Here is a 111,566-nt window from a genome sequence, read left to right on the forward strand (position 1 = left end):
AGACGTCACCGCCCTCTTCCTTGCTGAGGAAGCCGAACCCCTTCTCGGAGTCATACCACTTGACCTTGCCAACGGGCACGGGAACCTCTTCAAAATCAATCGTCGGAAAACCCTGACCGGGCGGGCGGCCCGATCGGCTACCCAGCGTACGTGACCGGCGGCGTCAGCGCCTCTGGGAAACAGTCGTCACCGGTACTTCTCCGGATCCTTCAACCGCTCGTTCATCGATCCGGACCGGAAACCGCGCGGGTCGACTGTCGCGGCCAGGAAGCCCTCGGCCACCACCGCGGCGACCAGCTCGGCATGGTCGACCCGATCGAGCAGGTCGCGGTCGATCTCGATACTCGCGCTCGCCCCCAGATCGCGGACGCGCACGTTCTGGACGCCGTCCGCCGCCAGCCGGGACCGGACCACCTGCTCGGCCCGATCCACCCGCGCGAGCAGGCTCGGCGTGATCCGGACGCCGTACGCGATCCGGCTGGACAGGCAGGCCGCGGCCGGTTTGTCGGACGTCGCCAGCCCCCAGCTGCGCGACGCCGTACGGATCTGCGCCTTGGTCAGCCGCGCGTCCTTCAGCGGGGTGATCGCGCCGCGCTCGTGCGCCGCCCGGATCCCCGGCCGGAAGCCGGCCTTCGCGTCGTCGGCGTTCGTCCCGGTGGCGATCGCGGGGATGCCGAACTCGTCGGCGATCGGCTGCAGCGTCTCGACCAGCTCGGCCTTGCAGAAATAGCACCGGTCCCCAGCGTTCGCCTGGTAGCCCTCGCGCTCCATCTCGTGGGTGTGCGGGGTGACATGGCGGACGCCGAGTCCGTCGGCGAAGCGGGCCGCGGGCTCCAGCTCGGCGACCGGCAGGCTCGGGGAGATCGCCGTCGCGGCGACCACGTTCGCCGCGCCGATCGCGCGGGCGGCCGCGGCCAGCAGGAACGCCGAGTCGGCGCCGCCGCTGAACGCGACGACCAGCTTGTCGTAGGTGGTCAGGCGTTTCATCAACGCCTCCAGCCGCTGCTCGAGCACGTACGCGTCGAGCCAGGCCGGGAACTCGGTCAGATCGTTCAGCACGACATCCGCGCCGTACGCACGCAGCTCGTCGGCGGTGAACGGGCCGGTCGCCACCGCGACCGCCAGCGCACCGGCCGCGTGCGCGCCGTCGATGTCGGCGGTGTGGTCGCCGACGAAGATCGAGGCGTTGTGCTCGCGCAGGGCCGTGCCCTTCTCGGCGCCGTGCAGGTCGCCGACGGGCTCGTCGACGTCCAGGCCGAGATGCGTCAGGTGCAGCTTGACCGACGGCGTGTACTTCGCGGAGACGACGACCGTCCGCCCGTGCAGGGCGCGGATCGCGGCCAGCGACTCGGCCACGCCGGGCAGCGGCAGGCTGCCGGTGATCGCCTGCGACGGGTAGTGCTCGCGGTAGCGGGTGACCATCGCGTCGACCTGCTCGGCGGGGAACCAGTTCGCCATTTCCCAGGTCAGGGGCGGGCCGAGCCGGCTGACGACGAGATCGGAATCGATCTGGACGCCGGTCTCGGCGGCGAGCAGCTCCCAGACCGCGCGGATCCCAGGGCGGGAGTCGATCAGCGTCATGTCCAGGTCGAAGCCGACCACGAGCTCCGGCACGTCGTACCCGGCGGGGGCGGGTTGCAGGTCGGCGGTTGACACGTCCCCAACCCTACGTCCTGCCGCCGACAGACCGGTCTCGCATCCCGAAACAGCTGTTATGTGCATTGAATCAATCGGATTATGGACCGAACCCTTGGAGGAAACATGACCGCTCAGCTCGAAGCGCCCGAGATCACCGTCGCCAAGGCCGGTGGTGCGATCGGCGCGGTGATCGGCAACGTCCAACTCGGCGGCGGGCTCGCGCCGGAGACCGTCGCGGCGATCCGGCAGGCCCTGCTCGACCACAAGGTGATCTTCTTCCGCGACCAGCACGAGCTGGACGACGCCGGCCAGCTCGCCTTCGCGAAGCTGCTCGGGACGCCGACCCTCGCGCACCCGACCTCGCGGAGCGTGGACGGCGCCGCGAACGTGCTGCCGATCGACTCCGACTACAGCAAGGCCAACAGCTGGCACACCGACGTCACGTTCGTCGACCGGATCCCCGCCATGAGCCTGCTGCGCGCGGTCACACTCCCGGCGTACGGCGGCAACACGACCTGGGCCAACACGGTGACGGCGTACGCGAAACTCCCGGCGCCGCTGCAGGCGCTCGTCGACCGGCTGTGGGCCGTGCACAGCAACGTGTACGACTACGCCGGGCACGCGGACGAGGGCCGGATCGGCGGCGTCGACGTGAAGTTCGAGGAGTACCAGAAGGAGTTCGAGTCGAAGCTGTTCGAGACCGAGCACCCGGTCGTGCGGGTCCACCCGGAGACCGGTGAGCGCGCGCTCGTCCTGGGCCACTTCGTCCGCCGGTTCGTCGGCCTGAGCAGCACCGAGACGACCGCGCTGTTCCAGCTGCTGCAGAACCGGATCACCAACCTCGACAACACCGTCCGCTGGCAGTGGCAGCCCGGCGACCTCGCGATCTGGGACAACCGCGCCACCCAGCACTACGGCGTCGCGGACTACGACGACCAGCCCCGCCGGCTGCACCGGATCACGCTGGCCGGCGACGTCCCAGTGAGCGTGGATGGCGTCCGCAGCACCCCGCGCACCGGCGACGCGGCGCACTTCTCGTCACTTGACACCTGAGGATTACTTGTTCGACCTCTTGACATATGAGGGTGAAATGTAAACCCTCAGAGTCATGGACTCGTTCGCGGACCGCACCAAGCGCCGGTTACGCGACGAGCTGCTCGACGCCGCGTACGACGCGATCGTGGCCGGCGGGTACGACGGGCTCCGGATGGCCGACGTGGGTCGGCGTACCGGAGTGTCCCGGCAGACCGTCTACAACGAGTTCGGCGACAAGTGGGGCGTGCTGCAGGCGGTCGCGGCACGGGAGACGGAACGGTTCCTGCTGGACGTGAACGCGGCGCTCGCCGAGGCCCCCACCCCGATCGCCGGTTTGCAGGCCGCGGTCGAGCGGGCTCTCGCACTGGCCGGGGAGAACCCGCTGGTGAAGGCGGCGCTGGGACAGCCGGGGTCGGACCAGGCCAGCCAGCTGCTGACCACACGGGGGCAGCAGCTGCTGGAGGTGTGCCACCAGGCGCTCGATGCGCACGTCCGTGCGCACTGGCCCGAGGTGCCACCGCAGGACGCGACCAGCTGCGTCGACATCGCACTCCGCGTTGTCTTGAGCCACATCGTCACGCCGGGGCCCCCACCGGCGGCTGTGGCGGCGCAGCTCGGTCGCGTGCTCAGTCCCTTTCTGACTCAGTCCAGGAGGCAGTGATGACGAATCCGTTGCACAGGCAGGGTTTCAGCTCATTGAAGTCCGGCGGCTTCAACTGGGACGCACTGCCGCTGCGCCTCTTCGACAAGGGCAACCGGAAGTTCTGGAACCCCCGCGACATCGACTTCAGTCAGGACGCCAAGGACTGGCAGGAGCTCAGTGCGAACGACAAGGACAACGCGCTACTGCTCTGCGCGCAGTTCATCGCCGGCGAGGAGGCGGTCACCGAGGACCTGCAACCGTTCCTGCAGGCGATGTCGGCCGAGGGCCGCTTCGGCGACGAGATGTACCTGACGCAGTTCTGTTTCGAGGAGGCGAAGCACACTGCGGTCTTCCGGCTCTGGCTGGACGCGGTCGGCGTCACCGAGGACCTGCATCACTATGTGGAGAACAACCCGGGCTACCGAGCGATCTTCTACGAAGCCCTCCCCGTTGCGCTCAAGTCGCTGAGTGCCGACCCCTCACCAGCCAACCAGGTCCGCGCCTCCGTCACCTACAACCACGTCGTCGAGGGCACACTCGCACTGACCGGCTACCACGCCTGGAACCTGCTCTGTACGGCGCGCGGCATCCTGCCCGGCATGCAGGAGCTGATCCGCCGGATCGGTGACGACGAACGCCGCCACATGGCATGGGGCACCTTCACCTGCCGCCGTCACGTAGCTGCCGACGCCTCCAACTGGAAGGTCGTCACCGACACCATGGAAGAGCTCCTCCCCCATGCGCTCACCCAAATCCAGTGGGCCCTCGACAACTCCTCAGAACTGCCTCCAGAGATCAACCCGACCGCACTGATGACGTACGCCGGCGACCGCGCGACCCGCCGCCTCGGCGCCATCGAGTCCGCCGTAGGCGCCGACGTGGCCGGCATCGACCTCGACTACTCCCCGGAGAAGCTGGAAGACGTCTTCGGCGCCGAAGACTCCGCCGCACTCGCCGCCGTCCGCTAGCAGCGCACGTACAGTGAGGTGGCATGTCGCGCGAAGTGGTCATCGGCCGTTGGCTCTGGGGCCTCGTGCCACCGCTGTACTTCGGTCTGCAGCTTTTCGTCGCCGGCGCCTGGCCCGTCCCGTACAGCGCCTCCAGTCGTGCCGTGGTGAGCACGGCTCCAGGACGCCGCTGGGACGGCGTTCGGTGACGCAGGTCGTCCAGAACCTGACCGCCCACAGCCTGCTCGCACTCCCCTTGTTTGTAGGGACGGTCGTCGTGCTGTTCCGGAGCGTCGGGCTACTGGCCGGGCGGGCTCGCGTCAGCTGAGTCCGAGCAGGTCGACGGACTTCTCGCGCATCTCGACCTTGCGGATCTTGCCGGTCACCGTCATCGGGAAGTCCTCGACGAGCAGGACGTACTTGGGGATCTTGAAGTGCGCGAGTTTGCCGGTGGCGAAGGCGCGGACGGCGGCGGCGTCCAGGGGCTCGGCGCCGGGCTTAAGCTTGATCCAGGCGCAGAGTTCTTCGCCGTACTTGGCGTCCGGGACGCCGATCACCTGGACGTCGGCGACCGCCGGATGCGTGTAGAGGAACTCCTCGATCTCGCGCGGGTACACGTTCTCGCCGCCGCGGATCACCATGTCCTTGATGCGGCCGACGATGTTCACGTAGCCGTCCTCACGCATCACTGCGAGGTCGCCGGTGTGCATCCAGCGCGCCTGGTCGATCGCCTCGGCCGTCTTGGCCGGCTCGTCCCAGTAGCCGAGCATGACCGAGTAGCCACGCGTACACAGCTCGCCTGGCTCGCCGCGCTCGACCACCAGACCAGTGGCCGGGTCCACCAGCTTCACCTCGACATGCGGCATGACTCGGCCGACGGTCGACGTCCGCCGGTCCAGATCGTCGTCCCGGCGCGTCTGCGTGGACACCGGCGACGTCTCGGTCATGCCGTAGCAGATGGCCACCTCAGCCATGTGCATGTCCGCCAGACAGCGCTTCATCACCTCGATCGGGCACGGCGACCCGGCCATCACGCCGGTGCGCAGCGTCGACAGGTCGTACTCGTCGAAATTCGGTAGCCCCAGCTCGGCGATGAACATCGTCGGTACGCCGTACAGCGCGGTGCACCTCTCGTCCTGGACGGCCTGCAGCGTCGCAGCGGGGTCGAACGCCGGCCCCGGGATCACCATGCACGCACCGTGCGTCGTACAGCCCAGGTTGGCCATCACCATGCCGAAGCAGTGGTAGAAGGGCACCGGAATGCACAGCCGGTCCTCAGCGGTGAAGGCGATCGTCTCGGTGACGAAGAAGCCGTTGTTGAGGATGTTGTGGTGGCTGAGTGTCGCGCCCTTCGGAAAGCCCGTTGTGCCACTGGTGTACTGGATGTTGATCGGGTCATCGAACGACAGCTCGGCCGCCCGTTTCTGCAGTTCGTCATCCGGTACGGCGGACGCGGCATCGCGCAGGCCGTCCCAGTCACCAGTGCCGATGTAGACGATCTCTTCGAGCGCACCGCAGTCCGGGCGTACCTCATCAACCATGGCGCGGTAGTCACTGGTCTTGAACTCGGTAGCCGAGATCAACAACCGCACACCGGACTGGTTGAGCGCGTAGGCCAGCTCGTGCGTGCGGTACGCCGGATTGATGTTGACCAGGATGGCCCCGACAGACGCCGTCGCGTACTGCGTGATGGTCCACTCCGCGCAGTTCGGCGCCCAGATGCCGACCCGGTCGCCTTTGGCGATGCCACGGGCCAGCAGGCCGCGCGCGACCAGATCGACCTCCGCCCCGAACTCGGCGTACGTCCAGCGCCTGCCGGTCTGCACCTCGACCAGCGCGTCCCGGTCGCCGTACCGCTCGACCGTCCGTCTGAGGTTGGCGCCGATCGTCTCACCCAGCAACGGCACCTCGGCGATTCCGGACGCGTACGAAGGCAGGCTCATGGTTGTCATCGTGGCCCTGCGCGGATACCCGTGCAACCGCACGTGCGGCGGGAAACAGGGGGTGGACGGCAAGCAATGTCCTTGCCAACTCTCCGTCACATTGGTCGCGCTGCGTGGTTGGACCGTTACCTTGGATCGGAGAGGTGTGAGGCGATGGGCCGAACCGATGAGGGGTACGCCCGCAGCGACCGTCCGCCCGGACGTACCGCCGAGGCGGCACAACGTACCGCTGCGGTAGGCGAGCGCGTCCGGGACCTGGGCAACCTCCTGGCCGACGCGCTGGCGATCGATGTGCACGGCACCGACCTGCAGACCCTGAAACGGGCGCCGCGGCGTGCTCCGCCGACAGTCGCGGCTGCTGATCTCACTGCGCGTCCCGGGCCGGTCTGGGACGCGTTCTTGCCCCAGGCGCCCGGGCCGTTCCGCTGGTGGGGCTCCGAACGCCGGTACGCGCGGCGGCTGGCCGCAGCCGAGGACAGGTTCGCGGAGGCGATCGAGCGACACCGGATCGCCGAGGAGAACCGAAGGGACCGCGTTGCCCGGGCGCTACGCGAGCAGGTCGACCAGCAACGCCGGCTGGACGAGGCGACCGCGGAACAGCACGCGCGCGTCGACGCCTACCAGCGCGCAGTAATGGGTCACGACCGTGCTGCGGTCACCCGGTACTTCCATAAGGCGCTTGAACGAGTGGCCGAACCACTCGGCTTCCCCCGCCGTCGGCGCGTCAGCTACGTGCCGGAGTCCACCTTGCTGGCCGTGGAATGGGACCTCCCGGAGATGTCGGTCGTCCCGCGGGAGGCGTCGTACCGGTACGACCGAGAGGTGGACGCTGTCGTCGCCGTCCCCCGGCCGGAGAAGGAGGTGCGGCTGCTCTACCAGCAGCTGGTCGCTCAGCTGGCGCTCCGGGCGCTGCACCTGATCTTCGGCAGCGATCGGTACGGCGTCGTCGACACCGTCGTGTTCAACGGGATGGTTGAGGCGGTGGACCTGCCGACCGGCCAGACCGTGCGGCCGTGTCTGATCACGCTTCGGGCCACCCGAGAGCAGTTCCAAGCCCTAGTACTCGACCAGCTGGACCCGGTGGCCTGCGTCCGGCACTACTTCGCCGCAGAGGTGTCACGGCACCCGGAGGAGCTGCAGCCGGTCGAGCCGGTACTCGAGTTCGACCTGGCCGACCCGCGAACCATCGAACCGATCGATGTGCTCAGTGAGATCGACAGCCGACCCAACCTCCTCGAGCTGAGCCCGGACTCGTTCGAACACCTCGTCCAGAACCTGCTGACCCGGATGGGCCTCGAGACCCGCCTGTTCCGGCGTGGCACCGACGGCGGCATCGACTGCGTCGCCTACGACCCACGGCCGATCACCGGCGGCAAGTTCGTCGTCCAGGCCAAGCTCTGGACCCGTACCGTCCCGCCCTCCGCCGTCCGCGACCTGTTCGGCACCGTCGTGGACGCCGGCGCCACCAAGGGCATCCTGATCACCACCAGCGGCTTCGGTCCCACCAGCTACCAGTTCGCGACCGGCAAGCCCCTCCAGCTCATCGACGGCACCGCGCTGCTGGCCCTCTGTCACCTGCACGACATCCCGGCCCGCATCATCCCCCGCGCTAGCTGATCGGAGGTGTCAGACTAACGCCCATGGAAACTGGGGTGACGGTTGTCGGATCAGGTCAGGTCAGTACGGCGCCCGACGTACTACGGGTGTCTCTCAGCGTGGAGCATGTCGCACCGGACGTGGCTGCCGCGGTCGCACAGGTCGGTGAACGCACGGATGCGGTGATTGCCGCGCTCCGGGAGCAGGGTGTCGCGCAGTCCGACATCGGCACCGCCACGGTGAACGTGTACCAGGAGTACCGCGAGCCAGGCACCGCACCGGCGTACCGGGGCGCGCACCACCTCACCATCAACCTCAAGGACCTCGCCGGCTTCGGTGCGCTGCTCAACGCGGCAGTGAACGCGGCGGGCAACAATCTGAATCTGCAGTCGCTCCAGTTCGACGTCCAGGACAAGTCCGCGCTGCTCACCCGCGCCCGGGAGCTGGCCTTCGGTCAGGCCCAGGACAAGGCCACCGAGCTGGCCGCGCTGGCCGGGTTCACGCTCGGCTCGGTCACGGCCATCACCGAGACCCACGGTCAGGCGCCGCGGTTCGAGGCCCAGGCCGCCGGAGCGAAGCTGTCGTTCGATTCCGCGGTCAACGTCGTCCCGGGCGACCAGACCGTCGAGGTGTCGCTCGAGGTCCACTTCTCCTGGGGAGCGTAAGGCTGATATGACGCGAGTCTTCGCCGTCAGTGACATCCACGGGCATCCCGAGAAGCTGCAGGCCTCCCTGCTCGCGGCCGGCCTGACCGACGCGGACGGCAACTGGGCGGGGGCTGACGCGCGACTGTGGGTGCTCGGCGACTTCTTCGACCGTGGTCCGGACGGCATCGGCGCGCTGCGGTTCGTCCGCGGTCTGGTCGACCAGGCGCCCGCCGAGGCGGTCAACGTGCTGCTCGGCAACCACGAGATCCTGGCACTCGGCATGCGCAAGTTCGGTGACACCTTCGTCCCGCACGAGGGCATCACCAGCCGCAGCTTCGAACGGTCCTGGGCGCTGAACGGCGGCCAGGACCGCGACCAGGAGCTGATCAGCGACGACGACGTCGCCTGGCTGCTGGACCAGCCGCTGCTCGGTCTGGACGCCGACCACCTGCTGATGCACTCCGACACCGCGGAGTACGTCGACTGGGGTGACACGCTCGACCAGATCAACACCCGCGCCCACGCCGACCTGCACAGCGACGACATCGTGGTCTGGTGGGAGATCTGGCGCCGGATGACGTCGCGCTACGCGTTCCGCGGACCAGGCGGTCCCGAGATCGCCCGGATCCTGCTCCAGGCCCTCGGCGGCCGCCGGATCGTCCACGGCCACAGCATCGTCGCGGACCAGCTCGGCATCCTCCCGCAGTTCCTCACCGGCCCGCACCTGTACGCCGACGACCTGGTCCTCGGCATCGACGGCGGCGCGTTCGACGGCGGCCCCTGCCTGGTCGTGGAGCTGGAGCAGCCGTAGGGAATGCCCGCCGGCAGCAGACGGTTGAAAACCGTCATGGCTGACAAGACGCGGAAGTTGCCCGGAGCGAACCACCCGATCACCGTCGCGAAGAATCCGGACCGAGTGGTCGTCAAGCTCGGCGACGTGGTCCTGGCCGACACCAGGGACGCGCTGTCGCTCCAGGAGTCGACGTACCCGGCGGTCCAGTACCTCACCCGGGCGGACGTTGACTTCACAGCGTTGGAGCGGACGGAGCACACGACGTACTGCCCCTACAAGGGCGACGCCGCGTACTACAGCATCGTGGCGGCCGGCGCCGACGGTGAGAACGCAGTCTGGACCTACGAGCAGCCGTACGACGCGGTCGGCGACATCCGCGACCACGTCGCCTTCTACCCGAACAAGGTGACCGTCGAGATCATCGCGGACTGAGAAACGTCCGCAGCACCGGCGCGAGCAGCTCCGGTGCCACTGCGTGGCCCTGGTCGGGCAGCTCGGTCAGTGTGCCGGCGGTCAGCAGTTTCACCGCCCGGTGCGCGGCGTCCACCATGAACGGCGGTGACGCCGTCCCGGCCAGGACCAGCGTCGGTTGGCTGACCCGCGCCAGCAGGTCAGCCGGTAGACCGCCGCCAGGGGTGCCGTGGTCCATCACGGCGAAGTCGTACGCCAGTGTCGGCGCCAGCTCGGCCACACCGGGCGCAGCGGCGTACTCCAGCGCCTCAGCCGTCGGCATCCCCGCCATGACCAGGAAGAGCTCAACAGCCTCCCGGTTCTGCCCTTGGGCGAGCAGGTTGAGCACCTGAGCGCCGTCCTCGCTGGAGTCGACGTCGTCCGGCCCATACGGCGGTTCATGCAGAACCACCCGGGTGAACGGCAGACCGCTGCCCGCCGCGATCGCCGCCAGGCCCGCGCCGGAGGAATGCCCGTAAACGGCCGCACTGCCACCGAGCACCTGGACCAGCGCGGCGATGTCTTCGACCTCACGCTGGACGGCGTACGACGTGCTGTCGCCGGAGTCACCGCGGCCGCGCCGGTCGTAGCTGATGACGTCGAAAGCCCCGGCCAACTCGTCAGCGAGCGGTCTGAGTGCACCGCGGTCACACAGCGCACCCGCGACCAGAACGAGCGGCATCCCCCGGCCCACTCGCTCGTAAGCGATCGTCGTGCCATCTGCAGAAGTCACGTCCATGAGAGTCCTCCTATGGTCTGTTGCCGGTACGTCGGAGCCACGTGGGAGGTTTCGACGTTTCGGGCGACGGTTAGTGATCCGTGAGCTCGGGCCGTACCGTTGGAGGGATGAGCACGTCCGACCGTAACCGCCCACGCACCCTCGCAGAGGCCCTGCGTACCTGGGACGACGCTGCCCTCGGACGCCTCTTGCAGCAGCGGCCGGACTTGGCGATGCCCATTCCGGCGGACACCAGCCAGCTGGCAGCGCGTGCCACGACCAATGCGTCGGCCGCGCGGGCGATCAACCGGCTCGACGAGTTCGGCGTCGACCTGCTGGAGGCGCTGTCTGCTCTGCCTGAGCCAGTGAGCCTGGCAGACCTCGCTGCGGGCGCAGCCCAGCCGGTTGAGGTCGTCCAGCCGCGAGTGGCCGAGCTGCTCGATCTCGCGCTGGTGTGGGGTACCGAGGATGACCTGCGGCTGATTCGCGCCGTCCACGAGTTGCTCGGTCCGACACCCGCTGGGCTCGGTCCGATCACCACTCGGCATTTCGGCGATCTGGACCAGCTGATCGAGGACGCCGGGCCGGAGGCGCGTGAGGTGCTCGACAAGCTGACGTGGGGGCCTCCGACCGGTTCCGTCGAGAAGGCCGAGCGGCCGGTGACGATCGCGTCGGCCCGTACGCCGGTCGAACGGTTGCTGGCGCGTGGCCTCGTCGTACCGCGCGATCCGAACACCGTCGTACTGCCGCGGCAGATCGGCCTGCACCTCCGCGGTGGGCGCGTTCTGGCCGCTACCCGGCCGACTCCGCCGCCGCTGGACGGCAAGAAGGTGACGGCGACCATCGTCGACCACGCTGCTGCCGGTGCGGCGTTGGATCTGGTCCGGCAGGTCGACAGAGCGCTCGAGCAGCTCGGCATCGAGCCTCCGCCGGTTCTGCGGACCGGCGGCATCGGAGTCCGCGAGCTGCGCAATCTGGCCGGGAAGATCGGCGCAGACGAGCCGACCACGGCTGCAGTACTGGAAATCGCGTACGCCGCCGGTCTGGTCGCGGCTGTTGAGGTCGGGACCAGTGAGCTCTGGTTGCCCACGAGCGCGTACGACGACTGGTTGGACCTGGATCTGTCGCACCGGTGGGCGCAGCTCGTCATGGCCTGGTTCGGCGGCATGCGGGCGATCGGACTGATCGGACGCCGAGACAGCTCCGGCGCCACGGCCGCTGCGCGCGAGCGCCTGATCAACGCACTCGCACCGGATCTGGAGCGGTTGCTGGCTCCAGAGGTACGGGTGCTGACGCTGCGCGCGCTGGGTGAGGCGCCGGCCGGAGTCGCCCCAGCCACGCAGTCCGTCGTCACCTGGGTGGCCTGGCATCGGCCGCGTCGTGGCGGGCAGTTCCGTGACGAGCTGGTCGAGTGGGCCATCACCGAGGCCGCTCTGCTCGGTCTGACCGGGCTCGGCGCGATGGCTCGGCATGCGCGCCCGCTGCTGACCCAAGAGCCGACGGTCGACGAGCTGGCCCAGGCTATCAGCCCGCTCGTACCAGAGCCGGTGTCCGAGATCCTGCTCCAGGCTGACCTGACCGCCGTCGCTCCGGGGCCGCTCGTCCGCGTCGTCCAGGATGAGCTGTCCGCCATGGCGGACGTCGAGTCCCACGGCGGTGCGGCGGTCTACCGGTTCAGCGAAGGCTCGGTACGCCGAGCGTTCGACCTCGGCCGGACGGCAGACCAGCTACACCAGTGGCTGGCTGCCCACTCGCGGACTCCGATCCCCCAGCCGCTGACCTACCTGGTGGACGACGTCGCCCGGCGGCACGGCGTCCTGCGGCTGGGCACGGCGTCGACGTACCTGCGCTGTGACGACGAGGCGGTGCTCACCCACCTGCTGAGCTCGAACCTGCCCGGTGTGCAGTTCCGCCGGCTGGCGCCGACCGTGGTGGTCTCGCCCGCACCGCCGGACATCGTGCTGAACCGCCTCCGCGAGGCCGGGCTCGCGCCACTGGCCGAGACCTTCGACGGCGTCGTCCACATCAGCACCGCCTCGAACCGCCGCGGCGAGCCACCGCGCCGACGTACCAGCCGCGACTTCGCCGACAGCACCATCGAGCTCACCACCGACCAGGTGAAAGCCGTCATCGAGAAGGTCCGCGCCGGCGACCGCCTGGCCGCAGACCGTCCCAGCGACGAAACCCCCGAGCCGGCTGCCCCCGCCGAGACCATCGCCGTCCTCACCAACGCCGCGGAGTCCCACACCCGCACCTGGATCTCCTACGTCGACCACAACGGCACCGCGTCCGAGCGCGTCGTAGAGCCCACCCGAGTCGCCGACGGCTGGCTCACCGCCTACGACCCCACCACCAACCAGCCCAGCACCTACGCCCTGCACCGCATCTCCGCCGCGCGGCCAGTCGACAGCTAGTCGCCGCCCCCGCCCCCACCGCCGTCGCCACCGGAGAAGCCGCCGTCGCCGCTGCCGTGGCCGTAGTAGCCACTACCGACGTCACCGACCGCACCGCCGCCGAGGAACGACTGGGCGATATGCGCCGCACCAGCTCCGGTGACGAAGTAGCCGTGCCCGTACGGCGCGGCCGACGCGCCCGCCTCCCAGTACGGCACCCGTCGGTTGCCGATGATGACGTACCGCACCTCCGGCTCTTCATGAGCCGCCAGCCGCGCCGCATCCTGCGCACACACCGGCACCCGCCTGGTACCGCGTTTGGGCTGCGTCCAGACCACCTCGGTAACCGACGGCCCGTGCTGCGGGTTGAAGAAGCACGGCACTCGGAGCTCCGGGACCGCCACCCCCGCAACGCGTGCCCGAACGCACGCCATCTTGTAGCGGGCCGACGCAAGCGTGTCCGCGATCGTGCTGACGGCATCGGTCCGCTTCATCCCCGGTACGGCCCGCTGCGCGGTCTCGTACGCATCCAGCGCCTGCTGGTAGTCGAGCCGGGTATCCGCAGCCAGCTCGACCCCCGCGACCTCCTCCCCCAGCCGCGTCAGCTGCTCACCCAACAGCGTCACGTCCTCGTCGAGGAGCCGCTTGACCTGGTCGAGCTCGAGAGCCGCCTCCCGACGTCCCGATCGCCGCGCGAGGGCGTACCGCCCCAGTGCCACCACTCCGCCCGCACCCAGCACCGCCAGCAGCCACTCCATCCCCTCACGATAGGGCCGTTCAGGCGGCCGCGGCTGTCGTTTGGCATTAACAGGCACAATGGAGGGTCGGGCGAGTGATGGGAGTGGCGCGTGACGGACGGGCCGTTGATTGTGCAGTCGGACAAGACTCTGTTGCTGGAGACTGCGCATCCGGATTCTGGGCAGTGCCGGAAGGCTATTGCGCCGTTCGCTGAGTTGGAGCGCGCGCCGGAGCATGTGCACACCTACCGGCTGACGCCGCTGGGGCTGTGGAACGCGCGGGCTGCCGGCCACGATGCGGAGCAGGTCATCGACGTGCTGCTGCGCTACAGCCGGTACCCGGTGCCGCACTCGCTGCTGGTCGACATCGCCGAGACGCTGGACCGCTACGGGCGGCTGCGGCTGGAGAAGCACCCGCAGCACGGCCTGGTGCTGGTCACGACCGACCGTCCGGTGCTGGAGGAGGTGCTGCGTTCCGCGAAGGTGAAGCCGATGCTGGGGGCGCGCATCGACGACGACACCGTGCTCGTCCATCCGTCGGAGCGCGGTCACCTCAAGCAGACGCTGCTGAAGCTCGGCTGGCCTGCTGAGGACCTTGCCGGGTACGTCGACGGCGAAGCCCACCAGATCGACCTCATGAAGGACGGCTGGGAGCTACGGCCGTACCAGGAGCAGGCGGTCGAGTCGTTCTGGCACGGCGGATCGGGCGTCGTCGTACTGCCCTGTGGCGCCGGTAAGACGATCGTCGGCGCGGCTGCGATGGCGCAGGCCTCGGCGACGACGCTGATCCTGGTCACGAACACGGTGTCCGCCCGGCAGTGGAAAGACGAGCTGCTGAAGCGGACGTCGCTGACCGAGGAGGAGATCGGCGAGTACTCCGGCTCCCGCAAGGAGATCCGACCGGTGACGATCGCGACGTACCAGGTGATGACGACCCGCCGGAAGGGCGTCTACACGCACCTGGAGCTGTTCGACGCCCGCGACTGGGGCCTCATCGTGTACGACGAGGTCCACCTGCTGCCGGCCCCCATCTTCCGGATGACCGCCGACCTGCAGACCAGGCGGCGCCTCGGTCTGACGGCGACGCTGGTGCGCGAGGACGGTCGCGAGGGCGACGTCTTCTCGCTGATCGGTCCGAAGCGCTACGACGCGCCCTGGAAGGACATCGAGTCCCAGGGCTGGATCGCCCCGGCGGACTGCGTCGAGGTCCGCGTCGACCTGGAGCAGAGCGAACGCTTCGTCTACGCCACCGCCGAGCCGGAGGACCGCTACCGGCTGGCGGCGTCCACACCGGCCAAGTCCCGACTGGTCCGTCGGATCGCCGACCACTACAAGGGCGAGCCGCTGCTGGTCATCGGCCAGTACATCGACCAGCTGGACGAGCTGGGCGAGCGGCTGGAGTGTCCGGTGATCAAGGGCGAGACGACCGTGAAGGAGCGGCAGCGGCTGTTCGACGCGTTCCGCACCGGTGAGATCGACCGTCTGGTGGTCAGCAAGGTCGCCAACTTCTCCATCGACCTGCCCGAGGCCTCGGTGGCCATCCAGGTCTCCGGCACCTTCGGCTCCCGCCAGGAGGAGGCCCAGCGCCTCGGCCGCGTCCTGCGCCCGAAGGCGGACGGTCGCACCGCCCGCTTCTACTCGATCGTCGCCCGCGACACCATCGACGCCGAGTTCGCCGCCCACCGCCAGCGCTTCCTGGCCGAACAGGGCTATGCGTACACGATTGTCGACGCCGAGAATCTATTCGCCTAGGCGGCTGTGGATGCCGTTGAAGTGGCTGCGCATGGAGCGGGCGAAGGCATCGGGGTCGGCGAGTTTGTCGAGCAGGTCCCGGTGCCAGGCGGCGGCGTCCGCGGGGGTGTAGCGGGCGCCGGGCAGCCGGGCGTCGACCTCGGCGAAGGTGCGCCAGAACACCGACAGCAGGTCGATGACGAGGGCGTTGCCGAGCGGCTCGTAGAGGGCCTGGTGGAAGGCCCAGTCCTCGTCGGGGAAGTACTCGCCGGCCGCGGCCTTGGCCTCCATCCGCTGGACGAGGTCCTCGAGGACGTCGGCGTCGTGCGTGGCGAAGTGGGCGACCACGTCCTCCGCGAGCCCGACCTCGAGCGCCTGACGGACCTCCAGCACGTTCTGCACGTCGCGGAGGTCGCCGGCCATGGACTGCGACATCCGGAACGCGAGGCCGTCCTCCAGGGACTGCAGCGACACCGCACCGACGTACGTGCCGTAGCCGTGCCGGATCTCGATGATGCCGACGGCCTGCAGCGCCTTCATCGCCTCCCGCAGCGGGTGTCTGCCGACGCCGAGCTGTGCCATCAGCTCCTGCTCGTTGGGCAGCGGGTCACCGGCCTTCAGCCCGCGCTCGAGGATGAAGGACTTCATCTGGTCGCGGATGAAGGACTGATTGCCTGCCGCGCCCCGAGCCCGGCTGAGCCCACCCGTCGTCACTGCCCGGCCTCCCTTGGTAGAGACCGCTCAGTGTAATCCGGCGCGGTCCAGCAACGGCCGGATCGCCGCGATCTCGGCGTCGTCCAGTGGAATCCCCGGGTACGCCGGGATCGGGCAGTCGATCACCCCGAGCAGATGCAGCGCGGCCTTGAACGCTCCCAGCGCAGCCGAGCTGGCGCCCATCCGCCCGCGGTCCGCGACGTCGACTAGCTCGAACAACCGGATCAGCCGCTCCTGCTCCGCTCGCGCTGCCGCACCTCTCGCACCGAACAGCCGCACGTAGCCCGCCGGGTCCACATTTCCCAGCCCTGGGACGACGCCGTCCACTCCGAAGGCCAGTGCGGAGTCGACCGAGACCTCCGACCCCGTCATGATCGCGAACCCTTCCAGCCCGGCGTCGCGTCGTTCCAGCACCAGGCGACGCAGACTCGACTCCTGGCCGCTGGAATCCTTCACACCGGCAATCACACCGGCCTTCGCGAGCGAAATCATCAGGGGCGCCGGCAGCTTGGTTCCGACCCGCACTGGGATGTCGTAGGCGTACAAGGGCGTTTCACCGGCCAGTTCGGCCAGCCGGGTGAAGTGCCGCCGGATCTCGGCCGAATGCGTGGCCGCGTAGAAAGGCGCCGTGGCAACCAGACCGTCCACTCCGGTCTTCAGAGCGGCAGAGATATGCGCACCAACGCGAGCAGTCGACGCATCGATCACCCCGGCCAGCACCGGCACCTGACCGCCGACCTCACCAACGACCGTCTCCAGCACCACCTGGCGCTGCTCATCACTCAAGAAGGTGCCCTCACCAGAGGTGCCCAGCACGAAGATGCCGCTGACTCCACCAGCCAGCTGGTACTGCACCAGCCGGGCCAGCGACGCAGTGTCGACGTCGTACGACGGGGTGAACGGTGTGACGAGGGGCGGTACGACACCAGTCAGCAAGGCGATCTCCCAACGGTCAAAGGGCGAATGTGGCAAAGCGCAACGCAGCGAACGACGACGTCTCGCCCGCCTCGTAGAAGACACCGACTGAGCCATCGGGCAGCAGCGTCAGATCGGAGTACCCGGCCATGCCGGAGTGCACGACCAGGCCGGGCTCCCAGGACACACCGGCGTCGGAGCTCACGAAAACGGTCAGTTCCCGGCGCACCGCCGGGTCAGTAGGTGTCGAGAGCAACAACCGCCCGTCGGGCAGTGTCAGCACGCTCCCCTGAATCCCGGGTGCGGTGATCGCTGGTATCCCGGCGTACGGCGCATCCAGCGTGACTCCGCCGTCAGACGACCAGGCGTGTACTCGGGCCGGCCCTGTGCCGAGGTGATTGCGGGCGTTGAAGTAGAGCCGCCCGTCAGGCAGCTGTGCGACTGCGGTCTCGTTGGCGTTGATTTCTGGCCCGTCATTGCGGTCGACGAAGCCGACCGACCAGGTCCAACCAGAGTCATCACTCAGCAGGCAGTGGCCGCCGTTGACCCCACTGGGGACCACCGAGTGATTTGCGGGCACCACGAGCCGGCCGTCTCGTAATGCGATCCCGTGGCACGGCCCTGTCGCGTACCAGCCCCAGTCCGCCGGTTTGACCTGCGCAGTGATCTCGCGAGCCGAGCTCCAGGTCGCACCGTCGTCCGCAGACCACTGAACGAACACTCGGCGGCCGTCGACGTCGTCACCGTGCGCCAAGGCGGACTCCACCGCGTCGGCGCCGTTCTGCACCGACAGCAGCACGATGTCGCCACTGATCGGGTCGATGACCGGCGCCGGGTTTCCACAGGTCTTTCCCGGCACCGCAAGCACCATCTGCAGCGGTAGCCAGGTCTGCCCGCCGTCGAGCGAACGCCGTAGCACCAGCTCGATCTCGCCCGAGTCACCTGGCCCGTGCCGGCGGCCCTCGCAGAAGGCCAGCACCAGCTGGCCCCGCGACACCACCGCCGGGATCCGGAACGTGTGATACCCCGACCCGGCCGGGTCGAAGACCACCACCGGAGCGGCACCGACTCTTGAAGACATAGGACGTACTATGTCATGGTGTGGTCTCCGACGGAAGGTGAGGCCTCATGTCAGTCAGCAGACGTACGTTCCTCGGCGGCGGATTGGCCGCCGCCGCTGTCGCCGTCACCGGTACGCCGTTGCTGACCGCCTGCGGCCCGAACCAGAACAACGCCGCGGCCGCCAACCGCGCCGTCCGGCTGCCGACGTACACCAAGTACGCCGGCGTCACACCGGACCTGCCCGGCGACGGCGTCGTCCTCGACGCCTTCCTGAAGTACCCGGCGAACCCGGTCAAGGCCATCACCGAGGCGCCTGGCGACGGGCAGCCGATCACGTTCCTGACCAACATCCCGGGCGCGATTCCGCCGGCCGCGGACCGCAACCAGTTCTGGCAGGCGCTGAACGAGCGGCTCGGCTCCGAGCTCCGGATCAGCATGGCGTCGAACGACGAGTACAAGGACAAGTTCGCCACCCGCATCGCCGGCGGCGACCTGCCGGACATCCTCAACATCCCGGTCGACACCGCGCAGATCCCTGGCCTGGTGAAGGCCAAGTGCCTGGATCTGACCGAGCACCTGTCCGGTGACGCGGTGCGGAAGTACCCGTTCCTCGCGAACATCCCGACGGACTTCTGGAAGGGCTGCGTCTTCAACGGCGCCATCTACGGCGTCCCGGTCCCGCGGGGCATGTCCCGCACCTCACTGGCGCTGTACCGCGAGGACCTGCTGGCAGCGAAGGGCATCAAGGACCCGGCGCCGAAGAACTTCGAGGAGTTCTTCGAGCTGGCCCAAGAGCTGACTGCGGCCAAGCAGAACCGGTGGGCCTGGACGCGGGTACCACTGTCGACCATCCGGCAGATGCTCGGCGTACCGAACGTCTGGAAGCAGGACGGCGGCAAGTTCAGCTCCAGCTACGAGCATGAGGCGAACGAACAGGCTCTCGAGTCCGGTCGCAAGATGGTCGCCGCCGGGGTAGTGAATCCGGATGCGTTCAACGACAAGGCCAGTGCGCGCAAACAGTGGTTCAACGGCGGCACTGCGGTCTTCGACTACGACAGCTTCGTCGCCTGGAACCAGTACTACGCCGACAACACCGCGGGCGACTCCTTCGCGGTCAACATGCTCGACGTCCCCGGTGGCACTCCGTGGATGGGTGGCGCACTGAACAACGTGACGGCGTTCAGCAAGGACACCAAGCACTCCCCCGAGACGCTGCTCAAGATCGCCAACTGGATGGCTGCACCGTTCGGCACCGAGGAGTACTTGTTCCGCAAGTACGGCGTCGCCGGCCGCCACTACGCCTTACAGGGCACGGATCCGGTCCCGTCGAAGGCCGGCGTCGTCGAGACCGGCATCGGACTGCAGTACATCAGCGACTCCCAGCTGTCGCTGTACTGGGCAGGCAAACCAGAGGTGCCGCGCAAACAGCACGCAGTCCAACAGAAGATCGCGAAACAGCTGGTGCACGATGCCTCGTACGGTCTGTACTCCGATACCCAGTCGAAGAAGCAGGCGCAGCTGGCCCGGACGATGACCGACCTGGAGACGCAGATCGTGCAGGGCCGGAAGCCGGTGTCGGGCTGGGCCCGCGGCGTGGCGGACTGGAAATCAGCCGGCGGCGACAAGATGCGCTCAGAGCTTGAGCAGGCGCTCGCGGACACGGCGGCGAAGGAGATGCCCGGTGTCTGGCGCCGGCTGACCCGTGACCGGGTGCTGCTGCTGTTCGCGCTGCCCGGCGCCGCATTGATCGTCGCGTTCCACTACGTGCCGCTGCTGGGCAATGTCATCGCCTTCAAGGACTACCAGCCGTTCCTCGGAATCGCCGGCAGCGACTGGTCCGGCTGGTCGAACTTCGCGGTGATCTTCAACGGCGATCCGGCGTTCTTGCGCGCGCTGCAGAACACGCTGGTCCTGACCAGCCTGCAGTCCATCTTTGTCTTCCCGGCGCCGATCCTGCTCGCACTGCTGCTCAACTCGCTGTTCTCCGAGCGGATCAAGCGCATTGCGCAGAGCATCCTCTACCTGCCGCACTTCATGTCCTGGGTGATTGTGGTCGCGCTCTTCCAGCAGATGCTGGGTGGCAGCGGACTACTGAACAACTACCTGCGTTCACACGACCTGGCCACGCTGAACATCATCGGTAACTCGGAGCTGTTCCATGTGCTGCTCACCTCCCAGATCATCTGGAAGGACTCTGGCTGGGCCACCATCCTCTTCCTGGCCGCACTGTCCCAGATCGACGCCCAGCTGTACGAAGCCGCCAGCGTCGACGGCGCCAGCCGGATGCGCCAGCTGTGGCACGTCACTCTGCCCGGTCTGCGCGGCATCATCATCCTGCTGTTCATCCTGCGCTTGGGCGACTCTCTGACCGTCGGCTTCGAGCAGATCATCCTGCAGCAACAGGCTGTCGGCCGTGATGTCAGTGAGGTGCTCGACACCTACGTCTACAACAACGGCGTCCTCGGCGGGGCCTGGGGTGTCGCTGCGGCGGTGGGACTGGTCAAAGGCCTGGTCGGCGTCGCACTGGTGCTGGCGGCAAACAAAGTCGCCCACCTCTTCGGAGAGCAAGGGGTGTACCGCCGATGAGTCGCAGAATCGTTCAGGGCGTGCCGATGCCCTCGTGGCCGATGCGCATCTTCAAAGGCCTGGTACTACTGGTGTTCTGCGCGGTGGTCATCGTTCCGTTCGTCGGAGTCCTCTCGACGAGCGTCGCACCGAACAAACAGATCAACGAGTCCGGCGGGCTGGTGCTGATCCCGGAGTCCATCGACTTCGCGGCGTACCGGTCGCTCTTCGCGGGTGGCGTCGTCACCCAGGCCCTGCTGATCAGCATCTTCGTCACCGTCGTCGGAACGCTACTGAGCCTGACCGTCTCCTGTCTGCTCGCCTACGCGCTGTCCAGGCCAGAGTTCGTGGCCGGGCGGCCGATTCTGCTGGTCGTGCTCTTCAGCATGCTGTTCTCGCCCGGCATCATCCCCACCTACCTGGTGGTCAAGGGAGCCGGGCTGCTGGACAGCATCTGGGCGCTGATCGTGCCGACCATGGTCAGTGCGTTCAACGTCGTCGTCCTGCGCGCGTTCTTCATGAATCTGCCGAGCGAGCTCACCGAGAGCGCCCGCATGGACGGCGCCGGCGAGCTGAAGACCTTCACCAACATCGTGCTGCCGCTGTCCCGGGCCGTGCTGTCGGTGATCGGGCTGTTCTACGCCGTGGCGTACTGGAACGCGTTCTTCTCCGCACTGCTCTACCTGAACGACAGCAGGCTCTGGCCGCTGCAGCTGGTGCTGCGGACGTACGTCATCAACGACACCCAGCTGGGTAGCGCTGAGCTAGGCACAGAACTGCTGCCGCCGCAGGCATCTATCCAGATGGCGATCCTGGTGGTGTCGATCGTGCCCATCCTGCTGGTCTACCCGTTCCTGCAGCGCCACTTCGCGAAGGGCGTCCTCACCGGCGCGGTGAAGGGTTAAATGAGTTTCACCGGAGCAGGGGCTCAAGTAACGTAGCTGGGCCCCCATCCCCTGCCGGAGGTTACTCATGCCCTCAGACGTGTCCGACACCCTCCTGGCCGAGCAGAACTATCTGAAGACCTCCCGGGCCGCGCTGGCGCAGATGCGGGAGAAGACCGGCGCGCTGGAGATCCACAGCGCCGATAGAGTGAACCAGGCGTTCCTCAAGGCCGCGATCTGGCGGCGGATGAAGGAGCTGGAGGACGACCCCGAGGTACCGCTGTTCTTCGGTCGGCTGGACTACGTGACTCCCGCACCGGAGACGTTCCACATCGGACGGCGGCACGTGAACGACGCGCTCGGCGAGCCACTGGTGGTCGACTGGCGCGCCGACATCTCGGTTCCGTTCTACCGGGCGAGCAAGACCGAGCCGATGGGGATCGGCAGCCGCCGCCGGTTCGGCTTCACCCACGGCGAGATGACAGCCTTCGAGGACGAGGACCTCACCTCCACGGCGCCGGCCGAGCAGCACAGCGACATTCTGGACGCCGAAATCGAGCGGCCACGCTCCGGCCCGATGCGGGACATCGTGGCAACGATCCAGCCCGAGCAGGACGTGATCGTCCGCTCCGGCGTCGAGGACACCATCTGCGTCCAGGGCGCACCCGGCACCGGTAAAACTGCCGTCGGCCTGCACCGCGCGGCGTACCTGCTCTATGCCTACCGCGACCAGCTCAGCCGGGCCGGAGTCCTCGTGGTCGGCCCGAACGCGAGCTTCCTGCGGTACATCGGCGACGTCCTGCCTGCGCTGGGTGAAATCGAGGCCAAACAGACCACCGTCGAGGAGCTGGTCGCCCACGTCCGGGTGAGCGGGCCGGGCAGTGCCGCTGTCGACGTACTGAAGGGCGACGCCCGGATGGCCGAGGTGTTGCACCGGGCCGTCTGGTCGCAGGTACAGGCGCCGAAGGAGGCCCTGGTCGTGCCACGCGGTTCACACCGCTGGCGAGTGTCGGCGTACGACGCCGAGGAGCTGGTCGCCGAGCTGCGGACGCGCGGCGTCCGGTACGGCGCCGGTCGCGCGATGCTGCCGCAGCGGCTGGCCCACGCCGTACTGCTCAAGATGGAGGCTGCCGGTGACTCGCCGGATGACCGCGTCCAGGACGCCGTCGCCCGCAGCCGCCCGGTCAAGCAGTACGCCGAAGCCCTGTGGCCCGCAGTCGACCCGGCGAAGCTGCTGTTCCGCCTCTTCACCGAGCCGGAGCTGCTCGCCGAACACGCGGACGGCATTCTGACCGCCGAAGAGCAGCTGCTGCTCACCTGGGCGAAGGCGCCGCGGACCGCGGGCTCAGCCAAGTGGTCCGTTGCCGACGCCACGCTGGTCGACGAGATCGCCGACCTGGTCGACCGGACGCCGTCGCTCGGCCACGTCGTCCTGGACGAGGCGCAGGACCTGTCCGCGATGCAGCTGCGCGCTGTCGGGCGGCGTTGCTCGACCGGCTCGATGACTGTCCTCGGTGACATCGCGCAGGGGACGACGCCGTGGGCCACGCCGTCCTGGGACGAGGCGCTCAAGCACCTGGGGAAGAGCGGTGCCCACACCGAGGAGCTGACCGCCGGCTTCCGCGTCCCAGGGCAGGTGATCGAGTACGCCGCACAGCTGCTCCCGGTCATCGCACCGCACCTGACCCCGCCGACCGCCGTCCGACGGGCGCGCGGTGAACTCAGCATCACCAGAGTCGACGACAGCCTGGCCGCTGCCGTGACGACTGTGACTGAGGTGTCGTCCCGGCCAGGCTCGATCGGCCTGATCGTCCCGGACGCACTGGTACCGGCCGCCCGGAAGGCGCTGCTGGCGCAGGACCTCGTGTTCGCGGTGCTCGGCGACGAGGACGACGTCGACGCGCACCTGGACGTCGTCCCGGCCTCTCTGGCCAAGGGTCTCGAGTTCGACCACGTCGTCCTCGTGGAGCCGGCCGGCATCGTGGCGGGTGAGGCCGACGAGCGCACCGGCCTCCGCCGGCTCTACGTCTGTCTGACTCGTGCGGTCACCTCGCTGGCCGTTCTGCACTGCGAGGACCTGCCGGCCGTCCTAGAAGCCGCGCGACCCGCCTGAGCGCCGCGACGAACGCCGCGAAGAGCCGCCACCGCTGGACCGGGTCCGCGACGAGAACGAGCGCCGCGACCCGCCGCCGTCATCGGACGACGAACCCGCCGAGGACATCGACCGGTTGATCGATTCGCCCATGGCGGCCGACATCCGACCGAAGCGGGACCGGGCCCGCCGCGACTGCCACCGGGCGCGCATCTGGTCACCAGCACGCCGGGCGCGCTCGTCGGGGAACCACCAGCGGCGGCCATCGCCCTGCGACCAGTAGCCGTCGATGTAGGCAGCCATGTCCTCGCCGTACGTCCAGTACGGACGCTCTTCACGTGAACCGGTCACCATCCGGATTTGGGGCGCCTCTCCGGCCTCATCGCGGCGCTTACAGGCTGCACAGACATCGACCTCACGTTCGGAACCGGACTCCGGCCGCCAGCTGATCTTGGCCGTGCTGGGCCCGTGGCGCGGGTCGTAGAAGCACGGCGGAGTCGGCTCCGGCATCGGCTGTCCAGCCCGGACCGCGTCGATGCAGACCAGCCCGTAGCGCGCTGAGCCGAGCAGAGTCGTGACCGCCTCGATGTCGGCGTCCCCCTTGGCCGCGTCCAGCCGGTGCCGGGCCTTCTCGACCGTGTCGAGGACGTCCTTGGACAGCTTGGCCTGCTGGGGCTCGGAGGTCGTCGGCAGCGCGGACACCTGCTGCGACAGCGCGATGATCTCCTCGTTGAGCAGCGGGCGCGTGTACGACAGATGGTCCTTCTCGTCCCGCCTCCGGGCCCGGACCGCGCCAAAGGTGACGACGCTCCACCACAGCGCGAAGATGCCCGCGATGCTGCCGGCCCACGGCGCAGCGTCGATGTAGAACGGCTTGTCGACCACCTGCGCCCGCGTGATGAACCTGGTCAGCATCCGCTCGTAGTTCGGCGCGCAGCAGTCCACGGCCTGGTCGACGGCGTCACCCACGTAGTACGTCGGCCCCTTGTCGGCTCGCTGGACGGCATGGAACCCGCGGCCGGCACTCTGCGACCTCGCATCGACCAGAACGGCGTACACGCCCTCGACACCGACCCGGTCGTAGAGCTGGTCGGCGATCTCCTCGCCCTGCCAGATCAGGCCTGAGTACTTGGTGGTCCTGAGCTTGTCCGCCGGCACAACCGCGATCCGGATCGGCGCGGCCGCGTTCTTCGCCGCGGCGTTCAGCTCTGCGACCTCGGACGCCGACAGCTCGCGCACCGCCGGGTCGACCCAGACACCGGGCTCGCCCAGCTGCGCAGCGACCTCGTTGAAGTAGTCGCCCGGAGCCGTGGTCGCAGCGTGGGCCGGGAGCACCGGTACGACCAGGAGCAGCGCCAGCGCGGCCAGCAGTCGCATCATCGCTTGCTCCTCGACAGTCTGTCCTGACAGGACTGACAGACCGGCACTTCCCGCGGCTTCCCGCCCGGCGGGGTGTACATCCAGTCAGTCACCGAGATGCCGTGTGCCGGGTCGAAGAAGCACTGCACCCGGCGGGGTGGCCGATCCGTGCCCGCAACGACTGCCTGCGCACAGGCGAGACGCCAACGGCCGTACTCGACCCGCGCCCGCACATCACGCAGCTCTTCGTCCTCCAGGTCACCGTCGACCACCCGGCTGGCATCGGCGTACGCGTCCATCGCCGCCTGTACATCCGCCGTGTTGTCCACGCCGTCCAGACGCACGTCCGCCGCATCCAGTTCCTCACCGAATCGCGTCACGTCCTCCCGAGCCAGCGCCTGCCGCTCGGTCAGCGTGTCCGCCTCGTCCGGCAGGACGGCGTACGACGGCCGGTACAGCGCCGGTCCGGCGTCGCTGCGGGGTCTGGACCGCCACCAGCGCAGGACCAGGCCGAATGCCGCGAACAGCACGAGCAGGAGCCCCACCAACCAGAGCCAGCTCGGCGGACCGCCGGCTGCCTTCGGTACGTCGAGCCGGTCGAGGACTCCGTGGAGTGTGCCGACCGCATCGGAACGGCTGTGTCTGGCCAGCTCCTCTGTGAGGATCTTTGCGATCGGGGTGTCCACACCGACCGCACTCCCCCAGGTGATCGCTCCGCCGAAGACAACCAGGTACACGCCGTCCGCAGCCTGCTTGTCGACCAGTGCGTCGACGTACGCCCGAGCGGCGGCAGCACTGTCACCACTGCCGTCGTTCAGCACAGATGCTGGTACGACGGCGATCCGGATCGCCTCATCGTGACCACCTAGGCGCTCCCGCAGCTCCGCCGCATCCTCGTCCGGGACCAGAGAGCGCTGTGTCGAGTCGACGTACACAGGTGAGGTCTTCCAACCGTCGACGACCGGAGTGGGGTCAGCCGCTCCGGTCATCGAGGTGGTGAGCACTAGCAGCGCGGCCAAAAGTCGCATGGCCGCTAGCCTGCCCTAGTCGGAGGCCGTTACCACCAGGGGCTCCTCGATGTGCTCCAAGTGCTCGATGTCCTCGAGGCCGGGGTTACGGCGCAGCGTGAACGTCAGAGCGAGCACGATCAGCGAGAGCAGCGCGGCCAGCGGCGGCAGGTACTGCAGTCCGGCGACGTGGATCACCAGACCGCCGACCACCGCGGACAGGCCGGCACCCAGGTAGATGGCTGAGGCGTTGAGCGCGATCAGCAGACCGCCACCGAGCTCCAGCAGGAGGTTCTGGATCGGCGGGTTGAAGGCCCAGGTGAACATGCCCCAGACGAACAAAGCCACTCCGGCGCCCGCGACACTGCGAGCCGTCAGATCCAGCGTGCTGACCGTCAGGATGATGCCGATCAGCAGCACGATCAGAGTGCGGATGCTGCCGAACCGGTCCGTGGCACGACCGCCGAGCAGGTTGCCCACGACAGCGCCAACGCCGTACACCAGCAGCAGGACGCCGGTGACGTTTCCGGTCAGACCAGCAGTCTCCTTGAGCAGCGGCACGATGTAGATGTAGACGCTGAAAGCGCCGAGAACACCCAGCACAGACATCGCCAGCACGATCTGCACGCGCCGATCAGCCAGACCGGCGAACCGCTCTCGCAACCCGACCACGGCAGGCGCGTCTACCCTCGGGAGCGCAGCGCGCTCGACCACCGCGACCAGCACCGCGATGACGGCAATCAGCGCGAAGACACCCTTGTAACCGAGTGTCGGGCCCAACAGGCTCCCCGCCGGAACGCCCAGCACCAGCGCGAAGGTCAGCCCGCCGAACACGACAGCCACGGCCCTACCGCGCTCCTCCGGTGGCAGCAGCCCAGTAGCGAACAGGGTGGCTGCCGGCGTGTACGCAGCCGCACCGAACGCCGCCACCACCCGCCCGACGACCAGCACCGGGTAGTTGGTTGCGACGGCGGCGATCAGGTTGCCCAGCGCGGCCAGGACCAGTGCGGCGATCAGGAGCGTCCGCCGCTCCCAGCGCCCGGTCAGCGTCGCCAGAATCGGCGCTCCGATGGCGTAGGCCAGAGAGAAGGCGGTTGCGAGCTGACCGGCGGCGGTCAGCGAGACGTGGAGCTCGGAGCTGACATCGGGCAGCACGCCGGACACGACATACGCGCTGGTGCCGACCGCGAACGCACCAGCGCCCAGCAGGTAGATCCGTGCGGACATGAGGTCCTTCCCGGGGAGATTCGATTAGTTCGATGAAGATCGTACTACGAAACTCATCGAACTTCGATATCCGTCGTACTATGGACTCATGACCAGGAAACAGCTCCCCCAGCCGGATCGGGCGGAGATCCGCGTCGAGGCGGTTCTGCAGGCCCTCGGCGAGCCGGTCCGCCTGCAGATCGTCCGGGCGCTCGCCGACGCGCCGGAGGGGATCGCGTGCGGCGAGATCGACCTGCCGGTCACGCCGTCCACCCGGGCGCACCACCTGCGCACGCTGCGGGAGGCCGGCGTCCTGACGACGCACACCGAAGGCACCCGCCGAATCAGCAGTCTCCGCCGCGACGACCTGGAGTCCCTGTACCCGGGCCTGCTCACCGGGGTGCTGTCCGCAGCGCAGTGACTGGCAGACTGTGGCGGTGGTTGAGCTGCGTGCGCGATGGGACGGTGTCGTACCCGGTCCCGGCGAGCTCGCCGACGAGCTGATCACCCGCTACGTCGAGCGCAACCGACGCGCGTACCGCGACCACTACCTCGAGATCGTGCTGGCCGCGCTGGAGTCACTGATTCAGCTGTCCACCGACCCGGCGTCGGTTCGGCTGGCCGCTTGGTTCCATCGCGCGGTCCACGAACCCGGTGGCTCACCAGCTGAGGACGCCGAGGCTTCGGCACAGCTGGCCGAACGGCTGCTGCCTCAGTACGGCGTCCAACCGATCCGTGTCGCCGAAGTGGCCCGGCTGGTCCGCCTCACCGGCGACCTGGACGCTCCGCCGCCAGACTCTTACGCACCGCCCAGACGCGACGCGAACGGCGACGTCCTGCTCGACTCGGTCAACGCCATCCTCTCCGCGGACCCGGTGCGGTACGCCGTCCACGTGGCTGAAGTGCGCCGTGATCTGGGCGAGCGACGCAGCGCCCTGGAACACCGGTACGACCACGTCCAGGAGCTACTCGAAGGCCACCTCTACCGGACGCAGCTCGCCAGACAGCGACTAGCACCAGTGGCCCGGGTCAACCTGGAAACCGAGCTGGCCGGTCTGGACAGTGAGCTCCCAGCACCGTGGCGTGGCTGGCAGCAGGCCGCACTGACCGCAACTGCGACGTTCGGAGCTATCGGAGCGGCGGTCGCCGCCATTGCCGCGTCCGGAGCGTCCTGGCAGATTCCGGCGGTCCCTAGCCAGGTCGGGTGGCCACCTGTTGCATTGGCGGGCTTCGCGTTGATCAGCGGGCCAGTGCTGTTTCGCTGCGCGCGCAGCTCGAGCCAGCGTGCCGGACTGATCGCGGGTGTCGTGATCGCGGTCGCAGCCACCGGGCTGTTGATCGCCTGGGCGCAGATGCCGCGGACCAACCCAGCTGTCGGTGTCGGTCTCCGAGTGCCGCTGCTGATCGCCGCTCTGCTATTACTGCTCTTGTCTGGCGGTTCTGCGCTCGCTGCGTCGCTTCTGCGGACCAGAACGGCCAGGTTCCTGCCCAGCCGGAACCTGGGGCAGCAGCTGGCCTGGCTGGCCGTGCCGGGTGTAGTCGCGCTGACGCTGCTGCTGATAGTGCAACCGCTGGCGCGCAACTACGTGCTGGGCTCGAACGAGCGCGTCGAAGGGCCGGACGCGACCGCCGGCAAAGCGGCTCCCTCGGTACTCAACGGCGCGGTCGCCTGGGTGAGCAAGTCAGTGCGCGGCACCGGCGCCGAGGAGGCGGTCGGGACGCAGTACGGAATCGCCGTTCCGCGCCCGGGCGGCGTGGTCGAGATGCTGGACGCCGCGACCGGTGACCTCCGTTGGCGATACAGCCGGTCCGACTCCGACGAGAAGCCGATCATCGTGGCGACCGGGGACGGCGACTACGTGCTGGCCGAGTTCGCCGACGTCGGCTACCTGCTCCTGGATGCCAACACCGGTCGCCGCAAGGCAGCCTGGTCCGGGCAGACGCGTGACCACCTCATCCAGCAGGCGCAGCCGCTGCTGACCGGTGAGCGCAGTCCGAGCGGAGCGGACAAACTGCACGGGGTCGACCCGAACGGCGACCAGCGCTGGACCTTCGAACCCGGCAAGTGCACCGACCTCGACGCAGTGGCGTCCATGGACACCGTGGTCGCGTTCCTCGGCAACTGCGGCGAGCGCTCCGACGAAATGGTCGGTCTCGACCTCAGGTCCGGGAAGCGGCTCTGGTCCCGCCCGACCGACGACACCTACCGCCGTCCGGTCGCTGTCGGCGGTGTGGTCGTGGTCGCCGAGCCAGGCGGCGACTCCGACGTACCGGAGGCGCTGACGGCGTTCGACCCGCGGACCGGCACCGTGAAGTGGCGGTGGGCGGTGCCGCAGTCCTGGGCCTGCCGGACGCTGCTGAACGCCGCCGGACGCTACCTCGTCGTGGTGGACTGCCCAGGGCCGAGCAGCGTCGAAAACCGCCGTACTGTCGTCACGGCGATCGATTCGAGTACCGGAAAGACCGCATGGCAGGTCACAGCGCCGGTCAGCCCACGGGCGAAGGTCACGGTGACCTCGGACGGCCGCGTGATCTCGCTCAGCCGCAGCAGCGAGGCCTGCTGGGCCAACGTGATCAGCCGGCGCGGCTTCCGGCAGGTGCGGCTGCCGCTCGGCATCTCGTGCAGCCGCGACGCGCATGCCGTCGGCAACCTGGTGCTGACGAGCGGCGCCGACAGCGTGATCGCCTTGCGCTGAACCGGTTCTGTCACCACGGAGTGTGACCTGGAACGCAACTACAACGGTGCAATTCGATGCCTGACGCACCAATCGAAGCGGTCAGGTGACGAGGCGATATCGCTTTGGCCACGACCGTCTCCGCGGACCCCTGATCGGCCGCTCCCGGCACGGGTTGGGTGCGAGACTCCCATGCCATGGACCTGCGCGACCAGTGGAATCGCCTGCTGCCGCACGCGCAGCCGTTGGGCGATGATCTGCTGGCTCGTTACGCGGAGCAACATCGGCACTATCACGACCAGCGTCACCTGACCGAAGTGTTACGCACCGTTGACGAACTGGCCGACGCCGCCGACGATCCGGACACCGTCCGGCTGGCCGCCTGGTTCCATGACGCGATCTACGACCCGCAGGCCGACCCCGGCGAGAACGAAGAGGTCTCGGCGCAGCTGGCCGAGCTCGAACTGGCGGCGTACGGCGTCGACGCGGCCAAGGTCGAGGAGGTCGGGCGGCTGGTCCGGCTGACCGCGAAACACGACTGCGCGCCCGACGACAAGAACGGCGCCGTCCTGTGCGACGCCGACCTGCGCATCCTCAGCCTGCCCGCGGAGCGGTACGACGAGTACTCGGCCGGCATCCGGCAGGAGTACGCGCACATCAGCGACCGCGACTTCGCCCGCGGCCGGATGTCGTTCCTGCAGGGCCTGGCCGAGACTCCGCTCTACGCGACCGACCGCGGACATGCCGACTGGGAACAGGCCGCCCGCGCCAACCTGGAACGGGAGATCGAGTCCTGGGGCCCTAAGGCGGCCCGGCCGATCGGCGGGCTGATCCCGATCGTGTACTTCGGCGCAGCGCTCGGTGTGGTCGTCGCGGCGTCAGTACTACTCGGCCGTGGTCTCGGCGCCGCGTCGAAATGGCCGGCCGACCCGAATGAGGTGACCGGCTTCCCGGTGTGGGCTCCCGTCGCCGGCACGCTGGCTGCGACCGGCCTGGCCTGCGCCTGGTTCCGCCGCGCTCGGCAGCGGCTCCTGGCAGTTCCCGCACTGATCTTCGCTGTGATCGGCGTACTGGGTGTCGGGCTGTGCTGGTGGCACTGGCCGGCCGCTCAGCCCGGTGCGGCGATGTCCGAGCGCTGGCCGTATCTGATGCTCACCTCGATCGCACTGATCCTGGCCGGCGGTCTGTTGGCGATCGCGCGTCGGTTGCGCCGGGCGCCGCCATACTCGCAGTCCCCGCCGCAGCGGCTCGGTGTCGCGGCTACTGCAGTCTGTGGAGCGCTGCTGGCCTGGATCGTCGTCTCTGCGGGTGAGCCGTTCGTCCAGGCTCGCCTGGAGACCGCCAACACGGTCAGTACGACGACCACCGCCGCACCCACCCAGCAGCCAGTGCAGCTGGACGGCACCCTGGCTTGGACCCGTGAGGTGCCCGCCGCAGGCGCCATCGCCGGTACGGCGGGCGGTGTGGCCGAGCTGCGGTCGGACGGCGTGGTCATGTCGGACGCGAACACCGGCCAAATTCGCTGGCGCTACGCGCGGGCCGACGTCAACGACGCCGCCTCCAGCGGTTCGAAGGGTCTGCTCGTCTCCGGCGACGGTCGCATCGTCGCCGCCAACCTGCCGTACGCCGCGTACCGCGCGCCGACCGGCATCGACCTGCCGACGTACGCCGTCCTGAATGCCGTCAGCGGCGAGGTGCTCACCGAGGTGCACACCGATGGCCGCGCGCTCGCAGTCGACCAGAACCAGCTGCTGATCGCCGAAGGGAACTACGTCGCCGCACACGGCGTGAGCAGCCCGACGCACTGGCGGACCCGGCTGCGCTGCAACGTGACCCAAGGCGAGCTCTTGGGCGACCAGGCTGTCGTGGTCGATGCCTGCGCCGGGAACGGAGCCGTCGTCCGCGGTCTGGACCTGAAGACCGGCGACCAGCGCTGGGAGGTCAAGCTGGGCGACCGCTTCGATCTGAGCGCCGAGCTGGACCCAGAGACCTGGGTCGGCGACCTGGTCGCCGTACCGGACACTCGTGAGGTAGCCGGCCTGATCTGGACGGCGTCCGCAGGCGGCACTCTCTACCAGTGGTCGATCGACGTCGGCGACGGTCGCGTCACCTGGTCGACTCCTGTACCGGGCACACCGCGGCCGCGACTCGGTCCGGCGTCCTGTGACGCGCAGCTGGCCGCTACGCACACCTCCCTGGTACTGATCACCTGCCGGAACGCGACTGACCCGCCCCAGCCCCAGACGTACGACGTGTCCGCGGCGAGCCCGGCCGACGGCACTCCGCAGTGGCACCACCTGCTGCAGGTACCGCCGCGGTTGCAGCAGCCGGAGTACGCCCGTGACGGCTTCGCGCTGCTGCCGGACGGCCGCGTGGTCACGCTGATGCCGCAGGTCAACGGCAGCTGCTCCCCGGTGATGATCGGCACCGCAGGTATCCAGCCGCACCCGATCCTGCCCGGCGCCCGCGCCAAGTCGGTCGCCCGGTCCGAAGAGGTCACCTGCAACAAACCGGCCACCACGGTGGCCGGCGCCCGGCCGGTGTTCTCCGACGGCACCCGCCTGTTCGCTCTGAACTGAGGCCCCGGGAATACCGTTGCTCCCGGCACGGTTGATGCCTACCGTGATGAACATGTTCCGCGTGGTTCTCGAGCGTGACCTGTCGGCCCTGGGCCTGACGGGCGCTCCCACGTGGGCTGCGTCAGTCGATAGCCGACCCTCTTCCTGCTGATCAGGACCCGCGGAAGAGGGTGGCCCGGAACCGGCCCCCTCCGCGCGGTGACAGCGCCGGCGGGCCTGCCGGAGGGTCCTGGCTCTCCAGAAGACTGCTGACCAGCAAAGGAACACACTGATGGCCAAGAGCCAGTTCGTGCGGACCAAGCCGCACCTCAACATCGGGACGATGGGTCACGTCGACCACGGCAAGACCACCCTCACCGCGGCGATCACCAAGGTGCTGGCCGAGCGCGACCCGGGCGTCAACCGCTTCGTCGCGTTCGACGGTATCGACCGGGCGCCGGAGGAGGTCGCGCGCGGGATCACGATCAACATCTCGCACGTGGAGTACGAGACCGCCACCCGGCACTACGCGCACGTCGACATGCCCGGGCACGCCGACTACGTGAAGAACATGATCACCGGCGCCGCCCAGGTGGACGCCGCGATCCTGGTCGTCTCCGCACAGGACGGCGCCATGCCGCAGACGCGGGAGCACGTGCTGCTCGCGCGCCGGGTGGGCGTGCCGTACCTGGTGGTCGCGCTGAACAAGGCGGACGCCGTCGACGACCCCGAGCTGCTCGACCTGGTCGAGCTGGAGGTCCGTGAGCTCCTGACGGAGTACGGCTTCCCGGGCGACGACGTACCGGTGGTGCGCGTTTCCGGCCTGAAGGCGCTGGAGGGCGAGCCGCAGTGGGTCGCTGCGATCGGCGAACTGCTGGACGCGGTCGACAGCTACGTTCCGACACCGGAGCGCGAGCTGACGGAGCCGTTCCTGATGCCGATCGAGGGTGTGCTCACGATCAGCGGCCGGGGCACGGTGGTCACCGGTGCGGTCGAGCGCGGCACTCTGCAGGTCGGTGCGGCGGTCGACGTGGTCGGTCTCGGCGAGACCATCAGCAGCACTGCCATCGGGCTGGAGACGTTCGGCAAGACGCTGGACGCCGTCCAGGCCGGTGACAACGCGGCGATCCTGCTTCGCGGTGTGAAGCGGGACGAGGTCCGTCGCGGCATGGTGGTCGCGGTCCCCGGCACGGTGCGTCCGCACCGCGCGTTCCGGGCGACGCTGCACGCGCTGTCCACCGCCGAGGGCGGCCGGCACACGCCGTTCGCCGCGGACTACCGCCCGCAGTTCTACTTCCGGACGACGGACGTGTCCGGCGGCATCGACCTCGGCACGATCACCCAGGTCATGCCGGGTGACACGGTCGACCTGGCCGTGGAGCTGGTGAAGCCGATCGCGATGAACGTCGGCCTCGGCTTCGCAGTCCGCGAAGGCGGTCACACCGTCGCCGCGGGCACGGTCACCGAGCTGCTCGACTGAGCAACAGCCCCCAACCTCACTCGGTTGGGGGCTGTCTCGTTTTGCGGTGCCGCAGGCCTGCTGCGGTGATGCGGCTGACCAGCTCGCGACTGGAGACCGGTACGGCGCCGGCGGCGACCAGGTCGTCGTAGCGGTCACTGGGGACGTCGTAGTGGTCGCGGTCGAAGCCGCGGGCGGGGATGCCGGCCGCTTTGGCGAAAGCGTGTAGCTCCTCGTGCGACTCGTCGCTGACGAGGTGGGACCAGAGGCGGTCCCAGGCGGACCAGGCCGGCGGGTCGATGAGGATCATCCGCGAGCGTCCTGCGCGTCGAGCAGATTGCGCCAGGAGCGGACGAAGCGGGAGTTGACGTAGGCCTTCGTCCAGGAGCCGTCCTGTCGGACCGACGAGCCGACGTGGAACCGGCGTACGCCGGACTGGTACAGCCAGGGCACATGCTCGGGCTTGAGTGCGCCACCGGCCATCATGACGCCCGCCACCGCCGGATCGGCCTTGGCCAGCTTGCACAGGTCATCCAGGCCGTGGCCGACGCCTATCGACGACCCGGCGGTCAGAACGCAGTCCAGACCCTGGAGCGTCCGCAGCGCCCGCCAGGCCGGCGCCTGCTCGAGGACTGCGTCGATCGCGCGGTGGAACGTCCACGGCGTACCGGCGAACGTGCTGACCAGCGCAGCGACCGATTCGACGTCGACCAGGTTGTCCGAAGTCAGGAAGCCGAGGACGAAGCCGTCCGCCCCGGCGGCCAGGTAGGACTGCGCCTGGGCGGTCATCCGGTTCAGCTCGGCGCCGTTCGTGGTGAACGAGTCGGACAGCCGCAGCATCACCCGCAGCGGCAGATCGGTCGCGCGGCGGATCGCACTGACCGTGGACACCGACGGCGAGAGGCCGTCGGCCTCCATCGACGCGCACAGCTCCAGCCGGTCCGCCCCGCCCTCCTGCGCCGCTTCGGCATCCGCCGGGTGCAGCGCGATCACCTCCAGCAACGAAGCCATGACGACATCATCCCAGGAATCCGTGTTGCGCTCGCGCACGGCCTTCTGTATCGTTTTTCTAGATCGATTTAGAAGAACGATACAGAAGGTGGTGCGGCGATGGCGGGCGTGACCTTGAAGACCGTGGCCAAGGCCGTGGGCGTCTCGCCGTCGACGGTGTCGAACGCGTACAACAAGCCCGGCCAGCTGTCCGCCGCGCTGCGCGAGCGGATCCTGGCGACCGCCCACGAGCTCGGGTACGCCGGGCCGGACGCGTCCGCGCGAGCCCTGCGCAGCGGCAAGGCCGGGGCGATCGGCGTCCTGTTCACGGACAAGCTGTCGTACGCCTTCTCGGACCCGTTCGCCGTCGGCTTCCTGGCCGGGCTGGCCGAGGTCGCCGAGGAGTTCAGCACCAGCCTGCTGTTGATGCCGGTGAGCTCGAGCGATCCCGAAGGCGGCAGCACTGCGGTCCAACAGGCCGCGATCGACGCCGCAGCGATCTTCTGCGTACCGCACGGCCATCCGTCGCTGGACATCCTCTCCGCCCGCGGAGTGCCGGCCGCTTCGACGGATCCGGGCACCTTCACCGACAGCTGGGTCGCCATCGACGAGGTGGCCGCCGCGGTCGAGCTGGGCGAGTACCTGACCCGGCTGGGCCACCGCGACATCGTCGTCCTGGTCGACAACGCTGCGGCGTCCGGCAGCAGACCGATGGAGATGGGTCTCGGCGACATCGGCAGCGGCAATCCGACTCTGCGGCTCGAGGGGCTGCGCAAGGCGATGCCAGAGGCCCGCATCCGACTCGTGTCGGGCGGACACAACGCCTTCGAGTCCGGAGTCGCCGGCGCCGGCTGGGTGCTGGACACACAGGATCGGCCGACCGCGATTGTCGGACTGAGCGACGTCCAGGCCCTCGGCGCGCTGGAGGCGTTGCGCATCCGCGGGCTGACCCCGGGGCGCGATGTGACCGTCACCGGCTTCGACGACATCCCGGCCGCCGAGCAGGCCGGACTGACCACGATTCACCAGCCCATCAAGGACAAGGGCCGCGCGCTCGGCCGCGTCCTGCTCGACCCCAGTACTACCGAACGCCAGCTCCTCATGCCCACCGAGCTGATCGTCCGCTCCAGCAGCGGACCAGCACCCAAGAACTGACCTGCTCTCAGGAGGGAGCACCATGACGTACTTCATCGCCGGCAACACCGCAGTCGAGAACTCACGCGCCCTGTCCCAGTCAGCGCTACCCAATGCCCCGCAGCAACCCCACGACGACCGCCCGCGCCGCACTCCGGCGTACCGGGCACAGTTCGGCGCCGCGCTGCGTGCAGTGGCCGAGCGACAGCTCCGCCTCGCCGAGCGGGTCGATCCCAGGCCCACCTGCTCGCCGACCTGACGCTGTGGTTTGTCGGTGCCGTCTGGCACGCTGATGGGGATGAGTGAGCCTGGAGTTCTACTGACCGCTCGCGCGCTGGTGCTGCACGATCTGGCCGCGCGCGGGTTCAACGACGCCGCAATGGTGTCGGCTTTGGAAGATGCGGTCGCCGAGCGCCAGTGGTGGCTCGACCAGTGGCCGGACGGTGCCGAGCACATCGCCGGCCTGATCGCACAGGACATGCAGGACCGCATCTTCGACTCCGGCATCCGCTGGCCGCGCTGCACGGCCTGCGACGACTTGCACGACCACGAGCTCCGCATCGAGCCGGAGCTCGGCCCCGACCCACACTGGGTCTGCGAGCGCGCCGGCATCACCGTCGCCCCGCTCGGCCACCTCACCTAAGTTTCGCGCACCCCCTCAGGGTTCCGGGGAGAGCTCTGTCCGGGTGATACCTGATTGATCTACATGTAGCCAGACTACTATTGTCTGGCTACATGAAGTGGCTCGCAGTCCTCCGCCTGGTCGCCGTCCTGCACGCGGCCGCGCTCTTCGTGCAGCCGATCGCGATCGGCGTTTACCTGAACGGCTCCCCCACCGGGCTGCGCATCCACGAACCGGTCGGCTTGGCAATCAGCTCGATCGGAGTCGCGCAGCTGCTGGTAGCGATCGGCTACTGGCGTTCCAGCGGCCGACGGCTCGCACCGGTCGCGGCACTGCTGATCTTGGCCGCGGAGTCCGTGCAGATCGCGATGGGCTACAACAAGCAGCTCCCGATCCACATCCCGCTCGGCATCGCGCTCATCGGCAGCGCAGTGGGCTTTGCGGCCTGGACCTACCGTTCGGCGGCGAAAGCATGAGGCGCCGTCCGCGACTCTCGCTGTGGACGCTGCGCGTCGTACTGCTACTCCACACGATCGCCATCTGCCTGCAGCCGATCATGGCCGGCTACTTCCTGGTCGGCGAGGTCGACGCGATGAATCTGCACAGTCCGCTCGGCTCCACGCTCTGGCTGCTGGGCATGGTCCAACTGTTGGCCGCGGCCATCTACTGGTTCCGCGGCGGCGGGCCCTACCCAACGCTGTGGTCAGCCGTGCTCTGTGTCGCGGAGTTCGTCCAGATCACCTTTGGCTACCTACAGAACTTCGCCGTCCACGTTCCGCTCGGTACGGCGATCGTCGTCATCGCGGTGTGGATGACGGTCCGGTCGTTCCGCCGCCAGGAGGTCGCTCAATGAAGATGTCCCGCCGCGGGTTCCTAGCCGTCACCGGCGCAGCCACACTGGCCGGTTGCGGCTTGGACGCGTCACCCGGACAGGCCGGCGAACTCCTGCGCAGCAAGGCGAAACTGCCCAAACCGTTCACAGTCCCGTTGCCGATCCCTCCGACGAAGCAACCGACGTCCCCCGGCCACTACCGCGTCGTACAACGCAAAGCCCGCTTGGAGATCCTGCCGGGTCTGAAAACAGAGGTCCTCGGGTACGACGGCCTGTTCCCCGGACCGACCTTCGACGTCCGCAGCGGCCAGACCACTGTCATCGAACAGGTCAACGAACTCGACCTACCGACCGCAGTGCACCTGCACGGCGGTCACACACCCGCAGCGAGCGACGGCTGGCCACTCGACCTACTGATGCCACCTGGCGGGCATCACCAGCACGGCCACCACAGCATGGACGGCGGCGACGTGAAGACCGGCAGCCGTCTCTACACCTATCCGAACGCGCAGCGTGCCGCCACGCTCTGGTACCACGACCACCGGATGGACTACACCGCTCCGCAGGTCTACCGCGGCCTGTTCGGCCTGCACCTCATTCGGGACGCCGAGGAGGACAAACTGCCACTCCCGGCCGGAGAGCGCGAAATCCCGCTAGTGCTCGCAGACCGGGCATTCGACGAGGACGGGTCCTTCATCTACCCGGCTGCGCAGGACGGGCCCGGAGTCGAGTCGAAGTACATGGAAGGCGTCATCGGTGACGTGACGCTGGTGAACGGCGCGCCCTGGCCGGTGCACGAGGTGGACGCCGTCCGCTACCGACTCCGGTTCCTCAACGCAGCCAACGCACGCCGCTACGAACTCGCCTTCGACAACGGACCAGCCAAGTTCATTCAGATCGGCAGCGATGGCGGCCTGCTCGGTGCACCGGTCGACCACCAGACGCTGGTGATCGCACCAGCTGAGCGTTTCGACGTCATCGTCGACTTCTCGGCGTACCGGCCGGGTGACGAGGTCACTCTGGTCAACCGGCTCGACAACAACGCCCCTGTGCTGCGTTTCAAGGTCGCTCGCCGAGCTGTCGACGACAGCAGCATCCCAGCACGACTCTCGGCGTACGCCGCCGCGGAACCACCAGCCGGCGCGGTACGGCGACTCTGGCGCTTCCGGCGCGGCTCTGCCGGCGGACACCAGGGCTGGACGATCAACGGCAAGGCCTTCGACCCGGTGCAGATGCAGGCCCAGGTGCGGCTCGACGAGTACGAGATCTGGTCGTTCGTCACCGACGTCCATCACCCGGTGCACGTCCACCTGGCGCCGTTCCAGGTGCTGAGCCGCCGCGGCGGCGACCCCGGCCCGTACGACGGAGGCTGGAAGGACACGGTCGACGTCCGGCCGGCCGAGGTGGTCGAGGTGCTGGTCAGGTTCAGCGCGCATCGGGGCAAGTACCTGATCCACTGCCACAACCTCGAGCACGAGGACATGGCGATGATGGCCGGTTTCGAGACGATCTGACCCCTTGACGCCGGGCACGACCACTCCCTATATTCAACACATCGGTTGATCAAGGGAATGGTTGATAAAGATGTCGGTTGACGATGACCAGCTCGATCGGGCCTTCGCCGCACTCGGCGATCCGGTCCGGCGGGCGATGATCGCGCGGCTGTCGCGCGGTCCGGCCACCGTCAACGAGCTCGCCGAGCCGTTCCCGATCACCAAACAGGCGGTGTCGCGGCACATCCAGGTGCTCGAGGCCGCCGGGCTGATCACCCGGACCCGCGACGGCCAGCGCCGTCCGTGTCATCTGGTGCCGGCCGCCCTCGAAGCACTGACCAGCTGGATCGACGAGTACCGGCTGGAGACCGAGCGCCGCTTCCGTCGCCTGGACGCGGTCCTGCAGAGCGTGAAGGAGCAAGAACGATGAGCACGACGATCAGCACCCCCGCCGGTACGCCGTTCGTGGAGGTCACCCGGGAGTTCGACGCCACTCCGGCCCAGCTGTTCAAGGTGATGACCAGCAAGGAGCTGCTGGGCCAGTGGCTCGGTCCGCGCGACCTGGAGGCCGAAATCCAGGAGTACGACGTCCGCCAGGGCGGGGCGTACCGCTACATCCACCGCGACGCCAACGGCGAGTACGCGTTCCGTGGCGTGTTCCACAGCGTCGAGCAGGACAAGATGGTCATCCAGACCTTCGAGTGGGAGGGGGCGCCAGGTGAGGTGTGCATCGAGAAGATGACCCTGGAGCCCACCGAAACCGGCGTCCTCCTGCGCCAGCGGTCCGTCTTCCCGTCCGTCGAGGCCCGCGACCAGGCCGTCGAGTTCGGCATGAACGACGGCGTCAACGACTCCATGGACCGCCTCGCCGAGCTGGTCGCCAAGGAAGGCTGACCAATGTCCACCGTGGTGGAAATCTCGGTGTCCCTCGACGGCTACGTCACCGGACCGAACCCCGGTCTCGACAACGGCCTAGGTGACGGTGGACTCGCACTGCACGACTGGGTGTTCCACGGCACCGACGCCGACCGCGCCGTCCTGGATGCCTCCTTCGCCGAGACCGGCGCGGTCATCCAAGGCCGGAACCTCTTCGACATCATCGACGGCCCCCAAGGCTGGAGCGACGAGATGGGCTACGGCGCCAAGCCGACAGGTGAGGTGAACCCGCCGATCTTCGTCGTCACCCACAGCGCACCCGAAAAGACCAGACTGGGCGATCGGTTCCGCTTTGTCGCCAGTCCGGAAGAGGCGGTCCAGCAGGCCCGCGCTGCGGCCGGCGAGAAGGACGTAGTCGTGATGGGAGGCGGTCAGATCTGCCACGAGGTGCTCGCTGCCGGGCTGGCCGATGTGCTGCGGCTACACGTCGCGCCCGTCGTACTCGGCTCCGGGACGCGGCTGTTCCCAGCCGGGGACGCACCGGCCTTCGACCTCGAGCTGACAGACGCAGTGTCGACGCCCAGCGCCCAGCACCTCACGTACGCCGTGGTGCGTCGTGGGTAGCGTGATCGCGTCAGCGGTGGTGTCGCTCGACGGCTTCATCGCTGACATGGACGACGGGGTCGGCCCGCTGTTCGACTGGTACAACAACGGACCGGTGGAGGTCTACGGCACCGACCAGAGCCGCCCGTTCCACGTCAGCCAAGCCAGCGCCGACTACCTCAACGACACCTGGCCGAACGTCCGCGTCTGCATCATCGGCCGCCGCCTCTTCGACCTGACCAACGGCTGGCACGGCGTCCCCGCCGTCGGCGACCACGTCATCGTCGTCACCCACCAGCCACCCACGGACTGGCCTTTCCCCGATGCCCCCTTCACCTTCGCCACCAGCATCGACGAGGCCATCACCCAAGCCCGCCACCGCGCCGGCGACGGCGACGTCTCCATCACCGGCGGCAACCTCACCGGCCAAGCCCTCGCCGCCGGCCTGGTCGACGAAATCGCCTACAACCTCGCCCCGGTCCTCCTAGGCACCGGCCGCAACTTCTTCGGCGACCACACCGGCCCCCGCCGCCTCCTCGACAACCCCCGCGTAATCCAAGGCGACCGCGTCACCCACCTGCACTACCGCCTCAGCTGAGGGTGGTCTGCGATTACGGTGCGGGAGCCGGGGTCGATTTCGGTGAAGCCGGCGTCCTGGACTACGGGGAGGACGGTCTGGCGCAGCTGGGTCCAGTGGGCTCGGCTGGCTCGGCGGACGGCTACGGGGAAGCCGGCGGCGGCCCACTCCTTGCGGTCCAGGGGTGAGAGCGCCAGCCAGGCGAGGTGCGCGCCGTGACCGACTTGGGCCATGGTTTTGCCGCTGGACATGGTCAGGGCTGGGTTGATCCAGAGGACGGGGACGCCGGGGTGCGGGACGGCAGGTGGCGTCGGCTGGTCGAAGTCGGTACCGGTGACCTGCAGCTTGGCGAGGTCCTTGGGGACGGCGTCCAGCGGGACCGGCGGGAAGACTCTGACCTCAGCCGTGCCACGCGTGACCGAGAGACCGGGCAGCGCCTCGGCGCGACCCCACTCGGCGCCGCGAGCCCGGCGGACCACTTTGCGGATGCGGTGGTCCTGCCAGGCGACCATGGCCTCGGCCCACTCCCCCTCGCCGCTGGAACGCTCGTCCGCCAAGATCGCCAGCACCGCGGCCGCTGCGGCCTCCAGAGCATCGGTCTGCTCGGGGCGGGCGCTCTTCTCGACGCGAATGACCAGAGTAAGGACGTGCTCCACGGGACCGAGTCTGTCAGGGAGTAGGTTGGCCGCATGCAGCAGTACCTCGATCTCCTCAGGCATGTGCTGGACCACGGGACGGAGAAGGGGGACCGGACGGGGACGGGCACGCTGAGCGTGTTCGGCTACCAGTCGCGGTACGACCTGCGCGCGGGTTTCCCGGCGGTCACCACGAAGAAGCTGCATCTACGGTCCGTGTTCGGTGAGCTGATCTGGTTCCTCAGCGGCTCGACCAACATCAAGTGGCTGCACGAGAACAACATCAAGATCTGGGACGAGTGGGCGGACGCCGACGGCGAGCTGGGCCCGGTCTACGGCTACCAGTGGCGTTCCTGGCCCACTCCGGACGGTCGGCACGTCGACCAGATCAGTGCGGTCGTGGAGTCCATCAAGAACAACCCGAACTCGCGCCGGCACATCGTGAACGCGTGGAACGTCGCGGACGTCGACGACATGGCGCTGCCGCCGTGTCACACGATGTTCCAGTTCTACGTCGCGGACGGCCGACTCTCCTGCCAGCTGTACCAGCGGTCGGCCGACATCTTCCTCGGCGTCCCGTTCAACATCGCCTCCTACGCGCTGCTGACCCACATGGTCGCCCAGCAGACCGGCCTCGAGGTGGGCGACTTCGTGCACACCCTCGGGGATGCGCACCTGTACCTGAACCACCTCGACCAGGCGAAGCTCCAGCTCACCCGGGAGCCCCGCCCGCTGCCGACGCTCCAGCTCACGCAGGCGGACTCGATCGACTCCTACGAGCTCGCCGACATCGAGCTGGTCGGCTACGACCCGCACCCGACCATCAAGGCGCCCATCGCGGTATGAGCATCATTCTGATCGCCGCAGTCGGCGCCAACGGCGTCATCGGCCGCGACAACGACCTGCCCTGGCGGATCCGCGAGGACCTGCAGCACTTCAAGCAGCTGACGCTCGGCCACACGCTGGTGATGGGCCGCAAGACCTACGACTCGATCGGCCGCCCGCTGCCCGGACGCCGGACTGTCGTCGTCACGCGGCAACCAGACTGGTCCGCGGACGGCGTCGACGTCGTCCACTCGCTCGAAGCGGCCCTCCAGTACGACGGCGACCTGTACGTCGCCGGCGGCGGCGACATCTACCGCCAGGCCCTCCCGTACGCCGACCGCCTCGAACTGACCGAGGTCGACCAGTCCCCCGCCGGCGACGTCACCTTCCCGCCCCTCGACCCCGCGGACTGGACCGAAACCGCCCGCACCCCCCACCCCGGCTTCACCTTCGTCAGCTACACGCGTCGCTGACCCGGCAACGACTACGCAACGACACCACACACTGGGCCGGGAACCGCGTAGATTGTGTGCGCGTCACGGAGGTGACAGCGCGCGAGGCGGGGGGACGTCTCGCGAAGGCCACCGGAGGGGAACGACGATGACCGAAGCCGACAACACCGCAGGTGCAGCGGAAACCGGAGCTGCGCAGGCTGCGGCGCCAGCGAGCGCGCAGCAGGCCATGTCGCCGCTGCAGCCACCCACGGCGACCGCTCCGGGACTGATACTGACCGCTCCGCCCGCGTCACAGCCAGTAGCGGCCACTGCGGCGCCCAGTCTGGCTCCCGCGGTCGATGCGGCCGCGCTGCCGGGTCTGGACGCGAAGGTCGACACCTTTCTGACCGCTTTGATGACTGCGGAGCCGCGGTCGCCGGAGTTCGCTGCCAAGGCCAGTGACGTCCGCAGCATGGGCGACCAGGACATCCGGTCGGCTGCCGAGAGCTCGAACCGGTTGCTGCAGCAGCCGGTCAAGGCGCTGCAGAGCGGCGGGCTGTCGGAGGGGTCGACCGTCGGTAAGACGCTGCTCGACCTGCGGCGTACGGTCGAGGATCTGGACCCGAAGGGCGCCACCGGGCCGAAGAAGCTGCTCGGGATGATCCCGTTCGGCGACAAGATCGAGGACTACTTCCGCAAGTACCAGAGCGCGCAGACGCACCTCGAAGGCATTCTGCACTCGCTGCGCAACGGCCAGGACGAGCTGGGCAAGGACAACGCCGCACTGAACCTGGAGAAGCAGAACCTCTGGGACGCGATGACCCGGCTGAACCAGTACGTGTACGTCGCCGAGCGGCTCGACGCGCGGCTGTCCGCCGCGATCGCCGAGCTGGAGGCGACGAACCCGGACAAGGCCAAGGCGTTCCGCGAGGACGTGCTGTTCTACGTCCGGCAGAAGCACCAGGACCTGCTCACCCAGCTGGCGGTGTCGATCCAGAACTACCTGGCCATCGACATCGTGATCAAGAACAACATCGAGCTGATCAAGGGCGTTGACCGCGCGTCGACGACCACTGTCTCGGCGCTGCGGACCGCTGTCATCGTCGCGCAGGCGCTGGGCAACCAGAAGCTCGTGCTGGACCAGATCACCGCGCTGAACACCACCACCAGCGGCATGATCGAGCGGACGTCGCAGATGCTTCGCGACAACTCGGTGGCGATCCAGCAGCAGGCCGCCTCGGCCACGATCGGGCTGCCGCAGCTGCAGGCGGCGTTCGCGAACATCTACGCGACCATGGACGCGATCGACACGTTCAAGTCCGAGGCGCTGGACAACATGGCCGCCACCATCGGCACCCTCGAGAACGAGGTGACCAAGTCGCGCAGCTACCTGGACCGGGTGGCCCAGCAGAACCAGCAGGTCGTCCACGGCAGCCTCGACCTGAACCTGGGTCGCTGAACACACACCTGTAGCGGGGGAATCACGTATGGCACTGGGGGACTTCTTCGCGCGGCTGACTGGTCGCAAGGAGGAGCCCCCGCCTGCCCCGGGGCCGCGGCCGCCGACGACGGATGACCTCCTGGAGGCGCTGGTCCGGGTCGAGCAGCTGGTCGCGGAGGGAGCCGTACCGGCTGTGGTGGCGTCGCGGGTGGGACGCGTCGTCCGGACGGTCCGGGAGACCATCCCCCGGCTGGGGAACCTGGCCGGCAGCGCACAGGCGTACTCCGTGATGGCGACGGCCACCGACTACCTGCCGGAGGCCATCGGCGGGTACCTGCGGCTGCCGCGCCAGTGGGCCGACACCCGGCCGGTGGACCGCGGCAAGACCTCACTGATGATCCTGATCGACCAGCTGGACCTGCTGGGCTCGACGATGGACAAGGTGTTCGACGCGGTCAACCGGGCGGACGCCGCGGCGCTGATCGCGCATGGCCGGTTCCTGCAAGAGAAGTTCGGTACGCCGTCCACTGGCGGATCCTTGGCCCTCGGTCCGACGCCGTCGACACCACCACCGGACACCGGACCACTCCAACCACCACCAGGACGAGGAGCGTCATGAGCGCCAAGGGGGGACTCGACGAGACGCTGAGCGCGCTGGTGGCCGTAGCCACCCGCGCCGGTGTCGCGGCCGACCGTGCGCGAGCGGAGGCGTTGTCGCTGGCTGCCGCGCTGGCGGAGTCCGCACCGGGCGCACCGGCCGATTGGGCCAAGGTGAGCCCCGGTGCGACCACACAGGACTTCTTCGACGCCGCCGTCCGCGGACGCCGCTGGCGGGGTGCGCCAACCGCCGTACTGACCGAGCTGGTCACGGCTGGCTCACCAGAGAAGGTTGCGTACGCCGAAGCGCTCGCGGAGGTCGCCTCTGCCGCATGCATGCTCGGCGAGCCGACCATGCGAGTAGTAGGCAACGCGTCGGTCGCGGCAGCTGCACAGCTGCAGGCGGCGGGCGCACGTCCGGTGCAGGTCGGCGGGCCGGCACCGGTTGCGACCGCACCGGCGGTTGAGACCGAACCAGAACCGGCGGCAGTAGAAGAGTCGGCCAAGACTGTTGAAGAGCTACTGGCTGAGCTGGATGCGCTGACCGGGTTGGGGACGGTCAAGCGCGAGGTGCATCGGCAGGTTGCGGTGCTGCGGGTGGAGAAGCTGCGGACCGAGGCTGGGCTGAAGAGTCCAACCATTACGCGGCATCTGGTGTTCGTGGGGAACCCGGGGACCGGCAAGACCACGGTGGCGCGGCTGGTCAGTGGGATCTACAAGGCGCTCGGGCTGCTGTCGAAGGGGCAGCTGGTCGAGGTGGACCGGTCGGAGCTGGTGGCCGGGTACCTCGGGCAGACCGCGACGAAGACCGCCGAGGTGGTCGCGTCGGCGGCCGGAGGCGTGCTGTTCATCGACGAGGCGTACAGCCTGACCGCAGGTGACCTCGGCGCCGACCAGTACGGGCGTGAGGCCGTGGACACGCTGGTCAAGGAGATGGAGGACCGACGGGACGACCTGGTCGTCATCGTCGCCGGCTACCCCGAGCCGATGGAGACGTTCATCGCGGCAAACCCTGGGCTGGCCAGCCGGTTCCGGACCACGATCGGGTTCGACGACTACACCGACGACGAGCTCACCGCCATCCTCACCGGCCTGGCCGACGGCGCGGACTACGAGCTGGTGCCCGACGCGCTGGAGCGGTTCCAGGAGATCCTCGCCGCGACCCCGCGAGGCCGCTCGTTCGGCAACGGCCGGTTCGCCCGCAACGTGCTGGAGGCCGCGATCGGCCGGCACGCCTGGCGGCTTCGCGACGTGACGGCACCCACCACGGACGAGCTGCGTCAGATCCTCGCGTCCGACCTGAGCGACGAACCAACTGAGCCTGAAGGAGAAGAGTCGTGACCCAGACTCAGAGTGCGCCGCCGACCGTCAGCTGGTCGCCACCACCGCCTCAGCAGGCGCCGCAACAGGCACCGAAGCAGCGCGGCATCACCGGCACCTGGTTCGACGGTACGCCGGGCCGGATGCGGGCGTTCCTGATCGCAGCAGCGGCCATCAGCGTGCTGTTCGGCCTCGCGGCCGCGCAGGGGTTCCAGCAGTCCGAGGGGGCCCTGCAGCGCGCCGATGCGAACGCAGCTCAGCTGGTGCGGATCCAGGCCATCCACACCAACCTGGTCAGCGCGAACGCCGACGCCACCAACGCCTTCCTCGTCGGCGGCCTGGAACCGCCGGCGCAGCGCCAGCACTTCGTCGACTCGATGGCATCTGCCGCCCGCCTCGTCGCGGACGCCGCCTCCGCCCAGCCGGCCGACCGCGAGGTCCTGGGCCAGCTCAACACCACTCTGGTCACCTACCAGGGGTTGATCGAGCAGGCCCGCGCCAACAACCGCCAGGGCCTCCCGATCGGCTCGCAGTACCTCCGCGACGCGAACGCCGTCCTCCAGAACGACTCTCTGCCGCTGGTGAAGGCTCTCGTCACCGCCAACGAGAAGCGCGTCGACACCGAGTTCAAAGGCGCCGACAACGGCGTCTTCTGGGTCTTCATCGCCGGCCTCCTCGCCGCCACGGTCCTCCTCACCACCCTCCGCTGGCTGGCCGGCCGCACCCACCGCTACCTCAACCTGCCGATCCTGGTCGGCGCCATCGTCATAACCCTCACCACCCTCATCGGCGGCTTCGCCCTGCTGTCCGCCTCGACCCAAGCCGAAGACACCCGCACCGGCGACTACGACACCACCCTCGCCGTCTCCCGCGCCCGCATCGCGGCCTACGACGCCCGCTCCAACGAAAGCCTCACGCTCATCGCCCGCGGCTCAGGCGACGCGTTCGACAAGGCCTACAACGCTTCTGCGCTGGTCGTCGACGACCAGCTCCGCAAGGCCAACAGCGCCGGGACGCTACAGGCGGACTGGGCGGCGTACCAGCAGGTCCACAAGTCGATCCGCGACCAGGACAAGGATGGACAGTGGGACAGCGCGGTCGCCAGCGCCGTCGGCGCGGCCAAGGAGCCCAACTCGGTCTCGACGTTCAGCGCCTTCGACAAGGCCTCGGCCGAGCAACTGAAGCTCAGCAGCGAGTCCGTCACCGCCAACCTGCGCAGTGCGCGCGACGGGCTGCCGCCGATCGGTCTGCTCGGGCTGCCGATCGGCATCGTGGTCGCGCTGCTGGTCGCCTGGGGAATCTCGCAGCGTCTGGGGGAATACCGATGAAGAAGCTGATCGCCGTCTCCGTCACGGCCCTGCTCACACTCACCGCCTGCAGCTCCGGCTCCTACACCGCCACCGAGCTCCCGGCCAAGCCGAAAGCGGAACAGCCGGCCGCGCCGGTCGCACCCGTCCCGTGCGACGAGCAGGGTGAGCTGGCGTCCTACGCGCCGGATGCCGCGAACATCCCCGAGGACGGCAAACTGGCTGCCATCAGGAGGAACAAGCGTCTGGTTGCGGGCGTGTCCGCCGACAGCCTGCACCTGGGCGCGCGGAACCCGATCACCGGCCAGATCGAGGGTTTCGACATCGACATGGTCAAGGCGGTCGCAAAGGCCATTTTCGGTAAGTGGGAAGGGCACCTGGAGTTGCGGGTGATCTCCAGCCCGCAGCGGATCCCATCGCTGATCGACAACTCTGTCGACATCGTGTCGCGCAACATGACGATCAACTGCACACGGTGGAAGCAGATCGCGTTCTCCGCCGAGTACTACCGGTCCGGCCAGAAGACGCTGGTACCTCTGGACTCCACAGCGAAGTCACTGGCTGATCTGAGTGGCAGAACGATCTGTGCGCCGGCAGGGTCGACGAGCCTGGACAACCTGAAGAAGGAGAACCCGAAGATCGTCCCGGTCACCGCGGACACCGACACCGGCTGTCTGGTGTTGTTCCAGTCCGGCAAGGCCTACGGCATCAGTGGCGACGACACTGTGCTCGCGGGTGACGCCGCACAGGACCCGTACGCCAAGGTGCTCGACGAGCGGATCAGCAATGAGCCGTACGGGCTGGGCATCTCCCGGGCGAACCCGAAGTTCGTCCAGTTCGTCAACCAGGTCCTGGAGGACATGAAGGCGAACGGCGAGTGGATGGCGTCGTACAACAAGTGGCTCGCTCCGGACCTCGGTCCGCTGAGCAGCCCGCCGGCGCCGCTCTACGGACGGCCGTTCAGCCGATGACGACTGCGACCGTGGCGGCGCCTGCGCCGCCGGGGCGGATGGGTAGTAGCGTCCCGGCGGCGGAGTTGTTGCCGTTTCTGGATGCGCTTGGGCGGTGGCGGGATCGGCGGAAGGCCGAGTTGGACGAGCTGGACCAGGCTGCGCTGCATGCGGACGACGCCGATGCGTTGAGTGCGGATGTGGTGCTCAGCATGGCGGTGTGGAAGGCCGTGTCGGATCGGTACGAGCTGATTCTCGTGACGTGGGACTCGGGGCGGGTCGGGGTCAAGGAGACCGAGCGGATCTCGACGCTGATCTGGGGTGGGCTGGACACCGGCGGCGCGGGCGGCTCGCTCGCCGTTTCGTTGCCTGAGGCATGCAAGTTGTCGGATGCGCTGGCGGCGAGTCTGCGGGCCAAGCTGGCGTTGGAGCCGGGGGACGCCGATCTCGCGGCGCGGCTGCGGCAGTTGCGCGCGCAGGTCGAGCGGATCGGTGATCTGGCCAAGCAGGAGCCTGCCGCCGTCCGGAACGCAGCTCTCGCGCAGCACCACGATCTGGACCGGCGGCTGACCGACCTGGTCGACCGCAACAAGCGCGGTGCGGACGTCGGTGGTCTGATCGGCCCGTTCGAGATCGACGCAGCGCGCTCGGAGCGCGATCTGATCGTCGGTGCGGCCACTCGACAGGAGCGTGCGGCCGATGTGGCCCGTGCGCGCTCGCTGCGTGGTGATCTGGAGGCGCAGGGCACCGCAGTGCGGGCCTTGGCGAGCAAGGCGGTCGCTGCGGTCGCACCGGCCCCGCGCCTCGCCGTACCGGATGTGACAGCGCTCGGGCCGGTGCCGAACACCCCAGCCGAGCTGGAGAAGTACCTGACCCGACTGGACGCCGTACGACGGGCGCTCGGTCAGGCGCAGGCGGCGTACGGCGCAGCCCTGCAGCGGCGGGACGAGCTCAGCGCGCTGCTGGACGCGTATCAGGTGAAGGCGGCCAAAGTGGCGCCGAACAACGAAGACCTTGCCGAGGTGTACCGGCGTGGCCGTGCGGTGATCGAGTCGGAGCCGGTGGACACCATCCGGCTCGCGGCGCTCGTCGCGGCGTACCAGGCCTATCTGGAGAGCACAGGAGGGACCAGATGACCACCATCGCCTGCACGCAGCCCGGCTGCACCGGCAGCATCGAGGACGGCTACTGCAACGTCTGCGGATCGCCCGCGGCCGCAGCGGCGTCCGCACCTGTTTCCGGAGGCTGCACGCAACCAGGCTGCACCGGTAGCTACGTCGACGGGTACTGCGACGTCTGCGGCTCCCCCGCCGGCGCAGCCGCCGCTGCCGACGAGCCGGATCCGATCAGCTCGCCGTCCACCGTCTCTCGGGCGTCGAACCGCCTGGCGTCCACACCTCTCGGTTCCGCGCGCGCTGCGCAGGCAGGCTCCAAGCTGACCCGCCGTCTGGGGACGTCGTCCACCCGGCTGCGCGGAGCGCGCCTCGGCGCCGGGCTGACGCACGTGCCGACGATTCCGGCGATTGACGCCAGCAAAGCGATCCTGACCAACCCGATGGTCCCGGAGGACCGCCGGAACTGCCCCAGCTGCGGCAACCCGGTCGGGCGCTCGCGTGGCGACCAGCAGGGCCGCAGTGAGGGCTTCTGCCCGAAGTGCCGCAACCCCTTCTCCTTCTCGCCGAAGCTGAAGGACGGCGACCTGGTCGGCGGGCAGTACCTGGTCAAGGGCTGTCTGGCGCACGGCGGCTTCGGCTGGATCTACATGGCCCAGGACCAGAACGTCTCCGACCGCTGGGTCGTCCTGAAGGGCCTGCTGAACTCCGAGGACCCGGACGCCGTCGCGGCCGCGATCGCCGAGCAGCAGTTCCTGGCCCGGGTCGAGCACCCGCTGATCGTCGAGATCTACAACTTCGTCACCCACGACGGCGCCGGTTACATCGTGATGGAGTACGTCGGCGGCACGTCGCTGAAGACGCTGCTCAAACAGCGCATGGCCGCCAACAACGGCCAGTACGACGCGCTGCCGATCGACCAGGCAATCGCGTACCTGCTGGAGATCCTGCCGGCGTTCTCGTACTTGCACGACCTCGGCCTGGTCTACTGCGACTTCAAGCCGGACAACATCATCCAGGTCGGCGACGCGGTCAAACTGATCGACCTCGGCGGCGTCCGGCGGATCGACGACCTGGATTCGGCCATCTACGGAACGGTCGGTTTCCAGGCGCCAGAGGTGGCTGAGGTCGGTCCGTCGATCGCCTCCGACATCTACACGCTCGGCCGGACGCTGTGCGTGCTGGCGATGGAGTTCCGCGGCTACCAGTCCCGCTACGTCACCTCGCTGCCTCCGGTCGGCGAAGTACCGCTGTTCCAGAAGTACGACTCGGTCTACCGGCTGCTGGCCAAGGCCTGCGCCAAGGACCCGGCTGACCGGTTCCAGACCGCTGACGAGTTCCGTGTGCAGCTGCTCGGCGTCCTGCGGGAGGTCGTCGCCGACAGGCAGGGCGTGCAGGCCGCGCAGCACTCGGCGTCGTCGCTGCTGTTCGGTACGCCGGGCGACCGGTCCGGTGGTCTGGGCGACGAGGCGGCGCCGTGGCAGCGGCTGCCGTCGCTGATCGCGGATGACAGCGACAAGATGGCCGGCTGGCTGAAGACGGTCAGCGTGCCGGACCCGGCGAAGCGGCTCGAGCTACTGGTCGATGCACCCGAGTCGTCGGCGCAGATCCTGCTGGAGATCGCCGGCGCCGCGCTGGAGGCCGGGCCGGACCGCTACGGCATGGTCGACACCGCGGTGTCCGATCTGCTCGCTGCGGACCCGTGGGAGTGGCGAGCGGTCTGGATGGCCGGTCTGGTCGCTCTGGCCCGTGGCGACGCGCCCGGGGCGCAGTCCGCTTTCAATGCGGTTTACGGGCAGGTCCCAGGTGAGCTGGCGCCGAAGCTGGCGCTGGCGATCGCCTGTGAGCTCAGCGGCGAGTTCGACGTTGCCGAGGGCCTCTATCAGACCTGTGCACGCACAGATGCCAACTACATCGCGCCGTCGGCCTTCGGGCTGGCAGCGATCCGGACCAAGCGCGACAACCTGGACGGCGCGCTCGCAGCGCTCGATCTGGTGCCGCCGACGAGCGGCGCGTACGTCCGGGCTCGTCGCCAGCGGGCCGGTCTGCTGGCAGGATCGGGGCGTGGCCTGGACGCACTCGCCCAGGCGATGGCCAGCATCGACTCGCTGACCATCGACCCGGTCGACCGGGCCACCCTGACCGCGGATGTGTTCCGGAACGCGCTGGACCAGGTCCTGCAGTCCGGGCCGCAGGCGGGGTTGCGGATCGACGGCCGGGAGGCCACCGAGCCCGCTCTGCGGGACGGGCTCGAGGCCACCTACCGGCAACTGGCAGCTGCTGCCCAGAGCCGGCCGGAGCGTATCGCCCTGGTCGATCTGGCAAACGATGTTCGAGGATGGACGATTCGATGACGAGTACGACCCCTACGGTCTGCCCCAACTGTGGCGGCGCGGTGGCTGACGCCGACCGCTACTGCGAGGCGTGCGGCACGGAGCTCAACCCGGCGGCGGCCAGTGCCGCCTCGCCGAACTCTCCGGCGCTGGACACCGACACCGAGCCGACCATCGAGATCAACACCGCCCCTCCGGTCGGTCCGTGTGTGTCCTGCGGCGGCGCCATCGGCGCCGACGGGTACTGCGAGACCTGCGGTGCGAAGGCAGCCAAGGTTCGCGACCACTTCAGTGAGCAGCCGTCGCCGTGGGTGGCCGGCGTCTGTGACCGCGGCATCCGCCACGCCCGGAACGAGGATGCGCTGGCGATCGCTGCGGACGCCGAGCCGGGCAGTCGGGCGCTTCTGGTCGTCTGCGACGGCGTCAGCTCGTCTCTGGACTCGGACGTCGCTTCGCTGGCCGCAGCGCGCGCCGCACGCGACGTACTGACCGCAGGGCACGCGCAGGGCATCGGCACCGAGTCCTCGCGGGCCAGCGCGATCGTGGCCCGGCTGAAGGCGGCTGCTGATGCTGCGAGTGATGCGGTGCTGGAGAACACCAGCCCGGACAGCCCGAACCCGGCGTCTTGTACGTTCGTCGCCGCCGTCCTGGAGAACGGCCTGCTCGTTGCGGGCAACGTCGGCGACAGCCGTGCGTACTGGTTCCCGGACAACTCCACACCGGTCGCGCTGACCGTGGACGACTCGTGGGCCGCTGAGCTGATCGCGACCGGCATCCCGCGGGAGCAGGCGGAGTCCGGCCCGCACGCACATGCGATCACCCGCTGGCTCGGCAAGGACGCACCGGACCACACCCCGCGGACGACGACGGTCAAGGTGGCCGAGCCGGGCTGGCTGCTCGTCTGCTCGGACGGCCTCTGGAATTACTGCTCCGAGGCGGCACCGCTGGCCGACCTCGTCCGTCAGACCGCTGCGGCCGCGGGCGGCGAGCCACTCGCCACTGCCGCCGCTCTGGTCGACTGGGCCAACGCCCAGGGCGGCCAGGACAACATCACCGTCGCGCTCGCGCGGATCTAGGGGAGGATTCAGAATGGCAAACTTCACCGCCGCCGTGTACCAGAACGAGTTCCTGCCGGACGGCGGGACCGACGTACACGCGATCGTCACGGTGAACTGCACGGGCGCCGGCGCGGCCGGACAGAGCGGTAGCGGCGACGCGGGCGAGATCATCATCGTCGACACCTCCGGCTCGATGGGCAAGGACGGCGTCCAGGCCGCGGCGTACGCCGCCCAGACGGCGCTCGACCAGATCCTCGACGGGGTCTGGTTCGCGGTGATCTCCGGGAACGACCGCGCCCAGCTGGCGTTCCCGCCGTCCGCCGAGCCGGTGATGGTGAAGATGGACCCCTACACCCGGCAGGCCGCCAAGGACGCCGTCGCCCGGTTCTACGCCGACGGCGGGACGGCCATGGGCACCTGGCTGCGGCTGGCGGGCCGCGTCTTCGCCACCGTCCCCACGCTGTCGCAGAAGCACGCCATCCTGCTGACCGACGGCGAGAACCAGCACGAGACGCCGGAGGCGCTGACCCAGGCCATCCAGGCGGTCACCGGCCAGTTCCAGTGCGACACCCGCGGCGTCGGCGTGGCCTGGCAGGTCGACGAGGTACGCCGAATCGCGCAGGCTCTGCTCGGTACGGTCGACATCATCCCCGCGCCGCACCAGCTCGCCGACGAGTTCGCCAAGCTGATCCAGAACGCGATGGGCCGCGGCGTCGCCCAAGCCGACCTCCGGGTCTGGGCGCCGCAGGGCGCCGAGGTTCTGTTCGTCCGCCAGGTCGCACCGACCGTCGAGGACCTCACCTCCCGTCGTACTGCGGTGAACGCACTGACCGGCTCCTACCCGACCGGCTCCTGGGGCGACGAGTCCCGCGACTACCACGTGGCGATCCGGCTGGCTGCGAAGGGCATCGGGCAGGAGCAGCTCGCGGCACGCGTCCAGCTCGCGCTCGGCGACCAGGTGGTCGCCAGCGAGTTGGTGAAGGCGCTCTGGTCGAACGACGAGGCGCTGACCACGCGCATCAGCCCTGAGGTCGCGCACTACACCGGTCAGACCGAGCTGGCCGAGGCGATCCAGGAGGGCCTGGCGGCCAAGGCTGCCGGCGACACCGCCACTGCGACCACCAAGCTCGGCCGTGCGGTCCAGCTGGCCGCGCAGACCGGTAACGAGGAGGCCACCAGCCGGCTCCGCAAGGTCGTCGACATCGACGACCAGGACACCGGTACGGTCCGACTGAAACGGACCGTGGAGAAGGCGGACGAGATGGCCCTCGACACGGCCTCCACCAAGACCACCCGGATCAAGAAATGAGCACAGTCAACTGTCCGAGCGGACACCCGTCCGCCTCGACCGACTACTGCGATGTCTGTGGGCTGCCGATCGGCGCTGCAGCCACGCCGTCCGCTGCAGAGGCTCCAGCCCCCGCACCGGCGCCGGCCGGGCAGACCTGTCCGAACTGCTCGGACAACGCGGCGCTGGACGCACTCTTCTGTGAGAACTGCGGCTACGACTTCACCACCGGCACCATGCCTCGTGCGGCGTCGTCGCTCGACCTGGCCGCGCCCCCGCCGGTTCCGCACGCGCCGTCCGCCGTAGTGGCCGAGTGGGTCGTCGAACGCTGGGTCGACCCCGACTGGTACGCCGTACAGCAGAGTGACGACCCGTGCCCGTCGCCAGGTCTGCCGGTGGTCATTCCGATCAGCGAGAAGAGCGTCCTGGTCGGACGGCCGTCCCGCGCCCGCGGAATCACACCCGAGATCGACTGCGGCGACGACACCGGCGTCAGCCGCCGCCAGGCCCAGCTCACCACCGACGGCCAGCGCTGGTGGGTCGAGGACCTGCAGTCCTCCAACGGCACGTACGTCGCGCCCGCGGCCGGTCCGCTGCCCGAGATCCCGATCCCACCCGGTCAGCGCCAGGAGCTGGACGCCGACGACCGCGTCTACGTCGGCGCGTGGACCCGGCTCGTCCTGCGCCGGGCCACCCCGGAAGAAAAAGCCGGCCAAGCCTGAAGTCGTTGTTGATTGCGGAAGAAAGTCTTCCGCAATCACTTCTACAGTCAGGGACATGACGACGAACACGGACATCCGGCCCTTCACCATCGAGATCCCGCAGCACGAGGTCGACGACCTGAACCTGCGGCTGCGGTCGGCCCGCTGGCCCGCCACGCCCGCGGTCGACGACTGGAGCCGCGGCGTCCCGGTCGGCTACCTGAAGGAGCTGGCGGCGTACTGGGCCGACGGGTACGACTGGCGCGCGGCCGAGGCCGAGCTGAACGCGATCCCGCAGTTCACCACCGAGATCAACGGACAGCGGATCCACTTCTTCCACCAGCAGTCGGCCGAGCCGAACGCCCTGCCGCTGATCCTGACGCACGGCTGGCCGGGCTCGCCGGTCGAGTTCCAGGCGCTGATCGGGCGGCTGACCGACCCAGTCGCGCACGGCGGCGACGCGGCCGACGCGTTCCACGTCGTCGTCCCGTCACTGCCCGGGTACGGCTTCTCGACGCCGCTCGGCCCGGCCGGCTTCAACCTGTTCGGAGTCGCGCAGATGTGGGCCGAGCTGATGAGCCGGCTCGGCTACGAGCGGTACGCGGCGCACGGCACGGACGCCGGGTCCGGCGTGACCGGCATGCTGACGATGATCGACGCGGCACATGTGGTCGGCGCGCACCTGGCCGGCGTCACGGCGTCCGCGCCGTTCGCTGGGCCGGTGTCGACCGATGGCCTGTCGGAGTCCGACACCAAGCGGGCTGAGACCTTCAACCAGTACCTGGAGGACGGGCTCGGCTACCTGGTGTCGCAGTCGACCCGGCCGCAGACTGTGGCCTACGGGCTGAACGACTCGCCGATCGCACAGCTGGCCTGGATCGTGGAGAAGTTCGCCGAGTGGACCGACCCGGACAAGAAGCTGCCGGAAGAGGCTGTGGACCGCGACCAGCTGCTGACCAACGTGAGCCTCTACTGGTTCACCGAGTCCGGCGCCTCGTCCGCGCACGCGCTCTACGAGGGCATGCAGGCCTGGAAGGCCATGCTGGCCCAGCAGAGCGGTGGAGGCGACTGGGGCTCGGACGACGGCGCCGAGAGCAGTGAGTGGGGTGGCGACGACAGCAGTGGTGACAGTGGCGACGGCGGTGCGGCTTGGGGGCAGTTCACTCCGCCGCCGACCGGCGTGGCCGTCTTCGGCGCCGAGACTGCGATCAAGAGCCTGGTCGACCCGGCCGGTGCGATGTCGCACTGGGTCGAGTACGAGCAGGGCGGCCACTTCGCCGCAATGGAGGTCCCGGACCTGCTGACCGCCGACCTACGCGCGTTCTTCCAGCCACTGCGCTGACGGCCTGAAGCAGTACCACTCGACCAGGGCGGTCCCGAGCACCACCGGGACCGCCCAGCTCCATGGCTGGTCCGGGAGCGTGGTGATCAGGATGCCGGTCCACAGTGCGATCCAGCTGCCGCCGTACCCGCGCAGTACGCCGCGGTACCAGAGGCCACCGGGCGCCTCGGCCGCACGCTGCCCGAAGTACACGAAGAGGTACGCCGCCAGCGCTATCGGCCAGAAGAACCACAGGCGCCGCCAGTCGTACGGGACCATCACCAGAGCGCTCAGACAGGTCAGCGCGAGGACCCAGTGGTAGGTCTCGCCTACCCAGTTCAGACGCCGCCGCCGTAGTGTCGCCGTGATGGCCGGGAGCCCCAGCAGTACTGCCAGGGCCCCCGCCACGACGTGCACGATCAGTGCGATATCTCGCACCGGAAACTCCCTGACATGTCAGGGGACTATAGGACCCGGCTACGCCTGCGGGAAGGACAGAACGCGGCGAACGGCGAAGTTTCGGTAGCCGCCGCGCTCGAACGCCTTCGCCATCGGCACGTTGCCGAAGTCGGTGTCGGCCCGGACCTTGACCGCGCCGGTCCCGGCCAGCAGGTGGGTGATCTCGGCCAGGATGTCGTCGATGTACCCGTTGCCGCGATGCTCGGGCAGGACGCCGAGGTACCCGACGACCGGACCGCCGTTGTTCGCCGACGGGATCGCGAAGCCGATCTCCTGCCCCGCGGCGTCGTACGCGAACCGCCACCAGTCGCGGTCACCCTCGAGGTGGGTCTCGTAGAGCTCGACCTCCTCACGGGCGGCTCCCTCGACGCCGAGGCGGGCGATGTCGCGCGCGGTCGCGGCGTCCAGGCTGCCTTCGCTGATCCGCATGAACATCTTCACGAAGGCCTCGTTGTCGGCCGGCTCGAACCGGAGCCGGGTCGACCGCGACGGCAGGCCGTACTCCGCCAGCCACTCGTACCGCAGCCGGTCGGTGACCTCGATCAGACCGGCTGCACCGGCGGCCAGCATCCGCGCCTTGACCGCGCCCGCGATCGCCGGATCGGACTGCCAGTCGGCGTCCAGGAAGATGTGGAACTCCGGCTGCTCGGCGTCGGCCGGCCGGTTCGCGAGGACGTGCTGCATCAAGGCGCTCCACGCTGGGACCGGGTCGCCGTCGCCGGCGAAGTACAGGCCGTCGACGCTGAACGGCTGGTCGTCCTCGCGGCCGCCCCACCAGATGGCCAGGGCCTGGATGACGCCGTTCTCCTCGACGACCCAGGACCACTCGTGCCGGTAGTAGCCGGACACGATGTACTCGTCGTAGCGCTCAGGCGTGACGGTGTTGATCGACTGCTGCTGCTTGATCAGCGCGCGAATGATGCCGAGATCGGACTCGGCGGTGTTGCGGATGTTCACAGTTCCTCCAACAGGAGGCGCGCCGCTCCGCTCAGTGCGAGCTGTGGTCGCGGGCAGGTCGCGCCGGAATACCTGACAGGTCGCTCATCGGTCGCTCCTTCCGCTGGGGGCATCTTCTCGCCGGGCCAGACTCTAGGACCCGAGGAGGTCATAGTCCAACTGTTATTCACACCTGGGATGTACCGCGGTCGTTTGCACTGGGCAACCTCCCGGCCATGAGAACCCTCGTCGCCGCCCTGGCCCTGGCCGCCACCACGACCCTCACCGCCCCCGCGTACGCCGCACTCCCCACCTGCGCGCTCAGCTCACTGCCGTCCCAAGCCTCCGACACTCTCCGGCTGATCCACTCCGGCGGGCCGTTCCCCTACCGCCAGGACGGCACCGTCCTCCAGAACCGCGAGGCGCTCCTCCCCCAGCAGTCCGCCGGCTACTACCACGAGTACACCGTCAAGACGCCGGGCTCACCCGACCGAGGCGCGCGCCGGCTGGTCGGCGGCGGCGCCAAGACCACGCCCGCGCACGTCTACTACACCGCCGACCACTACGCGTCATTCTGCGAGGTCGACGAGAGCCGCTGACAGCAAACGGCCCCGGGGCGAACCCCGGGGCCGTTCGTTCGTGCTGTCGGACTACTGGATCAGAAGTCCATGCCGCCCATGTCGGGCGCGCCGCCCGGAGCGGCCGCGGCCTTCTCCGGCTTGTCGGCGATGACGGCCTCGGTGGTGAGGAACAGGGCCGCGATCGAGGCTGCGTTCTGCAGCGCCGAGCGGGTCACCTTGGCCGGGTCGATGATGCCGGTGGCGATCAGGTCGACGTACTCGCCGGTCGCGGCGTTCAGGCCGTGACCCGGCTCGAGGTTGCGAACCTTCTCGACCACGACGCCGCCCTCGAGGCCGGCGTTCACGGAGATCTGCTTCAGCGGGGCCTCGACGGCCTGCCGAACGATCGCCGCGCCGGTGGCCTCGTCACCCTCGAGCTCCAGCTTCTCGAAGGCCTTGACCGACGCCTGCAGCAGCGCGACGCCGCCGCCGGCGACGATGCCCTCCTCGACGGCCGCCTTCGCGTTGCGAACGGCGTCCTCGATGCGGTGCTTGCGCTCCTTCAGCTCGACCTCGGTGGCCGCGCCGACCTTGATCACCGCAACACCGCCGGCCAGCTTGGCCAGGCGCTCCTGCAGCTTCTCGCGGTCGTAGTCGGAGTCCGACTTCTCGATCTCGGCGCGGATCTGGTTGACCCGGCCGGCGATCTGGTCCGCGTCGCCCTCGCCCTCGACGATGGTCGTCTCGTCCTTGGTGACGACGATCTTGCGGGCCTGGCCGAGCAGCTCCAGGTCGACGGTGTCGAGCTTGAGACCGACCTCCTCGGAGATGACCTCACCGCCCGTCAGCACCGCGATGTCGACCAGCATGGCCTTGCGGCGGTCACCGAAGCCCGGCGCCTTGACGGCGACGGCCTTGAAGGTGCCCTTGATCTTGTTGACGACCAGGGTCGCCAGCGCCTCGCCCTCGATGTCCTCGGCGATGATGGCCAGCGGCTTACCGGTCTGCATGACCTTCTCCAGCACCGGGACCAGGTCCTTGATGCTCGAGATCTTGCTGTTCACGATCAGGATGTACGGGTCGTCGAGGACCGCTTCCATCCGCTCGGTGTCGGTCACGAAGTAGGGCGAGATGTAGCCCTTGTCGAAGCGCATACCCTCGGTGAGCTCGAGCTCGAGGCCGAAGGTGTTGCTCTCCTCGACGGTGATGACGCCTTCCTTGCCGACCTTGTCCATCGCCTCGGCGATGATCGAGCCGACCTGGGTGTCGGCGGCCGAGATGGACGCCGTCGCCGCGATCTGCTCACGGGTCTCGACCGGCTTGGCCAGCGCGAGCAGCTGCTCGCTGATGGCCTCGGTCGCCTTCTCGATGCCCTTCTTCAGGCCCATCGGGTTGGCGCCGGCCGCGACGTTGCGCAGACCCTCGCGCACGAGCGCCTGGGCCAGCACGGTCGCGGTGGTGGTGCCGTCACCCGCGACGTCGTCGGTCTTCTTCGCAACTTCCTTGACGAGCTCGGCCCCGATCTTCTCGTACGGGTCCTCGAGCTCGATCTCCTTGGCGATGGAGACACCGTCGTTGGTGATCGTGGGGGCGCCCCACTTCTTCTCCAGGACGACGTTGCGGCCCTTCGGGCCGAGCGTCACCTTCACGGCGTCGGCGAGGGTGTTCATTCCCCGCTCGAGGCCACGGCGCGCCTCTTCATTGAAAGAAATCAGCTTGGGCATTCTCCGCGAGTCCTCCCGCGTCGAGTCTTTGGTGGTTCAGCCGGCCGGATGCCCGCGACGGACGGCGCCGGAGTCGTGGCGCTCATGTCCCGCCCCGCTCCCGGCACCTCATCGGGCCGTCTTCGTACACACCCCGCAGGCGCGAGTCTTGTCACTCTCGCCCTAGGAGTGCTAACCAAGTATTAGCACTCGCCCCAACCGAGTGCAAGCCGACCACCGCCGTCCAGCGCTCAGACGCGGGCCGTGAACGCGATCTCGATCAGCAGCTCCGGAAAGGCCAGCCGGGTGGTTCCGACGATCGTGCTCGCCACCTGCGGGTCCTCCCGCCCGTACGCCGCCTTCCGCACCGGCCCGGCGTACGGGAACGCCTCGTCCATGTCGCGGACGTAGAGCGTCTCCTCGACCACGTTCGCCAGCGAGGCGCCGTACCGCTGCAGCAGCTCCTCGGCGTTGGCGTACGCCTGCCGCATCTGCGCCTCGACCCCCTCGAGGATCTCGGTCCCCCGGTTCCCGACCTGGCCGGACAGATAGATGGTGTCGCCCGACCTGATCGCCTGGACGTAGCCGTAGTCGCGCTCCCACGGCAGCCCGAAGTTCTCGATCACGTGCACTCCTTTGGAAAGAACGATTTTCAACTAACCTAGGGAGGGCGGACAGGTCGCGGCCACCGGTCGCAGTGCCAGGAACCGCCGGATTCGTGCCTGCGGAGGAGCTGCCGTGCCGGAGCTGGAGGTGGCGCTGCTGAAGGTGCCGCGAGCCATCACGCTGGATCTGGCGCTGGCGGAGCATGTGTTCGGCAAGCACCCCGGCTACCGCGTGGCCGAGCACACCGACCCCGCAGCGGCGGCCGCCGCGGATCTGATCGTCGTGCCGGGGTACGACGACCCCGAGCTGCCGCTGCCCGCGCCGTACCTGGAGCTGCTCCGCGACACCGAGGCGCGGCTGGTCGGCATCTGTACCGGCACCTTCGCCCTGGCCGCGGCCGGCGTCCTGGACGGACGGGAGGCGACCACGCACTGGCACTACGTCGACGAGCTGCGCCGCCAGTTCCCGCAGGTGACCGTGCTGGACAACAGGCTGTTCGTCGAGGACGGCAAGGTCCTCACCTCCAGCGGCGGTGGTGCGGGGATCGACGCCGGTCTGCACGTCATCCGCACCGACTTCGGCGCCGCTGCGGCCGACGAGGTCGGCAAGTGGGTCGTCGCCGCCCCTGAGCGCGGCGCCGAACACCCCCAGTACGCCGACGCGCGGACGCCGTCCAGAGCGGACCTGGCCGCGACTCGGGCCTGGGTCCTCGACCATCTGGCCGAACCGATCACCATCGAGCTGCTGGCCACCCAGGCCGCGCTGTCCCGGCGTACGTTCATCCGGCACTTCGAACACGAGACCGGACTGCCACCGATGCGCTGGGTGGTCGCACAGCGCATCCGGAAGGCGCGCAGCCTGCTGGAAACCTCCGACTGGACTGTTGACCGCATCGCGGCCGCCACTGGCTTCGGCAGCGCCACCACCTTCCGGGAAGCGTTCCGGCGCGAGCTGGGCACCTCCCCCAGCACCTACCGCAAGACGGTCGGCGCTCCGAGCTGACGCCGAGTCAGTCGGCCAGCTGGGCGATCAGGTACTTCGGCGCGGTCAGTCGCCAGGCCTCGGTCAGCAGCTCGGCCACCTCGCGCTCGTCAGCCAGCGCCAGCGTCACATCCACCCAGGCGAACCGGCCGCTCTCCCAGGACGGCGCGTAGACCTCCGGGCTCTCCGCGATGAGCGCCTCCTGCTCCTCGCGGAAGGCTTTGACGATCAGCCGCGTCTCGTCCCCCGACAGGTACGCGAAGCCCTTCTTACGCACCTTGAACGCGGGCTGCCCGGCCCAGCCCTCGTGCTCCTCGGCTCCGGGCAGCCCCCGCACCAGCTTGTGCACCACCTGCGCGTCCATACCCCCGACGCTAGCGGCGCCCACCGACACTTCTCAGCCGACGACTGTCACCGTCACCGGCGTCCCGGGCGCGACAACCGTTCCTGCTGCCGGAGACACCGCGAGCACCGCACCGATCGGGTAGCCCTCCTTCTTGGCCGTCCGAACCTCCGGCTGCAGCCCGAGCTGCCGGAGCTCGTTCTGGTAGACCTCCGCGGGCTTCTTGTCCATGTCGAGCGTCTGGAAGCCCGGTACGCCGACCTGATCCGGCACGACGCGGATCTGCGCCAGGATGCGGTCGACCTCTGCCGCATTCGTGGAGGACTCCGCCCGGAACCACGCCTTCAGTGACGGGATCAGAACCGAGCCGGAGCAGACCGTCCCGGGATTGGTGGCCACGCAGGTCGTCTTCTCCCGCTGCGCCGCGACGCCGTCGATCTCGAACGACTCGGTGGCCTTGAAGTCGAGCCGCGGGGTCGGTGCGATTTCCACGCTCTCTACTCCGGGCCGGCGGGGGATCGCGCACATGGGTTGCGCTCCGGGGTCGACCACGACGGTGTCGGCGTCCGGCGTCCCACAGCGCAGTTTGTTGGTCCCCCAGGTCTTGGGCACCGCCACTGCGGCGTTTCCAACGCCGACCAGCCGCATACCGGCCGGCACGGGCGCAGCAGCCGGAGGCGGTCCAGCGACTGGCGGCTGGTCCACGGGCTTGGCACTCGGGCCCAGCAGAGTCGATCCGCCGATCACGGCGAGTACCGCGACCGCTGTGCCACCTACGGACCACAGAGCGGCCCGACGACGCCGTCGGCGGCCGGCGCCGGTCCGCATGGCGGCGACTGGCGGCGGGTTGACCGGAGTGCGGTCGGCAGCGCGTTCAAGGAGCTCGGACAGCTTTTGCTCGTTCATCGGGTTTCTCGCTGTTCTGCCAGGTTCGGGTCCAGGGCCAGGGCTTTCACGGCCCTGGAGAGCCGGCTCTTCACAGTGCCGGCAGCGACGCCCAGGACGGACGCCATCTGCTGCTCGCTGAGGTGTGCGTAGTACCGCAGTACGACGGCTGTTCGTTGCTCAACGGGCAGTTGGGCCAGTGCGCGCTGCAACAGGTCGGCGTCATCGACTCCGGCCGTTTCATCGGCATCGGCGTACTCAGGCAGGAACTCCGACGGTTTCTCGCCGTGCCAGCGGCGACGGCGTGAGGTGATGAGGCTGTTGACGAGCATGCGGTGCACGTAGGCGTCCCGATCCTCCGCCGTCCGCACGCGGTTCCACTTCAGCAGGCAGCGCTCCAGCACTGTCTGCACCAGATCCTCGGCTTCCGCGTGCGAGCACCCCAGGAGTACCGCGGAGCGCACCAGGATCGGCCAGCGCGCCGCCACGTACTCGGTGAAGTCGTCTTCCCCGCTCATTCCGCACCCCTCTGTCGGCGTCCCTCACGGTAAAGACAAGCTGGGCCACGGCCGGGGTTCCACACAAAGTCGTAGGGGTCGGATCAGGGGTGTCTCGGTACCGATCCCGATGTGGCGGCGGCCCCCGACCAGCGAGAGTTGACTCATGACGAACTCCAACGCACCGTTCTCGAACCTGTCCGGCAAGTCGCTGCGCCGCTCGACCTCGCAGCGCATGCTCTCCGGCGTCTCCGGCGGTTTCGCCGAGTACCTGAACATCGACGTCACCCTGGTCCGCCTCGGCATCGTCGGCCTGACCATCATCACCGGCGGCACCGCCATCCTCGGTTACGCGATCGCCTGGATCGTCATGCCCGAGGGCGACGGCAAGGCCGTCTGGCAGAACGTCCAGCACTCGGTCAACAACAACCAGTCCCAGACCCCCGAGGGCGACATCGCCGCCCGCATCTACGACGACGCCCCCAAGCCGCCGGCCGCATGATCCGGGGCGCCCGCCCAGCGGCGGGGTGAGAAGTACCCACCCCGCCGCCCGCACTGTCACACTGCTCCCGTGAGCAGCACCGACGAACTCGCCACCTGCCCGGACTGCGGCCAGCGGATCCGCGTCAACCGGCGCTACGTGACCTGGTGCGACAAGTGCGAGTGGAACGTCGACCCGACCCCAGAGGTCGATCTGACGCCCGCCTGGCGCCGCAAGCTCGAACAACGGCTCGCCGACTCGCTCTACCGCGAACTCGAGCACGGCTCCCTGAAGCGTCCGGGCTGGGACGCCGCCCGGGTAGCGGCCAGCCTGCTGGCCACAGCGATCCTGCTGCTCCCGCTGGTCGCCGTTGCGGCCGGAGTCGCGCTCCTGGTCTTCTACCGCCCCCTCTGGCTCAGCGTGCCCTTGGCCGCGCTGGCCTTCCTCACAGCTCTCACGTTCCGCCCACGAGCCGCAGACCTCCCCGACGACACCGTCCTGATCCATCGCGACCAGGCCCCCACACTCTTCGGTCTCCTCGACGAGATCGCCGCCGCCGTCGGTACCCGATCAGCTGCGGCCGTAGCGGTCACCTACGAGCCGAACCTCGCCTACACCCAGGTCGGCTGGCGCTTCCGGCCGGTCATCATCCTCGGCCTCCCGCTCTGGGCCGGCCACGGCCCGCAGGACCGGGTCGCGCTGCTGGCCCACGAGTTCGGGCACGGACGCCACGGCGACCAGGCCAGCGGTTGGCTGATCGCCAACGCCTACAACGTGCTGTCCGGACTGGACGAGACGTTCCGGGACGGCTACCTCGACGGCGTCCGCCGGGAAGAGGGCGTCGAGGACATCAGCGGAGCCACACTGGTCGGCCGGATGGTGAATGCGACCGTGGGCGTGCTGGTGCGAGGCGTGGCCGCTGCGTTGACTCGGCTGACGCTGCGCAGCGGCCAGCGCGCGGAGTACCTCGCGGACCGAAAGGCTGGTGAGATCGCCGGGTCGGAGGCGGCTGCGCACGCGTTGGAGCGGCTGGTGCTGGCTGACCTTTCGTTCGACGCCATGGCGCACGCGCTGCGGTTCCCCACCGAAGTGAGCCCGCTGGACGCCGTCCGGCGGGCAGTTACCGAGCTACCGGCTCGGGAGCTCGACCGTCGACTCCGCGTCAGCCGGCTCCGCGATGTACGGACGGACGCGACGCACCCGCCGACGTACCTGCGGGCCAGACTGCTGCGTGCTAGGCCGGCTACCTCGGCCCGCGTAGCTCTGGGCACGGACCGGTCGCGTGCTGTCGACCGGGAGCTTGCAGCGCCCACTGCCGACGTACTGCGGGCTTTGAAGGGTGAGCTTTAGCCGGGGAGGGACGCCGCCTTCAGAGTGGCGGCGGCCAGGTCGGGGTGGTCGGTGAAGACCGCGGAGATGCCTAGGCGAGCGAAGCGGGTCAGCTCGGCGCGGAAGTCGGTGGCGGTGGGGAGGAAGCGGCGTTCGGCGCGGAATGTCCAGAGCTGGATGCTGAGGCCGGCGCGGTGGGCTTGGTCGACCAGACGGGTCGGCTCGCCGAGGGCGCCGGTGGGGGTGCGTGGGATGACCAGGTCTTTGTGGGGCGCCAGAGCTTGGGCGTACGTCGCGATGTCGCGGAGACCGGCCGGTTCGACGAGGTCGGCGAAGGTACGGCGGTCGCCGAGCCGTAGTAGGTCGCTGGGGGCGCTCTCGGTGTCGATGAGCTGCACCAACGGCACCCTCGTCATCACAGCGAGGCGCCGCAGGCTGGTGGGCTCGAAGGACTGGACCATGATCTCCGTCGGGCGCAGCCGGAGGGCGAGGATGCGCTCGGTGAGCAGCTCCTCCAGCGGGAGGCCGAGCCGCCGGAAGTAGGCCGGATGCTTGATCTCGGGGATCACCCCGATCGGACGGCCCAGCCGCAGGGACTCCTGCCGGGCCAGCGCTACCACGTCGTCGAAGGTGGGGATCGCCTCGAGACCGTCGTACGCCGTGTTGGCCGACCGGAGCGCGGGCATCCGCTCGCGGGCGCGCAGCATGCGCAGCTCGGCGTAGGTGAAGTCCTCGACGAACCAGCCGGTGACGGCCTCGCCGTCGACCACCTTGGTGATCCGCCGGTCGGCGAACACCGGGCGGTCCGCGACGTCCGTCGTCCCGGAGATCTCGTTCTCGTGGCGGCAGACCAGGACGCCGTCGAGAGTGGCGACCAGGTCGGGCTCGAGGTAGTCGGCCCCCTGGGCCGCAGCCAGGCGGTAGGCCGCCGGCGTGTGTTCCGGTCGGTACCCGCTCGCTCCCCGATGCGCGATCACCAGCATGGTTCCAGGACAGGCGGCGGACATGGCCCGGCGGGAACTCGTTGCCCAACGCAAGGTGAAGGTCTTTTGATGCGCAAGGAGAGACCGAAGTAGTACCCACTGTCACCGGCGAGCGCCTACTGTCTGACGCATGACGGAGCGCGCCGGAACCCCGCCGACCACCGGTCCGACCGCCACTTCGGCACGGGCGCTCGGCCCCGATCTGGCCCGCGGAATTCTGCTGCTGTTCATCGCACTGGCCAACAGCCACGGCCTCCTGCACCCCGAGGGGGTGCGGACCATCCGCGCGATGCCGATCGCCACTGCGCTACCGGACCGGATCGTCGCGTTCATCGACACCACACTGATCGACGGACGCTCGTACACGATGTTCGCCGCGCTCTTCGGCTACGGCATGGTCCAGATCGCCCGCCGGCAGTCCGGCGACTGGAAGAGCACCCGGAAGCTGCTGCGCCGCCGCGCCTGGTGGCTGCTGCTCCTCGGCATCCTGCACGGGACGCTGCTGTACTACGGCGACATCCTGGCCGCCTACGGACTCATCGCCCTGCTGTTCATCTCGTTCGTCCGCTTCGACGACAAATGGGTGCTGTACGCCGCCGCAGTGATGGTGTTCGTCGGCTCCGGCGTTTACGGCATCCTGTCGACGCCAATCGACCCCAACACCGACGGCCGCGGGCCTTGGTACACCATCGCGATCAGTGCGCCGATTCTGATGCTCACTGCGGCCGGTCCGTTCCTCTTCGGGGTCTGGGCCGCCCGGCGACGCCTCTTCGAGGACGCCGAACAGCACCGCACCACGCTGCGCCGCATGGTCGCCATCGGCATCCCGCTGTCGTTCCTCGGCGGCATCCCACTCGCTCTGTACACCTCCGGCCTGCTGCACGCCACGGACACCAACGTCCTCCCGGCCGGGGCCCTCCACGCGCTGACCGGCTACGCGGGCGGTCCGGCGTACGCCGCACTCATAGCGCTCTGGTCGCTGCGAGTACGCCGGACTCCGATGGTGACTGCCCTCCAGGCGACCGGGCAGCGCTCGCTGACCTTCTACCTGACCCAGTCCGTCGTCTGGGCGATCGTCTTCACACTGCTCGATCTCGGCGGCTCGATGACGCTCTGGCAGGCAGCGCTGCTGGCCGTCGGCTGCTGGGCACTCACCGTGGTTCTGGCCGACTGGATGCGTCGCCGCGGGTTGCGAGGGCCGTTCGAGGTACTGCTCCGGCGGCTGACGTATAGGGAGTAATTCGCATGCGCCACGCCGGTGCGCCGACCTAGCCTGAACAGATATGAAGCAGCTGCCACTCGCCGATCCCGGCGTCCCCGATGACCGCTCGCCGACCCGCTACCTGTTGTGGGTCGCGCGCGGGCAGGCGCGTACCCTCGCGGGCGGGATGACGTTCGGCATCTTGTGGATGACAGCTCAGGCGTTCATCCCGGCCATCCTCGGTCTGGCGATCGACCAGGGTGTCGCGGCACGCGACGGCGACAAGCTGCTGCAGTGGACCGGCGTGCTCTTCGCGGTCGGAGTCCTGCAGGCGTTCGCCGGCATCATGCGACACCGGTTCGCGGTGACCAACTGGCTGACCGCGGCGTACCGCACGGTCCAGGTCGTCACGCGCAAGACGGCCGAGCTCGGCGCCACGCTGCCGAAGCAGCTGGCGACCGGTGAGGTGGTCAGCGTCGGCGCGAGCGACCTGGCCTACATCGGCACGTTGATGGAGGTGTCCGCCCGCGCAGCCGGTGCGGTGGTGGCGTTCGGCGTCGTCGCGGCGATTCTGCTGTCGTCGTCGACTGCGCTCGGTCTGGTCGTGCTGATCGGCGTACCGGTGATGTTGTTCGCCCTCGGCCCGATGCTGCGGCCGCTGCACCGGCGGCAGTTCGCGCAGCGCGAGGCGGTCGGCGAGCTGAACTCGCTGGGCTCGGACATCGTCGCCGGGCTCCGGGTGCTCCGCGGCATCGGCGGTGAGGAGTCGTTCTCGCGCCGCTACCGCAGCGAGTCACAACGCGTCCGGTTCGCCGGTGTCGGCGTAGCGCGGATTCAGTCCGTGCTGGACGCCGCACAGGTCCTGCTGCCGGGCATCTTCGTAGTGCTGGTCGTCGGGCTCGGTGCGCACTTCGCGCTCCGCGGTGACCTCAGCGAGGGCTCGCTGGTCGCCTTCTACGGGTACGCGACGTTCCTGGTGCTACCGCTGCGGACGGTGACCGATTTCGCGAACCAGCTGATGCGCGGGCTGGTCGCCGGGCGCCGGGTCATCCGGGTGCTCTCGCTGCGCTCCGACATCGTCGACCCTGCCCAGCCCGTGCAACTGCCTGCACAGGGCGACCTGGTCGACCCGGTCTCCGGCGTCCGGGCGCGGGACGGTCTGCTGACCGCGATCGTCATTGCCGAGCCGGACGCGTACGGCGCGCTGGCCGACCGCCTCGGCCGGTACGACGACACCAGCGAGGTCCGGTACGGCGGCGTCACGCTGGCAAGCGCGACCCGGGCCGACGTCCGCGGGCGGATCCTGGTCAGCGACACCGGCTCTCAGCTGTTCACGGGCAACCTGCGCACCGAGCTGGACCCGGAGGGGCGCTGGACGGACGAAGAGGTGCTCGCAGCGATCCGAACGGCGTCAGCGGACGACGTACTGGTCGCGCTGGCCGACGGCCTCGATTCTGAGGTCGAGGAGAAGGGCCGATCGTTCTCGGGCGGCCAGCGGCAGCGGCTGGTGCTGGTCCGGGCCTTGCTCGCCGATCCGTCCGTGCTGGTCCTGGTCGAGCCCACCTCAGCTGTCGACGCACACACCGAGGCGCGCATCGCCGACCGGCTGCAGGAGCACCGGTCCGGCCGGACAACCGTCGTACTGACCGGCAGCCCACTGCTGCTGGACCGGGTCGACGAAGTGCAGTTCATGGTCGCCGGGCGAGTGGTCGCGAGCGGCCGACACCGCGACCTCCTGGCGAGCGAACCGCGCTACCGCCGGACAGTGACCCGGCAGACCGAAGACGAAGAGCTGACGGAAGGAGCACGTCGATGAAGCAGATCCTGCCCGTGGCGGGCTCCGCCGAGGTCCGCAAGCATGCGCGCCGTCTGGTCCGTCGGCACCCGCGAGCGCTGGCCATCGCCCTGGCCCTGCACGCGGTCGCGGCGGTGACCGGGCTGGCTGCTCCGCGCCTGATCGGCGACCTGGTCGAGGACGTGCAGCACGGGACGACGGCCGGCGCGGTCAACCGGGTGATCCTGCTGATCGCGGCGTTCGTCGTCATCCAGTCGCTGCTGACGCGCTGGGCGCGGTACCGATCGTTCGCCCTGGGCGAGGAGGTCCTGGCCGAGCTGCGCGAGGACTTCGTCGACAACGCGCTGGCGCTACCGATCGGCACGGTCGAACGGGCCGGCACGGGCGACCTGTTGTCGCGGACGTCGCGGGACGTCGACACGCTGTCGCGCACTGTTCGGTTCGCAGTCCCGGAGACGATCATCGCCTGTGTCACCGTGCTGTTCGCAGTGACCGCGACAGTGCTGGTCGGCGTCTGGGTGCTCGTGCCGTTGGTTGCGATGGTGCCAGTGCTCTGGCTGAGCACCCGCTGGTACCTGCGGCGCGCGAAAGACGGCTACCTGCGGGAGAACGCGGCGTACGCCCAGATGACCAGCTCACTGGCCGAAACCGTCGAGGGCGCGCGCACTGTCGAGGCGCTGCGCCGGTACGACGCCCGCGTCCGCCGGACCGACGTCGACATCCGCGGCTCCTACCTCGCCGAGCGGTACACACTCGGTCTGCGGACAGTGTGGTTCCCGATGGTCGAGATCGGCTATCTCGTCCCAGTGGTCGGCACGCTGCTGTTCGGCGGCTTCCTGCACATCAACGGCCAGGTATCCCTCGGTGCGGTGACCGCTGGTGTTCTGTACGTCAACCAGCTGATCGACCCGGTCGACCGGCTGCTGCAGTGGATCGACGAACTGCAGTCCGGCAGCGCCGCCTTCGCGCGGCTGCTGGGTATCAGCGACGTACCGGACGACCGGACGCCGTCCGGCCGCACACCAGATGGCGAGCTGGTCGAGGCGCGGGACGTTCGGTTCTCGTACGTCGACGGCCGGGACGTGCTCCACGGTGTCGAGTTGGCTGTCCAGCCGGGTGAGCGGATCGCGATGGTCGGCCCATCCGGTGCCGGTAAGTCGACGCTGGGCCGTTTGGTCGCGGGCATCCACCCGCCCCGGACAGGCTCGGTCACCGTCGGCGGTGTCGGGATGACCGAGCTACCGCTGGACGAGCTGCGCAAGCAGGTCGCCCTGGTCACCCAGGAACACCACGTCTTCGTGGGCACATTGCGCGACAACCTGTCGATGGCACGCCCGTCAGCAACCGACACCGAACTGCTTGACGCGCTGACAGCCGTGGACGCTCGCGAGTGGGCCGAAGCGCTACCGGACGGCCTCGACACCCGAGTCGGCTCCGGCCAGACCGCACTGACGCCGGCACAGGCCCAACAGCTCGCTCTGGCCCGTCTGGTGCTCGCTGACCCGCACACCCTCGTCCTGGACGAGGCGACGTCACTGATCGACCCGCGCGCTGCGCGCCACCTGGAGCGCTCGCTCGCTGCCGTACTCGAGGGGCGGACCGTCATCGCGATCGCCCACCGCCTCTACACCGCCCACGACGCCGACCGGGTGGCCGTCGTCGAAGACGGTCGCATCAGCGAGCTGGGCAGTCACGACGAGCTGGTCGCCCGGAACGGCTCCTATGCAGCACTCTGGAACTCCTGGCACGGCTAAACCCTCCGGAGGACCAGGACCGCGGAGTCGACATGCGGCGGTGGGGTAAACGCCTTACGGGGAAGGCGAAGCCCCACCGTCGGCCGATACGCACGCAACCAGCGGTTGGCACCAGGCGCTTCACCACGCACGTAGCGATTCACCACCTGCCGCTGCAACACCAGGTCCGCCGAGACCAGGCGTGAGCCTGGTGCCAGCAGCAGCTTCAGCAACGCCGTGGAGACGTTGTACGGCGGGCTCGACACGACGCGAAACGGCCGCGTCGGCAGGCGGAGCGCACTGGCGTCAGCACGAACCACGGTCACCGGAGCGTCGGCGAACCGCCGCTGCAGCCGTTCGACACGACCCGGATGTAGCTCGACCGCAATCACGCGCGCACCAGCGCGAACCAACGGCGCCGTCAACGCACCGTGACCAGCGCCCACATCGAGCACGAGCTCACCGGGACGAACCCCGGCGGCATCAACAACTCGCTGGGCCCACCGGCTATCGAGTGGGTGCCATCCCCAGGCACCCCGCGCCTGCCCGGAGCCGGGCACGACGCACCATCACAAAGTTCGTAAACATGGCGCCGACCCTAGACCGCCGGACTCCAGGACCTCAAAGGATTTTCGGCGTCGCGCCCATCGACAGGACAGTCTCGGTGGTCCGCCGTTCCGCGAGCCGCAGCCGGGCGGCCTTCGCCCCAGCCACACCGTCACGGGCGAGCTCGCGCCGGACGTCGAGGATGCGGACCGGCAGCACATCCGTCATCAGCAGCGGCGCATACTCCGCCTGGGTCGTCGTCCACTTGTCCCCGGTGCGCTGGAAGGTGAAGCGGGTCAGCAAACCCTCGGCGCGGGTGCTGGCCGGCTGCCGATGCGCGGCGACCAGATTGCCGTGTCCGTAGGCGACCCACTTGCCGTTGTGTTGCTCCATCGGCTGGACGACGTGCGCGTGGTGACCGACGATCAGATCGATGTTGCTGTCAGCAAGGAGTTCCGGCGCGAGGTCACGTTGCTGCTCGTTGATCCGCGGCGAGTACTCCGTCCCCCAGTGACAGCTGACCACGACGATCTCGGCGCCGCGATCGCGCGCCTCCTTGGCCATCCGGGTCATGGCCGCCACGTCGAGCTTGCCCGCCCGCCAGGTCTGGCCCTTCGGGTACGGCAGACCGTTGAACCCGAACGTGTAGGAGAGTGAGGCAACCTTCACGCCACGGACGTCAATGATCGTGGGCGTCTCCGCCTCCTTGCGATCGCGAGCCATCCCGGAGGTCTTGAGCCCGGCGCGCTCGAGCGTCGCGAGGGTGCGATCCACGCCGGCCGCGCCGGAGTCGAAACTGTGGTTACTGGCCGTGGTGCAGAGGTCGTACCCGGTCTGCTTGAGCGCGGTCGCGATCTGCGGCGGCCCCTGGAAGAGCGGGTAGCCGCGGTACGGCCCGCCGAGCGGAGCCAGTGGCGTCTCGACGTGCGCGATGGCCAGATCGGCCTTCTCGACCAGCGGTTTCACACTCGCCAGCAGCGGCGCGAAGTCCCACTTGCCACCGGCGCCGTCGCGGCGCGCCGTTGTCCAGAGCCGCTCGTGCAGCAGAACGTCGCCAGTAGCAACAATCGTCAGCCGGTCCGGCCGATCCCCGGACGGCTGCCCGTCCGACGGTCCGCCGCTCGACGGCTGCTGCCCAGGCGGGCCGGCCGAACCGCCGTCCGTCGGCGGATCAACCGGGCGGACGCCGGCGTCCGCACAACCGCCGACGACGGACGCACCGGCCCCGGCCAGCAGCGCGCCGAGCACGGCGCGTCGTCTCATCGTCATCATCGCTCCCCAGGCTGTCGATTCGTTCGCCCACCAAGACGACGCGACGCGCGGCCGAGTTGGCTCGGTGACACGATCGTGTCCTTATGACCGCAAACGGCCAGCTACCGTGAGCGGGTACAGCTGTCCCTGAGGGTTGAGGAATGACGAATGGTCGAGCTGAAGTCGGCGACGGAGATCGAGCAGATGCGCGCGGCCGGACGGGTCGTCGCGACCGCGCTCGCCGCGGTGCGGAAACAGGCCGCGGTCGGCGTCTCGCTGCTCGAGCTCGACGAGACCGCCCGCGACGTGCTGCGCTCGGCCGGCGCGGTGTCGACGTTCGACGGTTATCAGCCAGGTTTCGCGGGGACTCCCTTCGTCGGTGTGATCTGCACCTCGGTGAATGACGCCGTCCTGCACGGCCTGCCCTCGGACTACCGGCTGGCCGACGGCGACCTGTTGAACGTCGACTGCGGCGCCTCACTCGACGGCTGGTGCGGCGACTCCGCGATCAGCTTCTGCATCGGCACCCCACGCCCCGAGGATCTGGAGCTGATCGCGACCACCGAGCGCGCGCTCGCCGCCGGGATCGCCGCGGCGCTCCCCGGTAACCGCCTCGGTGACGTCGGCGCGGCGATCGGGCGGATCGGCACGGCCGCCGGGCTCGGCACCAACCTCGACTTCGGCGGTCACGGGATCGGCCGCCGGATGCACGAGGAACCGCACATCGCGAACAACGGCCGCCCCGGCCGCGGCTTCAAACTCCAGCCCGGGCAGACGTTCGCGATCGAGCCCTGGTTCTGGACCGGGCCGGGCTCCACCTACGTCATCGACCCCGACGGCTGGACCCTTCGCTCCGCCGACCGGACGCGCGGCGCCCACGCCGAGCACACCGTCGCGATCACCGCCGACGGCCCGCAGATCCTCACGCTGGTCTAGAACAAGGCCTCCTGCGCCGGAGGCGCCTGTCTCTCCCGCACGACCGCGCGATGGTAAGCAGGACGGGCGAACCCGTGTTTGGTGAGCAACGGGCGAACCTTCTGCTCGAAGGCCTTCCGGAAGCTCGGAGCGGCGTACGCCCCGTGGGCGTAGAGGGATTCGTACCGCGCGACCAGCTCGGGATGATCATGGGCCAGCCAAGCCATGAACCACTCCCGGACCCCTGGTCGGAGATGCAGCACCAGCGGAGTCACCCCGGTCGCACCGGCAGCGGCCAACTCACCGAGCAGCTGATCCAGCTGATCAGCGGAGTCCGTCAGCCAGGGCAGCACCGGCGCGACCATCACGCCACACGGCAGCCCAGCCGCCCGCACCGCGCGAATCAGCTCCAACCGGCCACGCACCGACGGCACACCGGGCTCCAGTCGCCGGCGCAGCTCGTCGTCCCCGAGCGCCAGCGAGACCGCGATCCCGACTGGTACGTCGACAGCCGACAACTGCTCCAGATCACGCCGCAACAGCGTCCCCTTGGTCAGGATCGAGAACGGCGTCCCCGAACCGGCCAGCGCCGCGATGATCCCCGGCATCAGCGCATACCGCCCCTCGGCCCGCTGATACGGGTCGGTATTGGTGCCCAAGGCAACCTGTTCCCGTTGCCACGACGGCCGCGCCAGCTCCCGCCGCAGCACCTCGGCGACATTCGTCTTGACGACGATCTGCCGGTCGAAGTCGAGCCCCTGGTCGAGCTCGAGATACGTGTGCGTCGGCCGGGCGAAGCAGTACCGGCAGGCGTGACTGCAGCCGCGGTACGGGTTGACCGTCCACCCGAACGGCAACCCGCCCCCGGGCACCGAGTTCAGCGCGGAGCGCGCCAGCACCTCATGGAACGTGACCCCGCGGAACTCCGGCGTCGTCACCGACCGGACCAGCCCCGCGATCGACTGCAGCCCGGGCAACGCCCCGGCCACCTCCGCGTCGATTCGCTGCCCAGCCCACCTCATGTCGCATAGTCGAACACATGTTCGACTCGAACTCAAATCAGCCGAAGGCCGCGGCGTTCCGGACCGCCCATTCCGCGTACGTCGTGGCCGGCCGGCCCGTCAGCTCGGCGACCGTCGGCTCCGGCGTCATCGGATACTCGGCCATCATCCGGAAACCGTCCAGCAGCCACTGCGCCGTCTCCAACCCGATCACCGGCGCCAGCTGATCGAGGTACTCCTGCGGAGTCTGCTCCTCGAACTTCACCGGCCGGCCGATCGCGGCCGCGATCTGCTCGACCTCCTGCGGCTGAGTCAGCGCCTCCGGGCCGCTCATCACCAGCTTCTGACCGGCGAAGCCGTCACTCAGCAGCACCACCCGCGCGACCGCGGCAATGTCCACGAGGTCGATCGGGGTCTGCACCGCATCGGCGTACGGCGCCCGCACGACCCCTTCGGCCTGGATCGACGGCGCCCAGTCCAGCGTGTTGTTCATGAACTGCCCCGGCCGCAGGAAGGTCCACTCGAAACCGGCCTCCTCGATCGCCCGCTCCACCCGGTAGTAGTGCCAGGTCGACGGATCGCCCTGCGCCTCGTAGTCCGCAGGCTCGCCGGACAGCACCACTACGCGGCGCACGCCCGCCTCCCGCGCGCACCGGACGAAGTCGTCGACGTACGCCGGCAGCGGCGCCAGATAGACCGTTTCGATACCGGCCAGCGCCGCCGGCAGCGTCCCGGGTCGACCGAGGTAGCCGTGCGCGACCTCGACGCCAGCAGTTAGCGCCGCCCGCTTCGGATGGTTCGTGAGCGCCCGGACCGGCGCCCCGGCAGCCACCAGCTCGTCGACCAGCAACCGCCCGACACTCGCGGTCGCTCCCGTCACCAGGATCGTCATTCGTCGTTCCCCTCCAGCCTCGGCATCAATTCTCGTAGGGTATACGAGAATTGATTTCAGCGCCTATGGTTGCCCTGTGACGGTCAGGCGCAGCTCAGCGGGGCAACCCGATCGCTCTCTCGCCCTGCTGTGGCGCAAGCAGCATCCGCTGCCCCCGAAGGCGAAGGGCCGCCGCGCCTCCCTGGACGTCGACGAGGTGGTCGCCACCGCCATCCAGCTGGCCGATAGCGAGGGTCTGGCCGCCGCCTCCATGGGCGGCGTCGCCAAGGTGCTCGGAGTCGGCACGATGACGCTCTACACCTACGTGCCGTCGAAGGACGAGCTCCTCGACCTGATGGTCGACCAGGTGCTCGGCGAGCGCGCGCTGCCCGGCCCAGGCGACGACCGTCCGGCCGACTGGCGCGCTCAGGTCACGCTGTACTCCGACGAGACCCGTGCGATGTTCCGGCGGCACCCCTGGCTCTCCCAGGTCTCACCGATCCGGCCGCCGGTCGGTCCGGGCATGCTGGCCGCTTTCGAGTACCTACTGGCGGTCATGAGCGCGCTGCCACTCGGCCCGCGCGACATCAACATCGCAACGGAGTCAGTCGCGGCGTACGTCGAGGCCGGGGCCAGTCTGGCGGCGGAGAGCGCGCTGATCGAGCGCAGTACCGGTCAGAGCCATGACTCCTGGTGGACCGACCGCTCCGAGCTGTGGGAAACCTACTTCGACGTCGAGCGGCACCCTGCCATGACGGCGATCTGGAACGGCGGCGGCTTCGACTCCGGACCGGCAGACGTCGCGCTGGAGTCCTATCTGTACGGCCTGGAGCGGCTTCTGGACGGTATCGAAGCCAAGGCGGGACCAGCCATGACATAGGTTGGCGGCGACACGAGGGGGTAAGGGGTGAGCGAGAACTTCCAGGTCGATCTACAGGGGATCGTCGACCTGCTGAGCAACCACCTGTACAGCAGCCCGCGCGTATACCTGCGAGAGCTGCTGCAGAACGCCGTCGACGCGATCACCGCGCGTCAGGCCTCCGAACCGGACGCCCCGCGGCGGATCGACGTCCGGACCGCCGAGAACGAGCTGAGCATCGCCGACACCGGTATCGGCCTGCTGCCGGACCAGGTCCGTGAGCTGCTCGCCACGATCGGCCGCAGCTCCAAGCGCGACGAGATCGGGTTCGCCCGGTCGGAGTTCCTCGGCCAGTTCGGTATCGGCCTGCTATCCGCGTTCATGGTCGCCGACGAGATCGAGGTCGTCACCCAGCCGGCAGGCGGTCCTGCCACCCGCTGGATCGGTACTGCGGACGGTCGCTACACGATCGCCGACACAGCCGACCGCTCCGAGCCCGGCACGACGGTGACGCTCAAGGCCCGGCGCGGCGCCGAGCAGTGGTACAAACGCGCCACTGTGGTCGAGCTGATCCGGTTGTTCGGCGCACTGCTGCCGCTGGAGATCCGTGTCGACGGCGAACAGGTGACCGACGGCAAGGCCCCCTGGGAGAACACGGGCGCCCTGCAGCGCGCCGAGCTGGTCGGCTACGCGCAGGACAAACTCGGCTTCACCCCGTTCGACGTCATCCACCTGAACAACCCGGCCGCTGGTCTGACCGGGGTCGCATTCGTGCTGCCGTTCGCGGCCAACCCGGCGGAGCGGGCCACCCACCGGGTGTACCTGAAGCGGATGCTGCTGGCCGAGCACGTCGAAGGCCTCCTGCCGGACTGGGCGTTCTTCGTCCGTGCGGTCATCGACACCGCCGAGCTGCGTCCGACTGCGAGCCGGGAGGCGCTGTTCGACGACGGCACGCTCGAAGCCACGCGGGAGGCGTTGGGCGAGCAGCTCCGTGGCTGGCTCGTCCGGCTCGGCAACACCGACCCCGCCAAGCTGGACCGGTTCCTCGGCATCCACCAGCTCGGTGTGAAGGCCCTGGCGCTGCACGACGACGAGATGCTGCAACTGGTGCACCGCTGGCTGCGCTTCGAGACAAACCACGGCCGCATGACCACAGCGGAACTGCAGCAGCGCAGCGATCGTATTCGGTACGTGACAACGGTAGAGGAGTTCCGTCAGCTCGCAGCGGTTGCCGCTGCGCAGCAGATCACCGTTGTGAACGGCGGCTACACCTACGACAGTGAGCTGCTCGCACGGCTGCCGGAGGTCGTGCCGGAGCTGGTGACCAGCCGATTCGACCCGTCTGAGCTCAGCACGAGCTTCGACAGTCTCGACCCGGCGTCCGAGCTGCGGCTGCGGCCGTTCGTCCAGGTCGCCCAAGACGCGCTGGACTCCGTTGGCTGTGAGGTCGTCCTCCGCGCATTCGAGCCGGCCCAACTGCCGGCGCTGTACCTGGTCGACCGGTCCGCCCAGTTCGCCGGCGAGCTGCGGGCGACCAAAGACCGAGCGGACGCGCTGTGGGCTGAGGTGCTCGGCGCCCTGGACACGCACGATGACAGCCGGCCGCAGCTCGTCCTGAACTACCGCAGTCCGCTCGTCCGCCGGATGGCGTCGCTCGACGACCCTGAGCTCACCCGGCTCGCGGTCGAAGGCTTGTACGGCCACGCACTGATGCTCGGCTACCACCCGATCACCCCGGCCGACTCGGCCCTGGTGAACCGCTCCTTCCTCGGCCTGCTCGACCAGGCTGTGCCCACCACGGAGGAACCGACCGTATGAACCCGGAACTGATCGACCTGCTGCAGCGCGCCGAGGGTGCGCCGTACGGCAAAGTCCGGTCGGCCCTGCTCGAGGACGTCGTCCGCCGGGCGGATGCGGCGAGCGAGCCGGAGCTGGCGTTCTACAGCCGGCTCCAGCTCGTCACGGCGTACGTGATGGGCGGTGAGCCGCGGAAGTCCCTGGTGCCGTTCGCCCGTTGCGTCGCCGACTGGGACGCCGAGCCGGACCGGTACCGCGACCACTCGCATGCCTTCCACTGGTGCTACAAGTACGCACCCAGCACCCTCGCCAAGTTCCCTGAGGTGCCGCTGGACCGTGCCTACGCCGTTCTGGACGACATGGAGCAGCGGTGGCGCCTCAGCGGCCACAGCATGCACGCAGTGCACCAGCACCGCTGGCTGGTCGCGCATCACATCGGTGACTCGGCCACAGCCGCAGAGCAGTTCCGGCTGTGGTCGGTCGCGCCGCGCGATGACCTCTCGGACTGCATCGGCTGCGACCCGACGTCCAAGGTGCGCCACCTGACCACAGTCGGGCAGACGGCGGACGCTGTCGCGCTGGCCACGACAGTGCTCGACGGGCAGCTCACTTGCGCGGAGCAGCCGCAGCAGATGCTGACGGCGCTGCTGCCCGCATACGTTGCCGAAGGCATGTACGCCGAGGCTGTCGATGCGCACCGCAAGGGCTACCGGCTGCTGCGCGCCCGCGTCGGCGAGCTGAGCGAGCACGCGGACCACGTCACCTTTCTGGCCCGGACAGGTAACGAGCTCAAGGCCGTGGAGCTGATCGAGCGCCACGCGGCCGAGCTGGCCGACCCGCCGTCGCCCTGGGCCGAGATGAGCTTCGCCGCCGCCGCTGCGAACGCGCTCGGCCGCGTGGACAGCGACCTGGCGATCCGGCAGCCGCAGGCTGCGCCCGTACCGGCTGCGGCCTTGGCCGAGCAGCTGACCGCGCGAGCGCTGGAGCTCGCCGCGCAGTTCGACGCCCGGAACGGTACGACGTACCGCAGCGAGCAGATCCAGGCAGTGCTGGCCGCTGAGCCCTGGGTGGACTACCTGCCGCTGTCCGAGACCGCCCGGCGCGCACAGCTGCGCCAGCAGTCTCAGGCCGATCAGCAGACCACCCCTGAGCTCCCGGTCGACACCACACCGGTGTCAGGCCGCGGCTGGCTCGACCGCGCCGAGGAGGCCTGGGTGCGCTTCGCGCCGGAGACGGCAGCCGAAGCCTGGCAGGCGTTCGAGCGTGAAGTGCCGGAAAGCGAGTGGACGCCGTTCGACCGGGCCCGGGTGCTGGACGGGCGCGGTCTGCTCAGTAGCGACGGGCCGGAGCAGGTAGCCCGGTGGGGCGAGGCGCTGGAGCTGTACTCCGAGCTCGGCGAAGACATCCGCGTCCTGCGGGCACGGGCGCGGATCGGCCGGTCGCTGGTGGAGCGTGGCGAGGGCGATCAGGGCTTGGCCATTGCCGAAGAGCCGCTGCGGCAGCTAGCGGAAACAGACGACCCCGAGCGCCGCGCAGGCTGGCGGGACTCGCTGGCCATCATCTACATGCACTTGGAGCGCGGGGACGACGCCGTCCGCGAGCTGCAAGCGTTCGGCACCGACCTGAGCCCGAACAGCGCAATGCTGCTCTGCAACCTGCTGATGCAGACCGACCGGCTCGATGAGGCCGAAGCGGCAGCGGACATCGCCGTGACCAGCAAGATCGACCCGCAGCGGATGTTCGCCTACTACCTGCGTGGCCGGCTCCGCATCGCGAGCGACCGGCCCGCCGATGCAGTGGACGACCTGATCGAGTCGATCGCCATCGCCTCGACGCTGCCCGACATGGAGGTCCACCGGGTCGGAGCGCAGATGCTGCTCGCGCAGGCCTACCTATTCAGCGGCCGGCCGCTGGAGGCCGCTGAGAACGCCGAGGAGATCCTGCCGACCGTCGCCGATGACCCACAGGCCCTCGGCGAGGTCCGCGGCATACTGCTCGACGCCTACCGGATGCTGGGCGAGCGCGAAGCCGCTCTGGCCAAGATCCGCGAGCTGCTGGCCGACATCCCCGAGGACATCGAGCCGGCCCGGCTGGCCTCGATCCGGCAGGAAGAGGGCATTCTGCTCGAGCAGCTCGACCGTGACGACGAGGCGGTCGACGTCTTCCTGGCCGCGGCGCAGCTGTTCGCCGACGCCGGTGAGCCCATCCAGCTCACGCAGGCCGTGCGGCTGGCGGCGCAGTCCGCGCGCTACGTCGGGGACCACGACCGGGCCACCGCGCTGATCGAGTCCGCGCAGGAGGTCCTTCAGCAGCTGCCCGCAGACAACGGCGACGTGCTCTTCCAGTCAGCCGGCACCTACTGGGACCTGGCGCTGATCGCACTGCAGCAAGGCAAGACCCCGACTGCGGTCGAGCACGCCGACGAGGCGGCCGACCTGTACGAGCAGGGCGGCCACGAGGAGCAGTACCTGAACGCGCAGCTCTTGCTCGCTGAGCACGGCACCGAAGACGAGAAAGCCCTGGAGGAGCTCTTCGGCGAGCTGCCCCAGGGCACTGACCTCTGGTTCCGTACCGGCTATCTGTTGGTCGACCGGCTCCGCGCCGTCAGCCGCGCTGACGACGCCAACGCCCTGGAGGCTCGCCTCAACAGCGCCAACTGACGCAAGCCGAGCCCCCGGGGTCACTCCCACTCGATGGTGCCCGGGGGCTTGCTGGTGATGTCGACGGTGACGCGGTTGATCTCGTCGACCTCGTTGGTGATCCGAGTGGAGATGCGCTCCAGGACGTCGTACGGCAGGCGCGCCCAGTCCGCCGTCATGGCGTCCTCGCTGGTCACCGGGCGCAGGACGACCGGGTGGCCGTAGGTGCGGCCGTCGCCCTGGACGCCGACCGAACGGACATCGGCCAGCAGAACGACCGGGAACTGCCAGATCTCCCGGTCCAGACCGGCGGCGGTCAGCTCGGTGCGAGCGATCAGGTCGGCCTGCCGCAGGATGTCGAGCCGCTCCCGGGTCACCTCGCCGATGATGCGGATGCTCAGCCCCGGGCCGGGGAACGGGTGCCGGTAGACGAGTGACTCGGGCAGGCCGAGCGCGATGCCCAGCTCCCGCACCTCGTCCTTGAACAGCGTGCGCAGCGGCTCGATCAGCGAGAACTGCAGGTCGTCCGGCAGACCGCCGACGTTGTGGTGCGACTTGATGTTCGACGCGCCCGCGCCGCCGCCGGACTCGACGACGTCCGGGTAGAGGGTGCCCTGGACGAGGAACTCGATGTGCCGCTCGGCGTCCAGCTTGCGCGCGGTGGCCTCGAAGGTGCGGATGAACTCACGGCCGACGATCTTCCGCTTCTGCTCCGGGTCCGTGACGCCGGCCAGGGCGCCGAGGAACTGGTCCTCCGCGTCCACGACCTCCAGCCGCGTCCCGGTGACGGCGACGAAGTCCTTCTCGATCTGGTCGGACTCACCGGCCCGCTGCAGACCGTGGTCGACGTACACACAGGTCAGCTGGTCGCCGATGGCCCGGCTGACCAGCGCGGCGGCGACTGCGGAGTCCACACCACCGGACAGCGCGCACAGCACCTGCTTGTCGCCGACCTGCTGCCGGATGAGCTCGACCTGCTCGTCGACGACGTTCGTCGTGGTCCAGTCGCCCTTGCAGCCGGCGATGTCGTAGAGGAAGTGCTCCAGCACGGCCTGACCGGCCTGCGAGTGCAGCACCTCCGGGTGCCACTGCACGCCGGCCAACCGGCGCTCGACGTCCTCGAACGCCGCCACCGGCGCGCCCTCGGTCGTGGCCAGCACGGCGAAGCCGGCGGGCGCCGCATGCACAGCGTCACCGTGCGACATCCAGACGTTCAGATCCGCGGGGACGCCGGACAGCAGTGTGCCCGGCTCGCTCACGGTGACCGGAGTCCGGCCGAACTCACGCAGACCGGTCTTGCGGACCTCGCCGCCGAGCGTCTGCGCCATCGCCTGGAAGCCGTAGCAGATGCCGAACGTCGAGACGCCGGCGTCGAACAGCGCGGAGTCGATCCGCGGTGCGCCCTCGGCGTACACCGACTGCGGGCCGCCGGACAGGATGATCGCCTTCGGCTGCCTGGCCAGCATCTCCTCGACCGGCATCGAGTGCGGCACGATCTCGGAGTACACCTTCGCCTCGCGCACCCGCCGCGCGATCAGCTGCGCGTACTGCGCGCCGAAGTCAACGACCAGGACCAACTCATGCTCAGTCACGCCCAAAGGGTATCGGTGCAGGTCAGCGGGGCTGTAATCAGCTCAGTTCGGCGCTTTCTGCTCCACGTTGTGCTCTACCAGCGTCGCCGTGTACTTCGGCCCGCGGCGCGGGATCGTCGCCTGCGCCAGCTCACCGGCCGGGCAGGCGTTCTCGGTGCGGTCGACGCTGCCGTCAGGCCACTGGATCAGGACGTACGCGCAGTAGCCGTCGGCCAGGTGGTCGGTCCAGGAGAGGCGCAGCTCCCGGACGCAGTCCTCCAGTTTGGCTGTGCCCATCGGGGCGGCCAGTGAGTTGTAGGCGGTCGCGAAGCGCTCCGCGCACCCGTCGCCGTCCGGCTTCGACAGGTCCGGCTGCCCGATCAAGACCTTCACTTCGAGTGGATCGTCGGCCACGGCCACCACCCTGAAGCGCTGCGTGGCGACGACGATGAGCGCACCGACCAGCACCGCCACCGGGAGGAGCACCCAGAACCGACGAGACCGGCGAGCGGGCCGTACCGGCTCCTCGGCAACGTCCATGGGCTCCGCAACCGGCTCCTCGGAGCTGTCCGGCTCGTCCATTGACGAAACCGGCAGACCGCCCGTCACTGCGATGCCGTTGCGCCAGGTGAGCCAGCTGTAGACCTGGCGGCGCACCTCCTCCGGGCTGTCGCCCCGGAAGCGCAGACAAGCAGTCACATAGGCCGCGACGAAGTCGGCCTTCGGCAGCACCTCCGGCCGCTTGTGGTTGGCGAACTCCGACAGCGTCGCCGGGCTCAGCTTCAAACCGGTCGGCGCGAGTTTGCCGATCAGGACGGCGGCCTTCGGGTTCCCGACGTCGATCCGCAGCTCGTGCAGCCGGCTCCGGAACTCCCGGACCAGCTCGGCTGTGGACCGGAAGTCACTGTTCGGCGGCTCACCCGGGCCCCGGCCGTGGTCGTCCATCGCACTCTCTCCATCTGCTGTTTCCGCTGGTCAGGACGGGTTTCGGCGGATCGTTCGGCGGCTGTTCGGCCGAACGGTTGCGGCCGAATCGCCGCCCTGATTCTCTCACCGTGCGTAACCAACCACTCAGGTTCCGGAGAGAGGAGATCGAGAGTATGTCGGTCCAGGAGGTCAAGGCCGCAATCGCCAAGGCGAACACCGAATCGTCGGCCGGCGCGGCCGCGCTGAGCAGTTCGAGCGCCAAGCTCGACGAGGCGCTGACGATGCTGAATCGGGCCGCGGAGGGGACTGGCCACGAGCTGATCGGCCAGGCGCAGACCGCGCTCCGGGCGGCCAAGGCGAGTATCGAGGACGCCCGGAAAGCAATCGGGCGGTCGCAGGAGTCCGCGTCGACGTACTCGCGGTCGATCTGACCCATGTCCGCCGTCGGTTGGGAGAGCCAGGATGCTCTCGAGCAGATTCACCGCGGGCTCGCCTGGGCCCGCGGCAGCGTCCGGCAGCAGCGGGACACCGGTCGCCTGCCGGTCGCAGTGGACCGCACCCGGTACCTCACCGGGTCGCTGGACGACGTGCTGCGCGCACTCCCCAGTGCGGCCGTCGCACCGTGGTCGCAGACGACCGAGTTCGTGCAGACACCCGCCGGACCGCCGCCGCCACTGCGGATCGGTACGACGCGCATCGGACTGGGCCCGGACGGCATCGTCGACCTTCCAGTCCTGGTACCGCTCCTCGGTGCGGGTCACGTCCTGATCGGCCCGGCTCCGATGATCGGTGCGCCGCTGGGACAGGTATGTCCCGAGGAGACCGCGCAGATCGTCGACAACTTGGTGCTGCGGGCGCTCGCCACCACCAGTCCGGGGAAGCTCGTGGTGATCGGCGACCGCTGGCTGCCGCAGTTCCTGAACCGGGACGACGCCTACGACCACGAGCTGTGTTTCGACATCAACCCGGCGGACCCTGCCCAGGTCGACAACCTCCTCACTCGGCTGCGCCGGAACGTCGAAGAGACGACCGGTCCGCCGGAGAAGTACCGCCTGCTGGTCATCTCCGAACTCGACCAGCTCGCTGTGCACCAGCGCGAGGAGTTCCTCTGGCTGCTGCACGCCGGACCCGCCCGCGGGATCCACGCGATCGTCATCGACAGCCGGCTCCCAGCGCACATACCGGTCGAGTACGTCGAGGTCGCACCCCAGCGGGTGCGCAGTGCCGTGGCCGGGCCGCTATTAGAGGTCCGGCCGGACGGTCTGCCACTTCCGGGCACGCCCGCGATGACTGCGCTCGACCTGCGGATCACTGGCGGCGGTCTGTCCGCGCTGCAACTACAGCCGAGCCAGCTGTGGCAGGGACGCTCGGACGCCGGTCTCGAAGCCGCGGTAGGGAACGCCGGTGGTCGGCCGCAGACCATGCGCCTCGGCGACAGCCCAGCGCACGCTCTGATCGGCGGACGGACCGGTTCGGGTAAAACGAACTTCCTCTACGGGCTGATCCTCGGTCTGACGACGAACTACTCCCCCGATGAGGTCGAGCTGTACCTGCTGGACTTCAAGGAGAGCGTGTCGTTCGCCTCCTTCGCCCGAACCCCTGGCGCACTGCCGCATGCCCGCCTCATCGGTGTGCACATCAACTCGGACCGCGAGTTCGGTCTGGCCGCACTACGCGACCTGCACCGCCAGCTGGGCGTGCGGGCGGCCGCAGTGAAGGCACACGGGGTCGTCGACCTTCGCGGACTGCGGGCAGCGGACCCGAACGGTCGGTGGCCACGGATCGTGGCAGTGATCGACGAGTTCCAGATCCTGCTGGCCGGCTCGGACCGGATCACCGCGGAGGCGGTCGACCTTCTGGAGGACCTGGCCCGGCGCGGCCGGTCGTTCGGCATTCACCTGGTCCTGTCCAGCCAAGTGGTCTCCGGAATCGATGCGCTGTCCGGCCGGCCCGCTCTGGTCGCGCAGCTCACGTTGCGCGTAGCACTGCCCGGTGCCCGGCGTGTCCTTGCGGACGACAACAACGCGGCTGAACGGCTGCAGCCGTTCCACGCAGTGCTGAACGACGAGACCGGCCTGCGCGGACACGACCGGGTCGTCCAGCTCCCGCACTTCGACGAGGCAACGCTGCAGACCGTCCAGGACGAACTGGCACGCCGGGCTCCGCAGGCGCAGCCGGTCATCTTCGACGGGTCAGCCGTCCCGGAGCTCGACACCGCAGCCGGCTTCCGGGCGCTGGCACCCCGGGACCAGCGCGAGTGGACGGTCCTGCTCGGTCGGTCGTTCGACGTGACGGACGCGGCCGCAAGCGCCCGGCTCGCGTCCGGTCCGGCCCGAAACCTCGCGGTGATCGGCACCGACGCGACCGAGGTGTACGCCGTCCTCGGCGCGGCCGTTCGCTCACTGGCCCGCCAGGTGCCCCCGGACGCCGCGCGCTTCAGCATCCTGATCGGAGGCGCGGACGCGGAGCCCGAGCTCGCCACCCGGCTTGCCGGGCTGCTCGTCGGACACCACGTCGAGGTCGTCGCACGCGAGCGGATCGCCGACTTCGTCGAGGCCCTGGCGGCCCGTAGCGACACGTTGGCGACGGAGGCCGGGGCAGCACCGCACTTCGTCGTGTTCGTCGGTGTGGACGCTGCCGGCGCCGTCCTGCGGCGATCCGGCGCGAACCGGACCGGCCACGAGCAGCTGCGGCGGATCCTGCTCGACTCCGCCGAGACCGGGATCCGGCTGCTCGGCTGGTGGCGCAGCGTGAACCGGCTGAAGGACGACCTGAGCGACTACGACGCCCGGCTCGACGAGCAGATCGGGATCTGGGTCGCGCTCGATGCGCAAGGCAACGACTTGACCGCGCTCACCGGCGGCGAGCTGGTCAGCTGGAGCCCGCGGCCGCAGCGAGCGTTGTGGTTCGACCGAGCCGTGCACGACCGCCCGCAGCCGATGATCCTGTTCGGAGTGAACCGATGACGATGGACCACTACCGCGCCGCCCTGGCCGAGCTCGGCCGCGCCGACCACGTCGTCCAGGTCGACGACCGGGTCGACGCGCTCTGGCAGCAGGCCGTGCAGACCTTCGGCCCCGGGCTCGACGACCAGCAGTACGCGATGTTGCCGATCGTCGTGAGCCCGGACCTGACCGCACCACCGGACCTCGACATCACCGCGCAGCTTGACCGGATCGAGCGCCACGTCCGAGGCGACCAGCCCGAGCCGACGGCGCCCAGCCGCCTGCACTCGGCGCGCTGGACGCTGACCATCTGGCTCGGCGCCGCACTGCTGACCGCGCTGCTGCTGGGGATGACTGTGACCGGGCTGACCGTCGTACCGGCGTTCTTCCCGGCTCTGGTGGTCGGTGGGTTGTTGCTGCTCGCCGGACCAGGCCGAGTACCGGGGTGGATCTGGGCGCTCGGCCTGGCCTCGCTGTCACTGATCCTGCTGAGCGGCTCGCCGCCGTCGGACCCATCTCCCCTGCCGGTCCAGCCGCAATGGTTCCTGGGTGTGCTGTTCGTTCTGCTGGCTGCCGGCTTCGCACGCGGACTCCAGCTGTCCGGACGCCGTCGGCTGGCGCGGAAGGAGCAGGTCACTCCAGCTGAGGAGTTGGCGGCGGAGCGCCGTCCGCTGGAGTTCCTGCTGACGCTGACGCTGTTCGGGTCAATGACGGCCGGTGCTGATGTCGCTGTGCTCGTCATCATCGCCTCAGTGATCGGCCTGCTTCGGCGACGTCGGTGGACGAGTCTGCTGGCTGCTTTCATCGCAGTGCTCACCTTGCTGATCAGCATCCGCGACGCCGGCCGGGGGTACGACCCGGACTGGGCGCATCCGATCGTGATCGCAGCACTCGCCGCGTTCTGGGTCGTCGCTGCCTGGTACCGACCGTGGCAGCACCGCCTGAGCCGGACGGAGCGGATGCTGTCGCTCGCGGGCCGGACTGCGGCCGCCGGCTACCGCGCAGCGGAGTCCCGCATCGGCGTCCCCACTTTCACCGCAGCGCCGACGCAAGCGCCCATGCAGCAGGCAGAGCCGGATAAGTACCCGAAGGGACAGTTCGGGCGGTACTGCGCCAGCTGCACAGGTACGACCGCACACGTCTCGCGTGGGCTCTCTTCTCCGCAGTGCGTCCAGTGCGGCAGCCGCGCGGCCGGTGGCAGCGCGGGCGATCGCACCTACCCCGACTACTGCGCGCCCTGCGGCGGCACCACTCCACACACCAGCCACGGCTGCGTCGTCTGCCCCGGAGCCCGCTGATGCACGAGGACGGGATGGACGACGTCCTGGGTGACCTGGAACGGGTTTCCGAGCTCACCTGGTCGGCGCTGATCGACATCAGCCAGGTCGAGACCGACCTGGCGGCAGCCGCCGGCCTGCTGCTCCGCACGCTCGGCTCCGACCGCGACCACCTGCTACGCAAAGCCCACCGAGAGCTCTCCCCGCTGCACACCACTGAGGCTCAGGGGCATATCCGCACCGCCCGAAAGGCACTCCACGACTACGGCATCTCGGTCGCACCGAACCGGTTCTCATCCTTGTCGGACCTCGACGATGTCACGAAGACCGAGCACTCGTCCTACGTCCTGATCCAGAAGCACCGTGACAAGCCGCCGACGGTCACCTGGGTCTGCGATGAGCAAGGCACCTACCAGGAGACCGGGTACGTCGCACCGAACGCGACCTCCGATGCGGTCGTGACGAACCCGCAGCCGCCCGACCTGCACGGCGACAAGCTCGTCGTGGCCTCCATCATCGCCGGTGTCGTCATCTCGGCCCTGGTCCAACGCCTGCGAGGTGACAAGCGATGACACCGCTCGCCGAAGTGCTGGCGACTCGCGAAGTGCTCAGCTACTGCACCGAGCAGAGCGCAGCGGACTGGCCGGACGCGACCGCGATCAGCACCGCGCTGGCAGCAGCTGTCGGACGCCGGTGGCCGGCCGACGACCTGCGTGCCATCGCGGACTACGCCCGGGCCGAGGTGGAGCCAGCAGCGACCACCATCCCACCGCTGTACGCCGAGGCCGTGCTGCGGGCGGCCCGAGGCGAGACCCACTTGCTGATGGGTCTGCCGCGCGAGTACCACCTCACCTGGTCGGTCGACCTCTTGGTGTTGCTGACCGCCGACGAACAGGAGCAATGACGTGCAGACACCGTCCCGAGTCCAGGACCTGCTGGCCCGGCATCCGCGTCCGACTGCGCCGGCCCAAGCACCGTGGGAGATGTCGGCGTCCAGCCTGATCACGCCGTTCCTGCCCGGCTCCCTGTCCGCGCCCGCGGTGCTGGTCAACGGACTCGGCCGGATCCACCTGTCGCCGTACGGGCTCGCCATCGACCAGAAGGCGGTCGTCCCGTGGCAGCAGATCACACAGGTGCACACGAGACCTGCGTTCGAGCTGGTCACCGAGACGCTGATCGAGCGAGCGATCGCCAGGGCGACGTTCATGATCAAGCTGCCCGGCAAGGCGTGGGCGACGGACCTGGTCGCACAGAAGGCGCGTGACGCTGTCATGTCCGTGCTGCAGGTCGCACTGTCGGGTAACGCGCCCAGCCTCGCGTTCGACCTCCCGGTCGCGGTGGTTCATCAGAACGGCCGTAAGCAAGCAGAGATGACCCCTGGTGTGTTGTCGACAGCGCTGCTCGCGCTGCCCGGTGTCTCGGAGGCAATCCTGCACACCGCCGCGATGCACGCCGTCCCGGTGATCCGGCATCCCGCACAGACCTGGGTTCACGTCGATCGCGCGGCTCAGGTCGTTGCCGACCGCATCCGGCGCCTGACGACCGGACCGATCGAGGAGCCGCCCAGCGTGCAGCCGCAGCTGGCACCGCCCGTCCGGCGGGGCCGCGAATACACCGGCTAGTGCGTGACGAGGAGTCGCCGCGGCGCGCGGAACGACAGCAGGTCGATCATCGGCGGCTCCTCGACCAGGCGGACATCGCTGAGCAGCTCTGCGGCGTACTCCAACGCCACACGAGTCTCTAGTCGGGCCAGACCGGCGCCCAGACAGCGGTGAATGCCGACGCCGAAGGCCAGGTCCGCTGGTCCCCCGCGGCCACTCAGGCCCAGCAACACCGGCGCGCCGGCTGGCAACGCCACCTCACCGATCTGCGTCGCTTCGGCCGTGACCCGACGCCAAGTCGGCACAGAGGAGGCTGCGCGCAGCACCTCTTCCACATCCACCGTCTGCTGCCCCACTGAGTGTTGGAAGGCAGTCGAGATGAGCTGGGTGGTTGTCTCTTGCCCGGCGATCAGCAGGAAGTAGCCGACCGCGCACACCTCTTCGTCGGTCAGGCCCAGCCCGACCAGCACGCTGAACAGGTCGTCACCACCGTGCAGCCGGGCGGACGACGTCCGCGCGCGCAACCAGGCATAGAACTCGGCCGCACTATGCGCCAGCTCCAGTTGCCGATCGGCGTCCGGCCAGCCCCAGAACAGTTCGAGTGAGTCGAGGCTCCAGGCCTTGAGAGCCGGTACGTCGACCCCGGTCAGACCCAGCAGCTGCAGCAGAACCAGTGCGGGCGGCTCTCCCGCCACAGCCTGGACCAGGTCGACCTGCTCGCCCGCAGCGAGTCGAGCACGCGCTGCGTCCACCCGCTCAGCAGTCAGGTCACGGGTGAGCGGTTCAATGGCTGCAACGCGTGCTGGGCTGAAGAATCGCGCAACCGCGGCCCGGATCGGCCGGTGTGACTCTCCCGCGTTGTTCGCCAGTGTCGGCGGCAGCGCGAACCCCACTGCCGACAGCACCCGCAGCGCCTTCACCGACAGCGGCGTGTGGGCCAGTACGGCGTTGTCCGGCCGGAACGTCTCCGGGTCGAGTAGCACGCCACGTGCCTGCGCCGGGTCGTCGACGACCCAGTACCCGAGCTCCTCGTCGTACCGGGCCGGACAGCCGGTCACGCGAACCAGCCGGGCACTGCCTTCGTGAAGGTCTCCTGGTCGTAGTCCCCAGCACCGGCCGGGATGCGCGCCAGCACAGGGAGTCCAGTGGTTGCCGGCAGGTCCTCGAGGTTGCAGCGATCGGCCAGGTCCGGCTCGGCGGGCCAGGAGCCGATGATGAGCCCCTCTACCGGCAGGCCACGCGCTCGCAGCGCCTCGACCGTCAGACCGGTGTGGCTGAGCGTGCCCAGCCCTGCGCGGGCCACGATCACGAACTTGTACGGCTGGGTCAGGTGCTTGGCCAGGTGGGCCAGCGTGGCCCCATCGGCATCCAGCCCGACCAGCAGACCACCTGCGCCTTCGACGATCACGCTGTCGTGGGCCGCAGCCAGACCGTCGACGGACTTCGCGTGGATCTCGGCCGAGGGCAGCGGGACGCCCTCACGACGCGCAGCGGTCGTCGGCGCGAGCGGATCCCGCAGGCGAACGCCCTCGAACAGCGCGGTGATGCCGGTCAGCCGGTTGACGTCGTCGAGGTCACCCGGATCGTTCGGCCCGACACCTGTCTGCGCCGGCTTCACGACGGCGACCGTGCCCTTGGCGGCAGCGCGCACAGCGAGGGCAGCAGTGGCAACGGTCTTGCCGACGCCGGTGTCGGTACCGGTGACGATGGTGATCATGAGACCTCGCTGATGACTTGGGAGATGACGGTGCAGGCGCGGGTCAGGTCGGCCTCCGACAGACCGGCGTTGGCGGTCAGTCGCAGCCGGCTGACGCCGTCCGGCACCGAAGGCGGTCGGAAGCTGCCGACCAGTACGCCATTGTCCCGGCACAGCTCAGCCGCCAGGACAGTCTCTCGCGGACCGGGCATCGGGACCGAAACGACCGCACCGGCCGCAGCAGGCACGTCACACGCCGCAGCTAGCCGAGCTGCCGCGGAATGGATCGCTGCGGGCCGTTCCGGCTCAGCAACGAGCACACCCAGCGCGGCCAGCGCCGCAGCGCAGGCCGCCGGGTTGAGTGCGGTGTCGTAGATGAACGGACGCGAACGGTTGATCAGATGCGCCCGCAGAACCTCCGGGCCGAGTACGACGCCGCCCTGCGCGGCCAACGCCTTCGACAGCGTCATGGTGACGATCACGTGCTCCAGCCCGGCGAGGCCGGCCGCGTGGACCGAACCGCGGCCGCCGCCAGTGACTCCGACGCCGTGAGCCTCGTCGACCAGTAGTACTGCGTCGTTGGCCCGCGCAGTCTCGGCCAGCTCGACTAGTGGCGCCTCGTCGCTCAGAACGCTGAAGACGGACTCGGTCACGACGACCGCATGTGGCTCGTTGCGCTCGGCAAGCACTTTGGCAACCGCGTCGACGTCGTTGTGCGGGACGATCTCCACCCGCGAGCGCGCCAGCCGGCCCGCGTCGATCAACGAGGCGTGGACGTGCTCGTCGGAAACCAGCAGCGTCCCCGGGCCGCCCAGCGCCGTCACGACGCCCAGATTGGCCAGGTAACCCGAGGAGAACGCCAGCCCCGCCTCGTGGCCCGTGTACCCGGCCAACGTCGACTCCAGCTCCTCGTGGAGCGTCGTCGTCCCGGTGACCAGGCGAGACGCGGTCGCACCGGTCCCCCAGCGGCAGACCGCTTCGGCAGCGGCCTCGACCAGCCGGGAGTCCCGCGAGAGGCCCAGATAGTCGTTGCCGGCAAGGTCAATGGCTTCCGCGTCGGCGCTGCGCGCTCGCAGCCGTCGCGTCAGCCCACGGGACTCCAGGGCCGCAGCCTTCGGCGCCAGCCAGTCCGTCAGCACCCGACCTCCCGCACCGCTTCGGCGATCGCGGTCGTGATGGTGGCGATGTCCTCGTCCGTGCAGACGTACGGCGGCATCGTGTAGACGAGATCGCGGAACGGGCGGACCCAGACGCCCCGACGCAGTACGGCGTCCGTCATCCGCACCATGTCCACCGGGCCGCCCAGCTGGACGACGCCGACCGCGCCGAGCACCCGAACGTCCTTCACACCCGGCAGCTCGGCAACAGGCGCCAGCCCAGCCGACAGCCCCGCGGACAGCTCCGCAACCCGGCCAGCCCAGTCCTGAGCGAGCAGCAGGTCGATAGACGCCAGCGCGACTGAGCAGGCCAGCGGGTTCGCCATGAAGGTCGGACCGTGCATCAGCGCACCGCCCGGACCGTTGGAGACCGTCTGTGCGACCTCCGCCGTACAGAGCATCGCTGCGAGGCTCAGATAGCCGCCGGTGAGCGCCTTGCCGATGCAGAGGATGTCCGGGTCGACTCCGGCGTGCTCAGAGGCCCAGAGGGTCCCAGTGCGGCCGAAGCCGGTGGCGATCTCGTCCAGGATCAGCAGGAAGCCGTGCTGATCCGCCAGCTCGCGCAGCACGCGCAGACAGGCCGGGCTGTACGGATACATGCCGCCGGCACCTTGCAGAATCGGCTCGACCACGATGGCCGCGATCTGGCCGGCCTGCTGCTCAGCAACCGCGGCCATCGCCGCAGCCCAGGCCAGAAACTCCGGATCGTCGTCCGGACGGTCGAAACCCGCAGGCGGCTGCGGACCGAACACCTGCTCTTGCAGCGCGCCGGTGAACAGCGAATGCATCCCGTTCACCGGGTCACAGACACTCATCGGCGCGAACGTGTCGCCGTGGTAGCCGCCGCGGACTGTCAGCATCTTGGTCCGTCCGAGGCGCCCCCGGGCCACCTGGTACTGGAGCGCGATCTTGATCGCCACCTCGACCGACACCGACCCGGAGTCGCAGAAGAACACATGCTCCAGCGGTGCGGGCGTGATCTCGACCAGTCGCTCGGCCAGCCGGATCGCCGGCTCATGCGTCAGCCCGCCGAACATGACGTGGCTGAAGTCGTCCACCTGCTCCTTCACCGCGGCGTCGAGCACCGGGTGCCGGTAGCCGTGGATCATGCACCACCACGACGCCATGGCGTCGATCGCCTCGACAGCACCACCCGCTCCGTCGTCCAGTGTCAGCCGGACTCCGGAGGCCCCACGGACCAGCCGCACCGGAGAGGGCTCAGCCAGCGACGAGTACGGATGCCAGAGGAGCTGGGCATCCCGCTCCAGCCAACCACCGACCGACAGTGTCACCGCGACTCCTCCACGGGCAACCACGGTAATCGCTGGTCTGCCGCTGCAGTGCCGCGGGTGACTGAGATGTGAACAACATGTTCACCCTGTAGGCGAGCGACTACGAGCTGGTCATCGTGCCGTGCACGGAGCAGCGGGCGCTCCACCCCATCGGGTGAACCTGGACGACCATCCGGCGCCGGCACTCGGCGCAGTAGCGCGGCGGCTCCATCGCCAGGGCCTGACGGCAGCCGTCGTGGCTGCCGTCGGCCTGTTCGCGACCACAGTGGCCGCAGTAGACGAGCGTGGTCATCACAGCGTCTTCTGGAGTTCCTTGACCGGCATCTTGAGCTCGGCGAGCAGATCCAGGTCCGCAGTGGCCGGACGGCCCAGCGTGGTCAGGTAGTTGCCGACGATGACCGCGTTGATACCGCCGAGCAGCCCCTCACGGGTGCCGAGGTCGCCCAGGGTCAGCTCGCGCCCACCGGCGTACCGGAGCACGGTCCGCGGCATGGCCAGCCGGAACGCGGCGATCGTCCGCAGCGCGTCCTTGCCGCCCATGATCTCCATGTCGCCGAACGGCGTCCCCGGGCGCGGGTTCAGGAAGTTCAGCGGGACCTCGTGCGGCTCCAGCGACGCCAGCTGCGCGGCCAGCTCGGCGCGCTGCTCGAGCGTCTCGCCCATCCCGACCAGGCCGCCGCAGCACAGCTCCATGCCGGACTCCTTGACCATCAGGCAGGTCTCCCAGCGCTCCTCGAAGGAGTGCGTGGTGACAACGTCGCCGAAGTAGGAGCGGGCCGACTCCAGGTTGTGGTTGTACCGGTGCACACCCATCGCCTTGAGCTCGTCGACCTGCTCCTGGGTCAGCATGCCGAGCGAACAGGCGATGTTGATCTCCACCGCGGCGTTGATCGCCTCGATCCCGGCCTTCACCTGCGACATCAGCCGCGCGTCCGGACCACGGACCGCGGCGACGATGCAGAACTCGGTAGCGCCGGTCTTCGCGGTCTCCTTGGCCGCCTCGACCAGCTCCGGGATGTTCAGCCAGACCGAACGCACCGGCGAGGTGAACTGACCGGACTGCGAGCAGAAATGGCAGTCCTCTGGGCAGCCGCCGGTCTTCAGCGAGATGATCCCCTCGACCTCGACCTCCTCGCCGCACCACTTCACCCGGACGTCGTGCGCCAGCGCCAGCAGCTCCTCGAGCCGGTCGTCCGGAGTGTTCAGCACCTCGACCAGCTGCTCCTCGGTCAGGCCCGTGCCCTGCTCCAGAACCTGCTCGCGTGCCACGTCCAGGATGTCGCCCATGGTTCTCCTGCCTCAGTCGTCCGGTCGGCTCACACTAAGCCAGCGGACCGGTTCCGGGCTGCGGGGTGCGTCACGTGGAACAAACCGGGACCGAGTGCCACAGGCACGCTCCGCGACCACCGGGAACAGCTCGGAGAAAGTTTTTTGGATTTTCTCCGGAACCTCGTAACCCCCTGTAGATGGGCTCGTTGATGTGAGCAGAGGCGGTTACCGCAAGGAAGACCGCCACCCGGTGACAAAGAGCAACGAGCGCCGATCATTACGATCAGCACGCGGAGTGATCACAACCACTCAGTAAGGCTCGAAACTCTGGAAATCGGATGTAAGGTAGTTACCAAGAGCTCGGGTCGCCAGCCATGGTTGGTGACCCGATCCCAAAGCGCCGGGCGCCTCACCCCGGCTTGAGTGAGCCCCTCGGGAAACGATTTGGGCGGAAACGTTCCCGAGGGGCTCGCTCCCTTTTCTGGCCATTGTTCGGCATTAACCTCAACTCTCTCCGGGTTGAGGTTTTTTCATTTCTTCGGGGTTCACCCGGCGTGCGGTAAATCACGTCGATGGAACATCAGGGCTGCGTTACGGATTCGTCACAGCCTGTTTCGGGACGATCGGCAGCCGTAATGCCCCCGGGGCCGCGGCCGGCACCACCGGGCTCTTCGGCGGCACCGGGCCCAGCCGCCGGTACGCCGTCCCGACGGCCGGCCGGGTGTCCTGATCACCCTTGTTCGGCCAGAACGACAGCGCCCGCTCGGCCTGGGCGGTAATGGTCAGCGACGGGTTCACGCCGAGGTTCGCCGAGATCGCCGACCCGTCCAGGATGTGCAGGCCGTCGTACCCGTAGACGCGGTGATAGGGGTCGACGACGCCGGTCTCGGGCGAGTCGCCGATCGCGCAGCCGCCGATGAAGTGCGCGGTCATCGGCACGTTGAACGGCTCGCCGATCGTGCCGCCCGGCGTCCCCTTCATCAGGTTCGCCATCCGGCGGACGACCTGGTTCGCCACCGGGATCCAGGCCGGGTTCGGGGCGCCGTGGCCCTGTTTGGAGGTCAGCCGCCAGCGGCCGAGCCGGTCCCGCTTGCCGAACGTCGTGATCGAGTTGTCCGTCGTCTGCATGACGAGCGCGATCACGGCCCGCTCGGACCAGTGCTTGAGGTCGTACAGCCGGCGGATATTCTTCCGCTGGACGCGCAGCTCCCGCAGCCACGTCCGCCAGCGCGGCTCGGCGCCGTCCCCGTCCGTCAGCACGGTCTGCAGCAGCGACATCGCGTTACTACCCTTGCCGTAGCGGACCGGCTCGATGTGGGTGACGTCGTCCGGATGGAAGGACGACGTGATCGCCACGCCGCGGCTGTAGTCGATCGAGTCGTCACCGGCCATCGCCCCGAGCAAGGACTCGGAGTTGGTCCGGGTCAGGACGCCGAGACGCGGCGACAGCCGGGGCAGCTTGCCCTCGTCGCGGAGCCGGTGCAGGAGTTTCGCCGTCCCGAGGGCGGAGGCCGCGAAGACGACCTGGTCGGCGGTGAACCGGCGGACGACCTTCCGGTTCGCGGTGTGCCGGGTGACGACGACGTACCCGCCGCCGGGCCGCGGCTCGACCGACGTGACGGTCGTCATCGCGAAGACCTCGGCGCCGGCCTTCTCGGCCAGGTAGAGGTAGTTCTTGGTCAGCGTGTTCTTGGCGTTGTGCCGGCAGCCGGTCATGCACTCGCCGCAGTCGATACAGCCCGTCCGCCGGGGCCCGGCGCCGCCGAAGTACGGGTCCTCGACCTCGACCCCGGGCTGACCGAAGAAGACACCGACCGGTGTCGGGTGGAAGGTGTGGCCCACGCCCATGTCGTCCGCGACCTGTTTCATCACCTGGTCGGCGGGCGTGAAATGCGGGTAGGTCGCGACGCCGAGCATCCGCTTGGCCTGGTCGTAGTACGGCGCCAGCTCGCTCTTCCAGTCGGTGATGTGCGCCCACTGCCGGTCGGTGTAGAACGCCGCCAGCGGCTCGTACAGCGTGTTCGCGTAGACCAGGCTGCCGCCGCCGACCCCGGCGCCGGACAGGATGATCACGTCCCGCAGCGCGGTGATCCGCTGGATGCCGAACATCCCGAGCTTCGGCGCGAACAGGAACCGCTTGGCGTCCCACGAGTTCTTCGCGTACGTCGCGTCCTCGAACCGGGCCCCGGCCTCCAGCACCGCGACCTTGTACCCCTTCTCGGTCAGCCGCAGCGCGCTGACCGAGCCGCCGAAACCCGACCCGATGACGAGGACGTCGTAGTCGGCAGCCATGGCACTACGCCCGTCCCAGTTTCTTCAGGACTCGGAGGGCGCCGGTCATGAGCTCGGCGTAGGTCTCGTCGGGGATGCCGTGCGAGGCGGCGATCGGGAGCAGCCGCTGGGTCGCGATCGCCTGCGGATCGACGTACCGGCGGATCCCTTCGACGCCCTGGCGGCGGCCGAGGCCGGACGATCGCATCCCGCCCATCGGGGTGTCGATCGAGCCGAAGGTGGCCGCGTAGCCCTCGTTGACGTTGACGGTCCCGGCGACGAGCTGGGCGGCGACCGCACGGCCGCGGCGGGCGTCCCGGGTGTAGACGCTCGCGTTCAGGCCGTACTCACCCTCGTTGGCGCGCTGGATCGCCTCGGACTCGTCGGAGAACCGGTAGATCGACACGACCGGACCGAAGGTCTCGTTGTCGAAGCACTCCATCGCGGGCGTCACGCCGGACAGGACCGTCGGCTCGTAGAACAGCGGGCCGATGTCCGGCCGCGCCTTGCCCCCGGCCAGGACAACGGCGCCCTTGGCCTTGGCGTCGTCCACATGCCGGCTGACGGTCTCCAGCTGGGCCTTGGAGATCAGCGAGCCCATGTCGACGTCCCAGCCGGTGCCGGCCGAGAGGCGGAGCTTGTTGACGCGGTCCACGAACGCGGTGACGAAGGCGTCGTACACCTGGTCGGCGACGTACAGGCGCTCCATCGAGACGCAGAGCTGACCGGCGCTGGCGAAACAGGCGCGGACGGCGCCCTCGGCGGCCCGGTGCACATCGGCGTCGCGCAGGACCAGCATCGGGTTCTTGCCGCCGAGCTCGAGGCTGCAGCCGATCAGCCGCTCACCGGCCTGCTTCGCGACCAGACGGCCGGTCTTGGTCGAGCCGGTGAAACAGATGTAGTCGGTGTTCTGGATGATCGCGCCGCCGACGGTCGGGCCGTCGCCGTTCACCGGCACCCAGGCCTCGCGCGGCAGGCCGGCGTCGTACAGGAGCTCGATCGCGCGCAGCGCCGTCAGCGGGGTCTGGCTGTCGGGTTTGTGCACGACAGCGTTCCCGGCGAGGACGGCGGGCAGGCCGTCGGCCATCGCCATGCTGAGCGGGTAGTTCCACGGCGAGATGATGCCGACGACGCCCTTGGGTACGTAGCGCTGCTCGGCACGGGTCAGCACCGGGAACATGCCGAGTTTGCGCTGCGGGTCGAGCAGCTCGTGCGCCTTGCGGCCGTAGTACCGCGCTGTGAGCGCTACGTGCGCGACCTCCTCGAAGGCCTGCTTACGCGCCTTGCCGGACTCCCGGATGACCAGATCGACCAGCTCGTGCCGGTGGTCCAGCACGAGGTCGTGGTAGCGCAGCAGGATCGCAGCGCGCTCGTCGAGCGGCACCCGGCGCCAGGTCGCCTGCGTACGCCGGGCCGACCGGACCGCGCCGAGTACGTCGTCCGGGCTGGACACCGGCAGATCCGCGATCGGCTGGCCGGTCGCGGGCGCATAGGAGGTCCGGGTACCGGCGGTCGCCCGCAGCAGCCCCGACAACCGCCGGATGACCGACTGGTCGGTCGCGTACGACGCGGTCGGGTCGAGCTCCGGGTCCGCGGGAATCGACGTCTGCTCGCTCATTCACCTAGGCTACCTGCCGGTAATAGCAGGTGTCAGTACCGAATGGGCTTCGTGTCCCGCTGCACGTGCAGATGCATTGCCCTAGGGTTGACGGTTGAACCTGCGAAGGGGTGGAAACGCGAGATGGTGGACAGCGGGGGGCTTTGGACGCCTCCTGAGGACGAGCTCGGCGAGGCGCTGCAGACAGCCCAGGTGCTGATCGAGGAAGGCCGGGCGGACGAGGCCGGGCCGTATCAGCAGCGCGTGATCGAGCTTGCCCGGCAGCGGGCCGAGGAACAGCCCAATCACTACGAGGCCAAGCACCTGATGGCCGCGACGCACTACGAGCTGGCCGGTTCGCTGAACGCCGCAGGCCGGCACGAGGAAGCGCTTGCCGCGCTGCACGAGGCCCAGCTCGGCTACACCGAGCTCAGCGACGCCGGCGTGCTCGACGCGACGTCGTACCTCGCTGACATCCGCGCACGGCGCGCTATGACCCAGGCGCACCGCGGTCGCGGCGCCACCGCCGTACTGGAGATGGACGGCGCGGTCATCGCGTACGGCCAGCTCGTCGGCGGTGAAGAGGGCCTGCGGCACCAGCCGGACTTCGCCCGCGTCCTCGCGATGAATGCGCTCATCCTGCGCCGGTACGGCGATCCTGCACTCGCCGTCGCGTCTGCGGACGCAGCGACCCAGCTGTTCCTTCAGCTCGCGGACCAGATCAACGAGAGCCCGCAGTCCCTCTCGTACGCGCGCTACCTGTGTACGGCGACCGCAGTGTCGGCCGACGTCCACGCAGCGGAGGGTCGGCTCGACCTGGCCCTGGAGGCGGACGAGATCGGCCTGAACACCGCCGACACCCTCGCCGACTCGGACTCCGCGACCGACATGCGCACACTGGTCGCCGCACTCACCCGCAAGGGTAAGCACCTCGGCATCGTCGGTCGCATCATGGAGGGCGAGACCTGCCTGCGGACGGCGTTCGACACGGACGCCGAGACCGCAGCGCGAGTCACCGAAGAGCTGGAGCGTGGTCTGCCGCTGACTCTGGTCGCCGCTCTGGAGAACGCCGAGATCAAACTCGGGCCCTACGAGCAGTACTACCGGCTGCTTGCTCTGGCCGAGCCCGCTCCCGGTATGACGCTGGCAACGGTGTCGGGTCGCACTGACCCGGAGTCCGCCTGCGTACGAGCTACTGAGCTGGCCGAGCTCATCTCGGCACTGCTGATCCAGGACGTCGGCACTGCGATGACGCTGGGCCTGGAGGCGCACTACCTGTTCGCCATCTCGTCGGAGCGCGAGTCACAGCGGATGCGCTACGAGACCAGCACCTACGCGCCGATCTGGGCGAAGCTGCTGCTCGACATCTCCGGCGCGTACCACCAGGCTGGCCGCACCGAGCTGGCCCTGGACCTGGCCGGTTGGTGCGCAGAGGTCGCCACCGCGCTCATCCCGTTCACCGACGACGACCCGGAGATGACTGACCTGGCCGCCGCCTGCTACCGCCAGCACGGTGACCTCCTCGCCGCCACCGGCGACCTGACCGCCTCCCATCACGCACACGAGGCGGCCCAGCAACTCCTGGTAGGTCCCGAACGCCGCATCGGCGGCTAGTTCTTGACGCTTCCCTCGGTACGGCGGACGCTGGCGCTGAGGGGGCTCGTCATGGACATTGTTGAGTTACACAACCGCAGTGTGGGGGCGTTCGCGCAGCTGGTGCAGTCGGTGCGCCACGACCAGTGGTCGGCGCCGACGCCGTGCGCGGAGTGGGACGTCCACGCTCTGGTAAACCACGTGGTCGGTGAAGAACGGTGGACTGTGCCGCTGATGGCCGGTCGGACGATTGCGGACGTCGGGGCCGCGTTCGACGGTGATCTGCTTGGGGACGACGCCGCCCGGACCGCACTGATCGCGGCCGCCGAGGCGCAACTGGCGGCGAGTGCAGACGTGCCGACCGTGCACCTGTCGTACGGGGACGAGTCGACCGACGAGTACCTGCGCCAGCTTGTGGCGGACCATCTGATCCACACGTGGGACCTGGCCGCAGCACTCGGCACCGACCGCGGCCTCGACGCCGAGCTGGTCGCCGAGGTCACCCCCTGGTTCGCAGAGCGGGCTGAGCTGTACCGCTCGGCCGGCATGGTCGGCGACCCGCTCCCCGGCTCTGCCGACCCGGCTGACGCTCTGCTCGCCGCCTTCGGCCGCGACCCGGACTGGTCGCCCGCCCTCGCCCTGCTCAACCGCTTCGGTACGGCGTTCGACCGGTGCGACCTGGAGACGGTACTGGCGCTAGTCACGCCGGACTGCGTCTTCGAGTCCACCTCACCGGCCCCCGACGGTCAGCGCTTCAAAGGAGCCGACGCCGTCCGCGCCGAATGGCAGAAGCTCTTCGAGGGCACCACCGAGCCCCGCTTCGAAACCGAGGAGACGATCATCGCCGGCGACCGCGCCGTCGTCCGCTGGCACTACTCCTGGCGCGACGAGACCGGCGGCCGCGGGCACGTCCGCGGCGTCGACGTCATCCGGCTGCGCGACGGCAAGATCGCCGAGAAACTCTCCTACGTGAAGGGCTAGGCCTCCGCGTTCAGCGCACCCACGAACAACCCGGCCTCGACCTCGGTCATCCCCGTCTCGGACACCACCAGCGCCGTCGCCTGATGCAACTCCCCCGCCGCCTTCAGCGCCCGCGTCCGCTCCGCCAAATTCGTCCCCGGCACCCGCACCACCGGCGTGTCCCGCACCGGCGGCACATAAGTCCCGTACCGAATCTCCTCCACGATCTGCCGCGACTTCTTGATGTCCAGCCCGGTCCGGTCCCGCACCAACTTCGTCGCATGCACGAACAACCGCGACGTAATCAGAAACCGCACCTGATCCACGTCATCCGAAGTCAACATAGCCCGCGCCGTAGCCAGCGCCACATTGTCCGCTTCCCGGCTACCCCGACTGAACAATCCCATACCGCAATCCTTCCAGAACTCCCCAGGCCGGGCGCGCTACCGCACGTCGCTCGCGACGTGATTCAGCCGACGACTACTTCTACGCGCTGGAACTCTTTGAGTTCGGTGTAGCCGGTGGTGGCCATGGCTCGTTTGAGGGCGCCGACGAGGTTCATGGTGCCGTCGGGGACCCAGGAGGGGCCGAAGAGGATCTGGTTCATGGTGCCGGTGACGCCTACTTCGACGCGTTCGCCGCGGGGGAGGTCGGCGTGCCAGGCTTCGGCGCCCCAGTGGTAGCCGCCGCCGGGGGCGTCGGAGGCGCGGGCGAGGGGGGAGCCGACCATGACGGCGTCGGCGCCGCAGGCGATGGCCTTGGCGACGTCGCCGGAGCGGCCGACGGAGCCGTCGGCGATGACGTGGACGTAGCGGCCGCCGGACTCGTCCATGTAGTCGCGGCGGGCGGCGGCGACGTCGGCGACGGCCGAGGCCATCGGGACGGCGACGCCGAGGACCTTGCGGGTGGTGTGGGCGGCGCCGCCGCCGAAGCCGACCAGGACGCCGGCCGCGCCGGTGCGCATCAGGTGCAGCGCGGCCTGGTGGGTGGCGCAGCCGCCGACGATGACCGGGACGTCGAGGTCGTAGATGAACTGCTTGAGGTTCAGCGGCTCGGCCTGGCCGGAGACGTGCTCGGCGGAGACCGTCGTCCCGCGGATGACGAACAGGTCGACGCCGGCGTCCACCACGTGTTTGGCGAACTGCTTCGTCCGCTGCGGCGACAGCGCGCCCGCGACGGTCACCCCGGAGGCGCGGATCTCCTGGACGCGCTGCGAGATCAGCTCCGGCTTGATCGGCGCCGAGTAGATCTCCTGCAGCCGGTGCGTCGCGCGCTCGCGGTCCAGCGAGGTGATCTCCTCGAGCAGGCCGGTCGGGTCCTCGTAGCGGGTCCACAGACCTTCGAGGTTCAGGACGCCGAGACCACCGGCCTGACCGATCGCGATCGCGGTCGCCGGCGACATCACCGAGTCCATCGGGGCGGCCAGGATCGGCAGCTCGAACCGGTAGGCGTCGATCTGCCAGGCGGTCGAGACCTCCTCGGGGTCGCGCGTCCGGCGGGACGGCACGATCGCGATGTCGTCGAACGCGTACGCCTGCCGCCCGCGCTTGGCCCGGCCGATCTCGATCTCGGTCATCTGGTGTCCTTCGTAGGCAGGCGGATCAGCGGCCGGAGTAGTTCGGGGCCTCGACCGTCATCTGGATGTCGTGCGGGTGCGATTCTTGCAGGCCGGCCGAGGTGATCCGGACGAAGCGGCCGTTGTCCTGCAGTTCGGTCACGGTGCGCGAGCCGCAGTAGAACATCGACTGCCGCAGGCCGCCGATCAGCTGGTGCGCGACGGCCGCGAGCGGGCCGCGGTAGGGCACCTGGCCCTCGACGCCCTCGGCGATCAGCTTCTCGTCGCTGCCGACGTCACCCTGGAAGTAGCGGTCCTTGGAGTAGGACTTGCGCAGGCCGCCGGCCGACGACATCGCGCCGAGCGAACCCATCCCGCGGTAGGCCTTGAACTGCTTGCCGTTGATGAAGACCAGGTCGCCGGGCGACTCCTCGCAACCGGCCAGCAGCGAGCCGAGCATCACGGTGTCGGCGCCGGCGACGAGCGCCTTGGCGATGTCACCGGAGTACTGCAGACCGCCGTCGCCGATCACCGGCACGCCGGCCGGCTTACAGGCCAGCGAGGCCTCGTAGATCGCGGTCACCTGCGGGACGCCGACGCCCGACACGACCCGCGTCGTACAGATCGAGCCCGGGCCGACGCCGACCTTGACGCCGTCCGCGCCGGCATCGACCAGCGCCTGCGCGCCGCCGCGGGTGGCGACGTTACCGCCGACGATGTCGACGCCGCGGGTGGCCGGGTCGGCCTTGAGCTTGCGGATGATCTCCATCTGGGCCTTCGAGTGCGCATGCGCGGTGTCCACGACGAGGAGGTCGACACCCGCCTCGACCAGCGCCATCGCGCGCTTGTAGGCCTCGCCGAAGAAGCCGATCGCGGCACCGACGCGGAGCCGGCCGCTGTCGTCCTTGGTGGACAGCGGGAACTTGTCCCGCTTGACGAAGTCCTTCAGCGTGATCAGGCCGGTCAGCTTGCCGGCGTCGTCGACCAGCGGCAGCTTCTCGACCTTGTGCTTGCTGAGCAGCAGCATCGCGTCGTCCGCGGAGATGCCCTGTTTGCCGGTGATCAGCGGCTGCCGCGTCATCACCTCACGGACCGGCCGGGCCATGTCGTTCTCGAAGCGCATGTCACGGTTCGTGACGATGCCGACCAGGACGCCGGCGTCGTCCACGACCGGGACGCCGGAGATCCGGTACTGCCCGCAGAGCGCGTCCGCCTCGCCGATGGTCGCATCCGGCCCGATCGTGATCGGCTGGGCGATCATCCCGGACTCGGAGCGCTTGACCAGGTCGACCTGCTGGGCCTGGTCCTCGATCGACAGGTTGCGGTGCAGGACGCCGAGACCGCCCTGGCGGGCCATCGCGATCGCCATCCGCGCCTCGGTGACGGTGTCCATCGCGCTGGACAGCAGCGGGATGGAGACCTCGATGTTCCGGCTCACGCGGGAGCGGGTGCTCACCTCGGAGGGGATGACGTCGGACTCGTTGGGCTGCAGCAGGACGTCGTCGAAGGTCAGACCGAGGACGGCGAACTTGTCGGGAACTCCAGCGGGTGTGATGTCCATGGGAAAAACGAGCACCTTTGTCCGGCGAGAACGGAACACCATCCTATGCCGCCGTCACGAGGAGTCAGAATCGGCCGTCCACAGGCATGACCAGGGCCCGGGTACGGACCCGGGCCCCGCGTCGGCGTTCAGCTCACTTCTGGCGCTTGTTCAGCACTCCGAGAATCTGCAGGACGGCCTCGTCCTCGACCGACCCGTGGGTGCGCTCGATGGCCGCGTGCTTGCCCTCGACGTACTTGCCGGTGGAGTGCTTGCCCTTGGTGTAGGCCTTGCGGACCGAGCCGGAGGCGACCTTGCCGCTGGAGTGCTTGCCGAAGTACCGCTCGGCGCTGCGCAGCTCCAGCGGAGCGCCGGTCGGCGTCGGCAGGATCGGCGCGATCGCCTTCGCCAGCTTCTCGGCCTCGGCGACCGCCTTGTCCTCGATCGGCTTGACGTCGCCGCTCGGCGCGTCCCCGGTGGGCAGGCCGGTCGGGGTGTCCCCCGGCTTGGTGTCGCCGGTCTCACCGGTGTCCGAACCCGGCTGCTCCGGGAGGCCCGGGTTGCCGGAGCCCGGGTTCTCACCCGGGTTCTCGCTCGGCTGGCCGCCCGGGTTGGTCCCGGTGGTCGGCTGCGTGCTCGGCTGCGTCCCCGGGTTGCCGTTCTCGCCGTTCCCCGGCGCCGGTGTGGTCGGCGGGGTGCTCGGCTCGGTCGTCGGCGGCGTGGACGGCGGCGTCGTCGGCTCGGTCGGCGGCGTGCTCGGCTCCGTCGTCGGCGGCGGCGTGGACGGCGGCGGGTCGGACGGGACCGGGTCGGACGGCTTCTCCGTCGGGTCGCCGTTACCCGGCTGCGGCTCGGACGTCGTCGGCGGCTGCGTGGTCGTCGTCGGCGGCGGGACCACCGGCTGCTCGATCACCGTCGGGTTGGTGATCACGGCCGGCCGGGCCAGCGGCGGCAGTACGGCGACGGTGTCCTGCGGGACCTCGCCGTTGGCCAGCGTCTTGTCCTCGCCGGCCTCGGCCTCCGCGGCCTTCTGCTCCTGCTTCTTCTGGTAGTCCTTCGCGACCTTGACGATCGTCGTCCGGTCCACGACGGGCAGCCCCTCGAGCTGCTCCTTCGGGAAGTCCGTCGTCGGGCTGACCGCGTCGGTGATCTTCTCGATCACCTTCTCGTACGGCGACAGCGGGTCACCCGTGACCGCGGCGGCCACACCGGACACCGACAGCGCCGCCACCGCGGCGACGCCGAGCGCCAGACCACGGGCCGCCATCTTGCGGGCGAACGGGTCCGTCACCGGGTTCAGCGCCGCGCAGCGAGCCAGGAAGCTCTCCGCGTCGTCGATCGTCTCTTCGGGGAGCTCGTCCTCGACCTCCACCGCCAGCCGCAGCTCGGCCAGCAGTGCCACGGCCGGGTCGTGCTCGCCCGCGAACCGCGCGGACTCCCCTCCAGCGGCCAGCAGGTCGAGCAGTGCGTCATCGGCGTCGATCGCGTCGAGGTCGAAACGGTCAGCCATGATGCCCCTCCCCTGCTCCTCGTCCCTCATGCCCCACATACCCCCTGAGCGTGTTCAACGCCCGATGCTGTGCGACCCTCACCGCCCCCGGTGTCATCCCCAGTGCCCGGCCGGTCTCCTCGGCTGACAACCCCGCTACCACCCGGAGCCGCAGGATCTCCCGCAGCTTCTCCGGCAGTTTCTCCAGGAGGTCCATGATGTGCTGGACCTCCGAGTGCCGGACCGCGTGCTCCTCCGGCGTCGGTGACTCGTCGGCGCCGTCCGGCAGGTCCGGCGTCGAGACGTCGGCCACCGCGTACGCACGCTGGGCATCGGCGACCTTGCGGGCCGCGATGCCGTAGACGAAGGCCTCGAACGGCCTCCCCTCGTCCCGGTACCGGCCGAGTGCGCCGAAGACCGCGACACAAACCTCTTGAGCGACGTCGTCGACCATGTCGGCGCCGCCGGGATAGGTCCACAACCGGGACCGTACATAACGGTGCGCCACTGCGCGCACCCGGGTGAGCAGGTCGTTCAGAGCTGTGTGGTCGCCGCCGCTCGCCAGCGCGGCCAGATCCCTGAGCTCGACCCGGTCGTGGGTGTGCGGTACTCGGACCTCGGTCACCCCTCGCCCCCTCGTGTCGGACCGGTCAGCCTGAAAGATGGTACGACTCTCACCTCTGCTTGCCTAGTGGCAATTGGTGGCACTTAGTGGCCACTTCCAGCCATTTGCTCACGATTTGTGACTACTGGGCCGTACGGATGCCGTACTGGGCGATTTTCCGGTAGATCGTCGCCCGGCTCATCCCTAGCTCGTCAGCCGCGTCTTTCATCGACACGCCCGGCCGGCCGAGGACTCTGATGATCTCGTCGCGTTCGAAGCGCTCGATCGTGCTGAGCCGGTGGCTGGGCCCGGAGCGAAGCTCTCCAGGCAGATGCCGGACGTCGATGACGTCGGTGCGGCCGGCCACGACCTTGACCAGCCGGTGCAGCTGTTCGACGTTCCCTGGCCACGCGTAGTCGGTCAGCGCCCGCTGCGCGGCCGCGGTGAACTCGACGTCCCGCCCACGAGCGCGACGAGCGGCGTACCGCGCCAACGGCAGTACGTCGCCGGAGCGGTCCCGCAGCGGTGGCACTGGTACGACGGTGTCCACCAGAGCAGCCAACGCCGCCGGGATGTCCTCGAACCGCTCGGCAGTCATCGAGAACGGGACCGGTCCTTGAACACTGTGGATCAGGTCGCGCAGCCGCTCGGCAACCCAAGCCGGCAGGACGTCGACGTCGCACAGCACCACTGCCGTATGCGGCTTGCCCAGCTCCGGCGTCCAGAGTGAGAGCCAGGCTTCGACGTCCTGTGGCGCCGGCGGGCTCGCAGCGAGGATGCGCTCCCGCGGTCGCGTCTCCCGCTCGCCCTGCGCGAGCAGTGTGGCCCGGCCGGACCCCGCCTCCCCCACAGCGGCCACCACTCGGCCCGCAGCGAAGGCCTGCTTGGTCAGCGTCAACGCAGTGGTCCACGCACTCGACAGCGAACGCAGAGTCCCCGAGCCGGGCTCCAACCGGGCTGACTCGACCCGGAAGACCTCACCACGCGGCGCCGGTCGCGGACTCCGACCCTGCGACCGCGCCAGCATCAGAGCGGTCGTATTACTGGCCGCGGACTGCGCCAACGCGAGCAGCAGCTCACTGGACGACTTGTACCACGTTGTCAGATTCACGCTGCCTTCCAGCCGACCGCTCAGCGGATCCAACACCGGTACGGCCGCGCACGTATAAGTACAGAGGCTCTGCGCGTAGTGCTCCTCCGCCCGGACCAGAGTGGGCGCCCGGTCGGCCAGCGCGAGCCCGAGGCCGTTCGTCCCAGTCTCCCGCTCCGAATACGCGAATCCAGGCGCCAGATGGACGGCGTCCAGCGCGCGGAGCAGGCTGTGGTCGCCGCTGAGCCGGTTGAGCACCAGCCCGTCCGCATCGGTCAGCATCAAGCTGATCGGCTCAGCCGCCAGCGTCTTGTGCAGGTCGGTCAGCACCTCACGGCCGCACTGGAAGAACAGCGACTCCTGGTCGAACGTACCGGCGAACACCGGCTCCACCTCTTCGACCGAGACGCCGTACTCCTGACTGCGTTGCCAAGAGGCCTGCAGCCGTTCGCTCATCTCCACGGGCGGCCTCCTCTCTCCACGAGGGTGCAACGACCAGACCAACGCGTCCAGAGGTCCCTGTCTCAGATTGAGACAACGGCACGTCTCAGATTGAGACTCCGACCGTCTGCCGCCGTCCATGACCCGTCCCTACCTTCAACGTCAACCGGCGCATGAAGGAGTACGCAGATGTACAGCAAAGACGGCGAGAACTACTACATCGTGGACGCCCACGTCGCCCTGTGGGACGCCCGTCCGGAGAACCAGCGCAACCTCCACGGCAAGCAGTTCATCGACTGCTTCTACGACTACCACCGCAACCTGTCACCGGAACAGGAGGTGTGGCCGTACGAGGAGTACCTCTACCAGGGCGGCGAACGCCTGATGCGGGACCTGTTCGAGCTCGGCTACGTGGACCACGCGGTCTTCCAGCCGGCTCAGCTGGGCGAGTTCTACCGCAACGGCTTCGGTCAGACCGAGGAGGCGTCGCAGCTGGCCGCCGAACACCCGGACAAGCTCACCTACAACCACAACTTCGACCCGCGCAACGGCGAGGCCGGTCTGGACCAGCTGCGCGCGGACGCCGAGCGGTTCGGCCTCAAGGGCGTGAAGCTCTACACCGCCGAGTGGCACGGCGAGTCCCGCGGCTGGCGGCTCGACGACCCCTGGTCGTACCGCTACCTGGAGCTGTGCCGTGAGCTCGGCATCACCAACATCCACGTCCACAAGGGCCCGACGATCCGGCCGCTGGACCGGGACGCGTTCGACGTCGCGGACATCGACCACGTCGCGACCGACTTCACCGATCTGAACTTCGTCGTCGAGCATGTCGGCCTGCCGCGGCTGGAGGACTTCTGCTGGATCGCCACCCAGGAGCCGAACGTGCACGGCGGGCTTGCGGTCGCGATGCCGTTCATCCACACCCGGCCGCGGTACTTCGCCCAGATCATCGGCGAGCTCCTCTACTGGATCGGCGAGGACCGGATCCAATTCTCCTCCGACTACGCGCTCTGGACGCCGAAGTGGTTGATCGAGTCGTTCGTCGACTTCCAGATCCCGGCCGATCTGACGGAGTACGCGCCGCTGACGACCGCGCAGAAAAAGAAGATCCTGGGCTTGAATGCGGCCAAGATGTACGACCTCGACGTCCCGGCCGAGCTGCGGCTGCCGGACGCCGACGAGACCGCGACCGGCCCGCGCGGCGCCGACGACCTCGTGGACGCCTGATGAACGTCCAGGAGAAGCAGGCGTACGCCGCCCTGGACGCCGTCGTCGACCCGGAGCTCGACGAGCCGATCACCGATCTCGGGTTCGTCCGGTCGGTCACGGTCGCCGGCTCGGCGGTCGAAGTGCACCTGCGGCTGCCGACCGCGTTCTGCGCGCCGAACTTCGCTTATCTGATGGCCTCCGACGCCAAGGACGTGCTGACCGCGCTCGACTGGACGGATCTGGTGACCGTCCAGCTCGACGACCATCACGACTCCGAGCTGATCAACCGCGGGCTGGCTGCGGACGCCGGGTATCGCGGCACCTTCAAACACGAGGCCGAGCGGGACCTCGACGAACTGCGCGCGACCTTCCAGCGCAAGGCGCACACCGCGGCGATGGAACGCTGCCTCACCTACCTGCTCCGCGAACAGCGCGACGTCCAACTCGGCTCGGTCACCTTGGCCGACCTCCCGGACGACCAGCACACCGAGGCCCTCCGCCGACGCCGGACAACGATCGGTCTCCCGAACACACCCGACGCCCCGGTCCTCGTCGACCACACGGGTACGCCGTACGCCGAAACCGCCGTACCGCTCGCATTGCGCCGGGCCCGCTCGACGCGGATCTCGATCGAGGGCAACGCCCACTTCTGCCGCGGCCTGCTGCGGACCCGCTACCCCGATGAGGAGACAGCCTGATGAGAGCCGTCAACGTGGTGGGCTACCACCGCAATCTGGAGGCCGCTGAGGTCCCGGAGCCGCAGATCGCGCATCCGTGGGACGTCGTCGTCCGCATCGGCGGTGCGGGCGTTTGCCGGACCGATCTGCACATTCTGGAAGGACAGTGGGCCGAGAAGAGCGGTGTGGCGCTTCCGTACACGATCGGCCATGAAAACGCGGGCTGGGTACATGCGGTCGGCTCTGCGGTCAGCAACGTCCGCGAAGGCGACAAGGTGATTCTGCACCCGCTGATCACCTGCGGCCTGTGCCGAGCCTGCCGCTCCGGTGACGACGTGCACTGCGAGTCCTCGGCGTTCCCAGGCATCGACACCAACGGCGGGTACGCCGAGTACCTGCTGACCTCAGCCCGCAGCGTCGTCCGCATCGACGACTCCCTCGAACCGTCGGACGTCGCCGCACTCGCGGACGCCGGCCTGACGGCGTACCACGCGGCCGCGAAGGCAGCCCGCCGCCTGACGCCGCGGGACCGTTGTGTCGTGATCGGCGCGGGCGGCCTCGGCCACATCGGCATCCAGGTGCTGAAAGCGCTCACCCCGGCCGAGATCGTCGTCGTCGACCGGAACACCGACGCGGTCAAGCTGGCCGAGTCGATCGGCGCCGACCACGGCATCGTTGCCGATGGCAACCAGGTCGACGCGGTCCTGGAGCTGACCGGCGGCGTCGGCGCGGAGGTGGTCGTCGACTTCGTCGGCGAAGGCGGCGCCACATCCGAAGGCATCCGGATGCTGCGCCGGGCCGGCGACTACCACGTCGTCGGCTACGGCGAGGACGTCGTCGTCCCGACCATCGACATCATCTCCACCGAGATCAACCTCATCGGCAACCTCGTCGGCTCCTACAACGACCTCTGCGACCTGATGGCCCTGGCCGCCCGCGGCGCAGTCAAACTCCACACCACCAAATACCCCCTCGACGCCTTCCAACAAGCCCTCGACGACCTGACCGCAGGCAACGTCCGCGGCCGCGCCATCCTCGTCCCCTAAGGAGCTGCCATGAAGAACTTCCTCGGCGTCGGCATCTCGGTCGGCCTGCTGGCCGGGATCTGGACGCAGGTCAGCATCGAGCTGTCCCTCGTCACCTGGGCCGCCTTCGTCGCCTGGGCCTGCTACTTCGCCGCCGGCGGCGGACGCACCGGCTTCACCCGCGGCCTCGCCGCCAACCTCTCCGGCGCACTCTGGGGCTGGCTCGCCAGCCTGTTCCTCAACCACGCAACCTTCACCGGCGCCGTCGCGATCGCCGTCACCGTGGTCGCCTTCATCCTCTGCGTCCAAGCGGCGCTCGGCGTCCTCGGCTTCATCCCCGGTGCGTTCGCCGGGACAGCCGTCTTCTTCGGGACGTCGTTCGACCTCTGGGGAACGCTGATCGCACTGGTCGCCGGCGCCTGCCTCGGTTGGCTGTCCGACCTTCTCGGCCAGCGGATCCAGCGGGCGGTCGCCCAGCCTGCCTAGCTCAGTTCTTCGGTGATCAGGAGGGCGGGATCGAACTTCATGCCGGCGAAATGGCCCGCTAGTTCCAGTGAGAGGACTCCGTGCAGGCGGGTCCAGAAGGACAGGGCCTGGTGTAGGAGCTGGGCCGGTGCGGCGTCTGCGCCGGCCCAGGCGCGGTGCGTCTCCAGGTGGACGTCGAAGGGGGTCGCTGGGCGTTCGGTCGGCGTCGCGGCCTTGATCAGGACGGCCATTACCTCGGCTGAGATCGCGGTTGTGTCGGCTGGGGCGTGGTAGCCGGGCACCGGCGTTCCGTAGATCAGGAAGTAGCGCTGCGGGTCGGCATGCGCCCACTCGCGAATGACGGTTGCCAGAGCGAGCAGGTCCGCGCCGGCGTCGGACGCCGCGCGCACGGTGTCGGCCAGTGACCGGTAGGCGTCCCGGATCAGGGCGGTGATCAGCTCGTCCCGATTGGCGAAGTAGCGGTACAGGGCCGGGCCGCTCATGCCCATCTGCTTGGCGATCGCGTTCAGCGACAGCGCAGCGACTCCGGCCGCGCCGATCTGTTCCCAGGCGTGCTGCTTGACCTCGTCCCGGACCTGCTCCCGATACCGCTCCCTCGGACCCATAGTTAGAACCTCTCACGTTTCCTATTGACTCTCAACCTGGCTGAGTTATAGCTTCTAACTAACACAACAGCTTCTTAGGAGAGTTCAGATGACCAGCACCCT

At 69.0% G+C, this 111,566-nt stretch carries 108 protein-coding genes (2 of these 108 running past the window's edge); 65 read left to right on the forward strand and 43 right to left on the reverse strand.

The genetic code is table 11. The features are described 5' to 3' along the window. Both ACZ6ZD_RS03085 and larE read right to left on the reverse strand, forming a co-directional pair. Positions 1 to 79: the beginning of a cold-shock protein gene (locus tag ACZ6ZD_RS03085; protein ID WP_465667792.1), read on the reverse strand. The gene continues 305 nt to the left of window position 1, outside the view; only the first 79 of its 384 coding nucleotides appear in the window; it begins with the start codon at positions 77 to 79; its stop codon lies off the left edge, out of view. 107 nt (positions 80 to 186) lie between these two features. Beyond that, complete coding sequence (gene larE / locus ACZ6ZD_RS03090) at positions 187 to 1,656, reverse strand: ATP-dependent sacrificial sulfur transferase LarE (RefSeq protein ID WP_465667794.1); 1,470 nt, start codon at positions 1,654 to 1,656, stop codon at positions 187 to 189. Positions 1,657 to 1,761: 105 nt separating this feature from the next. Here larE and ACZ6ZD_RS03095 point away from each other — a divergent pair, with 105 nt between their 5' ends. The 5 genes from ACZ6ZD_RS03095 to ACZ6ZD_RS03115 are packed head-to-tail and all read left to right on the forward strand — an operon-like array spanning position 1,762 to position 4,591. Next, positions 1,762 to 2,691 carry a TauD/TfdA dioxygenase family protein gene (locus tag ACZ6ZD_RS03095; RefSeq protein ID WP_465667796.1) on the forward strand — a complete coding sequence of 310 codons (930 nt, stop codon included), beginning with the start codon at positions 1,762 to 1,764 and terminating at the stop codon, positions 2,689 to 2,691. Between the two features lie 55 nt (positions 2,692 to 2,746). Next, entirely contained in the window at positions 2,747 to 3,334 is a 588-nt protein-coding gene (locus ACZ6ZD_RS03100; protein ID WP_465667798.1) for a TetR/AcrR family transcriptional regulator, read from the forward strand. Further along, a complete protein-coding gene (locus tag ACZ6ZD_RS03105; protein WP_465667800.1) occupies positions 3,334 to 4,284 on the forward strand; it encodes a R2-like ligand-binding oxidase in 951 nt (316 codons plus the stop codon). Before ACZ6ZD_RS03100 ends, ACZ6ZD_RS03105 begins: the two co-directional genes overlap by 1 nt. A gap of 23 nt (positions 4,285 to 4,307) precedes the next feature. After that, positions 4,308 to 4,472 carry a hypothetical protein gene (locus ACZ6ZD_RS03110; RefSeq protein WP_465667802.1) on the forward strand — a complete coding sequence of 55 codons (165 nt, stop codon included), beginning with the start codon at positions 4,308 to 4,310 and terminating at the stop codon, positions 4,470 to 4,472. Next, the gene (locus ACZ6ZD_RS03115) at positions 4,469 to 4,591 is read left to right on the forward strand and encodes a hypothetical protein (protein WP_465667803.1); all 123 of its coding nucleotides are present in this window, start codon (positions 4,469 to 4,471) and stop codon (positions 4,589 to 4,591) included. The genes ACZ6ZD_RS03110 and ACZ6ZD_RS03115 overlap by 4 nt, the downstream gene beginning before the upstream one ends. On the opposite strand, the gene ACZ6ZD_RS03120 is transcribed toward ACZ6ZD_RS03115, so the two are convergent. Then, complete coding sequence (locus tag ACZ6ZD_RS03120) at positions 4,584 to 6,206, reverse strand: AMP-binding protein (RefSeq protein ID WP_465667805.1); 1,623 nt, start codon at positions 6,204 to 6,206, stop codon at positions 4,584 to 4,586. The genes ACZ6ZD_RS03115 and ACZ6ZD_RS03120 overlap by 8 nt on opposite strands. Before the next feature lie 153 nt (positions 6,207 to 6,359). On the opposite strand from ACZ6ZD_RS03120, the gene ACZ6ZD_RS03125 reads away from it, so the two are divergent. From ACZ6ZD_RS03125 to ACZ6ZD_RS03140, 4 genes are read left to right on the forward strand one after another with little or no spacing between them, the layout of a single operon-like run. Beyond that, positions 6,360 to 7,823 (forward strand): restriction endonuclease, encoded by a 1,464-nt coding sequence (locus ACZ6ZD_RS03125; RefSeq protein WP_465667807.1) that lies wholly within the window; start codon positions 6,360 to 6,362, stop codon positions 7,821 to 7,823. A gap of 23 nt (positions 7,824 to 7,846) precedes the next feature. Continuing rightward, positions 7,847 to 8,467, forward strand: a complete 621-nt coding sequence (locus ACZ6ZD_RS03130) for an SIMPL domain-containing protein (protein WP_465667809.1) — start codon at positions 7,847 to 7,849, stop codon at positions 8,465 to 8,467. A 7-nt stretch (positions 8,468 to 8,474) separates the two neighbouring features. Continuing rightward, positions 8,475 to 9,260, forward strand: a complete 786-nt coding sequence (locus tag ACZ6ZD_RS03135; RefSeq protein ID WP_465667811.1) for a metallophosphoesterase — start codon at positions 8,475 to 8,477, stop codon at positions 9,258 to 9,260. Positions 9,261 to 9,296: 36 nt separating this feature from the next. Next, a complete protein-coding gene (locus ACZ6ZD_RS03140) occupies positions 9,297 to 9,674 on the forward strand; it encodes a DUF427 domain-containing protein (RefSeq protein ID WP_465667813.1) in 378 nt (125 codons plus the stop codon). Here the strand turns inward: ACZ6ZD_RS03140 and ACZ6ZD_RS03145 are convergent. Then, entirely contained in the window at positions 9,661 to 10,431 is a 771-nt protein-coding gene (locus ACZ6ZD_RS03145; protein ID WP_465667815.1) for an alpha/beta fold hydrolase, read from the reverse strand. The genes ACZ6ZD_RS03140 and ACZ6ZD_RS03145 overlap by 14 nt on opposite strands. Positions 10,432 to 10,538: 107 nt before the next feature. On the opposite strand from ACZ6ZD_RS03145, the gene ACZ6ZD_RS03150 reads away from it, so the two are divergent. Then, the gene (locus tag ACZ6ZD_RS03150) at positions 10,539 to 12,824 is read left to right on the forward strand and encodes a helicase-associated domain-containing protein (protein ID WP_465667817.1); all 2,286 of its coding nucleotides are present in this window, start codon (positions 10,539 to 10,541) and stop codon (positions 12,822 to 12,824) included. Here ACZ6ZD_RS03150 and ACZ6ZD_RS03155 read toward each other — a convergent pair. After that, a complete protein-coding gene (locus ACZ6ZD_RS03155; RefSeq protein WP_465667819.1) occupies positions 12,821 to 13,561 on the reverse strand; it encodes a hypothetical protein in 741 nt (246 codons plus the stop codon). The two genes, ACZ6ZD_RS03150 and ACZ6ZD_RS03155, sit on opposite strands and share 4 nt — an antisense overlap. Before the next feature lie 90 nt (positions 13,562 to 13,651). Between ACZ6ZD_RS03155 and ACZ6ZD_RS03160 the strand changes: the two genes are divergently transcribed. After that, on the forward strand, positions 13,652 to 15,292 hold the full coding sequence (locus ACZ6ZD_RS03160; protein WP_465667821.1) for a DNA repair helicase XPB: 1,641 nt from the start codon (positions 13,652 to 13,654) through the stop codon (positions 15,290 to 15,292). Here the strand turns inward: ACZ6ZD_RS03160 and ACZ6ZD_RS03165 are convergent. The 3 genes from ACZ6ZD_RS03165 to ACZ6ZD_RS03175 are packed head-to-tail and all read right to left on the reverse strand — an operon-like array spanning position 15,281 to position 17,981. Then, entirely contained in the window at positions 15,281 to 15,985 is a 705-nt protein-coding gene (locus ACZ6ZD_RS03165) for a FadR/GntR family transcriptional regulator (protein WP_465667823.1), read from the reverse strand. The genes ACZ6ZD_RS03160 and ACZ6ZD_RS03165 overlap by 12 nt on opposite strands. Positions 15,986 to 16,012: 27 nt before the next feature. Next, complete coding sequence (locus ACZ6ZD_RS03170) at positions 16,013 to 16,921, reverse strand: dihydrodipicolinate synthase family protein (protein ID WP_465667825.1); 909 nt, start codon at positions 16,919 to 16,921, stop codon at positions 16,013 to 16,015. Between the two features lie 16 nt (positions 16,922 to 16,937). Continuing rightward, a complete protein-coding gene (locus ACZ6ZD_RS03175; protein ID WP_465667827.1) occupies positions 16,938 to 17,981 on the reverse strand; it encodes a sialidase family protein in 1,044 nt (347 codons plus the stop codon). A 47-nt stretch (positions 17,982 to 18,028) separates the two neighbouring features. Here ACZ6ZD_RS03175 and ACZ6ZD_RS03180 point away from each other — a divergent pair, with 47 nt between their 5' ends. The 3 genes from ACZ6ZD_RS03180 (at position 18,029) to ACZ6ZD_RS03190 (ending at position 23,524) form a co-directional block, all read left to right on the forward strand. Further along, the gene (locus ACZ6ZD_RS03180; RefSeq protein WP_465667829.1) at positions 18,029 to 20,548 is read left to right on the forward strand and encodes an extracellular solute-binding protein; all 2,520 of its coding nucleotides are present in this window, start codon (positions 18,029 to 18,031) and stop codon (positions 20,546 to 20,548) included. Continuing rightward, complete coding sequence (locus ACZ6ZD_RS03185; protein ID WP_465667831.1) at positions 20,545 to 21,432, forward strand: carbohydrate ABC transporter permease; 888 nt, start codon at positions 20,545 to 20,547, stop codon at positions 21,430 to 21,432. Before ACZ6ZD_RS03180 ends, ACZ6ZD_RS03185 begins: the two co-directional genes overlap by 4 nt. 67 nt (positions 21,433 to 21,499) lie before the next feature. Continuing rightward, positions 21,500 to 23,524: a HelD family protein gene (locus ACZ6ZD_RS03190; RefSeq protein WP_465667833.1), complete on the forward strand. Its 2,025-nt coding sequence runs from the start codon at positions 21,500 to 21,502 to the stop codon at positions 23,522 to 23,524. Here the strand turns inward: ACZ6ZD_RS03190 and ACZ6ZD_RS03195 are convergent. The 3 genes from ACZ6ZD_RS03195 to ACZ6ZD_RS03205 are packed head-to-tail and all read right to left on the reverse strand — an operon-like array spanning position 23,501 to position 27,096. Further along, positions 23,501 to 24,883, reverse strand: coding sequence for a hypothetical protein (locus tag ACZ6ZD_RS03195; RefSeq protein ID WP_465667835.1), 1,383 nt, complete (start codon positions 24,881 to 24,883; stop codon positions 23,501 to 23,503). The two genes, ACZ6ZD_RS03190 and ACZ6ZD_RS03195, sit on opposite strands and share 24 nt — an antisense overlap. Then, entirely contained in the window at positions 24,880 to 25,890 is a 1,011-nt protein-coding gene (locus ACZ6ZD_RS03200; protein WP_465667837.1) for a hypothetical protein, read from the reverse strand. Before ACZ6ZD_RS03200 ends, ACZ6ZD_RS03195 begins: the two co-directional genes overlap by 4 nt. 15 nt (positions 25,891 to 25,905) lie before the next feature. Next, positions 25,906 to 27,096: an MFS transporter gene (locus tag ACZ6ZD_RS03205; RefSeq protein ID WP_465667839.1), complete on the reverse strand. Its 1,191-nt coding sequence runs from the start codon at positions 27,094 to 27,096 to the stop codon at positions 25,906 to 25,908. An 88-nt stretch (positions 27,097 to 27,184) separates the two neighbouring features. Here ACZ6ZD_RS03205 and ACZ6ZD_RS03210 point away from each other — a divergent pair, with 88 nt between their 5' ends. The 4 genes from ACZ6ZD_RS03210 (at position 27,185) to tuf (ending at position 33,788) form a co-directional block, all read left to right on the forward strand. Continuing rightward, positions 27,185 to 27,496 carry an ArsR/SmtB family transcription factor gene (locus tag ACZ6ZD_RS03210; RefSeq protein WP_465667841.1) on the forward strand — a complete coding sequence of 104 codons (312 nt, stop codon included), beginning with the start codon at positions 27,185 to 27,187 and terminating at the stop codon, positions 27,494 to 27,496. A 16-nt stretch (positions 27,497 to 27,512) separates the two neighbouring features. After that, complete coding sequence (locus ACZ6ZD_RS03215; protein WP_465667842.1) at positions 27,513 to 29,771, forward strand: outer membrane protein assembly factor BamB family protein; 2,259 nt, start codon at positions 27,513 to 27,515, stop codon at positions 29,769 to 29,771. Between the two features lie 176 nt (positions 29,772 to 29,947). After that, a complete protein-coding gene (locus ACZ6ZD_RS03220) occupies positions 29,948 to 32,329 on the forward strand; it encodes a hypothetical protein (RefSeq protein ID WP_465667843.1) in 2,382 nt (793 codons plus the stop codon). A gap of 271 nt (positions 32,330 to 32,600) precedes the next feature. Next, positions 32,601 to 33,788 (forward strand): elongation factor Tu, encoded by a 1,188-nt coding sequence (gene tuf / locus ACZ6ZD_RS03225; protein WP_465667845.1) that lies wholly within the window; start codon positions 32,601 to 32,603, stop codon positions 33,786 to 33,788. Positions 33,789 to 33,804: 16 nt separating this feature from the next. On the opposite strand, the gene ACZ6ZD_RS03230 is transcribed toward tuf, so the two are convergent. Continuing rightward, on the reverse strand, positions 33,805 to 34,077 hold the full coding sequence (locus ACZ6ZD_RS03230; RefSeq protein ID WP_465667847.1) for a DUF4031 domain-containing protein: 273 nt from the start codon (positions 34,075 to 34,077) through the stop codon (positions 33,805 to 33,807). Beyond that, positions 34,074 to 34,778 carry a copper homeostasis protein CutC gene (locus ACZ6ZD_RS03235; protein ID WP_465667849.1) on the reverse strand — a complete coding sequence of 235 codons (705 nt, stop codon included), beginning with the start codon at positions 34,776 to 34,778 and terminating at the stop codon, positions 34,074 to 34,076. The genes ACZ6ZD_RS03230 and ACZ6ZD_RS03235 overlap by 4 nt, the downstream gene beginning before the upstream one ends. Before the next feature lie 99 nt (positions 34,779 to 34,877). Between ACZ6ZD_RS03235 and ACZ6ZD_RS03240 the strand changes: the two genes are divergently transcribed. The 10 genes from ACZ6ZD_RS03240 to ACZ6ZD_RS03285 all read left to right on the forward strand — a co-directional run bounded on the left by ACZ6ZD_RS03240 (position 34,878) and on the right by ACZ6ZD_RS03285 (position 40,915). Then, positions 34,878 to 35,912 (forward strand): LacI family DNA-binding transcriptional regulator, encoded by a 1,035-nt coding sequence (locus ACZ6ZD_RS03240; RefSeq protein ID WP_465667851.1) that lies wholly within the window; start codon positions 34,878 to 34,880, stop codon positions 35,910 to 35,912. A gap of 22 nt (positions 35,913 to 35,934) precedes the next feature. Beyond that, entirely contained in the window at positions 35,935 to 36,150 is a 216-nt protein-coding gene (locus tag ACZ6ZD_RS03245; protein ID WP_465667853.1) for a hypothetical protein, read from the forward strand. Between the two features lie 39 nt (positions 36,151 to 36,189). Further along, on the forward strand, positions 36,190 to 36,534 hold the full coding sequence (locus tag ACZ6ZD_RS03250) for a hypothetical protein (RefSeq protein WP_465667855.1): 345 nt from the start codon (positions 36,190 to 36,192) through the stop codon (positions 36,532 to 36,534). A gap of 92 nt (positions 36,535 to 36,626) precedes the next feature. Continuing rightward, complete coding sequence (locus ACZ6ZD_RS03255) at positions 36,627 to 36,989, forward strand: hypothetical protein (protein WP_465667857.1); 363 nt, start codon at positions 36,627 to 36,629, stop codon at positions 36,987 to 36,989. After that, on the forward strand, positions 36,986 to 37,366 hold the full coding sequence (locus ACZ6ZD_RS03260; protein ID WP_465667859.1) for a hypothetical protein: 381 nt from the start codon (positions 36,986 to 36,988) through the stop codon (positions 37,364 to 37,366). The genes ACZ6ZD_RS03255 and ACZ6ZD_RS03260 overlap by 4 nt, the downstream gene beginning before the upstream one ends. Further along, positions 37,363 to 38,859, forward strand: a complete 1,497-nt coding sequence (locus tag ACZ6ZD_RS03265; protein ID WP_465667861.1) for a multicopper oxidase family protein — start codon at positions 37,363 to 37,365, stop codon at positions 38,857 to 38,859. Before ACZ6ZD_RS03260 ends, ACZ6ZD_RS03265 begins: the two co-directional genes overlap by 4 nt. A 70-nt stretch (positions 38,860 to 38,929) precedes the next feature. Beyond that, on the forward strand, positions 38,930 to 39,268 hold the full coding sequence (locus ACZ6ZD_RS03270; RefSeq protein ID WP_465667863.1) for an ArsR/SmtB family transcription factor: 339 nt from the start codon (positions 38,930 to 38,932) through the stop codon (positions 39,266 to 39,268). Then, positions 39,265 to 39,732: an SRPBCC domain-containing protein gene (locus ACZ6ZD_RS03275; protein ID WP_465667865.1), complete on the forward strand. Its 468-nt coding sequence runs from the start codon at positions 39,265 to 39,267 to the stop codon at positions 39,730 to 39,732. Before ACZ6ZD_RS03270 ends, ACZ6ZD_RS03275 begins: the two co-directional genes overlap by 4 nt. Before the next feature lie 3 nt (positions 39,733 to 39,735). After that, complete coding sequence (locus tag ACZ6ZD_RS03280; protein WP_465667867.1) at positions 39,736 to 40,338, forward strand: dihydrofolate reductase family protein; 603 nt, start codon at positions 39,736 to 39,738, stop codon at positions 40,336 to 40,338. Then, positions 40,331 to 40,915, forward strand: coding sequence for a dihydrofolate reductase family protein (locus tag ACZ6ZD_RS03285; protein WP_465667869.1), 585 nt, complete (start codon positions 40,331 to 40,333; stop codon positions 40,913 to 40,915). Before ACZ6ZD_RS03280 ends, ACZ6ZD_RS03285 begins: the two co-directional genes overlap by 8 nt. Here ACZ6ZD_RS03285 and ACZ6ZD_RS03290 read toward each other — a convergent pair. After that, positions 40,900 to 41,550, reverse strand: a complete 651-nt coding sequence (locus tag ACZ6ZD_RS03290; protein ID WP_465667871.1) for a peptidyl-tRNA hydrolase — start codon at positions 41,548 to 41,550, stop codon at positions 40,900 to 40,902. The genes ACZ6ZD_RS03285 and ACZ6ZD_RS03290 overlap by 16 nt on opposite strands. A gap of 33 nt (positions 41,551 to 41,583) precedes the next feature. Between ACZ6ZD_RS03290 and ACZ6ZD_RS03295 the strand changes: the two genes are divergently transcribed. The 13 genes from ACZ6ZD_RS03295 (at position 41,584) to ACZ6ZD_RS03355 (ending at position 56,237) form a co-directional block, all read left to right on the forward strand. Continuing rightward, positions 41,584 to 42,375 (forward strand): thymidylate synthase, encoded by a 792-nt coding sequence (locus ACZ6ZD_RS03295; RefSeq protein ID WP_465667873.1) that lies wholly within the window; start codon positions 41,584 to 41,586, stop codon positions 42,373 to 42,375. Beyond that, complete coding sequence (locus ACZ6ZD_RS03300; RefSeq protein WP_465667875.1) at positions 42,372 to 42,827, forward strand: dihydrofolate reductase; 456 nt, start codon at positions 42,372 to 42,374, stop codon at positions 42,825 to 42,827. Before ACZ6ZD_RS03295 ends, ACZ6ZD_RS03300 begins: the two co-directional genes overlap by 4 nt. Positions 42,828 to 42,954: 127 nt before the next feature. Beyond that, positions 42,955 to 44,247 (forward strand): toxic anion resistance protein, encoded by a 1,293-nt coding sequence (locus ACZ6ZD_RS03305; protein ID WP_465667877.1) that lies wholly within the window; start codon positions 42,955 to 42,957, stop codon positions 44,245 to 44,247. Between the two features lie 28 nt (positions 44,248 to 44,275). Next, complete coding sequence (locus tag ACZ6ZD_RS03310) at positions 44,276 to 44,848, forward strand: hypothetical protein (RefSeq protein WP_465667879.1); 573 nt, start codon at positions 44,276 to 44,278, stop codon at positions 44,846 to 44,848. Then, positions 44,845 to 46,167, forward strand: a complete 1,323-nt coding sequence (locus ACZ6ZD_RS03315; RefSeq protein ID WP_465667881.1) for an AAA family ATPase — start codon at positions 44,845 to 44,847, stop codon at positions 46,165 to 46,167. Before ACZ6ZD_RS03310 ends, ACZ6ZD_RS03315 begins: the two co-directional genes overlap by 4 nt. Continuing rightward, positions 46,164 to 47,474: a hypothetical protein gene (locus ACZ6ZD_RS03320; protein WP_465667883.1), complete on the forward strand. Its 1,311-nt coding sequence runs from the start codon at positions 46,164 to 46,166 to the stop codon at positions 47,472 to 47,474. The genes ACZ6ZD_RS03315 and ACZ6ZD_RS03320 overlap by 4 nt, the downstream gene beginning before the upstream one ends. Continuing rightward, complete coding sequence (locus ACZ6ZD_RS03325) at positions 47,471 to 48,424, forward strand: glutamate ABC transporter substrate-binding protein (RefSeq protein WP_465667885.1); 954 nt, start codon at positions 47,471 to 47,473, stop codon at positions 48,422 to 48,424. Before ACZ6ZD_RS03320 ends, ACZ6ZD_RS03325 begins: the two co-directional genes overlap by 4 nt. Continuing rightward, positions 48,421 to 49,539 carry a hypothetical protein gene (locus ACZ6ZD_RS03330; protein ID WP_465667887.1) on the forward strand — a complete coding sequence of 373 codons (1,119 nt, stop codon included), beginning with the start codon at positions 48,421 to 48,423 and terminating at the stop codon, positions 49,537 to 49,539. Before ACZ6ZD_RS03325 ends, ACZ6ZD_RS03330 begins: the two co-directional genes overlap by 4 nt. After that, positions 49,536 to 51,869 (forward strand): serine/threonine-protein kinase, encoded by a 2,334-nt coding sequence (locus ACZ6ZD_RS03335; RefSeq protein WP_465667889.1) that lies wholly within the window; start codon positions 49,536 to 49,538, stop codon positions 51,867 to 51,869. The genes ACZ6ZD_RS03330 and ACZ6ZD_RS03335 overlap by 4 nt, the downstream gene beginning before the upstream one ends. Further along, the gene (locus tag ACZ6ZD_RS03340) at positions 51,866 to 52,924 is read left to right on the forward strand and encodes a protein phosphatase 2C domain-containing protein (protein ID WP_465667891.1); all 1,059 of its coding nucleotides are present in this window, start codon (positions 51,866 to 51,868) and stop codon (positions 52,922 to 52,924) included. The genes ACZ6ZD_RS03335 and ACZ6ZD_RS03340 overlap by 4 nt, the downstream gene beginning before the upstream one ends. Before the next feature lie 13 nt (positions 52,925 to 52,937). After that, positions 52,938 to 54,215 carry a vWA domain-containing protein gene (locus tag ACZ6ZD_RS03345; RefSeq protein WP_465667893.1) on the forward strand — a complete coding sequence of 426 codons (1,278 nt, stop codon included), beginning with the start codon at positions 52,938 to 52,940 and terminating at the stop codon, positions 54,213 to 54,215. Beyond that, on the forward strand, positions 54,212 to 54,916 hold the full coding sequence (locus ACZ6ZD_RS03350; RefSeq protein WP_465667895.1) for an FHA domain-containing protein: 705 nt from the start codon (positions 54,212 to 54,214) through the stop codon (positions 54,914 to 54,916). Before ACZ6ZD_RS03345 ends, ACZ6ZD_RS03350 begins: the two co-directional genes overlap by 4 nt. Before the next feature lie 55 nt (positions 54,917 to 54,971). Further along, positions 54,972 to 56,237, forward strand: a complete 1,266-nt coding sequence (locus tag ACZ6ZD_RS03355; protein ID WP_465667897.1) for an epoxide hydrolase family protein — start codon at positions 54,972 to 54,974, stop codon at positions 56,235 to 56,237. On the opposite strand, the gene ACZ6ZD_RS03360 is transcribed toward ACZ6ZD_RS03355, so the two are convergent. Both ACZ6ZD_RS03360 and ACZ6ZD_RS03365 read right to left on the reverse strand, forming a co-directional pair. After that, the gene (locus ACZ6ZD_RS03360) at positions 56,208 to 56,654 is read right to left on the reverse strand and encodes a hypothetical protein (protein WP_465667899.1); all 447 of its coding nucleotides are present in this window, start codon (positions 56,652 to 56,654) and stop codon (positions 56,208 to 56,210) included. The genes ACZ6ZD_RS03355 and ACZ6ZD_RS03360 overlap by 30 nt on opposite strands. 39 nt (positions 56,655 to 56,693) lie before the next feature. Beyond that, positions 56,694 to 57,632: a GNAT family N-acetyltransferase gene (locus tag ACZ6ZD_RS03365; protein WP_465667901.1), complete on the reverse strand. Its 939-nt coding sequence runs from the start codon at positions 57,630 to 57,632 to the stop codon at positions 56,694 to 56,696. A 215-nt stretch (positions 57,633 to 57,847) separates the two neighbouring features. Here ACZ6ZD_RS03365 and ACZ6ZD_RS03370 point away from each other — a divergent pair, with 215 nt between their 5' ends. Continuing rightward, a complete protein-coding gene (locus tag ACZ6ZD_RS03370; RefSeq protein ID WP_465667903.1) occupies positions 57,848 to 58,210 on the forward strand; it encodes a guanyl-specific ribonuclease in 363 nt (120 codons plus the stop codon). Between the two features lie 59 nt (positions 58,211 to 58,269). On the opposite strand, the gene groL is transcribed toward ACZ6ZD_RS03370, so the two are convergent. Both groL and ACZ6ZD_RS03380 read right to left on the reverse strand, forming a co-directional pair. After that, positions 58,270 to 59,895: a chaperonin GroEL gene (gene groL, locus ACZ6ZD_RS03375; protein ID WP_171674726.1), complete on the reverse strand. Its 1,626-nt coding sequence runs from the start codon at positions 59,893 to 59,895 to the stop codon at positions 58,270 to 58,272. Positions 59,896 to 60,125: 230 nt separating this feature from the next. Then, positions 60,126 to 60,500: a Rid family hydrolase gene (locus ACZ6ZD_RS03380; RefSeq protein WP_465667905.1), complete on the reverse strand. Its 375-nt coding sequence runs from the start codon at positions 60,498 to 60,500 to the stop codon at positions 60,126 to 60,128. Positions 60,501 to 60,612: 112 nt separating this feature from the next. On the opposite strand from ACZ6ZD_RS03380, the gene ACZ6ZD_RS03385 reads away from it, so the two are divergent. Then, positions 60,613 to 61,482, forward strand: coding sequence for a GlxA family transcriptional regulator (locus ACZ6ZD_RS03385; protein WP_465667907.1), 870 nt, complete (start codon positions 60,613 to 60,615; stop codon positions 61,480 to 61,482). Positions 61,483 to 61,489: 7 nt separating this feature from the next. Here ACZ6ZD_RS03385 and ACZ6ZD_RS03390 read toward each other — a convergent pair whose 3' ends face one another. Genes ACZ6ZD_RS03390 through ACZ6ZD_RS03400 form a run of 3 tightly spaced genes read right to left on the reverse strand, consistent with a single transcriptional unit; the run spans position 61,490 to position 63,207 of the window. Then, on the reverse strand, positions 61,490 to 61,825 hold the full coding sequence (locus ACZ6ZD_RS03390; protein ID WP_465667909.1) for an MmcQ/YjbR family DNA-binding protein: 336 nt from the start codon (positions 61,823 to 61,825) through the stop codon (positions 61,490 to 61,492). Between the two features lie 33 nt (positions 61,826 to 61,858). After that, positions 61,859 to 62,710 (reverse strand): PASTA domain-containing protein, encoded by an 852-nt coding sequence (locus ACZ6ZD_RS03395; protein ID WP_465667911.1) that lies wholly within the window; start codon positions 62,708 to 62,710, stop codon positions 61,859 to 61,861. Further along, positions 62,707 to 63,207, reverse strand: coding sequence for a SigE family RNA polymerase sigma factor (locus ACZ6ZD_RS03400; RefSeq protein WP_465667913.1), 501 nt, complete (start codon positions 63,205 to 63,207; stop codon positions 62,707 to 62,709). Before ACZ6ZD_RS03400 ends, ACZ6ZD_RS03395 begins: the two co-directional genes overlap by 4 nt. A gap of 145 nt (positions 63,208 to 63,352) precedes the next feature. Here ACZ6ZD_RS03400 and ACZ6ZD_RS03405 point away from each other — a divergent pair, with 145 nt between their 5' ends. Beyond that, positions 63,353 to 63,688 (forward strand): PspC domain-containing protein, encoded by a 336-nt coding sequence (locus ACZ6ZD_RS03405; protein WP_465667915.1) that lies wholly within the window; start codon positions 63,353 to 63,355, stop codon positions 63,686 to 63,688. Between the two features lie 69 nt (positions 63,689 to 63,757). Then, positions 63,758 to 65,017 carry a M48 family metalloprotease gene (locus ACZ6ZD_RS03410; RefSeq protein ID WP_465667917.1) on the forward strand — a complete coding sequence of 420 codons (1,260 nt, stop codon included), beginning with the start codon at positions 63,758 to 63,760 and terminating at the stop codon, positions 65,015 to 65,017. Here ACZ6ZD_RS03410 and ACZ6ZD_RS03415 read toward each other — a convergent pair. Next, positions 65,014 to 65,979 (reverse strand): glycerophosphodiester phosphodiesterase family protein, encoded by a 966-nt coding sequence (locus ACZ6ZD_RS03415; protein ID WP_465667919.1) that lies wholly within the window; start codon positions 65,977 to 65,979, stop codon positions 65,014 to 65,016. The two genes, ACZ6ZD_RS03410 and ACZ6ZD_RS03415, sit on opposite strands and share 4 nt — an antisense overlap. Positions 65,980 to 66,109: 130 nt before the next feature. On the opposite strand from ACZ6ZD_RS03415, the gene ACZ6ZD_RS03420 reads away from it, so the two are divergent. Genes ACZ6ZD_RS03420 through ACZ6ZD_RS03430 form a run of 3 tightly spaced genes read left to right on the forward strand, consistent with a single transcriptional unit; the run spans position 66,110 to position 70,729 of the window. After that, positions 66,110 to 67,219, forward strand: a complete 1,110-nt coding sequence (locus ACZ6ZD_RS03420) for a DUF418 domain-containing protein (protein WP_465667921.1) — start codon at positions 66,110 to 66,112, stop codon at positions 67,217 to 67,219. A gap of 43 nt (positions 67,220 to 67,262) precedes the next feature. Continuing rightward, positions 67,263 to 68,996, forward strand: a complete 1,734-nt coding sequence (locus tag ACZ6ZD_RS03425) for an ABC transporter ATP-binding protein (RefSeq protein WP_465667923.1) — start codon at positions 67,263 to 67,265, stop codon at positions 68,994 to 68,996. Further along, positions 68,993 to 70,729 carry an ABC transporter ATP-binding protein gene (locus ACZ6ZD_RS03430; RefSeq protein ID WP_465667925.1) on the forward strand — a complete coding sequence of 579 codons (1,737 nt, stop codon included), beginning with the start codon at positions 68,993 to 68,995 and terminating at the stop codon, positions 70,727 to 70,729. The genes ACZ6ZD_RS03425 and ACZ6ZD_RS03430 overlap by 4 nt, the downstream gene beginning before the upstream one ends. On the opposite strand, the gene ACZ6ZD_RS03435 is transcribed toward ACZ6ZD_RS03430, so the two are convergent. Together ACZ6ZD_RS03435 and ACZ6ZD_RS03440 are read right to left on the reverse strand one after the other, a co-directional pair. Continuing rightward, a complete protein-coding gene (locus ACZ6ZD_RS03435; protein WP_465667927.1) occupies positions 70,726 to 71,268 on the reverse strand; it encodes an rRNA adenine N-6-methyltransferase family protein in 543 nt (180 codons plus the stop codon). The genes ACZ6ZD_RS03430 and ACZ6ZD_RS03435 overlap by 4 nt on opposite strands. 61 nt (positions 71,269 to 71,329) lie before the next feature. Beyond that, entirely contained in the window at positions 71,330 to 72,523 is a 1,194-nt protein-coding gene (locus tag ACZ6ZD_RS03440; protein ID WP_465667929.1) for a CapA family protein, read from the reverse strand. Positions 72,524 to 72,673: 150 nt separating this feature from the next. Here ACZ6ZD_RS03440 and map point away from each other — a divergent pair, with 150 nt between their 5' ends. After that, positions 72,674 to 73,441, forward strand: a complete 768-nt coding sequence (gene map / locus ACZ6ZD_RS03445) for a type I methionyl aminopeptidase (protein ID WP_465667931.1) — start codon at positions 72,674 to 72,676, stop codon at positions 73,439 to 73,441. Here map and ACZ6ZD_RS03450 read toward each other — a convergent pair. Both ACZ6ZD_RS03450 and ACZ6ZD_RS03455 read right to left on the reverse strand, forming a co-directional pair. Continuing rightward, positions 73,438 to 74,442, reverse strand: coding sequence for an Rv2578c family radical SAM protein (locus tag ACZ6ZD_RS03450; RefSeq protein WP_465667933.1), 1,005 nt, complete (start codon positions 74,440 to 74,442; stop codon positions 73,438 to 73,440). The genes map and ACZ6ZD_RS03450 overlap by 4 nt on opposite strands. Before the next feature lie 37 nt (positions 74,443 to 74,479). After that, the gene (locus ACZ6ZD_RS03455) at positions 74,480 to 75,313 is read right to left on the reverse strand and encodes an NmrA family NAD(P)-binding protein (RefSeq protein WP_465667935.1); all 834 of its coding nucleotides are present in this window, start codon (positions 75,311 to 75,313) and stop codon (positions 74,480 to 74,482) included. Between the two features lie 76 nt (positions 75,314 to 75,389). Here ACZ6ZD_RS03455 and ACZ6ZD_RS03460 point away from each other — a divergent pair, with 76 nt between their 5' ends. From ACZ6ZD_RS03460 to ACZ6ZD_RS03470, 3 genes are read left to right on the forward strand one after another with little or no spacing between them, the layout of a single operon-like run. Then, entirely contained in the window at positions 75,390 to 76,172 is a 783-nt protein-coding gene (locus ACZ6ZD_RS03460) for a TetR/AcrR family transcriptional regulator (protein ID WP_465667937.1), read from the forward strand. A 27-nt stretch (positions 76,173 to 76,199) separates the two neighbouring features. Then, positions 76,200 to 77,969 carry an HSP90 family protein gene (locus ACZ6ZD_RS03465; protein ID WP_465667939.1) on the forward strand — a complete coding sequence of 590 codons (1,770 nt, stop codon included), beginning with the start codon at positions 76,200 to 76,202 and terminating at the stop codon, positions 77,967 to 77,969. Next, entirely contained in the window at positions 77,966 to 80,608 is a 2,643-nt protein-coding gene (locus ACZ6ZD_RS03470) for a tetratricopeptide repeat protein (RefSeq protein WP_465667941.1), read from the forward strand. Before ACZ6ZD_RS03465 ends, ACZ6ZD_RS03470 begins: the two co-directional genes overlap by 4 nt. 20 nt (positions 80,609 to 80,628) lie before the next feature. On the opposite strand, the gene guaA is transcribed toward ACZ6ZD_RS03470, so the two are convergent. Together guaA and ACZ6ZD_RS03480 are read right to left on the reverse strand one after the other, a co-directional pair. Further along, positions 80,629 to 82,179 carry a glutamine-hydrolyzing GMP synthase gene (gene guaA, locus ACZ6ZD_RS03475; protein WP_465667943.1) on the reverse strand — a complete coding sequence of 517 codons (1,551 nt, stop codon included), beginning with the start codon at positions 82,177 to 82,179 and terminating at the stop codon, positions 80,629 to 80,631. Between the two features lie 42 nt (positions 82,180 to 82,221). Then, positions 82,222 to 83,103 carry a hypothetical protein gene (locus tag ACZ6ZD_RS03480; protein WP_465667945.1) on the reverse strand — a complete coding sequence of 294 codons (882 nt, stop codon included), beginning with the start codon at positions 83,101 to 83,103 and terminating at the stop codon, positions 82,222 to 82,224. 155 nt (positions 83,104 to 83,258) lie between these two features. Here ACZ6ZD_RS03480 and ACZ6ZD_RS03485 point away from each other — a divergent pair, with 155 nt between their 5' ends. Genes ACZ6ZD_RS03485 through ACZ6ZD_RS03510 form a run of 6 tightly spaced genes read left to right on the forward strand, consistent with a single transcriptional unit; the run spans position 83,259 to position 88,929 of the window. Next, complete coding sequence (locus ACZ6ZD_RS03485) at positions 83,259 to 83,516, forward strand: hypothetical protein (protein ID WP_465667947.1); 258 nt, start codon at positions 83,259 to 83,261, stop codon at positions 83,514 to 83,516. A 3-nt stretch (positions 83,517 to 83,519) separates the two neighbouring features. Then, the gene (locus tag ACZ6ZD_RS03490) at positions 83,520 to 86,051 is read left to right on the forward strand and encodes an FtsK/SpoIIIE domain-containing protein (RefSeq protein WP_465667949.1); all 2,532 of its coding nucleotides are present in this window, start codon (positions 83,520 to 83,522) and stop codon (positions 86,049 to 86,051) included. Next, positions 86,048 to 87,328: a hypothetical protein gene (locus ACZ6ZD_RS03495; protein WP_465667951.1), complete on the forward strand. Its 1,281-nt coding sequence runs from the start codon at positions 86,048 to 86,050 to the stop codon at positions 87,326 to 87,328. The genes ACZ6ZD_RS03490 and ACZ6ZD_RS03495 overlap by 4 nt, the downstream gene beginning before the upstream one ends. Then, a complete protein-coding gene (locus ACZ6ZD_RS03500; RefSeq protein ID WP_465667953.1) occupies positions 87,328 to 87,879 on the forward strand; it encodes a hypothetical protein in 552 nt (183 codons plus the stop codon). Before ACZ6ZD_RS03495 ends, ACZ6ZD_RS03500 begins: the two co-directional genes overlap by 1 nt. Then, positions 87,876 to 88,211: a hypothetical protein gene (locus ACZ6ZD_RS03505; protein WP_465667955.1), complete on the forward strand. Its 336-nt coding sequence runs from the start codon at positions 87,876 to 87,878 to the stop codon at positions 88,209 to 88,211. Before ACZ6ZD_RS03500 ends, ACZ6ZD_RS03505 begins: the two co-directional genes overlap by 4 nt. Before the next feature lies 1 nt (position 88,212). Further along, positions 88,213 to 88,929 carry a hypothetical protein gene (locus tag ACZ6ZD_RS03510; protein WP_465667957.1) on the forward strand — a complete coding sequence of 239 codons (717 nt, stop codon included), beginning with the start codon at positions 88,213 to 88,215 and terminating at the stop codon, positions 88,927 to 88,929. Here ACZ6ZD_RS03510 and ACZ6ZD_RS03515 read toward each other — a convergent pair. From ACZ6ZD_RS03515 to ACZ6ZD_RS03550, 8 genes are all read right to left on the reverse strand, one after another. Beyond that, positions 88,926 to 89,966, reverse strand: coding sequence for a cytochrome P450 family protein (locus ACZ6ZD_RS03515; RefSeq protein ID WP_465667959.1), 1,041 nt, complete (start codon positions 89,964 to 89,966; stop codon positions 88,926 to 88,928). The two genes, ACZ6ZD_RS03510 and ACZ6ZD_RS03515, sit on opposite strands and share 4 nt — an antisense overlap. Continuing rightward, positions 89,963 to 90,625, reverse strand: a complete 663-nt coding sequence (gene bioD, locus ACZ6ZD_RS03520; RefSeq protein WP_465667961.1) for a dethiobiotin synthase — start codon at positions 90,623 to 90,625, stop codon at positions 89,963 to 89,965. The genes ACZ6ZD_RS03515 and bioD overlap by 4 nt, the downstream gene beginning before the upstream one ends. Then, positions 90,622 to 91,743 carry an 8-amino-7-oxononanoate synthase gene (locus ACZ6ZD_RS03525; RefSeq protein WP_465667963.1) on the reverse strand — a complete coding sequence of 374 codons (1,122 nt, stop codon included), beginning with the start codon at positions 91,741 to 91,743 and terminating at the stop codon, positions 90,622 to 90,624. Before ACZ6ZD_RS03525 ends, bioD begins: the two co-directional genes overlap by 4 nt. Beyond that, positions 91,737 to 93,029, reverse strand: a complete 1,293-nt coding sequence (locus ACZ6ZD_RS03530) for an adenosylmethionine--8-amino-7-oxononanoate transaminase (protein WP_465672606.1) — start codon at positions 93,027 to 93,029, stop codon at positions 91,737 to 91,739. The genes ACZ6ZD_RS03525 and ACZ6ZD_RS03530 overlap by 7 nt, the downstream gene beginning before the upstream one ends. Before the next feature lie 124 nt (positions 93,030 to 93,153). After that, entirely contained in the window at positions 93,154 to 93,345 is a 192-nt protein-coding gene (bsaP, locus tag ACZ6ZD_RS03535; RefSeq protein WP_465667965.1) for a biotin synthase auxiliary protein BsaP, read from the reverse strand. Beyond that, positions 93,345 to 94,340 (reverse strand): biotin synthase BioB, encoded by a 996-nt coding sequence (bioB, locus tag ACZ6ZD_RS03540; protein WP_465667967.1) that lies wholly within the window; start codon positions 94,338 to 94,340, stop codon positions 93,345 to 93,347. Before bioB ends, bsaP begins: the two co-directional genes overlap by 1 nt. Positions 94,341 to 94,913: 573 nt before the next feature. Further along, positions 94,914 to 96,614 carry a GMC oxidoreductase gene (locus ACZ6ZD_RS03545; RefSeq protein WP_465667969.1) on the reverse strand — a complete coding sequence of 567 codons (1,701 nt, stop codon included), beginning with the start codon at positions 96,612 to 96,614 and terminating at the stop codon, positions 94,914 to 94,916. 4 nt (positions 96,615 to 96,618) lie between these two features. Beyond that, positions 96,619 to 98,211, reverse strand: coding sequence for a succinic semialdehyde dehydrogenase (locus tag ACZ6ZD_RS03550; protein ID WP_465667971.1), 1,593 nt, complete (start codon positions 98,209 to 98,211; stop codon positions 96,619 to 96,621). A 123-nt stretch (positions 98,212 to 98,334) separates the two neighbouring features. Between ACZ6ZD_RS03550 and ACZ6ZD_RS03555 the strand changes: the two genes are divergently transcribed. Both ACZ6ZD_RS03555 and ACZ6ZD_RS03560 read left to right on the forward strand, forming a co-directional pair. Then, positions 98,335 to 99,804 carry a hypothetical protein gene (locus ACZ6ZD_RS03555; RefSeq protein WP_465667973.1) on the forward strand — a complete coding sequence of 490 codons (1,470 nt, stop codon included), beginning with the start codon at positions 98,335 to 98,337 and terminating at the stop codon, positions 99,802 to 99,804. Between the two features lie 51 nt (positions 99,805 to 99,855). After that, the gene (locus ACZ6ZD_RS03560) at positions 99,856 to 100,764 is read left to right on the forward strand and encodes a TIGR03086 family metal-binding protein (protein ID WP_465667975.1); all 909 of its coding nucleotides are present in this window, start codon (positions 99,856 to 99,858) and stop codon (positions 100,762 to 100,764) included. On the opposite strand, the gene ACZ6ZD_RS03565 is transcribed toward ACZ6ZD_RS03560, so the two are convergent. The 6 genes from ACZ6ZD_RS03565 to ACZ6ZD_RS03590 all read right to left on the reverse strand — a co-directional run bounded on the left by ACZ6ZD_RS03565 (position 100,761) and on the right by ACZ6ZD_RS03590 (position 107,477). Continuing rightward, complete coding sequence (locus tag ACZ6ZD_RS03565) at positions 100,761 to 101,060, reverse strand: hypothetical protein (RefSeq protein ID WP_465667977.1); 300 nt, start codon at positions 101,058 to 101,060, stop codon at positions 100,761 to 100,763. The two genes, ACZ6ZD_RS03560 and ACZ6ZD_RS03565, sit on opposite strands and share 4 nt — an antisense overlap. 152 nt (positions 101,061 to 101,212) lie before the next feature. After that, positions 101,213 to 102,319: a GuaB3 family IMP dehydrogenase-related protein gene (locus ACZ6ZD_RS03570; protein WP_465667979.1), complete on the reverse strand. Its 1,107-nt coding sequence runs from the start codon at positions 102,317 to 102,319 to the stop codon at positions 101,213 to 101,215. Positions 102,320 to 102,344: 25 nt separating this feature from the next. Beyond that, positions 102,345 to 103,859, reverse strand: coding sequence for an IMP dehydrogenase (gene guaB, locus ACZ6ZD_RS03575; protein WP_465667981.1), 1,515 nt, complete (start codon positions 103,857 to 103,859; stop codon positions 102,345 to 102,347). A 133-nt stretch (positions 103,860 to 103,992) separates the two neighbouring features. Next, complete coding sequence (locus ACZ6ZD_RS03580; protein WP_465667983.1) at positions 103,993 to 105,348, reverse strand: hypothetical protein; 1,356 nt, start codon at positions 105,346 to 105,348, stop codon at positions 103,993 to 103,995. Next, a complete protein-coding gene (shbA, locus tag ACZ6ZD_RS03585; protein WP_465667985.1) occupies positions 105,341 to 105,952 on the reverse strand; it encodes an RNA polymerase sigma factor ShbA in 612 nt (203 codons plus the stop codon). The genes ACZ6ZD_RS03580 and shbA overlap by 8 nt, the downstream gene beginning before the upstream one ends. 121 nt (positions 105,953 to 106,073) lie before the next feature. Further along, positions 106,074 to 107,477 carry an AAA-type ATPase lid domain-containing protein gene (locus ACZ6ZD_RS03590; protein WP_465667987.1) on the reverse strand — a complete coding sequence of 468 codons (1,404 nt, stop codon included), beginning with the start codon at positions 107,475 to 107,477 and terminating at the stop codon, positions 106,074 to 106,076. A gap of 174 nt (positions 107,478 to 107,651) precedes the next feature. Here ACZ6ZD_RS03590 and ACZ6ZD_RS03595 point away from each other — a divergent pair, with 174 nt between their 5' ends. The 4 genes from ACZ6ZD_RS03595 to ACZ6ZD_RS03610 are packed head-to-tail and all read left to right on the forward strand — an operon-like array spanning position 107,652 to position 110,859. Beyond that, the gene (locus ACZ6ZD_RS03595) at positions 107,652 to 108,689 is read left to right on the forward strand and encodes an amidohydrolase family protein (RefSeq protein ID WP_465667989.1); all 1,038 of its coding nucleotides are present in this window, start codon (positions 107,652 to 107,654) and stop codon (positions 108,687 to 108,689) included. Further along, positions 108,689 to 109,369 (forward strand): iron-sulfur cluster assembly protein, encoded by a 681-nt coding sequence (locus tag ACZ6ZD_RS03600; protein ID WP_465667991.1) that lies wholly within the window; start codon positions 108,689 to 108,691, stop codon positions 109,367 to 109,369. Before ACZ6ZD_RS03595 ends, ACZ6ZD_RS03600 begins: the two co-directional genes overlap by 1 nt. Further along, positions 109,369 to 110,394: an NAD(P)-dependent alcohol dehydrogenase gene (locus tag ACZ6ZD_RS03605; protein WP_465667993.1), complete on the forward strand. Its 1,026-nt coding sequence runs from the start codon at positions 109,369 to 109,371 to the stop codon at positions 110,392 to 110,394. The genes ACZ6ZD_RS03600 and ACZ6ZD_RS03605 overlap by 1 nt, the downstream gene beginning before the upstream one ends. Before the next feature lie 9 nt (positions 110,395 to 110,403). After that, positions 110,404 to 110,859 carry a DUF1097 domain-containing protein gene (locus ACZ6ZD_RS03610; protein ID WP_465667995.1) on the forward strand — a complete coding sequence of 152 codons (456 nt, stop codon included), beginning with the start codon at positions 110,404 to 110,406 and terminating at the stop codon, positions 110,857 to 110,859. On the opposite strand, the gene ACZ6ZD_RS03615 is transcribed toward ACZ6ZD_RS03610, so the two are convergent. Further along, positions 110,856 to 111,464, reverse strand: coding sequence for a TetR/AcrR family transcriptional regulator (locus ACZ6ZD_RS03615; RefSeq protein ID WP_465667997.1), 609 nt, complete (start codon positions 111,462 to 111,464; stop codon positions 110,856 to 110,858). The two genes, ACZ6ZD_RS03610 and ACZ6ZD_RS03615, sit on opposite strands and share 4 nt — an antisense overlap. Before the next feature lie 88 nt (positions 111,465 to 111,552). Here ACZ6ZD_RS03615 and ACZ6ZD_RS03620 point away from each other — a divergent pair, with 88 nt between their 5' ends. Continuing rightward, a protein-coding gene (locus ACZ6ZD_RS03620) for a hypothetical protein (RefSeq protein WP_465667999.1) crosses the window boundary here: on the forward strand, positions 111,553 to 111,566 show its 5' portion. The gene runs 349 nt beyond the window's last position; 14 of the gene's 363 nt are visible here — the first part of the coding sequence; its start codon is at positions 111,553 to 111,555; the stop codon falls past the right edge of the window.

The sequence above is a fragment of the Kribbella sp. NPDC104218 genome (genome assembly GCF_055584105.1).

Coding starts and splice junctions, on each gene's coding strand:
- ACZ6ZD_RS03095 (WP_465667796.1), top strand. CDS start 1,762: ATGACCGCTCAGCTCGAAGCGCCCGAGATCACCGTCGCCAAGGCCGGT.
- ACZ6ZD_RS03100 (WP_465667798.1), top strand. CDS start 2,747: ATGGACTCGTTCGCGGACCGCACCAAGCGCCGGTTACGCGACGAGCTG.
- ACZ6ZD_RS03105 (WP_465667800.1), top strand. CDS start 3,334: ATGACGAATCCGTTGCACAGGCAGGGTTTCAGCTCATTGAAGTCCGGC.
- ACZ6ZD_RS03110 (WP_465667802.1), top strand. CDS start 4,308: ATGTCGCGCGAAGTGGTCATCGGCCGTTGGCTCTGGGGCCTCGTGCCA.
- ACZ6ZD_RS03120 (WP_465667805.1), bottom strand. CDS start 6,206: ATGAGCCTGCCTTCGTACGCGTCCGGAATCGCCGAGGTGCCGTTGCTG.
- ACZ6ZD_RS03125 (WP_465667807.1), top strand. CDS start 6,360: ATGGGCCGAACCGATGAGGGGTACGCCCGCAGCGACCGTCCGCCCGGA.
- ACZ6ZD_RS03130 (WP_465667809.1), top strand. CDS start 7,847: ATGGAAACTGGGGTGACGGTTGTCGGATCAGGTCAGGTCAGTACGGCG.
- ACZ6ZD_RS03135 (WP_465667811.1), top strand. CDS start 8,475: ATGACGCGAGTCTTCGCCGTCAGTGACATCCACGGGCATCCCGAGAAG.
- ACZ6ZD_RS03140 (WP_465667813.1), top strand. CDS start 9,297: ATGGCTGACAAGACGCGGAAGTTGCCCGGAGCGAACCACCCGATCACC.
- ACZ6ZD_RS03145 (WP_465667815.1), bottom strand. CDS start 10,431: ATGGACGTGACTTCTGCAGATGGCACGACGATCGCTTACGAGCGAGTG.
- ACZ6ZD_RS03150 (WP_465667817.1), top strand. CDS start 10,539: ATGAGCACGTCCGACCGTAACCGCCCACGCACCCTCGCAGAGGCCCTG.
- ACZ6ZD_RS03155 (WP_465667819.1), bottom strand. CDS start 13,561: ATGGAGTGGCTGCTGGCGGTGCTGGGTGCGGGCGGAGTGGTGGCACTG.
- ACZ6ZD_RS03175 (WP_465667827.1), bottom strand. CDS start 17,981: ATGTCTTCAAGAGTCGGTGCCGCTCCGGTGGTGGTCTTCGACCCGGCC.
- ACZ6ZD_RS03180 (WP_465667829.1), top strand. CDS start 18,029: ATGTCAGTCAGCAGACGTACGTTCCTCGGCGGCGGATTGGCCGCCGCC.
- ACZ6ZD_RS03185 (WP_465667831.1), top strand. CDS start 20,545: ATGAGTCGCAGAATCGTTCAGGGCGTGCCGATGCCCTCGTGGCCGATG.
- ACZ6ZD_RS03190 (WP_465667833.1), top strand. CDS start 21,500: ATGCCCTCAGACGTGTCCGACACCCTCCTGGCCGAGCAGAACTATCTG.
- ACZ6ZD_RS03195 (WP_465667835.1), bottom strand. CDS start 24,883: ATGATGCGACTGCTGGCCGCGCTGGCGCTGCTCCTGGTCGTACCGGTG.
- ACZ6ZD_RS03200 (WP_465667837.1), bottom strand. CDS start 25,890: ATGCGACTTTTGGCCGCGCTGCTAGTGCTCACCACCTCGATGACCGGA.
- ACZ6ZD_RS03205 (WP_465667839.1), bottom strand. CDS start 27,096: ATGTCCGCACGGATCTACCTGCTGGGCGCTGGTGCGTTCGCGGTCGGC.
- ACZ6ZD_RS03210 (WP_465667841.1), top strand. CDS start 27,185: ATGACCAGGAAACAGCTCCCCCAGCCGGATCGGGCGGAGATCCGCGTC.
- ACZ6ZD_RS03220 (WP_465667843.1), top strand. CDS start 29,948: ATGGACCTGCGCGACCAGTGGAATCGCCTGCTGCCGCACGCGCAGCCG.
- tuf (WP_465667845.1), top strand. CDS start 32,601: ATGGCCAAGAGCCAGTTCGTGCGGACCAAGCCGCACCTCAACATCGGG.
- ACZ6ZD_RS03230 (WP_465667847.1), bottom strand. CDS start 34,077: ATGATCCTCATCGACCCGCCGGCCTGGTCCGCCTGGGACCGCCTCTGG.
- ACZ6ZD_RS03235 (WP_465667849.1), bottom strand. CDS start 34,778: ATGGCTTCGTTGCTGGAGGTGATCGCGCTGCACCCGGCGGATGCCGAA.
- ACZ6ZD_RS03240 (WP_465667851.1), top strand. CDS start 34,878: ATGGCGGGCGTGACCTTGAAGACCGTGGCCAAGGCCGTGGGCGTCTCG.
- ACZ6ZD_RS03245 (WP_465667853.1), top strand. CDS start 35,935: ATGACGTACTTCATCGCCGGCAACACCGCAGTCGAGAACTCACGCGCC.
- ACZ6ZD_RS03250 (WP_465667855.1), top strand. CDS start 36,190: ATGAGTGAGCCTGGAGTTCTACTGACCGCTCGCGCGCTGGTGCTGCAC.
- ACZ6ZD_RS03255 (WP_465667857.1), top strand. CDS start 36,627: ATGAAGTGGCTCGCAGTCCTCCGCCTGGTCGCCGTCCTGCACGCGGCC.
- ACZ6ZD_RS03260 (WP_465667859.1), top strand. CDS start 36,986: ATGAGGCGCCGTCCGCGACTCTCGCTGTGGACGCTGCGCGTCGTACTG.
- ACZ6ZD_RS03265 (WP_465667861.1), top strand. CDS start 37,363: ATGAAGATGTCCCGCCGCGGGTTCCTAGCCGTCACCGGCGCAGCCACA.
- ACZ6ZD_RS03270 (WP_465667863.1), top strand. CDS start 38,930: ATGTCGGTTGACGATGACCAGCTCGATCGGGCCTTCGCCGCACTCGGC.
- ACZ6ZD_RS03275 (WP_465667865.1), top strand. CDS start 39,265: ATGAGCACGACGATCAGCACCCCCGCCGGTACGCCGTTCGTGGAGGTC.
- ACZ6ZD_RS03280 (WP_465667867.1), top strand. CDS start 39,736: ATGTCCACCGTGGTGGAAATCTCGGTGTCCCTCGACGGCTACGTCACC.
- ACZ6ZD_RS03295 (WP_465667873.1), top strand. CDS start 41,584: ATGCAGCAGTACCTCGATCTCCTCAGGCATGTGCTGGACCACGGGACG.
- ACZ6ZD_RS03300 (WP_465667875.1), top strand. CDS start 42,372: ATGAGCATCATTCTGATCGCCGCAGTCGGCGCCAACGGCGTCATCGGC.
- ACZ6ZD_RS03305 (WP_465667877.1), top strand. CDS start 42,955: ATGACCGAAGCCGACAACACCGCAGGTGCAGCGGAAACCGGAGCTGCG.
- ACZ6ZD_RS03310 (WP_465667879.1), top strand. CDS start 44,276: ATGGCACTGGGGGACTTCTTCGCGCGGCTGACTGGTCGCAAGGAGGAG.
- ACZ6ZD_RS03315 (WP_465667881.1), top strand. CDS start 44,845: ATGAGCGCCAAGGGGGGACTCGACGAGACGCTGAGCGCGCTGGTGGCC.
- ACZ6ZD_RS03325 (WP_465667885.1), top strand. CDS start 47,471: ATGAAGAAGCTGATCGCCGTCTCCGTCACGGCCCTGCTCACACTCACC.
- ACZ6ZD_RS03330 (WP_465667887.1), top strand. CDS start 48,421: ATGACGACTGCGACCGTGGCGGCGCCTGCGCCGCCGGGGCGGATGGGT.
- ACZ6ZD_RS03335 (WP_465667889.1), top strand. CDS start 49,536: ATGACCACCATCGCCTGCACGCAGCCCGGCTGCACCGGCAGCATCGAG.
- ACZ6ZD_RS03340 (WP_465667891.1), top strand. CDS start 51,866: ATGACGAGTACGACCCCTACGGTCTGCCCCAACTGTGGCGGCGCGGTG.
- ACZ6ZD_RS03345 (WP_465667893.1), top strand. CDS start 52,938: ATGGCAAACTTCACCGCCGCCGTGTACCAGAACGAGTTCCTGCCGGAC.
- ACZ6ZD_RS03350 (WP_465667895.1), top strand. CDS start 54,212: ATGAGCACAGTCAACTGTCCGAGCGGACACCCGTCCGCCTCGACCGAC.
- ACZ6ZD_RS03355 (WP_465667897.1), top strand. CDS start 54,972: ATGACGACGAACACGGACATCCGGCCCTTCACCATCGAGATCCCGCAG.
- ACZ6ZD_RS03370 (WP_465667903.1), top strand. CDS start 57,848: ATGAGAACCCTCGTCGCCGCCCTGGCCCTGGCCGCCACCACGACCCTC.
- groL (WP_171674726.1), bottom strand. CDS start 59,895: ATGCCCAAGCTGATTTCTTTCAATGAAGAGGCGCGCCGTGGCCTCGAG.
- ACZ6ZD_RS03390 (WP_465667909.1), bottom strand. CDS start 61,825: ATGGACGCGCAGGTGGTGCACAAGCTGGTGCGGGGGCTGCCCGGAGCC.
- ACZ6ZD_RS03395 (WP_465667911.1), bottom strand. CDS start 62,710: ATGAACGAGCAAAAGCTGTCCGAGCTCCTTGAACGCGCTGCCGACCGC.
- ACZ6ZD_RS03400 (WP_465667913.1), bottom strand. CDS start 63,207: ATGAGCGGGGAAGACGACTTCACCGAGTACGTGGCGGCGCGCTGGCCG.
- ACZ6ZD_RS03405 (WP_465667915.1), top strand. CDS start 63,353: ATGACGAACTCCAACGCACCGTTCTCGAACCTGTCCGGCAAGTCGCTG.
- ACZ6ZD_RS03415 (WP_465667919.1), bottom strand. CDS start 65,979: ATGCTGGTGATCGCGCATCGGGGAGCGAGCGGGTACCGACCGGAACAC.
- ACZ6ZD_RS03420 (WP_465667921.1), top strand. CDS start 66,110: ATGACGGAGCGCGCCGGAACCCCGCCGACCACCGGTCCGACCGCCACT.
- ACZ6ZD_RS03425 (WP_465667923.1), top strand. CDS start 67,263: ATGAAGCAGCTGCCACTCGCCGATCCCGGCGTCCCCGATGACCGCTCG.
- ACZ6ZD_RS03430 (WP_465667925.1), top strand. CDS start 68,993: ATGAAGCAGATCCTGCCCGTGGCGGGCTCCGCCGAGGTCCGCAAGCAT.
- ACZ6ZD_RS03440 (WP_465667929.1), bottom strand. CDS start 72,523: ATGACGATGAGACGACGCGCCGTGCTCGGCGCGCTGCTGGCCGGGGCC.
- map (WP_465667931.1), top strand. CDS start 72,674: ATGGTCGAGCTGAAGTCGGCGACGGAGATCGAGCAGATGCGCGCGGCC.
- ACZ6ZD_RS03450 (WP_465667933.1), bottom strand. CDS start 74,442: ATGAGGTGGGCTGGGCAGCGAATCGACGCGGAGGTGGCCGGGGCGTTG.
- ACZ6ZD_RS03455 (WP_465667935.1), bottom strand. CDS start 75,313: ATGACGATCCTGGTGACGGGAGCGACCGCGAGTGTCGGGCGGTTGCTG.
- ACZ6ZD_RS03470 (WP_465667941.1), top strand. CDS start 77,966: ATGAACCCGGAACTGATCGACCTGCTGCAGCGCGCCGAGGGTGCGCCG.
- ACZ6ZD_RS03480 (WP_465667945.1), bottom strand. CDS start 83,103: ATGGACGACCACGGCCGGGGCCCGGGTGAGCCGCCGAACAGTGACTTC.
- ACZ6ZD_RS03485 (WP_465667947.1), top strand. CDS start 83,259: ATGTCGGTCCAGGAGGTCAAGGCCGCAATCGCCAAGGCGAACACCGAA.
- ACZ6ZD_RS03490 (WP_465667949.1), top strand. CDS start 83,520: ATGTCCGCCGTCGGTTGGGAGAGCCAGGATGCTCTCGAGCAGATTCAC.
- ACZ6ZD_RS03495 (WP_465667951.1), top strand. CDS start 86,048: ATGACGATGGACCACTACCGCGCCGCCCTGGCCGAGCTCGGCCGCGCC.
- ACZ6ZD_RS03500 (WP_465667953.1), top strand. CDS start 87,328: ATGCACGAGGACGGGATGGACGACGTCCTGGGTGACCTGGAACGGGTT.
- ACZ6ZD_RS03505 (WP_465667955.1), top strand. CDS start 87,876: ATGACACCGCTCGCCGAAGTGCTGGCGACTCGCGAAGTGCTCAGCTAC.
- bioD (WP_465667961.1), bottom strand. CDS start 90,625: ATGATCACCATCGTCACCGGTACCGACACCGGCGTCGGCAAGACCGTT.
- bsaP (WP_465667965.1), bottom strand. CDS start 93,345: ATGACCACGCTCGTCTACTGCGGCCACTGTGGTCGCGAACAGGCCGAC.
- bioB (WP_465667967.1), bottom strand. CDS start 94,340: ATGGGCGACATCCTGGACGTGGCACGCGAGCAGGTTCTGGAGCAGGGC.
- ACZ6ZD_RS03545 (WP_465667969.1), bottom strand. CDS start 96,614: ATGGCTGCCGACTACGACGTCCTCGTCATCGGGTCGGGTTTCGGCGGC.
- ACZ6ZD_RS03550 (WP_465667971.1), bottom strand. CDS start 98,211: ATGAGCGAGCAGACGTCGATTCCCGCGGACCCGGAGCTCGACCCGACC.
- ACZ6ZD_RS03555 (WP_465667973.1), top strand. CDS start 98,335: ATGGTGGACAGCGGGGGGCTTTGGACGCCTCCTGAGGACGAGCTCGGC.
- ACZ6ZD_RS03560 (WP_465667975.1), top strand. CDS start 99,856: ATGGACATTGTTGAGTTACACAACCGCAGTGTGGGGGCGTTCGCGCAG.
- ACZ6ZD_RS03570 (WP_465667979.1), bottom strand. CDS start 102,319: ATGACCGAGATCGAGATCGGCCGGGCCAAGCGCGGGCGGCAGGCGTAC.
- guaB (WP_465667981.1), bottom strand. CDS start 103,859: ATGGACATCACACCCGCTGGAGTTCCCGACAAGTTCGCCGTCCTCGGT.
- ACZ6ZD_RS03580 (WP_465667983.1), bottom strand. CDS start 105,348: ATGGCTGACCGTTTCGACCTCGACGCGATCGACGCCGATGACGCACTG.
- ACZ6ZD_RS03590 (WP_465667987.1), bottom strand. CDS start 107,477: ATGAGCGAACGGCTGCAGGCCTCTTGGCAACGCAGTCAGGAGTACGGC.
- ACZ6ZD_RS03595 (WP_465667989.1), top strand. CDS start 107,652: ATGTACAGCAAAGACGGCGAGAACTACTACATCGTGGACGCCCACGTC.
- ACZ6ZD_RS03600 (WP_465667991.1), top strand. CDS start 108,689: ATGAACGTCCAGGAGAAGCAGGCGTACGCCGCCCTGGACGCCGTCGTC.
- ACZ6ZD_RS03605 (WP_465667993.1), top strand. CDS start 109,369: ATGAGAGCCGTCAACGTGGTGGGCTACCACCGCAATCTGGAGGCCGCT.
- ACZ6ZD_RS03610 (WP_465667995.1), top strand. CDS start 110,404: ATGAAGAACTTCCTCGGCGTCGGCATCTCGGTCGGCCTGCTGGCCGGG.
- ACZ6ZD_RS03615 (WP_465667997.1), bottom strand. CDS start 111,464: ATGGGTCCGAGGGAGCGGTATCGGGAGCAGGTCCGGGACGAGGTCAAG.